Here is a 110,127-nt window from a genome sequence, read left to right as displayed (position 1 = left end):
TTCCATGACTGGCCTCCGGATGTCGGCTCGGGCGCGGCGGGAACGGCCGCGGACACGGGTGCGGAGAGTGCCGGGAAGATCACGGGCAGCGCCGTCAGGCTACGGTGAAAAGGTCCGTGACGCCAGGTCAGATCCTTGGCCGGAACGGCCAGTTCGAGGTCGGGCAGGACATCGAGGAGCGTCTCGATCGCCACATCGGCGATGATCTCCGAGATGCCCTGCGCCGGGCACACGTGCGGCCCCGCGCCGAAGGCCAGGTGCGCGTGGTTGGACGTCCGGCGGTCCGCGTCGATCTCCCGCGCCACCTGGCTGTTCACGGCCTCGTGGCTGATGAGCACCGGAACGCCCGGGGGGATCACCAGTCCCGCGCCGGAGTCGTCGCGCAGGTCGTACTCGCCGATGGCGTAGTGGAAGCAGAAGTTCGCCATCGGGGACCGCTCCCACAGCACCTCGTTGAGGGCGTCGGAGACGGTGAGGCTGCCGCCGGAGAGGTGGCCTGCGAAGCGGTCGTCGGTCAGCAGCAGCATGATCGCGCTGGAGATCCAGGCCGACTGCGGCACGACACCCGCGCCGATGAGCACCACCAGCTGGTGGAGCATCTCCTCGTCCGTCAGCCCCAGCGGATGATGCAGCAGCCAGGAGGTCACGTCGGCGCCGGGGGAGCGGCGCTTGTCGGCGACGAGCTCGGCCAGGCAGCGGGCCAGGTCCTCGCTGCCGCGCTGGGCGATCTCGGGTTCGGCCGCGATCATCTGGAGGCACGCGGTGGCCATCCGCTCGGTCTGCTCGTCGGAGCAGCCGAAGAGCTGGGTGAACACCAGGGCCGGGATGCGTGTGGCGTACTGGGAGACCAGGTCCGCCGAACCCGCGGGCCCGAACTCGCCGATCAGCTGGGCCGCGCTGCGCTGCACGAAGGAGCGCACCCGGTAGGAGTCGACCCGGGCCAGGGCGTCGTCGATGGTCCTGCGCAGCCGCAGGTGCCGGTCGCCGTCGGCGAACAGCAGGCTGGGCCGGAAGCCCATCATGGGGACGACCTCGTTGTCCATGGGGATCCGCCCCTGCACCAGGTCCGTCCAGCGGCGGGCGTCCTTGCTGAACTGCGAACTGCGCAGCACCTCCAGCGCGGCGTCGTAGTCGGTGACGACGACGGCCGGGACGCCGGGGGCGAGCTCCACCCAGTGGGCGGGCCCGCGCGGGCGGAGCCGGGCGTAGACGGAGTCGGGGTCGGCGGCGAAGTCCGGGCCGTACAGGGCGGGCAGGCCGCTGCCCGCGGCGCCGCCGGCGGCCCGGTGGGCCGGGCAGCCCGGCGGAGGAGCAGCGCCCGGACCGGGGGACGGGATTGTCACTGGAGGTGCTCCCGGTAGTGGGTGTGGACGTGTCGGACCAGGGCGATCAGCGCCCGCGCGGCGGAGGCGCGGTCCCGCGCGTCGCAGTCGACCAAGGGGGTTTCGGGGCTCAGGTCGAGGGCCTCGCGGAGTTCCTCCTCCGGGAAACGGGGCGAGTCGGGGAAGGAGTTGAGGGCGACCGCGTACGGCAGGCCGTGCTTCTCCACCGTCTCCATCGCGTCGAAGGAGGCGTCCAGGCGCCGGGTGTCGGCCAGTACCAGGGCGCCGTAGGCCCCCTCGGTGAGTTGCCGCCACACCGGGGCCACCCGCGCGAAGCGCTGCTGGCCGGGGGCGCCGAACAGGTACAGCACCAGGTCCGGGGCGAGGGTGAGCCGGCCGAAGTCCATCGCGACGGTGGTGGTCTTCTTGTCCGCGATGCCCCTCAGGTCGTCCACCAGCGCGCCGGCCTGCGTCATGACCTCCTCGGTCCGCAGCGGCTCGATCTCGCTGACCGCTCCTATCAGCGTGGTCTTGCCCACCCCGAACGGTCCGACGACGAGGAGCTTCGCGGCGGTCTCGACGGTGTCGCGCACGTAGATGTCGCGGATGCCGCTGTCAGAGGATGTTGTTGAGGCCATCCAGAACCTTCTCCAGGACGTCGAGATCGGTGGGCCGGGCCGCCGGCGGGGGTTTGCGCACGACCATGTGGCCGCTGTCGACCAGGTCCGCCAGCAGGATCGCGGTGACGGACACGGGAAGCCGCACGTGGCCGGCGACCTCCGCCACCGACAGGTAGCCGCCCTGGCAGAGCCGGACCATCTTCTGCTGCTCCGGCTCCAGTTCCCCCAGGGGGCGGTCGCCGGTGGCGGTGACGAGGGTGACCAGGTCCAGGGAGTGGGTGTTGCGACTGGGCCGGTGGCGACCGCCGGTGATGACGTACGGCCGGACCAGATCCGTGCGCACACGGCGGGGGGTCATGTCGGACCGCCGGCGTCGCGCCGGGGCTCGCTGGCCATCTGGCCGCCGAGCTGGGCCACCAGCTGGTGCATCCGGAAGCCGATCGCCGCCACGTCCGCCGCGGCGGACGTGGCGACAGCCAGGAAACTTCCCTCCCCGGCCCGGATGGTGATGACGTACCCGTCGCGGAACTGCGTCAGGCTCTGCTCCCAGGAGTCGGGCTCGGAACGGCACAGCCGGGCGCTGGCGCTGGAGGTGGCCTGCACCCCGGCGAGCGCCGCGGCCATCTGCTCGGCGGTGTCCCTGTCCAGGCCCGGGGTGCAGGCCCGGACCAGGCCGTCCCCCGACACCAGCAGGGCGTCGTAGACCTCGGGCTGGTCCATGAGCTGTCCCAGCATCCAGGCCAGCTTCTCGTTGTCGAAGATCATGCCTCGCTGTTCCCTTCGAAATCCTCGGGCGTCGACGTGGGGTGCTGGGCGGCGCGTGCCGCACGGGCGAAACCGCCCAGGGTGGCGGCGGACTCCCGCGGCGAGCGGCCGGCCGCCGGCGCCCGGTCGGACCGTGCGACCGGCACCCCGGCCGCCGGCGTCTCCGCGGTGTGCCGCCGCCGCTTGGGAAGCCCGCCCGCGGTCGTCTCCCGCACCGCCGGTCCCGGCGCCTCCCGCACCGCCGCCGGCGCGGGGGCCGGTGCGTCGGCCGCGGGCGCCGGCCGGTCCGGCGCGCTGTCGGCGAGCAGTGCGCTGGGCAGGAACGCCACGGCCCGCACACCGCTGTAGGGGGACTTGGTCACCGACACCTCGAACCCGTACCGGGCGCAGAGCAGGCCGATCACCGCGAAGCCGAACTTGGGCGGGTCCCCGAGCTGGGTGATGCCGACGGGGCTCTCGCCCGACAGCAGGCGGGTGGCGCGCTCCCGCTCACCCGGCTGGAGGCCGACGCCCTTGTCGTCGATGACGACGGACAGTCCGTTGTGCGCGCGCTCGAACTGCACCAGAACCCGGGTGTCCGGGTGGGAGTAGCGGGTGGCGTTCTCCAGCAGTTCGGCGAGCGCGAGCACCAGCCCCTCCACGACCCGTCCGACGACGGCGCGGTCCCCTTCGTCGTGGAAGACCTTGACGCGCCGGAAGTCCAGGATGCGGCTGACCGCGCCCCGCACCACGTCGCTCAGCGGGGTGGGGTTGTGCTGCCGCCCCGGGTAGGAGCCGCACACCACGGTGACCGCCTGGGCGCGGCGCAGGATCTGGGCGGTGGCGTGGTCCACCACCTGCAGGTCCGCCAGCACCTCGGGGGAGTCGTGCTTGCGGAGCATGTCGGTGACGGCCATCTGCTGCTTGTTGGCCAGCGCCTGGAGGGTGCGGGCCACGGACAGCAGCGTGGCCTGGGTCATCTGCGCGGTACGGCCCTCGGCCTCGGTGAGGGCCCGCACGACCTGGGCCTGGAGGTCGTGGAGGTGGCGCGCGAAGGGCGTCCCGAGCAGCTCCACCGGTACCGGCGGCGGATCCGGGACGGGCTGCCGGTCGCCGACGGCCTGGACGGCCGCCGGCATGCCCACCCCGGCCAGCCGGGCCAGTTCGGCGTCCCGGGCCCGGTTGCCGGAACGGGCTTCGGACAGGTGCGCCCGCAGTTCGCGGATCCGGCGTGTCTGGTGCACCGCCACCGGCGTGAGGGCCACACCCAGGCCCGAGCCGAGCAGGCTCGCCACGGTCGTTATGTCGGTCATCGGCTTTCCTCGCGGACGCATCGTTGCGGGAAGGAGCGGTCTGGCCGTCGGGTGGGGCCGACCGATGAAGATCACGGTTCGCGTGCGACAGCAGAGTAGGCGTCCGGCGGGTGCGGGGGAGGGGAAATGGCCAGCTTGCCGCCGTGCCGGTGAACGGCCCGGGAAACCGCCGGTGAAGGGGGCCGACGGGCAGCGCGCGGAGCGGAACGTGCGCCTCTCTTCCCGCCCCGGGCTCCCCGCCGGCGGGTGCCGCCGGCGGGCTCCGCGGGGGTTTCCGCGCGGCGGCAACGCCGGGGAAACACGGCGGCAACCCGGGGGGAACGCGGGGGCGCTGTGATGGTCCGCGGGGCTCTCCGCGGACGTGTGACGGGGATCGTGCGGAGTGCGCGGTCGGCCCGGGGGAGCGGCGGCCGGAAGGAGCCCCGCCGGTGAGGGGCGCGCGATGCGGCTGCGCGCCCCTCACCGGCATGTGACGCCGTGTCAGAGGGCGGACAGCTCCGCCACCAGGTCGTCCAGTCCCAGCGAGCCCAGGGAGAGGGCCTCCATGTGCCACTTCTTGAGGTCGAAGGCATCGCCGCGGGCCGCGCGGGCCGCCTCGCGGCCCGCCAGCCAGGCGCGTTCGCCCAGCTTGTAGCCGATGGCCTGCCCCGGCATGCCCAGGTACCGGACCAGCTCGCTCTCCACGAAGTCGGCCGGACGTCCGCTGTGCAGGCCGAAGAACTCCTGGGCCAGGGCGGGGGTCCACCGCTCGCCGGGGTGGAAGGGGGAGTGGCCGGGGATCTCCAGCTCCAGGTGCATGCCGATGTCCACGATGACCCGCAGGGAGCGCATCATCTGCGCGTCCAGGTAGCCCAGTCGCAACTCGGGGCTGTCCAGGAAGCCGAGTTCGTCCATCAGCCGCTCCGCGTACAGCGCCCAGCCCTCGGCGTTGGCGCTGACCATGCCCACCGTCGTCTGGTAGCGCGAGAGCCGGTCGGCGACGTAGGTCCACTGGGCGAGCTGGAGGTGGTGACCGGGAACGCCCTCGTGGTACCAGGTGGTGACCAGGTCGTAGACGGGGAAGCGGGTCTCGCCCATCGTCGGCAGCCAGGTGCGTCCGGGCCGGGAGAAGTCCAGCGACGGCTCGGTGTAGTACGGCGCGGCGGCGCTGCCCGGCGGGGCGATCATGGACTCGACGCGCCGTACCGGCTCGGCCAGCTCGAAGTGCGTGCCGTCCAGCTTCTCGATCGCCTCGTCCATCAGGTTCTGGAGCCAGACCCGGGTCTCCTCCACGCCCTCGATCGCCCTGCCGTGGGTGTCCAGGTGCCGCAGCGCCTCCCAGGGGGTCGCCGCGCCGGGCAGGACCTTCTCGGCCTCGGCGCGCATCTCGGCGAGGATGCGGTGGTACTCCTCCCAGCCGTACGCGTAGGCCTCGTCCAGGTCCAGGTCGGCGCCGTTGTAGTGGCGCACCCACCGGCGGTACCGCTCGCGGCCCACGGTGTCCGGGGCGCCGGCCACGGCGGGGGCGTAGGTGTCGCGCAGCCAGTCGCGCAGCTCCTCCAGGGCGCCGGTGGCCTCGGCGGCCCCCTTGTCCAGTTCGCCGCGGAGGGCGTCGGGGCCGCCGGCGGCGAGGTCGGCGAACCAGCTCCTCCCGCCGTCGGCGCCGATCCACTCGCCCAGCTGGCCGAGGACCGTGGTCACCTGGCGGGGGCCGGCCGGAAGCCGCCTGGCCAGGCCCTTCTCCAGCGAGGCGCGGTAGCCCTCCAGCGCTGCCGGAACGGCGCGCAGCCGCCGGGCGAGGGCGGCCCAGTCCTCGTCGTCCGCGGTGGGCATCAGGGTGAAGACGTTGCGCACGTAGTGCAGCGGCGAGCTGAGGTTGCCGACGGCGCGCAGGCCCTCTCCCGCGTCGTGGACGGCGAGTTCGGCGGTCAGGCGCTCCCGCAGCAGACGGGCGCAGCGCCGCTCGGCCGCGCTGTCGCCGCCGGGGCGCCGCTCGGCCTCGGCGAGCCGCTCCAGAGTGGCGCGGGACAGTCCGGCCCGGGCCTCCTGGCCGGCCGGGGAGAGGTCGGGCAGACGCTCCGAACTCCCGGGAAGGCCGAGGTAGGTGCCGAGGACGGGGTCGAGTTCGACGAGGGCGTCGACGTACGCGTCGGCGACCTGGCGGGGCAGGGGCGCGTTCTTCGTGGCTTCGGACATGGGCCACATCCTCGTACGGGACCCGCTGTCGCGTCACCGGGGGCCCGGTTCCCGCCGCGGACGGGTCACGCCGTCGCCGCGGGGGGAAGCATCGGCCCGCACGTCCACTGCTGGAAGATCAGCCGGGTCTCGACCCGGGCCACCTCCCGGCGCGAGGTGAACTCGTCCAGCACCAGCCGCTGGAGGTCGGCGGTGCCGGCGACCGCCACGTGGACGAGGTAGTCGTCGGGGCCGGTCAGGTGGAACAGCGCCCGCGACTCGGGGAGAGCCCGCACGCGCTCCACGAACGGACCGATCAACTCCCTTCTGTGAGGCCGGACTTGAACCGACAAAAGAGCCTCCAGAGGCCTCCCGAGTTTGGCCGGATCCATACGCAGCGCATGGCCGAGGATTACCCCGCTGCGGCGGAGTCGTGCTACGCGGTCCAGACAGGTCGAGGGGGCGACGCCCACGGCGGCGGCGAGGTCGCGGTAGGTGGTCCGGGCGTCGTTCTGCAGAAGGCGCAGAATCTCCAGATCGACCGGGTCGAGAACGACGGAATCGGGCATTCGCCGAACGTAGCACGGCTGATCACCGCTGGAACCCGTCGGTTGTTCAGCATCCTGGCATGACCAAGGACAGCATGGACGCGACATCCGCAGCCCCGCCCCGCTCGCCGGACACCGAGGCCGTGCACGCCGGACGCGAGGACCTCGCCGCCCTCGGCCTGCACGCCGTCCCCCTGGACCTGTCCACGACCTACCCGTCCCCCGACAGCCGTGCCGAGGCGGCCCGGCTGGACGAGTTCGCCGCCACCGGCGCCCGCCTGGAGGGACCGCCCGTCTACGCCCGGCTCGACAACCCCACCGTGGCGCGCTTCGAGACGGCCCTGGCCAGGCTGGAGAAGACCGAGGCGGCCGTCGCCTTCGCCAGCGGGATGGCGGCCCTGAGCGCCGTCCTCCTGCTGCGCGCCTCGCAGGGGCTGCGCCACGTCGTGGCGGTCCGCCCCCTGTACGGGTGCAGCGACCACCTGCTCACCGGCGGACTGCTGGGCACCGAGGTGACCTGGACCGACCCGGCCGGGATCGCCGACGCCCTGCGGCCCGACACCGGACTGGTGATGGTGGAGACACCGGCCAACCCCACCCTGGCCGAAATGGACCTGACAGCCGTGGCGCACTCCTGCGGTTCGGTGCCGCTGCTGGTCGACAACACCTTCGCCACCCCCGTCCTGCAGCGCCCGGTCGAGCACGGCGCCCGGATCGTGCTGCACAGCGCCACCAAGTACCTCGGCGGCCACGGCGACGTCCTCGGCGGCGTCGTCGCCTGCGACGAGGAGACGGCCCGGGGCCTGCGGCGGATCCGCTTCGCCACCGGCGGAGTCCTCCACCCGCTCGCCGGCTACCTGCTGCTGCGGGGTCTGTCCACCCTGCCGGTGCGGATGCGGGCGCAGTCCGCCACGGCCGCCGAGCTGGCCCGGCGCCTGGCGGACGATCCGCGCGTCGCCCGCGTCCACTACCCGGCGCTGGGCGGCGCCATGGTCTCCTTCGAGGTGCACGGCGACCCGCACGCGGTGATCGCCGGCGTCCGGCTGATCACCCCGGCGGTCAGCCTCGGCAGCGTGGACACCCTCATCCAGCACCCCGGCTCCATCAGCCACCGCATCATCGGCGAGGACGACCGGCGGACCGGCGGGATCAGCGAGAAGCTGCTGCGGATGTCGGTCGGCCTGGAGGACGTCGAGGACCTGTGGCACGACCTCGACGCCGCCCTCGACGCCGCCCTCGACGCCGCGTCGGGCGGCGCCGGGGACGGCGTCGCGGACCTCAGCTCCCGCCCGCCGGCTCCGCGGCGGCAGGAACCGGAGCGAGCCGGGCGGTGATCACCAGGGTGCCCTCCTCGACCTGGTAGTCCAGCGGCAGCCCCAGGCCGCGCATCGCCGAGACCATGCCGGTGTTGTCCGCCCGCGTCACGGCGTACACGCTCTCGCTGCCCGCCTCGGCGGCCATCCCCACCAGGCGGCGCAGCAGCCCGGCGCCGATGCCGCGGCGCTGCCAGACGTCCTCGACGAGGAGGGCCACCTCGGCCTCGTCGCCGTCCCACATCAGGTGGCCGAGCGCCACGAGCTTCCCTGTGGCCGTCTCGGCCGCCAGGGTGCGGCCGAAGCGCGGGCTGAGCAGGTGGTCCAGGTAGCGGTCGGCGTCCTTCACCGGGCCGTGGTAGCGGGCGGACAGGGTCCGCGCCGAGCACCGCCGGTGCATCGCCCTGGCCGCCTCCAGGTCACGGGTGTCCGCCCGCCGCACGGTGATCTCGTTCCCCTCCGGGAGCGCGAGCGTCTCGCGGCGGCGGGGTGTCCGCGCCCCCGGGCCCTTGCCGGAGGAGACCGCGTCCAGCCGGGCGTCCAGCTCCACCAGGGCGCGGGCCCGGGCGAACTCGGTGGGAGTGAAGGGCAGGTGGGGACGCTCCACGACGATCGCCCCGCCGCGCGGATCGCGCAGCCGTATCACCGTCCCCTCCAGCACGCCGTCCCCCGGGACCGGCCCGCCGTCCGCCCCGCCCCCGGGCAGGTGCGCGGGGACCGAACGGATCGTGCAGCGGCCCAGCAGCTGCCGCAGCGCGAGGGGGAGCTCCGCGGTGTCCAGGGCGGTGCGGGCGGCCAGGCCCAGGACCCGGGTGGGGACGTCCACCAGGTCGTGGGCGTCGGCCCGCTCCAGCCAGGTGTCCCGGCCGCCCGCCGCGGTCGCCGCCCGGACCAGTTCCCCGGCCTCCAGCGACCGGGGCGCCCGCAGCAGGAACTCGTCCACCGTCACCTCGCCCAGCGGATGGGTCTGGAGACCGATGACGTCCGCCCGGTGACCGGCCAGCGCCGTGCACAGCGCGGCGAGCGAACCGGGCCTCTCCCGCACGGTGGTGCGCAGCCGCCACAGCACCGGCTGCTCCTCCCCGGGGGGCGCGCCGGTGTCGGCGTCCTCCCCGTGTCCGCCGGCGCCGCGGACGACCGGGGGCCCGGGATCGGGCGGCGGATGGTGGCGGCGCCGTGCCCACCACAGGTGGATCCCGGCCGTGGCCAGCAGGGCGGCGGCCGACAGGATCAGCAGCACGGGGCCGTCCGGGCCGTGCGCCACCGTCTTCGCGACGCTGTCGGCCACGGTCACGGCGGTGAACAGGGCGGCCAGCTCGACCAGGTCGTGCCGCCAGTGGTGGGATCCGCGGGCCCTGCTGCGGCCGGGCCGGACGTCTGCGCGGTGTGCGGAGGAATCGGTCATGCCGCCACTCTCGCCGACCGGTGTTGCCTGATCACGAACGGTCTGTGACCGATGGGTTAAAGGCCCTCCGGGTCGGATGCCCCTTTTATCACCCTTTGCGTCGCTTTTCGCATCCCCCTCTGCGTTGCCCCTTTCGCGGCCCTCATGGCAGCCCTCGTCGCCGCCGGTACGGCCGGACGAGCCGCCGCAGGGTCACCCCGCACCACCAGGCGTACAGCCGCTGGAACAGCGGGACGAGCGGGCCGGCGGCCCGCGCCCACCACAGCTCGGGACGGCTGAAGGCCCGTACCTCCAGCCACACCGCCCCGTCCTCCGCCCGCGTCACCACGAACGCCTCCTCGCCGCACTCCGGGTGCCCCGGCAGCGTCCCGTAGCCGAAGCCGGCCCGCCGCTCGCCGTGCTCGGACCACACCACCCGGCACGGGGCGCGCAGCCGGAGCCGGCCGGCGCCCAGGCCCACCACCACCCGCACGCCGGGGTCGGCGCGCGGGCGGTCGGCGGTGATCTCCACCCCCATGCCCCGGTGCATCCGCCAGGTCAGCACGGCGTCGGCGGCGGCCTCGAACACCTCCGGCCCGGCACCGAGACGGGTGCGGACCCGCAGCCGCCCGAAGCCGGGCGGGAAGCGCCCCTCGCGGGTCGCCCCCGCTCCGGCGTACGTCAGACCGGCGGTCCCTTCCCCGGACCCGCCCGCGGAATCGTCCATGGGCGCAGCGTAGGCGCCCCCGGACGCTACTGCCCCACCAGGCCGGGCCGCAGCGTCTTCGTGAACAGCACCGCGCCGCCCTCCTCGCGCAGCCGCACCGTCAGCTCGCCGCTGTCGCCGTCGATGTCCACCTGGCCGTAGAACTGGTACCCCTCGCTCGGGGAGACGTTCCCCCGCTCGGGCGCCTTGACGAAGACCCGCTCGGGGCCGAACGTGCCGTCCAGCGCGGAGGCCGGGAAGGCGCCCGCGTTCAGCGGCCCGGTGACGAACTCCCAGAACGGCGCGAAGTCGCCGAACGCCGCCCGCTCCGGGGCGTAGTGCTGGGCCGAGGTGTGGTGGACGTCGGCGGTCAGCCACACCGTGCCCGTGATCCGCCGGTGCTTGACGAACCGCAGCAGCTCGGCGATCTGCAGCTCCCGTCCCAGCGGCGCGCCCGGGTCGCCCTGCGCCACCGCCTCGACGTTCACCCCGTCAGGGACGATCAGGCCCAGCGGCATGTCCGAGGCGATCACCTTCCACACCGCGCGCGAGCGCGCCAGCTCCCGCTTCAGCCAGGCGAGCTGCTCGGCCCCCAGCACGCCCCGCGGGTCGGTGGTCTCCCGGCCGGGGGAGTTGGCGCCCCGGTGGGTGCGCATGTCCAGCACGAAGACGTCCAGCAGCGGACCGTGGCGCACCACCCGGTAGATCCTGCCCTCGCCGTCCCGCCGCGGGGAGGACAGGGGGAAGTACTCCCCGAACGCCTGCCGCGCCCGCGCCGCCAGCACGTCCACGCGCCGCTCGGTGTAGCGCTCGTCGGCCAGGATCTCGCCCGGGTACCAGTTGTTGACCACCTCGTGGTCGTCCCACTGCACGATCGAGGGCACCTGGGCGTTGAACCGCCGCAGGGACTCCGCCAGCAGGTTGTAGCGGAAGTTGCCCCGGTACTCCGCGAGGGTCTCGGCGACCTTCGCCTTCTCCTCGGTGACGACGTTGCGCCAGACCCCGCCGCCCGGCAGGGCGACGGTCTCCGTCAGCGGCCCGTCGGCGTAGACGGTGTCCCCGCTGAAGAGGAAGAAGTCCGGGTCCAGCCGGGCCATCTCGTCGAAGACGGGGTAGCCGCCCCGGTCGGGGTTGATGCCCCAGCCCTGTCCCGCCAGGTCCCCCGACCAGACGAACCGCACCCCGTCCCGGCGCCGCTCCGGGGCCGTGCGGAAGGTGCCGTACACCGGTTCGCCGGTGCGCCGCGGGTCGTCCGGGTCGGCCAGCACCACCCGGTAGTGCACCTGCCGGCCGGGCGGCAGCCCGTGCAGCGCCGTCGTCCCGGTGAAGTCCGTGCCGGGGCCGAGGAGCGGGCCGCGCACACGCCGGGGGTTGCGGAAGGACTCCGTGGCGGAGGTCTCCACCCACATCCGGGCGGGACGGTCCGAGCGCACCCACACCAGGGCGGAGCCGGCCGTCACGTCACCCGTCTGGACGCCCCAGGCGGCCCGCGGCCGTCCCGACAGCAGTTGCGCGGGCGCGGCGCCCGGCAGGCCCGCGCGGACCGGCGCCGCGTCCGCCGTGCCCGCCGTCAGTCCCGGCAGCGCCAGCGCCGCCGAGGCCGCCAGCGAACCGCGCAGCACCGAGCGCCGTCCGGGCGCCACGGGCCCGGACGCGTCTCCTCGTGTCATGGACGAACCTCCTGGATCGGATGGAGCCGGTCGTACGGCCGCTCATGGTGATCGCGTGAGGAGAACACCGGGGAACTTCCCCGCCGCGTGAACACCTGTTCCAGGTAAACGCCCGGATGTGCCGCCGTACACCCCTCCCGGGTTCCGCGGTGTCGCTTCCGGGAGCGGGACGGGCCGGTTCGGGCTCGGCGGCGGGCGAAGAGCGACGTGAAAATGACAAGTTCATTTGCCTCCCGAACAGTACGCCGCTCCTGTGATCAGAATCGATCAGATGTGCCCGAAACGGGTGACACCCTGCGTAATCTCGTCGCCACTTCCGCACCGATTGGTGGGTGCGTCCGCACGCCGTGCAGGAGGGGAGACGCGTGCCCGGAATCGACGAGTGCCTGCTCGAGGCCATGACACTGCCCGGTGCCCGCGGCGCCGCCGTGGTCGACTGGGCCAGCGGGCTCGCGCTCGGAGCGGTCGGCGACCCGGCGGGCGGCGACCACGAGACCACCGCCGCCGAGACGGCGGAACTCGCCCGCGTGGCCGCCGAACACACCGCGTTCACCGCGCCCTGCCCCGGCGGGGCCGGGAAGCCGGACGAGGGGGACCCGGTCGAGGACCTCGTCGTCACCACCCGCACGGGCTACCACCTGCTGCGCTTCGTCGAGCGGGTCCTCGACGACAGCCTCCTCATCCACCTGTGGCTCGACCGGGACGACGGCAACCTCGCCCTCGCCCGCATCCGCCTGCGGGACCTGGCCGAACGGCTGGTCCTCGCATGAGCGCCGCCCTCTCCCCGATGCTGGGACACCTGGCGGCCGAACGGGCCACCGGAGCGCTGCTGCGCGGCGGCGGAACGCTCTACCTCCGCGACGGACAGGTCGTGTACGCCGAGAGCCCCGCCGCTCCCGGTCTCGACACCCTCCTCACCCGCGGCGGCCGGCTGCCCGCCGAGGGCTGGCGGGAGGCCGTGGACCGGGCGGGCGCCCGCCGCCAGGTCGGCCGCTTCCTGGTCGACAGCGGCCGGCTGACCCGCGGCGAACTGGAGGTCTACCACCTGGGCGCGCTGTACGACGCGGCCTTCTTCGCCCTGGCCCCCGGCAGCGGGCCCGCCCGCTTCCGCCGCGGCGTCGCCCACTGGCTGGGCCCCGTCCGCCCCGTGCGCGCCGGAGCCCTGCAGCGGGAGGTCCTGCGCCGCAGGCGGCTGCTGGAGGACCTGTGGCCGCACCCGCAGGTCGACACCGCCCCCGTGGCCCGGCGGACGTCCGGCGCCGCCGCACCCCCGACCCGCAGGCAGCGGGCCGTCCTGGACCTGGCGGACGGCGTGCGCACCCCCGCCGACATCGCCCGGCAGCTCGGCCGCCCGGCCTTCCACGTCCTGATCGACGTACGGCGCCTGGCCGCCTCCGGACACATCGAGACGCCCCCCGCGCCCGAGCCGCCGGAGGCGTTCACCGACCCGGACGTCGCCCTGCTGCGCCGGATCCGCGACGCCCTGGAGGCACGCCTGTGACACCCCCGCCCGCCCACGACACCCCCGCCGTCCCGTCATGAAACGCGCCCTGAAGCAGCTCTCCGGCAGACGGCGGCAGACCGCCGGGGACCTCGGAGTGCTCGGCGAGCTGCGCCTGCTGAGGTCCCGCGTCCCCCACCTGACGGGAGCCGTCGCGATCGGCTCCGACGGAACCCTGCTGGCCCACGACGCCCCCGGCACGGACGCCGGGACCCTGGCGACGCTCACCACGTCCGCACTGGTGGGAGCCCTGCGGCTCGCGGACGGCGCCGGCCGGGGGAGGTTCCGCGAACTGCTCGTGCGAGGAGAGGAGGGGTACCTCGCCGCCTACGCGGCGGGCCCCGCGGCCGTCCTGGCCGTACTGGCGGAACCGCACGCCAACGTGGGCCGGATCCACCTGGAGGCCCGCCGGGCCGGCACCCGCATCGCAGACCTGGTCGAGGGCGCGGGAGAACGGCCGGAGAAGACCCGGGCCGCACCGCGACCGCACCAGGGCGCGGGCACGCCGCGCCCGCGCCCGCCCGGCAAGCCCTGACCCGCAGTGAGAAGCGCACCGGTGTGCCCGGTGCGCACCGAAGAAAGGGAACACCGCAACCATGGCCAACACCGAGACCGCCCTGAAGGACGCGATGACCTCCGTCGAGGGCGCCCTGGGGGCCGCACTCGTCGACTACACCAGCGGCATGGCCCTGGGCACCATCGGAGGAGGCAAGGAACTCGACCTGAACGTGGCCGCCGCGGGCAACACGGACGTGGTCCGCGCCAAGGCGCGGACCATGGAGATGCTGGGCCTGAAGGACGAGATCGAGGACATCCTGATCACCCTCGGCACCCAGTACCACCTGATCCGGCTGATGAGAGGGCGCGGCAACAACGGCCTCTTCCTCTACCTGGCGCTGGACAAGGCACGGGCGAACCTGGCGATGGCCAGGCACCAGCTGCGCAGGATCGAGGAGCAGCTGGAGGTCTGACGCGGCGACAGGGGCGGTGCCGGGCCGGACGCGCGGGACGTCCGGCCCGGCACCGACCGCCGTCAGCCGACGGTGTCCAGAACGACCCGCGCCACCAGCGCCGGGTCGTCGTTCATCGGCACATGCCCGCAGCCCGGCAGCCGTACCAGCCGCGCGCCGGGAATCGCCTGCTTGGCCCGGACACCCTGCTGACGCGGCAGCAGACGGTCGCGGGTGCCCCAGGCGATGGTGACGGGAATGTCCGGCACGTCCGCGGCCCACGCCTCGTCGCCCGCGCGCCCGGCCTCCAGCGCCGACTCGAAACCGGGCGCCTCGCGCAGCGCGCGTGTCTCGGCCACCACCGCCCGGGGCGAACGGCGGCCCGGGCGGGCGTAGACGGCGCCGGTCAGCGCGGCCCGGCCGATCGCGCTGCGGGCCATCTGCTCGACCGCCGGCTGGGGCAGCAGCCGCGCGCCCGCCCGCATCCCGGTCAGCACGGCGAAGGCGTAGCGCCGTTCGAGCTCGGTCCAGAAACCGGCGGGGGAGAAGGCCGTCACCGAGCGGGCGTGCCCGCCGCGGCCCAGCTCCAGGGCGAGCAGCCCGCCGAGCGAATTGCCCGCCACATGCGGGCGGTCCAGGCCCAGTTCGGCGAAGAACGCGGCCAGCATCGGCACCAGTACGGTCCGGTCGTGGGGCAGACCGTCAGGCAGCGCGGGCGACTCGCCGAAGCCGGGCAGGTCCACGGCGACGACCTCGTGCGAGGCCGCCAGGATGCCGGTCACCGGCTCCCAGGCCTGCCGGTGGTGGCCGATGCCGTGCAGCAGGACCACGGGCTCCCCGGAGCCGTGCCGCTCGTACGCGACCGTGAACGCCGGGCCGCCGTCGGGCTCGACGCGGACGAAGGAGGCCGGTGGGGTCATGGAACCCTCCTGGGGACATCGGACGGTTGGCCACACGTGTGTGGACACCATGTCAGCGGCCGGCCACCGGGGGAAGGGCGGGGACCGGTCACCGGACCACTTGGACACATCCCGCCGCATGGGGTGGGATGGCCCCGTGGCGAACGACAACACGACCGGCGCCGTGTCCGGCACGGCGGCCGACGGCACCAGCGTCTTCGAGGAACACCGTCCGCTCCTGCTCGGGGTGGCCTACCGCATGCTGGGCCGGGTGGCCGACGCCGAGGACGTGGTGCAGGAGGCATGGCTGCGCTGGTCCGGGGCCGACCGCGCGGCCGTCCGCGAACCCCGCGCCTACCTGGTGCGGACCACCACGCGCCTGGCCGTCGACCGCCTGCGGCAGATCGCCTCCCGGCGCGAGGCGTACGTCGGGCCGTGGCTGCCCGAACCGCTGGCCACCGATTACGGGCACACCGTCGAGGACGCGGCCGAACGCGCGATGCTCTCCGAGTCCGTCTCCCTGGCCGTGCTGGTCGTCCTGGAATCGCTCTCCCCGCTGGAGAGGGCGGTGTTCGTCCTGCGGGAGGCCTTCGGCCTGCCCCACGCCGAGATCGCCGGAATCCTGGACCGCGGCGAGGCCGCCGTACGGCAGCTCGCCGCGCGCGCCCGGCGGCACGTCGCCGAGCGCACCCCGCGCTTCGAGGCCGACCCCGCGCAGCGGCGGGAACTGACCGAGCGTTTCCTGGCCGCCGCCGTCGAGGGCGACCTGGACGGCCTGCTCGCCGTCCTGGCCCCCGACGCCCGGCTGGTCGGCGACGGCGGCGGCAGGGCCAAGGCACCGCTGCGGACCATCCTCGGCGCCGGCAAGGTCGCCCGCTTCCTGGCCGCGATCTCGCAGACCCCGGTTCCCGGCCTGGCGGTCGCCCCGCTCGAACTCAACGGCGGACCCGCCCTCCTGGCCACCTCGGAGGGCCGCCCGTACGCCGCTCTCGTGCCGGAGGCGGCCGACGGGCTCGTCCAGCGCGTCTACATCGTCTCCAACCCGGAGAAGCTGGCCCACCTCGCACGGTGACGGCGGGGCGACGGGCGGGGCGCCCCGGGGCCGTCCGTCACATGAAGTTCCGGGTGTGCAGCGCGGACACCTCGGCCGCCTCGTCCGGGGGGAACCCGAGGTGGACCAGGCGGCGCTGCCTGCCCTCGTCCATCTCGTCCTGGAGCCGCACCACCGCGTCGTACCCGCGCGCCACGGCCTCGGGCGTCCACGCGCCGGCGGCCAGGACCACCAGGGAGTCGAAGACGTCTCGGTTCAGCCCCGCGGTGTCCACGAGCGCGTCGTGGCGGCGCTCGACGGCGGCGCGGAGCCGGGCGCGGAAGGCCGGGTCGAGAGTGGCCCGGCGGTGGAGGTGGGCGACCCCGAACGCCACGTGCCGGGCCTCGTCGCGCCGCGCCAGACCGGTGATCCGGCGGGTGACCGGGTCCGGGGCGTGCCTCTCCAGGAAGCCCAGGAGGTTCAGGAAGCTCCCCTCGCCGAGCACCGACAGCAGGAACGAGGCCAGGGAGAAGTCCGCCTCGGTGAGGAGCGTGCCCAGCGACTGCCGCCCCCCGGCGGAGGAGGTGCCCATCCCGCCGCCCTTGAGCAGGGCGCGGCGGGTGAAGACCTCCATGTGCCGCGCCTCGTCGGCGGCCTGGACGGCCAGCAGCTGGAGGACCTCCCGGAAGTGCGGGTGGATCCGGGCCAGCAGCCGGGCGGGCACGACCAGGGCGGCCTGCTCGTTCTCCACCAGATAGGTCATCACCTGGACGACGGCCCGCTCGATCTCCCCGGGCAGCTCGAAGGACGCCTCCCAGTCGACGGCCGAGGCCGGGTCCCACTGCTCCGCCGCGGCACGGGCGTAGAGGGAGGGCGCGACGTCCGCCCAGACGTGGTCCCGGTCCGCCAGGTCGAAGGGGCCCGCCGGGCCGCCGCTCTCGACCAGGGCGCCGCGCGCCGCCAGGCCCCAGGTGGGCGAGGGCCGCGCCAGGACCCTGCCCGGCCCGGCCTCCCCCGCCCGTTCCGCGTCCGACCAGCGGTCCAGGTCGGAGCGGCCCCGCACGACCCACTCCCGCACCCCGTGCTCCCCGGGCCCGGGCGGCCGGACCCGGTGGCCGTGCTCGCGGCACCACGCCCTCAGATGGACGGAGAGCGCCGGATCGTCCCCCGCCACCCCCAGTTCCTCCCCCGGCCGCAGCCCGCGCAGCGCGTGCTGCACCAGCAGGTGGGCGCCCCGCTCGAAGCCCAGCGGCCCGAGGCGGAGGACGGGCGGGTCCGCAGCGGTCACGGCTCGTAGTCCTCGGCGGTGATCCTCCCGGCGGAGTCGTAGAAGCCCGCCTCGTCCACCGCGGCCTCCAGCAGCGCGTAGCCGGTGGTGCGGCCCGGCCGCCACTCCGTCAGCCCCTCCAGGTCCAGCAGCGGACGCGCCTCGGGGTCGGCGGGGGACATCGACAGCAGCAGCCTCGCGAACTCCTCGACCAGTTCGCCCGGGGCGGTGTCGGTCACCGTCATGGTGCAGTGGTCGTAGGGCGCCGACTGCGCCAGCACCCGGGTGCTTCCCGGCGGAAGCGTCCCCTCCCGGCCGAACAGCAGGTGGCTGCCGTCCAGGACGCACGCCGCGTCCACTTCGCCCGCCAGCAGGGCGCGCACCGCCTCCCGCTCCCCGCCGACGTGGTCGCCGTGGAGCCCGGTGCCGATGTCGAACCGGCGCACCGCGACATCCTCTCCGGGTCGCAGGCCCGCCCGCCGCAGCAGGGAGAGCGGCAGAAGGGTGGCCTGCGGGGAGTCGACCGCGCCGACGGCCACCGTGCCGTCCTTCAGATCCAGCGGCGAGGTGTGGGGCGCGTCGCGCCGGACGAGGACGACGGAGGTGAGGTCGCAGTCGGTGTCCCGCATCACCAGCGCCCGGACCCGGCGTCCCGCGGCCCTCGCCATGCGGGAGGCCCGCACCCAGGCCAGCGGCGAGTTCCAGGCGGCGTGCAGCCGCCCCTCCAGCAGGTCCTCGACCTGGCGCTCGTAGGCGGAGTACAGGACGAAGTCGAAGGGGAGCCCGCGGTCGCGCAGCCAGGCGCGGAACCCCGTCCAGATGGTGACGGTCTTCGGGTCGTAGGCCACCGCGCCCATCAGCAGCGTCATGCCCGGACCTCCCCGGCGGGACGGGCCGGGCCGTCGAACAGCGGCAGGCCGAGAGCCACCCGGCCGGCGAAGTCGTGGAGCGCCTCGGTCGTCGGCGCCATCACCCGCGCCGCCATCGCGTCCCTGAAACGGCGCTCCACTCCGAACTCCCGCCGGAAGGCGGCCCCGCCGCACAGGCGCATCGCGCCGTCGGTCACCTCGCGGGCCGCCTCGGCGGCCACCGCCTTCACCTGCAGGACCCGTAGCGTGGCGTCCTCGCGGCCCGTCTCCAGCGCCTCCAGGGTGTCGGCCAGGAAGGCGCGCACCCCGTCCACCCGGATGCGCAGCTCGGCGTACAGCGCCCGCCGGCCCGGATCCTCGGCGAGCGACCGCCCCAGGTGCTCCAGCCGGGCGGTGACCAGGTGGGTCCCGGCCAGCTCCAGGGCGGCGTCCATCAGGCCCAGGGAGACCGCCGCGTTCAGCACTAGGAAGGCGGGCAGCGCCGTCGCCAGGGCCAGGTCCAGCCCGGCGCCGTCGGCTCCCAGCATCGCGTCGCGGGGAACCCGGACCCCCTCGGCCGAGACGGGACCGGAGGCGTTGCCCCGCAGCCCCAGCCCGTCGAATCCCCCGGCCGCGCGGAGACCCTCGGCCGTGCTCGGCACCAGCCACAGCGTCATGGCGCCCCCGGCCCGCAGGGGGAGGCTGGACCACACGTAGCTGTCGGCCTCACCGGCGGAGGTGACCCAGCTCTTCTCGGCGTCCAGGACGACGGACGCGCCGTCCCGGTCGTCGTGCCGGGCGGTGCCGACCGGGGCCCAGAAGTGACTGCGGGAGCCCTTCTCGGAGAACGCCAGGGTGGTCAGGTGCTCGCCCCGGGCGATCGCCCGGCGCACCTCGCCGGGGCCGTGGGCCTCGATCAGGGTGGTGGCCGCGTAGTGCATCATCGCGACCGTGGCCGTCGAACCGCAGCTCGCGGCCAGCCGCTCCACCACGTGGGCCGCCGCGGACAGGCCCTGGCCGCGTCCGCCGACCTCGGCGGCGCTGATCAGTCCGAGCAGGCCGGCCCGGGCCAGCGCGTCGACGCCGGCCCGGGGGAAGCGCCCCAGTCGGTCGACGTCGGCCGCCAGGGGCGAGACGGCGCCCTCGACGACGGAGCGCACCGCCTCGGTGTGGTCGGCCGGGAACTCCTGTGCGGAACCGCGGGGCCGGGAGGCCTCCGCCATGGCGGGGCCGTCGTCGAGAACCTGGGATGTCACGCCTGTCCACCTCGCACGGTAACGATCCGGTAACCGAGCGTAGCGGCGCGGAGTGGGCCGGGCAACCATCCTCCGCCCGGCCCGCCGTGTCCCCCGCGCCCCGGCGTCCGGCCGTCCGCCGGGGCGGGGTCAGAGCCCGCCGCTCACCCGCAGCACCGCGCCCGTGGTGTACGACGCCTCCGGCGACAGCAGCCAGGCGACCGCGGCGGCCACCTCCCCGGGCTCCCCGGGGCGCCCCATCGGGATGACCTCGGCCTTGCGCCACGGTCGCTGCGGATCGCCCATCGCGGCGTGCATGTCGGTGAGGATCGCCCCCGGCTGGACGGAGTTCACCCGCACCCCCTCCGGTCCGAGCTCCTTGGCCAGCCCGACCGTCATGGCGTCCAGCGCGGCCTTGGACGCGGCGTAGTGGACGTACTCGCCCGGGCTGCCCAGCGTGGCCGCGCACGAGGAGACCGTGACGATCGCGCCGCCGGACCCGCCGTGGCGCGTGGACATCTCCAGCGCCGCCCGCCGCGCGCACAGCAGCGTCCCCATGACGTTGACGTCCACCACCCGGCGCATCACCTCGGTGGGAGTCTCGGTGAAACGGCCCAGCGGCCCGGTGATCCCGGCGTTGAGGACGGCCCCCGTGACCGGCCCCAGCCGCGCCGCCGTCTCCTCGAAGAGGGCGTCGACCTCGCTCTCCACGCTGGTGTCCAGCCGGACGGCGATCGCCCCGCGCCCCTCGGCCCGCACCGCCTCCACCGCGGCGCGGGCGGCCTCCTCCGACCGCTCGTAGCCGACGGCCACGTCGTGTCCGGCCCGCGCCAGCCGGACGGCGACCGCCGCCCCGATGCCGCGGCTGCCGCCGGTGACGACGGTGACCTGCCGTGCCGCATCCCGCTGGGCCATGCCCACCCTCCTCCGCTTGCCGGCCGGTCCCGGTCCGGCCCGTTCCGGGCAGCACGCTAGCGGGCCGATTGGTCTTGACCAAGAGGGTTAAGGATCCTTAAGGTTCGGTATACGCAACAACCTTTAAAAAACAAGCGTGTAAACCGACGGGACACGGCGACTGCGGAGGCAAGGGTGGGGACCACGCGACCGGAAACGGTGCCGGAGCCGAAGTACTGGCACCTCAGGACCGTGCTGTCGAACGCGCTCGACTCGGAGTTCGAGGTGGGGGAGATCCTCCCCAACGAACGTGAGCTGGCCGCACGTTTCGGCGTCGCCCGCGCCACGCTCCGCCAGGCCCTGGAGCAGCTGGAACTGGAAGGCCGCCTCCAGCGCCGCCGCGGGGTCGGCACCACCGTCGCCCCGCCGCGCGTCGGCATCGAGGTGGAGCCCGCCCGGCACGGCTGGCCCGGAGCCCCGGGAGACGCCTGGCAGACCGAGGGCTGCGAGGAGAGCGCGCCCCCCGCCGCGGTGGCCGGGATGCTGGGCGCGGACGCCGACCGTACGGTGTTCACCGTCCACCGCGTGCGGGTGGTCCACGGCCAGCCGGTCGCCACCGAGCTGCTGTACGTCCCGGCCGCCTCCGTGCCCGGGATGTCCGCCATAGAGACCGACGCGGGCGCCGCCCGCGGCCGGGCCGTCCTCCGCGAGCTGAACCGCCTCGAACCCGGTGGTCAGGACCGGTCCGTGGAGCTGGGCTCCGCCCGGGCCGAGGACGCCAAACGGCTCGACCGCCTGCCCGGCGCGCCCGTCCTCGTCGTCACCACCCGCTACTTCGCCGCGGGCGGCACCGCGGCGGTCGCGGTCTCCACCTACCGCGCCGACACCTGCCGGCTGACCTTCGGCGACACCGGCGGGGTCGCCCTGATGGCGAGCTGACGGACCGGCGGCGCGGGGCGTCCCCAAAGCTCCGGAAACGCCCCGCGGACGTCAGCGGGCGTCGGCGTCCTCGACGGTGAACAGCTCCTCCTCGACACGGTCGAGCGCCAGCCGCAGCGCACCGGTGGCGATGGCGTCCGCACCGAGCCGGGAGAGCTCGACCAGCGGCGGCCGCAGACAGTAGCGCTCCAACTCGCGGCGGAGCGGGGCCAGCACCCCGTCCAGTCCGGCGGCCCAGCCGCCGACGACCACCAGTTCGGGGTCGAGGGCCAGCACCAGCGCCGCCACGTCGTGCACCAGCCGCCGGAGGAAACGGTCCACGGCCTGCCGCGCCCGCTCGTCCCCACCGCGGGCGAGGGCGAAGACCTCCGCCACAGCCGCCTCGTCCAGCGGATGCAGCGGCTCCCCGGTCGTCGACAGCAGGTGCTCCGGGGCGGCCTCACGGCCCAGCAGATGCAGCGCGCCGATCTCCCCGGCGGCTCCCCCGAACCCCCGGTGCAGCCGCCCGCCGATCAGCGAGCCGGCGCCCGGACTCAGCCCCGCCAGGACGAACACCACGTCGTCGGAGCCGACGGCCGCGCCCTTCCAGTGCTCGGCCAGCACCGCGGCGTTCGCGTCGTTCTCCACCAGCACCGGGCAGCGGAACGAGTGACGCAACCGCTCGCCCAGCGGCAGCCCGGTCCAGCCCGGCAGCGCGGTGCACAGCCGCACCGTGCCGTCGGCCTCCACGATGCCGGGACTGCCCACGCCCACCGCGCGCAAAGTGCCGTGCGAAACCCCGCAGAGGCGCAGCAGTTCGGCGACCGTGCTCCGCGTCCGCTCCAGCCGCTCCTCGGCCGGAGCGGACGCGGACACCTCCCGCTCGGCCGTGCCCAGTCGGCGCCCGGACAGGTCGGCGAGCACGGCCGCCACCCGGTGCGGGCCGATCTCGACGCCCAGCGAATGGCCGGCCTCGGCCCGGAAGCGGTAGCGGCGTGCGGGACGGCCCTGCCTCCGGACGTCACCGGGACCGCCCGTGGCCTCGGCCGCCAACCCGGCCGCCACCAGCTGCTCCACCACGCCCTCGACCGTCGGACGGGACAGCTCCGTAGCCTGGACCAGGTCGGACAGCGTCGGTGTGCCGTCGGCGGCGCGCAGCGCCCGCAGGACGACGGTGGAGTTGATCCTGCGCAGCAGGGAAGGGTCCCTGCCGGTGAGCCGTCCCAACGTCCGCCTCCCGGTAGTGCACATCCGTGGGCGGATGGTATCCGGCGAGCGGCAGCGCGGCGAGCGCCGGGGGAGCCGTCACAGGGCGTCCGTTGAGTCAGCCCGGTGTGACGAACCCCGACTCGTACGCGGTGATCACCGCCTGAGTCCGGTCGCGTGCACCCAGTTTCGCCAGTACCGAGCTGACATGCGACTTCACCGTTTCGGCGCCCGGCACCGGACGGCCGCGCCGAGTCTGCCGGAGCCGCTGGTCTTCCTCATATCCCCGGTGGTGGGCGAGTCGGCCCGCTTCCCGCCGGACCGGGCCGGGCAGCAGGTGCTGCACCCGGTGCCCGAGGGGCCGCTGGGAGCGTGGAGCGGAATGGCGGTCATGGGCCTGTGGACGGTGGCGGCCCTCTGCGGGGGACTGGCCGTCCTGCGCCACCGCGACGCCTGACAGGCAGGCCGGCGGGCTCTTCCTCAGGACGAGTCGCCGAACGCGGCGGTCCGCAGTCGGCCGAACTCCTCGGCCATCGTCTCCAGGGTCCAGTGGGCGTTGAGCCCGCTGGGGTTGGGCAGCACCCAGACCCGGGTGTCGCCGATCGCCGCCTCCTGCGGGCCGATCCGGGCCTTCCGGTCGCCGAAGGCCGCCCGGTAGGCGGTCACCCCGACCACCGCCAGCCAGGCCGGACGCAGTCGCACCACCTTTTCGATCAGCACCCGCCCGCCCTCGCGGTACTCCTCGGCGGTCAGCTCGTCGGCGCGGGCGGTGGGACGGGGGGAGATGTTGGTGATGCCCAGGCCGTACTCCAGCAGCTCGTGCTGTTCGGAGGGCTTCAGCCGCCGCGGGGTGAACCCGGAGGCGTGCAGGACCGGCCAGAAGCGGTTGCCGGGGTGGGCGAAGTGGTGCCCCAGACGGGCGGTCGTCAGGCCGGGGTTGATCCCGCAGAACAGCACGTGCAGTCCCTCGGCCACCACGTCCGGGACGGTACGGGCGCGCAGCGCCTCCATCTCCTCCCCGGACATGCTCCTCCTGGGACCGCTCGCCCCGGACCGGTTCGTCCCGGACATCGCGTTCTCGGTCATGGCCCTCCCGGCGGTCGTTGCGCGGGGGTTCTCCTTCCCGGGAGGGCCCTCGTCAGTCGGGGCGGACGGTCAGAGGATCGCGCCCGGGGTGTAGGCGGCGGCCTCCGGATGCCGCTTGGCGATCTCCTCGATCCGGGCCACCACCGAGGCGACCTGGTCGCCGGCCGCGCCGGTGAAGGACATCCGGTCGGCCAACAATCCGTCCAGTTGTCCCCGGTCCAGCGGGATGCGCTCGTCGGCGGCCAGCCGGTCCAGCAGTTCGTTGCGCTCGGCGCCCTCGCGCAGGGCCAGCGCCGAGGCGACCGCGTGCTCCTTGATGGCCTCGTGGGCCGTTTCCCGGCCCACCCCGGCCCGCACCGCGCCCATCAGCACCTTGGTGGTGGCCAGGAACGGCAGATAGCGGTCCAGCTCGCGGGCCACGACGGCGGGGAACGCGCCGAACTCGTCCAGCACCGTCAGGAAGGTCTCCAGCAGGCCGTCGAGGGCGAAGAACGCGTCGGGCAGGGCGACACGCCGCACCACCGAACAGGAGACGTCGCCTTCGTTCCACTGGTCGCCCGTCAGCTCCCCGACCATCGAGGCGTAGCCGCGCAGGATGACGGCGAAACCGTTGACGCGCTCACAGGAGCGGGTGTTCATCTTGTGCGGCATCGCCGAGGAACCCACCTGCCCCGGCTTGAACCCCTCGGTCACCAGCTCGTGACCGGCCATCAGCCGGATCGTCTTCGCCAGGGAGGAGGGCGCCGCGGCCAGCTGCACCAGCGTGGTCACCACCTCGTAGTCCAGCGAGCGCGGGTAGACCTGGCCGACGGAGGTGAGGGTGTGCCCGAAACCGAGGTGCCCGGCGATCCGCCGCTCCAGGTCGGCCAGCTTCCCGGCGTCGCCGCCCAGCAGGTCCAGCATGTCCTGGGAGGTGCCCACCGGGCCCTTGACACCGCGCAGCGGGTAACGCCCCAGCAGCTCCTCCAGCCGGGCGTACGCCACCAGCAGCTCGTCGGCGGCGGTCGCGAAGCGCTTGCCCAGCGTGGTGGCCTGCGCCGCGACGTTGTGGGAGCGTCCGGCCATCACCAGCCCGGAGTGCTCGGCGGCCAGTCGGCCCAGCCGGGCCAGGGCGGCGACGGAGCGGTCGCGCACCAGCTCCAGCGACAGCCGGATCTGGAGCTGCTCGACGTTCTCGGTCAGGTCGCGGGAGGTCATGCCCTTGTGCACGTGCTCGTGTCCGGCGAGGGCGTTGAACTCCTCGATCCGCGCCTTCACGTCGTGGCGGGTGACCTTCTCGCGCTCGGCGATCGAGGCGAGGTCGACGTTCTCCAGCACCCGCTCGTAGTCGGCCAGGGCCTCGTCCGGCACGTCCACGCCCAGGTCCTTCTGGGCCCGCAGCACGGCCAGCCACAACCGCCTCTCCAGCACCACCTTGTGCTCGGGGGACCACAGGCGGGCCAGTTCCGCGGAGGCGTAGCGGTTGGCCAGGACGTTGGGGATGCGCGGCTTGTCGGTCACATCCGGGGATTCTACGGGTGTCCCGGCGGGCGGACCGTGCCAGGTCCGCCCGCCGGGATCCGGTGCCGGCCCCGGCTCACAGGCCGGACGTCAGGTCCGGAGCCGGGTACCGCTCCCGGTCCACGGCCGGGTCCAGCGGAGCCAGGTCGGGCCGCTTGGGCGGGAGCCCGTCGCCGGAGGAGCGTCCGGTCAGCCGCCGCCCGATCCAGGGCAGCAGGTGCCGCCGGGTGAAACGCAGGTCCTCGATGCGGCGCTCGTACCAGCGGGGGAGGACGGCGGGCGGCAGGGCCGCCCGCCAGTCCGACTCGGCCGGGTGGCCGAGTCGCTGCCAGACGGCCTCGGCGACCCGCCGGTGGCCCTCGGCGGTCAGGTGCAGCCGGTCGTCCGCCCACAGCCGCGGATCGCTCAGCGCGTCGCCGCTGTACAGGTCGACCACCAGCGCCCCGTGCTCCTCGGCGAGGGCGTCGATGAAGGAGAACAGGTGCTCCATCCGCCCCCGGTACCGCTCCAGGACCGGTCCGCGCCGGCCAGGGCTGCGCATCAGCACCAGCCGCCCGCAGTTCGGGGCGAGCTTGGCGACGGACTGCTCCAGCAGCCCGCACACCCGGCCCATGTCGCACTTCGGGCGCAGGACGTCGTTGAGGCCGCCGACCAGCGTCACCAGATCCGCTCCCAGGGCGGCGGCGACGTCCACCTGCTCCTCGGCGATCTGCCCGATCAGCTTGCCGCGGACCGCCAGGTTGGCGTACCGGAAGCCGTCGGTGCGCGCGGCGAGGCGGGTGGCCAGGAGGTCGGCCCAGCCCCGGTAGCTGCCGTCCGGCAGCAGGTCGGACATGCCCTCGGTGAAGGAGTCCCCCAGGGCGACGAAGCTGGTGATGACGGGCGGGGTGGAGGAGGCGGGTGTACTGTCCATGGCGCGGGTCATCGTAACCGACCGCTCGGTACGCCCACTTGCGCGCCCCGGCCCTCCACCCGTACGGCCCACCGGCCCGCGCCGGCGGCTCGGGCTAACGGCCCACCAGCTCGCGCAGCACGTCCTCCATGGTGACCAGCCCGGCCGTCCTGCCGTCGGCGCCGATCACCGCCGCGAGGTGGGTGCCGCTCTTGCGCATGGCGCCCAGCACGTCGTCCAGCGGGGTCGTCGCCCGCACCCGTGCGACCGGCCGCAGGGCGGGGACGGGGAACGGCACGTCGCGCGGCGAGGCGTCGAGCGCGTCCTTGACGTGGAGGTAGCCCAGGGCCCGGCCGCCGCTGTCGAGCACCGGGAAGCGGGAGAAACCGCTGCGCGCGGAGAGCTCCTCCAGGCCCTCGGGAGTGATCCCGAACCGGGCCGAGACGACGCGCTCCGAGGGGCGCACGACCTCGGCCACCGGGCGGCGGCCCAGTTCCAGTGCGTCGCGCAGCCGCTCCGTGGAGCGTTCGTCCAGCAGCCCGGCCTCGCTGGAGTCCGCCACGAGGCGGGCCAGCTCGTCGTCGGAGTACGTCGAGGACACCTCGTCCTTGGGTTCCACCCTCAGCAGTTTCAGCAGGACGTTGGCGAGGGCGTTGATGCCGAAGATCACCGGCCGCAGGGTCCTGGTGGCGGCGACCAGCGGTGGCCCGAGCAGCAGCGCGGTGCGCTCGGGAGCCGCCAGCGCGATGTTCTTCGGCACCATCTCGCCGAACAGCATGTGCAGGTACGTCGCCGCCGCCAGCGCGATCACGAAGGCGATCGGGTGGCTCAGGCCCTCGGGAACGCCCGCGAGGTGGAAGAGCGGCTCCAGCAGGTGCGCGATCGCGGGCTCGGCCACCACGCCCAGCACCAGCGTGGACAGCGTGATGCCCAGCTGCGCGGCGGCCATCAGCGCCGACACGTGCTCCAGGCCCCACACCACGCTGCGCGCCCGTTTCTCGCCCCGTTCGGCGAGCGGCTCGATCTGGCTGCGGCGCACGGAGATCATCGCGAACTCGGCGCCCACGAAGAAGGCGTTGGCGACCAGCGTCAGCAGGCCGATCACCAGCTGGACGACGGTCATCGGCGTGCCTCCCCGTCGGTGGCGGCACCGCCGTCTGCGCCGTCGGCGCCCACGATCTCCGGCCCGTGGTGGCGTCCGCCGGTGTAGTGGTGATCGGCGCCGTACGTGTCCTGCTCCGTCGCCGGGGGCGCGGTCATGCGCACCCCGGCGGCCCGCCTGCCGGTCGCGTCCACGACTTCCAGGCGCCAGCCGGCCACCGTGAGGGTGTCGCCCACCGAGGGGATCCGGCCCAGTTCGGTGGCGATCAGTCCGGCCAGGGTCTCGTACGGGCCCTCCGGCGCGCGCATGCCGATGGCCTCCAGCTGGTCGACGCGGGCGGCGCCGTCGGCGTCGTAGAGCGTGCGGCCCTCCTCGTCCTCGCCGGCCGGGACCAGGTCGGGTGTCTGGAGCGGGTCGTGCTCGTCGCGCACCTCGCCCACGACCTCCTCGATGATGTCCTCCAGGGTGACGACACCGGCGGTCCCGCCGTACTCGTCGATCACCACCGCGATGCTGTTCTTCCCCGACAGCCGGTCCAGCAGCCGGTCGACGGTCAGCGACTCAGGCACGAGCACCGGCTCGCGCAGCAGCTCGGCGACCGGGTAGTGGGGGCGGCGGCCGGCGGGGACGGCGATCACGTCCTTGACGTGGGCGACGCCGATCACGGTGTCGAGGTTGCCGCGGTAGACGGGGAAGCGGGACAGGCCGGTCGCCCGGGAGAGGTTGACCACGTCCTCGGCGGTGGTGTGCTCCTCCAGGGCGGTCACCTGCACCCGGGGCGTCATCACGCTCTGCGCCGTCAGCTCGGAGAGCTGGATGGTGCGGACGAACAGCTCCGCGGTGTCCGCCTCCAGCGCGCCCTCCTTCGCCGAGTGGCGGGCGAGCGCCACCAGCTCCTGCGGGGAGCGGGCCGAGGCCAGTTCCTCGGTGGGTTCCAGGCCGAGCCGGTGCAGCACGCGGTTGGCGGTGTTGTTCAGGTGGGTGATCAGCGGCCGGAAGGCGGCACTGAAGACACGCTGGGCGACGGCGACTCTGCGGGCGACCGGCAGCGGCCGGGAGATCGCCCAGTTCTTCGGCACCAGCTCGCCGACGACCATCAGCATCACGGTGGACACCGCGGTGCCCAGTACCAGCGCCGTCGAGGACGCCGCCGATGCGGGCAGGCCGACCGCGCGCAGCGGGCCGGCGAGCAGCCGGGCGATCGAGGGTTCGGCGAGCATGCCGATGATCAGGCCGGTCACGGTGATGCCGAGCTGAGCGCCGGAGAGCTGGAAGGTGAGCGACCGCACCGCCTTCAGGGCGCTGTCGGCACCCGGCTCGCCGCGCTCGGCGGCCCGTTCCAGTTCACTGCGCTCCACGGTGGTCAGCGAGAACTCCGCCGCGACGAACACCGAGCAGGCGAGGGTCAGCAGCAGGGCCAGGAGCAGGAGGAGGACTTCGGTCATCGGGACACCTCCATCCCATGGTCGGGCAGGACGGGCAGGCGCGCCCGGCGGGAGCCGGAACCGCCGCCGGAGGGCTCGTCCGCCGGGGAACGCCCGCACGCCCCTCCTCCGGGTCCTCCGTGCGGCCGGGGGCTTCCCTCCGCGCGGCCGGGGAGCCGACCGCCGTGGCCGGACGGCCGCGCCTCCCCGCCTCCGGCGGCCGTCCGGCTCAGCCCAGTGGCTTCACCCAGCGGCTCCACTGCGGCTGCGGCGCGTAGCCCGCGGCGCGCCACGCCCGGTGGGCCACCTCGTTGTCGTCGAGCACCATGGCGTCGCCGCGCCGCCCGCCCAGCGCGGTGAACCGCTCCTCGGCCGCCCTCAGCAGGGCCGAGGCCACGCCGCGGCGGCGGTGCTCCGGATGGACCGCGAGCCGGTACAGGTGGCAGCGCCAGCCGTCGAAGCCGGCGATCACCGAGCCCACCAGCCGCCCGTCGTGTTCGGCCAGCAGCAGGGCCTCCGGATCCCGTTCGACCAGCCGTGCCACGCCTTCGCGGTCGTCGCTGACGCTCGTCCCCGTGGCGGCCTCCTTCCAGAAGGCCAGGACGGTGTCGGCGTCCGCCGCGGTCGCGGCGCGGATGAGGATCCCGGAGGGGGTCGGAAAGTCGTTCATACGGGCATCCCAGCAGCGGCCGGGCGCCGGGCGCGGAGAGTTTCACCATGCGGTCATCAGCCGTTCCGCAGTTCCTCGATCACCGGGCCGAAGGCCTCCATGGAGGGTTCGAGCACGCAGAAGTAGGTGAAGCCGTACCGGTCGCGGTGGGCGCGCACCTGCTCCGCGATCTCCTTGACGGTGCCGGTGAGCAGGGCCGGGTGCGCCAGCAGCTCGTCCTCCGTCCAGTCCGGGGCGTAGGGAGCCAGCTCGCGGGCCACGGCGCGCCGGTCCCGGGTGACCCTCACCTGCTGGACCAGGTAGTTCAGCTCCGCCGCCTCCCGCCGCCCGGCGGCGAGGCGGCGGTAGGAGGCCACCCGCTCCTCCAGCTCGGCCGGGGTGATCAACTGGAGGACGCCTTCCGGTTCGCCGGGGGCCGGACGCGCTCCGGTGAAGGCGGCGATGTCGGCGTGGCGGGCGGCCAGCCCCAGTACCCGGTCGCCGTTCCCGCCGATCAGCAGGGGCGGCCGGGGGCGCTGCTCGGGTGCCGGGACGTGCTCGGGGTCGGGCAGCAGCCGCTCCAGTTCGGCGACCGTGCGCTCCAGGTGGTCCACCCGCTCGCCGGGGGAGCCCCAGGGCAGTCCGGCCCGGTCGTGCTCGGAGCGCACGTACCCGGTGCCCAGGCCCAGCTCCAGCCGTCCGCCGGTGAGCCGGTCGCAGGTGGCGACCTCCCGGGCCAGGAGGGCGGGGTTCCAGAACCCCGCGTTGAGGACGAAGGTGCCCACCCGGGGGCGCTCGGTCGCCTCGGCCGCGGCGACCAGCGCCGGGAACGGCGCGGGCGCGCCCAGGTGGTCGGGCACGAGCAGCACGTCGTACCCCAGCGCCTCGGCGCGGCGGCACTTCGCGCGCCACGCGTCGCCGGACTCGGGGGTGATCAGGTTGACACCGAAACGGAACGGTCTCGCCATGGCGCCTCCTCGGTCGTCGGCTTCCGGTAACGGTCGGCTTCCGGCGGCGGTCAGTACTGCCGGACGGGGTCGAACCGTTTCATGCGTTCCAGGACGGCCCCCGCGGCGGGTTCGGGCATCTCGTCGACGATCCGCCCGTCGGCGAGGAAGAGGACCAGGTCGGCATGGGCGGCGGCGCGGGGGTCGTGGGTCACCATCACCACCGTCTGCCCCAGCTCGTCCACGGCACGGCGCAGGAAGTCCAGCAGGTCCAGGCCGGAGCGCGAGTCGAGGTTGCCGGTCGGCTCGTCGGCGAAGACCAGCTTCGGGCGCGAGACCAGCGCGCGGGCGCACGCCACCCGCTGCTGCTGGCCGCCGGAGAGCTGGGTGGGGCGGTGGTCCAGCCGGTCCCGCAGCCGGAGCGTGTCGATCACCGTGTCCAGCCATCCGGGGTCCGGCCTGCGGCCGCCGATGTCCATGGGCAGGGTGATGTTCTCCCGCGCGGTCAGGGTGGGCAGCAGGTTGAAGGACTGGAAGACGAAGCCGATCTCGTCCCGCCGCAGCCGTGTCAGCTCGGTGTCGCCGAGCCCGGTGATCTCCGTGTCGTCCACCCACACCTGCCCGCCGGTGGCCGTGTCCAGCCCGGCCAGGCAGTGCATCAGCGTCGACTTGCCCGACCCGGAGGGGCCCATGACCGCGGTGAACCGGCCGGCGGCGATGTCGACGTCCACCGAGTCCAGCGCCACCACGGCCGCCTCGCCGCCGCCGTACGTCTTGGTCAGCGCGCGGGCGCGGGCGGCCACCCGCCCGTCCCCCCGCGCCGCGCGCGTCTTCTCCGTCTCCGTGGACACCGCACCTCCCGGTCTGGACGGACGGCTCCCCGGCGGGAGCCGTCACCAGTGCCGTACCCGGCACGCGGCGGCGCATCCACCGGACGGCCCGGGACGTCCCGCCGCGCGGCGGGACGGAACGCTTGCCGACGCTAGCGTTCCGGCGCTAGCGTGGTGGTGTGGCCAAGACCCAGTTGAACGTCCGCGTGGACGAGACGACCGCGGAGGCCGCCCGCAGGCGGGCACTCCAGCGGGGCATCAGTGTGAACCGCTACATCGAGGAACTCGTCCGCCGGGACGCGGGCGAGGTGGGGCATGCGTTCGTCGACGCGGCGGCCGACTTCATGAAGCAGTACGAAGCCGTCTTCGCCGAGGAGTTCGGCCGGGAACGCGAGGGCCGCAGACCTTCGTGACCGTCCGCATCGACCTCGCCTGGCTGCTCATGATCGCCGAGGAGAAGACCCCCGGCGACCCGCGCGTGACCGACTACGGCGCACTGATCGCCGCGGTCGCCCGCCACGAGGCGGCCGTCTTCGACCGGCCCGTCTACCCCGACCCCCACGACCGGGCCGCCGCGCTGCTCCAGCTCCTGCTGCACGTCCCCGCCCTGGAGCGGTCCAACGCCCTGTTCGCCTCCGCCGTCGCCTACGCCTACCTGGTGGCCAGCGGGCTGAAGGTCGCCGTCCTGCCCGAGCAGGTCCGCGACCTGGCCCGGCTGGTCAAGGACGGCACGGCGGACGTGCGCGCCGTCGCCGACGAGCTGCGCGGCTGGACGCTGTGACACCCGCCGCCGGCCGCCGCCGGTGAACCACCGGAACGGAGGTGTCGTTCCCCGGCCCGGCCGTGTCCCGGACGCCCCCGTCCCCGCCCGGGCCGGTGCGGGGGCGACCCGGCGGCTGCGCGAGGACGCCGCCCGGGCCGTCCGCACCGGCGGGGAGGCGGGGAGTGCGGCGAGGCCGGTCCGGAGCCGTGGCCCGCCCCCGTCCGCCTCATCGCCGTGGCGGAAGGGCTCGTGATGCGGGTCCGCCGCGGCTGCACCGAAGCGAGCGGGAACGAGCGGGATGTCCGAGGCGGAGCCCGTGGAGCCGGCCGCCGCCGAACCCGCCCCCGCCGGTGAGCGGCGCCGGTGCGCCGGGCGGATCCGCGCGTGCGCGGCCCGCCCGTCCGGGACGGTCCTCACGGCCGCCGCGCCCTGCCCAGCACATGTGCCGAGACCGGGGTCGGCGCACCGCGCTCCGGCACCCGCAGCCGCCGGTGGGAGACCTCCGCGAAACCCGCCGCCCCGATCGCGGCCACCGTGTCCCGGCCGGTGTGGCAGCCGCCGAACAACCGGGGCCACACCGTGCGGTCCAGCGCCCGCTGGAGCAGGAACCCCGCGGCCCCCTCGGCCCGGACGTGCTCGTAGAAGCGCAGCCCACCGCCGGGCCGCAGGACCCGCCGCAGCTCCGCCAGGGCGCGCTCGGGGTCCCGTACGGAGCACAGCACCAGCGACACCACGGCCGCGTCGAACTCCCCGTCGTCCGCGGGCAGCTCCTCCGCCGTGCCGGGCACCACGGAGACGGGGACGGGGGCCTCCCGCGCGGCGTCCGCCGCCGCCCGCCGCAGCCGGGGCTCCGGCTCGACGGCCACCACCTCCCGGACGCCGGCCGGGTAGTGGGGGAAGTTCAGCCCGCTGCCCGCCCCGACCTCGACCACCCGGCCGGACAGGCCCGCCGTCAGCTCGGCGCGGTGCGCCCCGATGCCCGCGCGGACGTCCAGCGCCGGGGCGAAGCGGGCGTAGTACCGGGCGAAGAGCGGATGGCGCACGGTGTCGTTCCGGGGCTCGTGGGAGGGGAGCCCGGCGCCGCGATCCGTCGTCATGGGGTCCCTCCGTTCGGACGGGTCACCCCAAGTCTGCCGCCGCGGGCGGTTCCGCGCCCTCCCAGACGCCGCCGAACTCCGGGGCCAGCCACGTCCCGGCCCGCCGCCGGAACACCGCCGGGTCCAGGGAGCCCGCGCCCTGCGGCAGCAGCCCGGCCAGCGCCGCACCGGCCGCCACCGGGAGGTCGGCCAGGTTGCAGCGGGCCGCCAGGTCGGGCTGCCGCGGCCAGCTCCCGACCACCACCCCCGCGCACTCCAGGCCGCGGGAGCGCAGGGCCTCGGCCGTCAGCGCGGTGGCGTTCAGCGTGCCCAGCCCGGCCGCGGCGACCACCAGCACCGGGGCCTCCAGCAGCCGGGCGGCGTCGGCCAGCGTCGAACCCCGGTCGTCGAAGCGCACCAGCAGCCCGCCCGCGCCCTCGACCAGCACCAGATCGTGCTCCTTCGCCAGGAGCCGCGCGGCCTCCGCCGCCTCCTCGGGACGCACCGGGGGGAGGCCGGCGCGCCGGGCCGCGGTCTCCGGCGCCAGCGGCTCGGGGTAGCGGGCGAGCTCCACGGCGGTCACGTCCGCCCCGGCCAGCCGCCGCACCTCGGCCACGTCACCGGGCTCTCCCTCGGCGACCCCGGTCTGGGCGGGTTTGAGCACGGCCACCGAGCGGCCCGCCGCCACGGCGGTGGCGGCCAGCGCCGCCGTGGCCACCGTCTTGCCGACCTCCGTACCCGTACCGGTGACGACCAGCACCGACATCCTCGCGCCTCTCCTCGATCCCCTGGCCGAGCCCCTTCGAGCTCTTCGGCCCCTTCGTTCCGGCGTGCGCTCAGCCCGCACGCGCCGCCGCGCACACCGCGGCCGCGATGCGCGCCACGTCCTCGTCGCCGGTGACGTACGGCGGCATCGTGTACACCAGGTCGCGGAACGGCCGCAGCCACACGCCCGCGCGGACGGCCGCCTCGGTCGCCGCCGCCATGTCCACCTCGTGGTCGAGCTGGACGACGCCGATCGCCCCCAGCACCCGCACGTCCCGCACCCCGGGCAGCCCCGCCGCCCCGGCGAGCCCTTCGCGCAGCCCCGTCTCGATCCGCTTCACCTCGCCCGCCCAGTCCTGCCCGAGCAGCAGGTCCAGCGAGGCGCCCGCCACCGCGGCGGCCAGCGGGTTGCCCATGAAGGTCGGGCCGTGGGCCAGCACCGGCACCTCGCCCCGCGAGATGCCCTCCGCGACCCGCGGCGTGCACAGCGTCGCCGCCATCGTCAGGTAGCCGCCGGTCAGGGCCTTGCCGACGCACATCACATCCGGGGTGACCTCCGCGTGGCAGGACGCGAACAGCGCGCCCGTCCGCCCGAAGCCGGTGGCGATCTCGTCCAGCACCAGCAGCACGCCGTGCTCGTCGCACGCCTCGCGCAGCACCCGCAGGTAGGCGGGGGAGTGGAAACGCATCCCGCCCGCGCCCTGCACCACGGGCTCCACGATCACCGCGGCCAGCTCGTCGGCGTGGGCGGCGACCAGCTCCCGCAGGTGCGCCGCGTACGCCGGATCCGGCTCGGCGTCGAAGCCGTCCGGCGGGGCGTCCGCGAAGACCTGCCGAGGCAGCACGCCCGACCACAGGTGGTGCATGCCGCCGTCCGGGTCGCACACCGACATCGGCTGCCAGGTGTCCCCGTGGTAGCCGCCGCGCCAGGTCAGCAGCCGCCGTTTGCCGGGTCTGCCGAGCGAACGCCAGTACTGCAGGCACATCTTTACGGCGACCTCGACCGACACCGAACCGGAGTCGGCGAGGAAGACGTGCTCCAGCCCCTCCGGCGCGATGTCCACCAGCCGCCCGGCCAGCCGCACGGCCGGCTCGTGGGTGAGCCCGCCGAACATCACATGGCTCATCCGCTCCAGCTGGGCGCGCACCGCGTCGTTGAGCACCGGGTGGTTGTAGCCGTGGATCGCCGCCCACCACGACGACATCCCGTCGACCAGCTCGTCGCGGCCCCACGCGGGCCGCGCCAGCCGCAGCCGGACACCGGAGGCGGAGGAGACCACCAGCGGCTCGGAGCGGCCCGGCATCGGGCCGTAGGGGTGCCAGACGTGGCGGCGGTCGAGGTCGAGCAGCTCCTCGGGGGAGGGCCCCGGGCCCGCCCCGGGGCCCGGGGGGAGGGGCGCGTCAGGCATTGGGCGGCAGTTCCGTTCCCGCGCCCCGCCGCCGCACGGCCACCAGGTCCGTGCGGGCCCGGTCGGCCGCCGGGACGCTCCCGCAGGCACCGCCGGCTCCCTCACCGTCCGTGCCGCTCGTACCGCCGCACGGCCCGCAGCCGCCGGCCGCGGCGTCCGCCCGGTGAGCGGGCAGGGTCCGCTCGCCGGCCCCTTCCACCTCGAAGCCCGCGTCGGCGATCATCTCCAGGTCGGCCCTGCCGGCCTGGCCCTCGCTGGTGAGGTAGTCGCCCAGGAAGATGGAGTTGGCCAGGTGGAGGGCCAGCGGCTGCATCGACCGCAGGTGCACCTCGCGCCCGCCGGCCAGCCGGACCTCCACGTCGGGGCAGACGAAGCGGACCATCGCCAGGATGCGCAGGCAGCGCTGCGGGGTGAGGTTCCACTCCTTGGCCAGCGGCGTCCCCTCGAAGGGGATGAGGAAGTTCACCGGCACCGAGTCCGGGTCCAGCTCGCGCAGCGAGAAGACCACGTCCACCAGGTCCTCGTCCGACTCGCCCATGCCCGCGATCAGCCCCGAGCAGGCCGACAGGCCCGCCGCCTGCGCCTGCTGGACCGTCTCCACGCGGTCGGCGTAGGTGTGGGTGGTGGTGATGTCGCCGTACGTCGCCTCGGAGGTGTTGAGGTTGTGGTTGTAGGCGTCCGCGCCCGCCGCGCGCAGCCGCTCCGCCTGGCCCTCGGAGAGCAGGCCGAGGCAGGCGCACACCTCGACGTCCCCGTTCTCCTCCTTGATGGCGGCGATGGTCTTCGAGACCCGCTCCACGTCCCGGTCGGTGGGACCGCGGCCGCTCGCCACCAGGCAGACCCGCTTGGCGCCCCCGGCCACGCCCGCGCCGGCCGCGGCGGCGGCCTCCTCCGGCTTCAGCCAGGTGTACTTGAGGATGTCCGCCTTCGAGCCGAGCCGCTGCGAGCAGTACGAGCAGTCCTCGGGGCACAGCCCCGACTTCAGGTTCACCAGGTAGTTCAGCTTCACACGCCGGCCGAACCAGTGGCGCCGCACCTTTCCGGCCGCGGCCACCACGTCCAGGAGTTCGTCGTCGGAGGTGGCCAGCACGGCCAGCGCCTCGTCGCGTGTGGGCGCCTCGCGCCGCAGCCCCTTGTCCACCAGCGTGTTCAGCAGGTCCATGGCGCAGATCCTGTCCTACGCCGCCGCCCCCGGCCAAGAGCGCATCCCACAACCACCCGCCCGGAAGATGTGTGGATCGCCACACCCTGTGCGGGAGCGTCCACGGATAGTTTTGGGCGGACCCGACGGAAGGCGAGGGACGGCCCATGCCCCAGGACCCCCAGAACTCCTCCCCGGCCCCCGGGGACCCGTTCGGCTGGCTGGAGGAGGAGCGCGAACGGCGCCGCCGCGCGGGCCTGGTGCGCTCCCTGCGCCCCCGCCCCGCCGACTCCCCGCTGCTCGACCTGGCCGGCAACGACTACCTGGGACTGGCCCGGCATCCCGAGGTCACCGCCGCCGCGGCGGACGCCGCCCGCCGCTGGGGCGCGGGCGCCACCGGCTCCCGGCTGGTCACCGGCAGCACCGAACTGCACGCCGAACTGGAGGCGGAACTCGCCGGTTTCTGCGGCTTCGAGGCCGCGCTGGTGTTCTCCTCCGGCTACGCCGCCAACCTCGCGGCCGTCACCGCCCTCACCGGCCGTGGCACCCTGGTGGTCTCCGACGCCGCCAACCACGCCTCCCTGATCGACGGGTGCCGCCTGTCCCGCGCCGGGACCGCCGTCGTCCCGCACGCCGACCCCGACGCCGTCCGCAAGGCGCTGGAGGGCTTCCACGGCCGCGCCCTGGCCGTCACCGACGCCGTCTTCTCCGTCGACGGCGACGCCGCGCCGCTGCCCGAACTGGCCGCGGTGTGCCGCGCGCACGGCGCCGCGCTGCTGGTGGACGACGCGCACGGCCTCGGCGTCCTCGGCGAGGGGGGCCGGGGCGCCCTCCACGCCGCGGGCCTGGCCGGGGACCCGGACGTGGTGGCCACCGTCACTCTCTCCAAGTCCCTGGGGAGCCAGGGCGGCGCCGTGCTGGGGCCGGCCCGGGTGATCGACCACCTGGTCAACGCCGCCCGCACCTTCGTCTTCGACACCGGTCTGGCCCCGGCCGCCACCGGCGCCGCCCTCGCGGCGCTGAGACTGCTGCGCCGCGAACCCGGACGGGCCTCCCGCGTCCGCGAAGCCGCGAGGGGGCTGTACGAGCGGCTGACGGCCGCCGGTCTGGACGCCGCCCGCCCGGACGCGGCCGTGGTGTCCGTACGCGCCCCCTCCCCGGAATCGGCCCTGGACTGGGCCGCCGACTGCCGGGACGCCGGGCTGGCCGTGGGCTGCTTCCGGCCGCCCTCGGTGCCCGACGGCGTCTCCCGGCTGAGGCTGACGGCGCGCGCCGACCTGACGGACGCCGAACTCGGCACCGCCGTCGCCACCGTCGTCCGCACGGCGCCGGCGGCCTGACCGGGGCGGGTGGGGCGACACCGTGCGCCCCACGGGAGGTTCACCGCTTCGGACCGCGGAAACCGGCGCGGAGCGACCGGCAGCCGTCCTCGCCGAGCACCCGTCGCCGTCGTGCCCGCGCGGCCGACCGGTACCGCCGGCACCGCTGTGGTTCCCCGCCGTGGCCCCGCCGGCGGACCGGCTCGGCGGCCTGCTGCGCCGTCCCCGCGCCGCTCGCGCGCTCGGCGGCCTCACCGGTCCCCTGCCGACGGCCCCGGGGGCCGCCCCGCCGGGCGAGTCCCCGTTCTGAACCGCCGGATCCCCAGGGGCAGCAGGGCCCACACCGCCGTGCAGAAGGCGAGTACGCACGCCGCCACCGCGATCCCCGCGGCCCGGCCCAGCACCACGTCCACCACCAGCAGCACCGATCCGGTCAGCGCGAGGGCGAGCACCACCAGCCCGGCGGCGGCCAGCCGCGAGGACACCTCGACCAGCAGCCGTTTCACCCCGCGCCGGAACAGCGCCCGGTGCAGCGCGGCCGGGGCCGTGAACAGGACGGCCGCGACGACGGCCAGGAGCAGCGTCGTCACGTAGGTGCCGCGCTGCACCCCGTCCAGCTCGTGGAAGCGCTGGGTGAAGGCGAGCGTGAGGAGGAAGGCGAAGAGGATCTGGACGCCGGTCTGGACGACCCGCAGTTCCTGGAGCAGCTCGACGAAGTTGCGGTCGTCGCGCTCCAGGGACGTCTCGCGGCGGTAGCTCATGCCGTCGCGGGTAGCCCTCCCGCCACGACCCCACGCGCACGGGGCCGGCGCGCGGCGGATCCGCGCACCGGCACGGCCCCGCTCAGCCCGGCCGGCTGTCCGGCCCGGGCGGCGGAGAGACCAGGGAGGCGCGCCGTGGACCGTCCAGCACGCGCAGCGCCCGCGCCAGGGTGGCCGCGTGGATCTCGGCCTCGCCGCGGTCGTGCATCACGGTCAGCGCGTCCCGCAGCGCGACCGCCCGGCCGACCAGCGCCTGGGCGGCGCGCAGGGCGCCGTAGGTGTCGCGGCCCCGGGCCGGGTTGATCCTGCCCAGGAGGTCGACCACCTCCAGGTAGCGGTCGACCAGGTCGGCCTCGGCCCGGGTCAGGGCGGGCAGGGGCGGCAGTTCGGGAGGCAGCACGGCCCTCGACTCCTCTCGTCCGGGACGTCGGGCGGTCGTCCGGCGGTCACCCGGCCGCGCGCATGGCGGGGGGCGTCTTGCGCGTGGCCGTCAGCCGGTCCGCGAGCCCGTAGTCCACCGCGCCCTCGGCGTCGAGGAACAGGTCCCGCTCGACGTCCTGCCGGACCCGCTCCACGGGCCGGCCCGTGTGGAGGGCGAGCATCTCCTCCAGCTTCTCCCGGGTGCGCAGCATCTCCCGGGCGTGGACCTCCAGGTCCCCGGCCTGCCCCTGGACCGGTTCGGCGAGGGAGGGCTGGTGGATCAGCACCCGCGAGCCGGGCAGGACCAGGCGCTTTCCGGGGGTGCCCGCCGCGAGCAGGACGGCCGCGGCGGAGGCGGCCTGGCCCAGGCAGACGGTCTCGATGTCGCAGGAGACGAACCGCATCGTGTCGTAGATCGCGGTCATCGCGGTGAAGGAGCCGCCGGGGGAGTTGATGTAGAGCGAGATGTCCCGCTCGGGCGCGGCGTGCTCCAGGTGTATGAGCTGCGCCATGACGTCGTTGGCGGAGGCGTCGTCGATCGGGGTGCCCAGGATGACGATGCGCTCCTCCAGCAGCTTGGAGTACGGATCCACGGTCCGGAATCCGTAGGCGGTGCGCTCGGTGAACTCGGGCAGGACGTGACGGGCGGTCGGACGGTCCATGAGCGGGTCCCTTCGTCGGTCCGGTGGGCAGGCCGGACGAGTCCGCGTACAAAATGTACAGGACGTACATATGTTTATGCTGGAGCATGGCCTACGAAATTCCGGTGACGCAAGCCCGCGCTGAGCTCGCCGACCTGATCAACCGAGTGGTGTACGGCGGCGAGCGGGTGGTGGTGACACGTCACGGGAAGCCGCTGGTGGCCCTGGTCACCGCCGCTGACCTGGAACGACTGGAGAAGCAGGAAGCGCCTGCGCAGGACGAGGTGATCAGCACGGTCTCGGCCGTGCGGGAGGTGCCGTCCGCTGCGGGCGAACGGAGCCGCTTCGGCATCGCGGCCCACCACCCCGGACCGCCCGCCGGGGACCGGCGCCCCGGCCACCGGGGCGTGTAGGGCCGGGAACACGGGAAGGCCGGGAACACGGAAGGGCCGCGGCCACCGGGACGGTGACGCGCGGCCTGTTCGCGGTCCGGCGGCTCAGGCCGCCGGAAGAGGGGAGCGCGCCCGCGCGGTCCCGTCGGGGCCCGGTGCGCCGCGCCGCCGCCCGAGTGCGAGCGCGGCCAGCCCGAACGCCGACCACAGCGCCAGCACCAGTACCGGTCCGGCGGCGCCGTGGCCGTCGAAGTACGCCACCGAGCGCAGCGCCGTGCCGGCCGCGCCCGGGGGCAGCCACTGGCCGAGCGCTCCCGCCGGCTCCGGCAGGAGTTCGGGCGCCGAGGCGGCCCCGGAGAACGGGTTGCCCAGCAGGACCACCGTCAGGGCGCCCAGTCCGATGCCCGCCGGGCCCAGCAGGGCCGCGAGCCCGGCCACCGCCGAGCCGACCGCGAGGACGGCCAGGGCGAGCGTTCCGGCCTCCGCCCACCAGTCGCCGGTGAGGACGCCCAGCCAGCCGTGGCCCAGCGCCGCCGCGACGGCGCCCGCCAGGGCGGCCGCCGCCAGGAGCGCGGCCGGGGCGTACGGCCCGCGCAGTCCGAACCGCCACACCAGGACACCGGTCGCGACACCCGCCAGGGACAGGGGCAGCAGGCTCGCGCCGAGCGCCGCGCCGCGCGGGTCGGAGGGGGGAGCGGCGACGACATCGGTGACGCGGACCTCGGTGCCGGGCGGCGCCTGCCCGGCGACCGCCTCCCGCAGCAGCTGGGCGACCGCGGGGCTCGCGGCGGAGGCGGTGAGCAGCTCCGGACCGCCTGCGGAGACGACCACGGCCCCGTAGACCTCCCGGTTCTCGATCGCCTCGCGGGCCGCGGCCTCGCCGGCGTAGCGGTGCACCTCGAAGGCGCCGCCGCGCGCGGCGAGGCTCCGCTCCAGCGGGGCCGTCGCGGCGGCGGGTCCGGCGACGCCCACCGGCAGGTCACGGGGGGCGAGGCGGGCGGCGGGCCAGGCGAAGGCCCACAGGGCGAGGGCGGCGATCACCGGCACCAGCACGGCGATCAGGACGATGCCGCGGGCCGGGGGCGGAGCGGGTCGGGGGGCGGAGGGGGAGGGCATGCGAACTCCTCCGATTCTGAGAGAAGGATCGTTCGTTCTATTTCGCTTCCACCGTGCTCCCGGGACCGCGCCTTGTCAAGAATGAACGTTCGTTTTAAGTTGGGGGCATGGCTCGCGTCTCCCAGGAACACCTCGACGCCCGTCGCCGCCAGATCCTCGACGGCGCCCGTCGCTGCTTCGCCCGCAACGGCTTCCACGCCACGTCCATGCAGGACGTCCTGCGCGAGGCGGGCCTGTCGGCCGGCGCGGTCTACCGCTACTTCCGCAGCAAGGACGAACTGGTGGCGGCCATCGCCCTGGAGGTCTTCGAGGAGGTCGGGGGAGCGTTCGAGGCCGTCTCCCGGTCCGAGGACCCGCCCCCGCCGGGCCGCATCCTCGGCGAGGTGCTGCGCCTCGTCCTGGGAGACGGGGAAGAGGAGAGGGTCCCGCCGCCGCTGCTGGTCCAGGTGTGGGCGGAGACGCTGCGCAGCGCTGAGCTGGCCGAGGCCCTGGACAAGGGCTATGCGCGCGTGCGCGAGGCGTGGGTGAGGATCGTCGGGGCGTACCAGCGGCGGGGACTGATGCGCGACGACGTCCCGGCCGACCAGGTGGCCCGCACCCTCATCGGCGTCGCCCAGGGATTCCTGCTCCAGCGGGCGCTCTTCGGCGCGGGCGACGTGACGGACCTGGAGAACGGCCTGCTCGCACTGACGTCGATGAGGCCGCCCGATGACCCGGCCGGCCGTGCGGACGGCGCCCCGGAGGGCCCGCCGGTGTAGCCCCGCGCCCCGTCCCCCGGAGCGGAGGGCCGGAGCCGCGGTGACGGAAGGGGTCGCACGGCTCCTCCCGCACGGACGGGGAGGCCCGCCGGCCCGGCGGGAGGGGCGCCCCCGCCGTCCGGCGCCCGGAGGAGCCGGCCGGGGGCGTCGCCGGAACACGGACCGGGACCGCCGCACCGCGGGACCTCAGGGAGCGGCGTTCCCGGGAGCCGCGCCGGAACCCTCGCCGTTCCGCCGGGCCGCCGCCTGGGCGGCCTTGGCGTCGGGGGCGTACAGATCCACGTACTCCTGACCGGACAACTTCATGATCGCGTACATGATCTCGTCGGTGACCGCACGGAGCACCGTGCGGTCACCGTGCATCTCCGCGAAGCGCGAGAAGTCCAGGGGCTCGCCGAAGCGGATGGTCACCCGCCCGATCTTCGGCAGGGTCCGGCCCGGCGGCTGGATCTCGAAGGTGCCCACCATGGCGCACGGGACCACCGGCACCCCCGCCCGGAGCGCCATGACGGCCACCCCGGTCCGGCCCCGGTACAACCGTCCGTCGTGCGACCGGGTGCCCTCGGGGTAGATGCCGAGCAGCTCGTCCCCGCGCAGCACCTTCAGGCCCTCCTCGATCGCCGCCCGACCGGCGCCGCGGCCCGAGCGGTCCACCGGGATCTGCCCCACGCTGCGGAAGAACGCCGCCGTCAGCCGGCCCTTCAGCCCCGGCCCGGTGAAGTACTCGGCCTTGGCGAGGAAGGTGATGCGGCGTTTGAGGATCGCGGGCATCAGGAAGTGGTCGGAGAACGACAGGTGGTTCCCGGCGATGATCGCCGCGCCCTCCTGCGGGACGTTCTCCAGGCCCTCGATCCGGGGCCTGAACAGCAGCCGCAGCAGCGGTCCCAGCACGACGTACTTGAGCACGTTGTAGAACACGGATTGGCTCCCTACGCTACAAGGTGGACCTCTGAGCCGCTTTCTTCCAGGTCACAGGGGGGATCGGGCGGAGGTGCGGGCGCGGGTCCCAGCACGTCCGCCCGCCTCCGGCCGGACCCGTACCGACTCGGCGCCGACTTCTGTGACGAGCTGTCAGGCCATTCCGTTCCGTATCCGACGCTTACCCGTCCGCTGCCGGTGCAGGCGTCGGGCCGATCGCGGTCCGCGGACGAACAGCGTCTCCCCCAAGGTGCCCCCCATGGGCGCCGTCACCGCCGACGCCCCGAGGCCGGGGGCCTCCGGCGGCCTCGCGGCCGGCACCGGCCCGTGCGCCGGGCCCGAAAGCGGCGATGACCGGGGCGTTCCCACTCGGAAGACGCGGATCGCGGAATCCCGCGCCCGGCCGTCCGAGCGGGGGCGGCCGTCTTCGGCGCCCATGCGAAGGAGCCGTGCGCGGGGCGCCGCGCGACCGAAGACGAACGTCCGTGCGGGGCGCCGGCGCGGTGCGCGGCATGATCTCGGCCCGGGGCCGTGCTCCCTCCCGTTCCCCGGTCCCGGGGCCGCGCACACGCGATCGGACTTCCGCGCCCCGCACCGGCGGGACATGCGGGAACCGGCCCTCCGGCGTTGGAAGCGCTGTGTCCGGGGGCGCCGCGATCCGTGTAGTACGGGTCCCGGCGCCCCCGGAGCGTCACTTTCGGATCACTCCTTGCCGAGGAGCTCGTTCATCCTGTCGATCTCGTCGCCCTGGGTGGTGACGATCTCGTCGGCCATGGACTTGGCCGGGCCGTGGGAGCCGTTCTCCCTCTGGGCCTCGGCCATGGCCACGGCGCCCTTGTGGTGTTCGATCATCATCTCCAGGAAGGCGGTGTCGAACTCCTTTCCGGAGGACTTCTCGAGCTTCTCCATCTGTTCGGGGCTCATCATCCCGGTCATGCCGTGGCCGGAGTGGCCGGAGTGATCCGTGCTTCCTCCGGCGGGGACGTCCTCGCCCCAGGACTCCAGCCAGCCGGTGAGGGTGTCGATCTCCGGCTGCTGGGCCCTCTCGATCTCGGCCGCCAGGTCCTTGACCTCCTGGGACGCGGCTCGGGTCGCGGCGAGGCCGGCCATCTCCAGCGCCTGTCGGTGGTGGGGGATCATCCCCTGGGCGAAGGAGACGTCGGCGGCGTTGTGCTCGCCGGCGGAAGCCGGGGCCGAGGCGCCGGCGGAGGGCTTGCCGTGGCCCGCGTGACCGGTGGAGGCGGCGTCGCTGCCGCAGGCGGCCAGAGCGACGGAGGCCGCCATGGTCACCGCCGCCGCGGCGGCGGCCCGGCGCAGGGCGGAACGGTATGCGGTCATGGTGGTGCGAACTCCTGCTGCGTGAAGTACGGAAAGGGCACGGCAGGACGCGGCGACCGTCCCCGGTGGGGGCGGCGGCGCGCGCCGGGCGGTCCTATATGCGCAGGAGTTGCAGTTCGCTCAGGGACGGCGGCGCACGGCCGCCGAGCGAGTCCGCCGGGACTCGGGGCACGGCGAGGGCGCCGGCCGCCGTGGTGACCGCGGAGGCGGAGAGAGCGGGCAGGACCGGCGGGCCGGAGACGCCGGCGGCTGCGCAGACGGAATCCGCGTGGTGCGGGTGACCCTCCGTCCCGTGCGGGGAGTGCACGCACTCGGCGTCGTCGGGTGCCATGGCGGACGCGGGCATGGCGTGCACGTCGGCGGGCCGGGTGTGGGACCCGCCCGGCAAACCGACCGTGGCCGGCCCGTGCATCGCCACCAGGCCCGTCAGTACCGCCAGGACCAGCAGCATCAGCCGCTCCCGCGCCCCTGGTGCGCGGAGGGCGGAGCGCGGACGCCGGTTCATGCGATCGATTCTAGGGACCCATCGCGCGGGGCGGTCACGGGCTGCCGCGATGGTGGGGGGGCGTCACCGGCGTCGCTTCCGCCGGGTCCGTCACGGCGTGCGCGGCCGTCCGTCCCGCTCGGGCCGTCCGCGGAGTCCGTGCCGCATCGCGCCGCGCGGCCTGCGGGCAGCCGGTGCCGTGGCCGCGAGCAGTATCGGCGGACCACCGTCGGCCCGGAGGTGTGGTGAGGGCCGGCGCCCGTGGGGGTGCCGGCCCTGGTGGGGTGGTGGTCCGCCGGGGGTCAGATCGGGCGGACGGCGGTGGCCTGCGGGCCCTTGGGGCCCTGGACCACCTCGAACTCCACGCGCTGGTTCTCCTCCAGGCTGCGGAAGCCGGAGGCGTCGATTTCGGAGTAGTGGACGAAGACGTCCGGTCCGTCCTCGCGGGCGATGAAGCCGAAGCCCTTGTCGGCGTTGAACCACTTGACGGTTCCCTGGGTCATGTTCTGCTCCTTGTCAGGGCTGGGGGTGCGGTCCCCGCACCGTGCGGGGGCCGGGCCGGTGCCGGACGCGGCTTCTCCAGACTCCTGAAGGAAGGCGGCGCCCGCGACAGCGTTCTTCGCGAGCGTGTGGAAAACGCAAACACACAGAAACTGCAGCCGGCCGGTACAACACCACCGTTCCCGGAATCATTCCCCCCACCCCACCCCTCGACGAGAACCGGCGAACGCGCGGGTGAAGTGCTCGGCCGCCTGCCGCTGCGCCCGGCCGGCCTTGTCCAGGACGGCCGAGGCGCCGAAGAACTCGTGCATCACTCCGTCGTAGCGGGTGAGGGTCGTGGGCACCCCGGCGCTTCGCAGACGGCGCGCGAACTCCTCGCCCTGGTCCCGCAGGACATCGCGTTCCGCTGTGATCACCAGGGTCGGGGGCATGACCGCGAGCCGGTCGGGCGGCAGCCCGAGGAGGTCGACCCGGGGGTCCTCCACGGCGTCGGGCCTGCCCTCGAAGGCGTGCGTCATCATCCAGCTCAGCAGCGCCCGGCTGAGGGGCCTGCCGTCCGCGGCGTCCTCCATCGACTCCCCGTACTGCTCGACGGTCGTCAGGGGGTAGACGCAGACCTGCGCCCGGGGAACCGGTTCCCCGGCGGCGGCGAGCTGCATGGCCGTCGCGGGTGCCATGGCGCCGCCGACCGACTCCCCGCCGATGCCGATGCGCTCCGGGTCGCCGCCGAACCGGGAGGCGTTGGCGACCGTCCAGCGGTAGGCGGTCAGAACGTCGTCGTGGGATGCGGGGAAGGGCGCCTCCGGCGCGCGCCGGTAGTCGGGCGACACCACGATCGCACCGGCCCTGTTGGCCAGCCCCCGGCAGGAGGCGTCGTAGGTGTCGGTGTCGAACAGCACCCAGCCGCCGCCGTGGATCCACATGACGACGGGCAGCGGGCCGGCGGGCGGGTCGGCGGGGGTGTAGACGCGCAGGGTCTGGTCGCCGCCGGCCGCGTCGGGAATCCTCAGCTCCTCCACCGACCCGACCGGCTCGGGGCCGATGATCCCCTTGGCCTCCATCGCCCTCCTGATGGCGGCACCGGGACCGGGCTGTTCGCGGGCCAGACCCGGGGTGAGGGTTTCGAGGGGGAGGGGTTCCAGAGCCGCGTACGCGTCGACGACGGCCTGAGCCTGAGGGTCCAGCAGTCCGGACGCGTCGGTGAGCAGCCGCTTCCGCTTGCCGGACGCGGCGGCCCTGGACTCGTCCAGGGGCTTGGCCAGCGCGGCGGCGGCCTGCTCGGTGATGCCGCCGCTGTCGGGCGCGTTCGGGTGAGGGGCGGGCGGCGCCTGCCGCTTGGCGGCGATGAACCGCCTGCCGAGCTCGGCCATCCTCTCGGGGCCCACTCTGGAGCGGAACGCCGGGAGTTCCTCCCCCTCCTCGCCGGCGACGTGGTGGCGCACCAGGGCCATGAGCCCGGTCAGCGCCCGCTCGAAATCGGCCTCGCCCGGTTCGGTGCTGTCGAGGGCGGTGAGCAGTTCCTTCATGCCGTGGTGCTCGTTCCGGGCGTCGCGGTTGGCGCCCTCCATGCCCAGGTCGAGCCAGAGCGGGTAGAGAACGGTCTCCTCGGCGAAGGCGTGCAGGGAGAGCTCGAAGCCGATCCGGTCGGCGAGAGCCCGCCGGTCGCCCCTGCCCGCTTCCAGATGCTGGAACTGTCTCTCCACGATCGCGTGGTCGTCGGCGATCAGGCGGTCGATGTCGCCGGGCTGGGTGGGGTAGGAGAGGGCCACGTGTCAACTCCTCCGAGGAAGGTGCGTCCGGCCGCCGGGATGCGGCCCCGGAGAGGTACCTCCTCGCGCGAGGAACATGCTCCGCGCCCACCTTCGGCGCAACCGCTGCCGGAGGACGTCCCCGCGGGCCCGGACGGACCCGGGCTCCCGCCGGCGGATCCTCCCGGGGAGACCTGCGGGAATGTGACAGGAGTGCCGGAAGGGACACGGGGTAGCAGGTGGGCCGACCGGAGCGTTCCGGTACCTCGACGGGCGAAGGAGGAGACCTGCCGTGCTGATGGCCCACCCCGCGGTCCTGGGCAACCTGCTGGAGCAGTACGAGACCCTCGTGGCGCTGAACGCCGAAGCAGGCGGCCCCGAGGTACGGCAGCGGATGGAGGACGTCGCCCACACTCTGTGCGTCTCGACCGGCACGCGGGACGTGGAGGCCGCCCTGGCGGCGGCCCGCACCCGGCTGGCGGACGCTTCCGCCGGCGGAGCCGCGCTTCCCGCCTGAGACCGCGGGTCCTGCCGCCCGCGGGTGGTTCCGGGTGGGCGGGGTGTGGTGAGGGCCGGCGCCCGTGGGGGTGCCGGCCCTGGTGGGGTGGTGGTCCGCCGGGGGTCAGATCGGGCGGACGGCGGTGGCCTGCGGGCCCTTGGGGCCCTGGACCACCTCGAACTCCACGCGCTGGTTCTCCTCCAGGCTGCGGAAGCCGGAGGCGTCGATTTCGGAGTAGTGGACGAAGACGTCCGGTCCGTCCTCGCGGGCGATGAAGCCGAAGCCCTTGTCGGCGTTGAACCACTTGACGGTTCCCTGGGTCATGTTCTGCTCCTTGTCAGGGCTGGGGGTGCGGTCCCCGCACCGTGCGGGGGCCGGGCCGGTGCCGGACGCGGCTTCTCCAGACTCCTGAAGGAAGGCGGCGCCCGCGACAGCGTTCTTCGCGAGCGTGTGGAAAACGCAAACACACAGAAACTGCAGCCGGCCGGTACAACACCACCGTTCCCGGAATCATTCCCCCCACCCCACCCCTCGACGAGAACCGGCGAGAACCCCGGGCGGGGCGGTGCCGCGGCCGGAGGCCGTACATGAGGACTCCGCCGTCCCCGGGCGGACATCGCGGGGGAGCTGCCGGGTACTCGCGGCCCGCCGGCGGCACACGCCGCCGGGCCGTCCCGACAGCGCATTGGAGAAGCCGATGACCCAGCAGATCAGCGAGATCATGACGGCCGACCCCACCACCGTCGCCCCGCGGACCCCGATCGTCGAGGTCGCCCGCCTGATGCGGGAGGAGGACATCGGCGACGTGCTGGTCGCCGAGGGCGACCGGCTGCGCGGCCTGGTGACCGACCGCGACCTGGTGGTACGGGCCATGGCCGACGCCCGCGACGTGGAGGCCACCCCGGCGCAGGACGTGTGCAGCACCGACCTGGTGACCTGCGCCCCGGACGACGGGATCGAGGAAGCCGTGCGCCTGATGCGGGAGCACGCGCTGCGCCGGCTGCCGGTCCTGGACGGCGAGGCACTGGTGGGGGTGGTCAGCATCGGCGACCTCGCCGTCGAGCGGGACAGGGGATCCGCGCTCGGCGACATCAGCGCCACCGAGGCCAACCGCTGACCCCGCGCCGTGCCGCGCCGAACCGGCCGCCCGCCGCGACGGCGAACGGGGAGCCCTTCCCCGGTCGGCCGGCGGGTCGGCCCCGCCCGCCACCGGCAGGACTCCGCCGTGCCCTGCGAGCCTCCTCCTGCCCCCTCCAGCCTCTGCCGGACGAGGAGGACGGGGGCACCGGGGACCTGCCCGCGGGCGGTCCCGGCGCCCTGCTGCGCCGGAGCCGCGAACAGGCCTGGCCGCCGTCGGCCGGTGACGGGGAAGGGCCGGGTCCCGCCGCCGTGCGCGGCGGGACCCGGCCCGGGAACGGCGGCGGGAGAGGCCGGTCAGGCCACGGGCTGCATGCCCGCGCCCGCGTTCACGGCGTCGGCCAGGGAGCCGTCCGGCTCCGGCGGCACGTCCCGCGGGTCGCCGCCGTGCGCGGCGATCGCCCGGCGGTAGACCACCTCGTATCCGGCCGCCATGATCTCCGGGCGGAACCGCTCGACGACGCTCTTGCGGCACCGCGCCGGGTCCAGCCCGCCGACGGCCTCCAGGGCCTCGGGCAGCTCGGCCGGATCGTCGCGCACCAGGCCCGTCGCGCCGTCCTCCACGACCTCGGGCACCGAGCCGCGGCGCAGGGTGACGACCGGGGTGCCGCAGGCCATGGCCTCGATCATCACCATGCCGAAGGGCTCCTCCCACTGCAGGGGGAACAGCAGGCAGCGGGCCCTGGCCAGCAGGTCCTTCTTGCGTTCGCCCCCGACCTCGCCCAGCCACTCGACGCCGGGACCCAGACGCGGCTCGATCTCCGCCTCGAAGTAGGCGTGTTCCGCCGGTTCGCTGCACTTGGCGGCCAGACGGATCCCCCGCCCGGCGGCGCGTGCGGCGTCGATCGCCAGGTGCATGCCCTTGTCCGGGGTGCAGCGTCCGAGGAAGAGGACCCAGTCCTCCTTCTCCGGGCGGAAGGGGAAGTCCTCGGGACGGAGGGCGTTGTACACGGTGCCGCACCAGTTGAGGTCGGGCGCCGGGCGCCGCTGGGCGTCGGAGATGGCCACCAGGTGCACGCTGTCGCCCAGGTGCCGGTAGTACTCCCCGGGTTCCCCCTCGACCGGGCCGTGGACGGTGACCACCGTGGGGACGTTCCGGCCGCGGGCCAGCAGCGGCCCGGCCAGGGAGTGGTCGTGGACCACGTCGACGTCGAGGCCGTCGAGGATCCGCCCGGCGGCCGCGGCGTGCAGCACCTCCGGAAGCGGTTCGCCCAGCCGCGGGCCCTGCGGCACGTCGTAGGTGCGCACCATCCGCGCCCGGGTGCCGTTGCGCCCGGCCGCGACCAGCGTCACCTGGTGCCCCCGTGCGACCAGCGCGTCGACCAGGTCCGCGCACATGGCCTCGATGCCCCCGTAACCGCGCGGGGGCAGGTCGAACCACGGCGGCGCGATCATGGCGATGCGAAGCGACCGGTTGCTCAACTCGACTCCTCCTTTGCTCGCGTCGGCTGTCCGGGCGGACCGGACGGTCCGGGCGGTCCGGACGACGGGGACGACGGGGACGACGGGGACGTGCGCGGCCGGGACGGCGGGCTGCGGCGGGGCCGTTCTCCTTCGGGCGGTTCGGGTGGTTCGGACGGTTCAGGTGGTTCGGACGGTCCGGGAGGTCCGGTCCGCCCGGGCTCCGGACGGCGGAGGCCGCGAGCACGGGAGACCGGACCGCCGGGGACGGGCCGGGGCGCTGCCGGGGCCGCGGGGAAGCGGCAGGGCCCGCGGGGAGGGATCAGCCCCCCGCCACCGAGCACGGGCACGGCTCGTCCGTCAGCTTCACCCCGTCCGGCAGGCCGTCCACGTCCAGCCGGCCGTCGCGCAGTTCGATGCGCACCCGCGCGTCGCCGAGCGGCAGGTCCTCCACGCGCAGCGGTCCGAAACGGGACGGCAGGGCCGGGGCGACGCGCAGCCGCCCGTGGGGCAGGCACGCCTCGGCGCCCAGGAGCACCCTCAGCAGGTGGAGCGGGGTGGCCGACGCCCACGCCTGGGGCGAGCACGACGCCGGGTACGGCACCGGCAGGTCGTACTCGGCGCGGTCGAAGCCGCACAGCAGTTCCGGCAGCCGGCCGCCGAACGCCGCCGCCGCGTCGAACACGGCGGTGGCCACGCGCCGGGCGTGCCGGGTGAAGCCGTAGCGCATCAGCCCGGCGGCCGCGATGCCGCTGTCGTGCGGCCACACCGAGCCGTTGTGGTAGCTCATCGGGTTGTACGCGGCCATGGAGGTGGCCAGGGTCCGCACCCCCCAGCCGCTGAACAGCTCCGGGGACAGCAGGTGCTCGGCGACGCGCGGGGCCCGCTCGGCGTCCACGATGCCGCTCCACAGGCAGTGGCCCATGTTGGAGGCCAGGGAGTCGACGGGCCGCTTGTCGCCGTCCAGCGCCATCGCGTACCAGCCCTTGTCCGGCAGCCAGAAGCGCTCGTTGAACCGGCGCCGGAGATCGCGGGCCTTGTCCCGCCAGCGCGAGGCGCCGGCGGTGTCCCCGGCGTCCTCGGCCAGCAGGGCGCGCGCCAGGTAGGCGGCGTGGACGTAGCCCTGCACCTCGGCCAGGGCGATCGGCGGCTCCGCGATGCGCCCGTCGGCGCTGTTGACGCCGTCCCAGGAGTCCTTCCAGCCCTGGTTGACCAGGCCCCGGTCGGTGGCGCGCCGGTACTCCACGAACCCGTCGCCGTCGCGGTCCCCGTACCGCTCGATCCACTCCAGCGCCCGGTCGGCGTGCGGCAGCAGCGCCCGTACGGCGGCCGGGTCGGCGCCCCAGCGCAGCAGCTCGCCCAGGAGGACGACGAACAGGGGGGTGGCGTCGACGGTCCCGTAGTAGACGTTGCCGCCCAGCACCAGCGAGGCGTCCACGCCGAAGCGCAGCTCGTGCGGGATCCGGCCGGGCTCCTCCTCGGTCATCGGGTCCTCCCGGCGGCCCTGGTAGCGGGCGAGGACCTGGGCGGTGCCGAGGGCCAGCCGGGGATCGGTCGGCAGCGACATCAGCGCGGTGAGGATCGAGTCCCGGCCGAACAGCGCCATGAACCACGGCGCGCCGGCCGCCACCACCGGGGTGTCCGGGAGCTCCGGGTCGAAGATGCGCAGCGCGCCCAGGTCGCGGCGGCTGCGGCTCAGCGTCGCCGCCAGCGCCTCGTCGCCCACCGACACCTTGGGGCCGGTCTCCAGCCACTCGGTGTTGCGCACCACCGGCCCGGCCTGCTCCACCGGCCGCTCCAGCGGGAAGGACGTCGGCGTCTCGACCCCGTCCACCAGCGGGGTGACCAGGACGGACTTCTCCCAGGTGCCGCGCGGCGGCACGACGACCCGGAAGGTGAGCGAGCCCGGCGCGCCGGTGGCCCCCTCGGCGGCGAGCCGGACCCCGCGGCTCTGCCCGCGCCACTGGCGCGACAGTGCCAGGACCCCGTCCCCGTGCTCCACGCCGTGCTGGCCCTGGAGACGGACCCGGCCCTCCTTCACCTCGAACAGGTCGGCGAAGTCGGCCTCCGCGCGGAGGGTGAGCACGCAGGCCGCGGCCTCGTTGCCGAGGTTGCGCAGCACCACGTCCTCGCGCATGCCGGCGCCGACGAACCTCCGCCGCTCCACCAGGATCGTCGCCTCCGCCTGCCCCGGCCGGGGCCGGGCGCGGCCGAGGAAGACCGCCCGGTACGGCTCGGGGACCATCACGGACAGCGGTTCGATCTCCTCGTCGTCCAGTCGCAGACGCCAGGACGACAGGATGCGGGTGTCGCGGTAGAAGAGGCCCTGGGGTGTCCCGGAGGCGATGTCACCGCCCGGTTCGGACAGACAGAACGACGAACCCTCGATGAGCGTGACCGCGCCGGTGTCCACCCGCGCGGATTCTCCGGCGAAAGTCCACCCCTCCGCCATCGATCACCCTCCCACAAGTCGAACCTGGAAAGTCCAGTGCGAGCCGAATGCGGAAAGTCCGGCGGACACCCCGGCGACAGGCGAGCGGACGGCGAGCGGACGCGGTGTCGGTGTCCTGGCGGACCCTCCGGGACGATCACCATCTTTATAAGGCGTCGCGCAAGTTTCCTGCAAGATTCCATGGCAGCGGAACGGCGCGGAGGGAACTGAGGCGCGATCGGCGTACGGGCCGCCGGGGGAGGGCCGTCCCGGCTCCGCAGGCCGCCGGGGAGCCTCCGGGAGCCGCCGGGGTCGTCACCCGGGCAGGGGAGCGTCCTCCGCCGGCGGGGTGACGGTGCGGGCGCGGACGCTTGCCCGCGGCGGGGCGGTGCGGTGACCTGGTCGGCGCAATCGCGCTCACCCCCGAACCGTGCCCGTCCCGAGGAGAGTCGTCATGTTCCCGCGCCCCCGAACCTTCGCCGCCGCGGCCGCCGCCGCGCTTCTCGCCCTCGTCCCGGCGTCCGCCACGCGCGCCACCGAGCCGGCGCAGCCCCACGGCGAGATCTTCCTGACCATCTCCGACGCCGGGAACACCTGGATCCGGGGTGTGCTGCTGACCTGCCCCGACCAGGACGGCCCCCACCCCCGGGCGGACGAGGCCTGCATCCTCCTCGACCAGGCCGGGGGCAGGATGCGGGCGCTGCCCGAACGGGAGCAGCACTGCACGGCGCACCACGCGCCGGTGACCGCCTCCGCCACGGGAACCTGGCGGGACGTCCGGATCTCCTGGCAGGGGAAGTACCCCAGCACCTGCGCCCTCGTCCGGAAGACCGGGGCCGTGTTCGACTTCTGACCCGCCTCCCCGGGCAGTCCCGGGGAGGTCCGGGGAGGCACCCCGGGAAAGACCGACGGGCGGGACACACACCGTGTCCCGCCCGTACCGTTCAGCGCTCCCGCGCCGTGACCAGGCCCAGGGTGGCCAGCCCCAGCACCACCCAGGCGAACCACAGCCAGCCGTTGCCGCCCAGGGCGACGGAGTAGGCGGTCACCAGCACCAGGGCGGCCACCGTGGTCACCGCCATGGCCTTCGCCCTCTCCGGCAGGGGCCTCGTCCTCGTCCTCTCGGGCGCCCTCTCAGGCATCGCTCACACCCTCCTCCCGACACCGTCGGCAGGCGGACCGGGCGGAGCGCTCCCGCCGCGGCCGGGGCGCCGAGCACCCCGGCCGCGGCGCCGGGTCACCGGCCGCGGGCCTGGAGCGACGCCAGGTAGTCGTTGTAGGCCGCCAGCTCGCGGTCGCCGTCGCGGTCGGCGGCCCGGTCGCTCCGCCGAGCCTGCCTCTGCTCGGAGAAGTACCACTGAATGAGCAGGGCAATCAGCACGATGACCGACGGAATCTCGCTGAACGCCCAGGCGATGCCGCCCGCCGTCTGCTGGTCGTCGAGCGCGGTGACGCCGAGCGAGGCCGGCGGGTCCGCGTAGGTGGTCACCAGCGGCGTGCTCGCCATCATCAGCGCGATGCCGAAGAAGGCGTGGAAGGGCATGCCGGCGAACAGCTCCAGGATCCGCATCACGTAGCCGGGGCGGTGCGGGCCCGGGTCGGCTCCCATGATCGGCCAGAAGAAGATCAGCCCCACCGCCAGGAAGTGCACCATCATCGCGATGTGTCCGGGCCTGGAGCCCATCAGGAAGTCGAACAGAGGGGTGAAGTACAGCGCGTACAGGCTCGCGATGAACATGGGGATGGTGAACCCCGGATGCGTGATCACCCGCATGTACCGGCTGTGCAGCAGGGCCACCAGCCATTCGCGGGGGCCCTTGCGTCCCCGCCCGGCGGCCGGCAGCGCCCGCAGCGCCAGCGTCACCGGGGCGCCCAGCAGCACCAGGATCGGCGACAGCATGCTGATCACCATGTGCTGCACCATGTGGACGCTGAACAGCACCATGCCGTAGTCGTTGAGCGCGGTGCACATCACCAGCGCGACCGTCAGCACGCCCAGCGCGAAGGAGACCGCGCGGCCCACGGGCCAGGCGTCGCCGCGCCGCCGCAGCCGTACGACTCCCCAGCCGTAGAGCAGCAGCGCGAGCAGGCTGCCGGCCAGGAAGAACGGCTCGCCGGAGAACTCCAGGCCACGTTCGAGGGTGAAGGGCGGAAGATCCGCCGTCATGCCGTGTCCGTCGTGGTCCATCCGCAGCTCTCCCGATTCGTGCCGATCCGCTCGAACCAGGGTAGGACCGCCCCCGCCCGGGTCTCCGGGCGGGGGTGACACGGTCAGGCGGGCTGGGTGGCCGCCGCGATCCGCTCGGCGCGCAGCGCCTCGTACCAGCGGTCGTCCACCGGCGGGAGGGCGTTCACGTCCAGGGCCAGCTTGAGCAGCAGGTCCGCGATCTGCGGGTTCCTGGCCAGCACCGGTCCGTGCATGTAGGTGCCGAAGACGGTGTCGTTCCAGGCGCCCTCGGTGCCGTCGCCGGTGCCGTTGCCCTTGCCCAGCCGCACCCGGGCCAGCGGCCGCGCCGTCGGCCCCAGGTGCGTGATGCCCTGGTGGTTCTCGAAACCGGTGAGCTGCGGCAGCCCCAGCCGCTCGTCGATGTCGGCCAGGACGTCGCCGACGCACCGCTCGCCCTCGCCGCGGGTGCTGGTCACGTCCAGCAGGCCCAGCCCGGGCTCGCGCTGCCCGAGGTCGTTGATGAACTCGTGCCCCAGGATCTGGTAGCCGGCGCAGACCGAGAAGACGATCGCGCCGTTGTCCACGGCCCGGTTCAGCCCGCCGTCGCGGCGCAGCCGCTCGGCGGCCAGCCGCTGCGGGCGGTCCTCGCCGCCGCCGATCAGGTAGATGTCCCCGGAGGTGGGGATCGCCTGGTCGGACCGGACGTCGATCCGGTGCACCCCCAGACCGCGCTGCCGCGCGCGCCGTTCCACCACCAGTACGTTGCCCTGGTCGCCGTAGGTGCTCAGCAGGTCAGGGTAGACCCACACCAGGCGCAGGCCGCTCTCGTTCATGCTCGCCATCCTCGCCGTCTCCTCGGCCGTGTTGTCGATGGTTGCCGGATCAGTTGCCGACGACGCGGCGCAGGTCCTGGAACGCGGTGTAGTTGGCGATCGCCTCGATCCGGCCGGGCGGGCACTGCCGCACGGCCTCGGCGGCGTTCTCGCACACCTGGAAGTCCACCCCGGCGACCTCCAGCCGGACCGCCAGGTCCAGCTTGCGGTCGCCGATCACGCAGATGGGGTGGCCGGCCAGCCGCGAGTAGTCCACGTCCCACAGCCAGGAGGTGTCGGTGCCGTCCGCGCTGCGGGCGTTGACCGACAGGATGACGGGTGCGGGCGGGCCGTCGATCAGGGAGAACGTCTCCAGCCAGCCCGCCGGGTTCTTCGCCAGCAGCAGCCGGAGCTCGCGCCCCTGGTAGGACACCACGTCGTAGCGGCCCGCCACGGCGGTCACCGAGTACATCCGTTCCAGCGCCACCTGCGGGGGGACGCCGAAGGCGGCGGCGACGGCCGCGGAGGTCGTGGCGTTGGCCTTGTTGGCGCGGCCGGGGAGCTGGAGGTGGATCGGCCAGGCCGAACCGTGCGGGTCCAGCACGTGGTCGCCGGAGAGCGCCCAGCTCGGGGTGGGGCGGCGGAAACCGCACTCGCCGCAGAACCAGTCGTCGCCCGGCCGCTGCATCACGCCGCCGCAGGCGGGGCAGGACCAGGCGTCGTCCTTCCACTCCTGTCCGGCGGCCACCCACACCACGTTGGGGGAGGAGGACGCGGCCCACACCACCAGCGGGTCGTCGGCGTTCGCCACGATGACGGCCTTGGAGCCGGAGAGGCCCTCGCGCCACTTCTCGGCCAGCATGCGGGTCTCACCGGCGCGGTCGAGCTGGTCGCGGGAGAGGTTGAGCAGGGCGATGGCCTTGGGGGACACGTCGCGGGCCACCGTGGACAGGTACTTCTCGTCGACCTCGATGACGCCGTAGCGGGCGTCGCCGCCCCCGGCGAGCGCCGCGGTGATGCCGGCGGGCATGTTGGCGCCCAGCGCGTTGGAGACCACCGGGCCGACGGCCCGCAGGGCCTCGGCGATCAGCCGGGTCGTGGTGGTCTTGCCGTTGGTGGCCGACACCAGGACGACGTCCAGGTTCTGGGCGAGCCGGGCCAGCAGGTCGGGGTCGAGTTTGAGCGCCACCCGTCCACCGATCACCGATCCGCTGCCACGACCCGCGGCCCGTGACACCGCCGCCGCGGCCTTGCCCGCCGTCACGGCCAGCTTGGCCCGCGGCGGCAACGGCTCCGTGTTGCCTGCCATCGTTCTCGCTCCTCCTTGCCCCTGGATCGGGACTCAGCCTACCGAGGTCCGTCTCCGGTCCCGAACCGAGCCACCCTGCGATGATCACCCCGGTGCGGACGGCGCACACGCACCGGGGAGGGTTTCCACCGGAAGGTCCGGTTCCGTCCGCGCCGCGGACGGCGGCCGGCCTCCGCGCCGGACGGCCGGGCCCGGACCCGACCGGTCAGAAGCCGGGGCCGCCCGCCCGGTCGTCCGCCGTGACCAGACCACCCCACAGCAGGTCGGCCAGATGCCGTACCAGCCGCTCCCTGGGACAGGGTCGCTCGCGCAGCCACCAGTCCCCGGCCGCGTGCATCATGCCGACGATGCCGTGGCCCCACACCCGGGCCCGCTCCTCGCCCTCGGGACCGAGTTCGATGCGCTCGGCGATGACCGTGGCCAGCTCCTCGCCCAGCCGGCGCAGCAGGGGGGCGGAGTGCTGCCCGACGTCGAAGCCGCGGTCCCCGCCGGGCTCCTCGGCCGGATGCATCAGGAAACGGTAGACCTGCGGGCGGGCCTCGATGGCGGCCAGGTAGGTGTCCAGCGCGGCCTCCACGCGCTCGCGCCGGTCGCGGGGGGCGTCCAGCGCGGCCCGCAGCGAGTCCACCAGGGCGTCGGTGTGCCGTGCGGCCAGGGCCCGGTACAGTCCGCCCTTGTCGCCGAAGTGCCGGTAGAGGATGGGTTTGGTGATGCCGGCCTCGGCGGCGATGGCGTTCATCGACGCGCCGGGACCGTCGCGCAGCACCACGCGCTCGGCGGCCTCCAGCAGTTCCCTGCGGCGGCGCTCCGCGGCGCCGAGCCGGTCCTCCCGGTGTGTGGTCTCCATGTCCTGGCCTCTCCCCGACCCTGTGACGCCCCGTCGGCACCTTTGCGCAACGTAACACCCGGCGCGGGGGAGGGGCGTACCGGGCGCCGGAGGTTGACACCGGACTGGCCGGTAACGTACTTCTGTTACCGCTAGTAACAAATGGATGGAGGGCTGCCATGGCGGAGTTCGCGCTCGAGCTCAACGAGGACCAGAAGGCCGTGAGGGACTGGGTCCACGGCTTCGCCGCCGATGTCATGCGTCCCGCCGCCGCGGAGTGGGACGAGCGCGAGGAGACTCCCTGGCCCATCCTCCAGGAGGCGGCCAAGATCGGCCTCTACTCGCTCGACTTCTACGCCCAGCAGTACTTCGACCCCACCGGCCTGGGCATCCCCGTGGTCATGGAGGAGCTGTTCTGGGGCGACGCGGGCATCGGCCTGTCGATCGTCGGCACCGCCCTGGCCGCCGTCGGCGTGCTCGCCAACGGCACCGAGGAGCAGATCGGCACCTGGATCCCGCAGATGTACGGGGACGCCGACGACGTGAAGGTCGCCGCCTTCTGCTCCTCCGAGCCCGACGCCGGGTCGGACGTCTCCGCCATGCGCACCCGCGCGGTCTACGACGAGGCCAAGGACGAGTGGGTGCTCAACGGCACCAAGACCTGGGCGACCAACGGCGGCATCGCCAACGTCCACGTCGTCGTCGCCGTCGTCGACCCCGAACTCGGCGCCAAGGGGCACGCCTCCTTCGTCGTCCCGCCGAACACCCCCGGCCTCTCCCAGGGGCAGAAGTTCAAGAAGCACGGCATCCGGGCCTCCCACACCGCCGAGGTGGTGCTGGACGACGTCCGCGTCCCCGGCCACTGCCTGCTGGGCGGCAAGGAGAAGCTCGACGAGCGCCTGGCCCGCGCCCGCGAGCGCGCCAGGAAGGGCGGGGACCGCGTGAAGAACGCGGCGATGGCCACCTTCGAGGCGTCCCGCCCGGCGGTGGGCGCCCAGGCCGTCGGCATAGCCCGCGCCGCCTACGAGGTCGCCCTGGACTACGCCAGGACCAGGGTGCAGTTCGGCCGCCCGATCATCGACAACCAGGGCATCGCCTTCCAGCTCGCCGACATGCGGACCCGCATCGACGCGGCCCGCCTCCTGGTGTGGCGGGCCTCGTGGATGGCGGCGGCGGGCAAGCCCTTCGAGGCCGCCGAGGGATCGATGTCCAAGCTGTTCGCGGGGGAGACCGCGAAGGCCGTCACCGCCCAGGCGATCCAGATCCTCGGCGGCAACGGCTTCACCCGGGAGTACCCGGTGGAGCGCATGCACCGGGACGCCGCGATCTACACGATCTTCGAGGGGACCAGCGAGATCCAGCGCCTGGTCATCGCCCGCACGATCTCGGGCATGCACATCCGCTGACGTCCCACCGGGCCGCCGCTCCCCGGCGGCGGCCCGGCCTGGTTCGCTCCCGCTCCTCCGCCCGCCGCACCGTCCGGCGGGCGCCGTCCACGGCTGTCGCGGCCCGCGGTGACCGTCCCCCGGGGGTCCGCGCGGCACCGCTGCCGGGGCCGGATCCAACGCGGACCCCGGCGGGGGCCGGGGGCGCGCCGGCCCGGGGCGGCCGGGACCTCCCCGCCGGCCCCTTCCCCGTGTCCCCCGTTCCGGTGGCGGCCGCGACGCGCCACCGCGTCGACACCTCACGGCCGGGAACCGGTCCCGCCCGGCGCACCGCCGCCCGCCGCACACTCCGGTTCCGCCCCCTTCCCGCTCCGGACCCGCCCGCCGGCAGCTCCCGGTCCGCCCGCGACCCGGCCGCCGTCCGCACGGCCCCTCCGGCAGGAGCGCCGGCGCCGCGAGGCCCCTGGGCGGACCCGGCGGGAAGACCCGCCCCCCGGCGCCGCGGACGTCTTCGCCGCCGCGAACCGCATTCGTCCCGGCGTGCCCGGCCTCCCGCCCCGGACCCCGCGGCGGCACGCGGACCCGCGCGGGTCACCCGACACGAGGACGGCCATTCGAGCTGATCACACCGGCGCGCCCGGTTCCGGGAGCCAGCTCCCGCCGGGCCGCCGCACTGCCGGAGAGCTCCCGGCAGCCGCTGCTCAGAGGCCGTGTCAGGGCACAATGACCGGGGCCGTGGAGACGCTCGGGACTCCGGACGCACAGAAGTGAACAAATTCACAGATACCGTCAGATCTCCCAACAAAGCGAGTTCTTGACGCACTATCCGTAGACGAGGCAAGTCCCCGCCACCGGGCGGGGCGCCCGGGCGGACGCCGAATCCTGCCGCCGTCCGGGTGAGAGACGGACCATGACGAATCGGCAGGAGCGGGAGACCCAAGCAGGACCGGGCCGCGCACGACGCGGCCCTTGGGGTGAAGCCACATCAGGTGGCCGGGCAACTTCGCCGGCCCGAACCCGACAGGTCATCTTTCGCAGGCGGATGACGAAGGGTTAGTTCATGTCCGCGTATCCGCGCATACCTGGACTCGTGTCCCGGGCAGCCGTCACCTCCGCCGTCACCGCCGCGACGCTCGCGGGGACGGCGCTGGTCCCGGCCGCCACCCCCGACGCCGAGGCGCTGACCCCGGCCGGCAAGGCACTCAAGGTAGCGGCCTCCAAGAAGGGGGCGCCCTACCAGTACGGCGCCGCCGGGCCGAACCGCTTCGACTGCTCGGGACTCACCCAGTACTCCTACAAGAAGGCGGGCAAGAAGCTGCCGCGCACCGCGGCGGCCCAGTACAACCGCACCAAGCACATCTCCGCCAAGTCCCGGAAGAAGGGCGACCTGGTGTTCTTCCACTCCGGCGGCAGCGTCTACCACGTCGGCATCTACGCCGGCGACGGGCGGATCTGGCACTCCCCGAAGCCGGGGAAGACCGTCCGCAAGGAGAAGATCTGGACCAAGAGCGTGCGGTACGGGCGCGTGAAGTGACCCCGGGCCGGGCTCGACGGACCCGGTGACGGCGCGCCGCGGACATCCGTCCGCGGCGCGCCGTCGGCACGTTCGGCCCCGGTTCGGCTCTCCGCGATTCCGCCGGGGCGTGGAGCCGTTCCGCCGCACCGCCCGGACGGGCGGGCTCGCCCCCATGAGACTTCTGGTACTGGGCGGAACGGAGTTCGTCGGCCGGGCGGTCGCCGAGGAGGCACTGGCCCGGGACTGGCAGGTGACCGTCTTCCGCCGGGGACAGCACGCCGCGCCCGCCGGCGCCGCGGAACTGCTGGGCGACCGCACGGCCGACGGCGGTCCGGACGCCCTGGGCGATCTCCCCGTGCCGGACCGGTTCGTCCTTGCGGTCGGACCGCACCAGGTGGGCGCCGGGCCGTTCGGCGATGCAGGCTTCGAACTCCCGCCCGGCGAAGCCCTTGTCGGCGAGGATTGCCTGCCCGGTGCGGATCAGGCGGTGGTCGCGCTCCGGCAGCGCGGCCATCACCTCGCGCTCGCCGGGTTCGGGGTGGGCCAGGCACCAGGTGACGGGCATGCCCTCGGCGGTGGTGACCAGGTAGAGCCGCCGGCCCCAGAAGAACCGGGGGTGGCCGCGGCGGTATCCGTAGCCGGCGTGCCCGGCCAGGCCGGAGCGTTTGACCGTCTCGCGGGAGGCCGCGCACGGCAGTGGGGTGGAGTCGACCAGCCGCAGGTCGTCGTGCCAGGTGGGCACCTGCCGGGCCAGTGCCTCGATCACCTGGCTGATCAGCGGCCCGGCCGCGTTCAGGCGCTTGGTGCGGGCGGACTGCCGGGGCAGGCAGCGGAACAGGTGTCCCGGCCGGGCATGTGCGAAGCGGATCCGGTGCCGAGCCGAGGGGAAACCGGGCAGGGCCTGGGCGACCTCGAGGCACAACAGGTCGGCGTCCGTCGGTTTCGGAGGTCGCCCGATCCGGCGGCATGGCGCCACGTGGTCGTCGATGAACACGTACAGTGCCGCCGGAAGGGCGTCCAGGGTTGTCTTCACACACTGACCAACGGGCGCCCTTCGCCATGGTCGCGACCAGGACAGACACCGGACTCATTCATCTGGCGGCGGGACTGCGCTGCCGGCCCGCCGCCGGGGCGGCGGCCGACGCCTGGGCCTGGCTCCGGAGCCTGGACGGGGAGCCGCCCCGGCGCCCGGACCGCCCCGGCTCGGCCTGGACCCGGAGAAGGAGGAGGTCCTGGCGTCGGCGGGACGGTAGCCTCCGCGGGGGTCCGAACGCCCTCGCCGTCGAGAGGAGCCGGGCATGGTGTCGAGCAGGGCGAAGCGGAACATCGCCGCCGGGTGGGCGGTGCTCGTCCTGGCGGGGGCCGCGGCGACACTGGCTCTGAACGGCAGCGCGGAAGAGGCTCAGCAACGGGGCGGCTGGGAGGAGTACGACCCGCGGAAGCACCCCGGGCTGCCGCCCGGAACGCGCCCGTGGCCGCCGGCGGAATCCTGCGCCGCGTCCGGACCGGACGGGAACGGCCGCCCGGTGGAGCCGTGCGCGTACCGCCCCGTCCCGTCCGGCGAGCCCTCCTGGTGAGGGCCCGGCCGGCCGCGGCACTCCGCGCCGTGCGGCGGTGAACGGCGGCCCGCCCGGCCGCCGGCCCCCGGAAGGGGCGTGGGCGGCCGGGCGGGCCCGGAAGGGAACCGTGGGACGGAGGTCAGCGGTTGGGGTCGTCGGCGCTGATGTCGGCGAGAGCGGAGCCGGGGTCGCGTTCCACCGCCAGGTCGCCGATGCTCACCACACCGACCGGGTGGCCGTGGTCCACGACCGGCAGCCGCCGCACGGAGTGCTCGCGCATCAGCCGCACGGCGTGCGAGACGTCGTCGTCGGGCGCCGTGGTCACCAGCGTCTCGCTGCAGACCTCCCGCACGGGGATGTCCCCGCCGCTGTTCTCGGCGAGGGCGCGCACCACCAGGTCCCGGTCGGTCACCATGCCGCGCAGCTCGTCGCCGTCGACCACCAGGACGTCACCGATGTCACGGTCCCTCATCAGACGCGCGACCTCGGCCAGTGTGGTCTGCGGGGAGGCGGTGGCCGGGTCGGCCGTCATGATCTCGCGGATCTTCTGGGCCATGGAAACACTCCTCGTCCGGGGACTCGGATGTCGGGCTCGGACGGGGGACGGTCGTCCCCGCCCCTTCTCCACCCGGTACCCCGGACGGCGGGCACGATGCCCGGTGTGTTCGTTTTCAAGGTTTTCGGGTGTTCCGTCCTGTCGGTGTGGAGGCCGTCCGCGCGGTGCTCCGGGACCTTCCCCGGGAGCCGGGCGAACCCGTTGAGCGCGGCGGCGGCCCGGAACAGGTCCGGATGGACCGGTCCGGACTGTGACCAATGCCCGCACCGGGGTACAGGTGGGCCTATGAGCACTGAACGGATGGAAGAGAGCGCGAGCCTGGTCGAGGTCGAGCTGCCCGACTGCACCCCCTCGGACGCCGAGGCCGTCTTCACCGTGCTGAGGTCCGCCTTCCCGGAATCGCCCCAGCTGGGAAACGGCCAGGGCCGGGACGGAGGGGGCGGCGAGGAGAAGCGGAGGTTCTGGGTCGGCACGGTCGACGTGCGCACGCACGGCGACGTGGAGTGCGCGCTGGAACTGAAGGAGCCGACGGAGGCCGACATCAGCGGCAGCCCCGACGCGGTACGGCAGGTCCAGGACGCGCTGGCGGGCTTCTACGACGTGACGGCCGAGCCCCGGATCTCCGGCGACCAGGAGGTGGAGGTACGGCTGCGGCTCGCCCAGCGGTGACCGCCCGCCCGTGAGGCGGTTTCCGGGGGCGCGCTTCGCCGGCCGGCGGCGCCTTCGGGCCGGGCGGGCGTACGGTCTCCCCGGCGGTTCGCGACCCGGTGGCGGGGAAGCCGCCCCCTCCCCGAGCGGCCGCGCGGCCGGGGGGACGGGCGGGGCCGCCCGGGTCCACGGACGGCCCCGCCCCCCGCGTGGCTCCCGTCCGTCCGCCTCGCCGGCGTCTCGCCTCCTCGGCGCCTCCGCCCGGGCGCCCCGTCCCGCCGGGGGCGCCGTCCGCCGAGTGGGAGGGCCGCAGACGGGTACGAGGGTCGCGGAAAACGGGCCGTCGGCCGCAGGCCGCGCCGCCTCCACCGCTTCCGAGGAGGAACCCCATGCCCATCGCGACCACCAACCCGGCGACCGGGGAGACGCTGCAGACCTTCGAGTCCCTGGGCGCGGAGGAGATCGAGAAGCGACTGGACCTCGCCCGCGCCGCCTTCGAGACCTACCGCACCACCGGCTTCGGCGAGCGCGCCGAGCTGCTGCGCAGGGCGGCCGACCTGCTGGAGAAGGACCAGGACGACATCGCCCGCACCATGACCACCGAGATGGGCAAGCCCATCACCGCCGCCCGGGCCGAGGCCGCCAAGTGCGTCAAGGCGATGCGCTGGTACGCCGAGCACGCCGAGGAGCTGCTGGCCGACGAGCACCCCTCGCCCGCGGACGTCGAGGACAGCGGGGGGACGAGGGCGTACGTGCGCTACCGCCCGCTGGGCCCCGTCCTGGCGGTGATGCCGTGGAACTTCCCGCTCTGGCAGGTGATCCGCTTCGCCGCGCCCGCGCTGATGGCGGGCAACACCGGCCTGCTCAAGCACGCCTCCAACGTGCCGCGGACCGCCCTCTACCTGGAGGACCTCTTCCGTCGCGCCGGGTATCCGCAGGGCTGCTTCCAGACCCTGCTGATCGGCTCCGGCGCCGTCGAGGGCGTTCTGCGCGACCCGCGGGTGGCCGCCGCGACACTCACCGGCAGCGAGCCCGCCGGCCGCTCGGTGGCGAGCGTCGCCGGCGACGAGATCAAGAAGACCGTCCTGGAACTGGGAGGCAGCGACCCCTACCTCGTCATGCCCTCGGCGGACGTCACCCGGGCCGCCGAGGTCGCGGTGACCGCGCGGACCCAGAACAACGGCCAGTCCTGCATCGCGGCCAAGCGCTTCATCGTGCACCGGGACGTGTACGAGGAGTTCACGCGGCTCTTCGTGGACGGCATGAAGGCCCTGAGGGTGGGCGACCCGATGGACGAGTCCACCGACGTCGGACCGCTCTCCAGCGAGAGGGGGAGGGCCGATCTGGAGGAGCTGGTCGAGGACGCCCGGCAGCGCGGCGCGACCGTGCTGTGCGGGGGGCGGCGGCCGGCGAGCCACCCGGCGGGCTGGTTCTACGAGCCGACCGTCCTGGCGGACGTCACACCGGACATGCGCGTCCACCGGGAGGAGACCTTCGGTCCGGTGGCCACCCTCTACCGGGTGGCGGACCTGGACCAGGCGATCGAGGTGGCCAACGACACCTCCTTCGGCCTGAGCTCCAACGTGTGGACCCGGGACGAGGAGGAGCAGGAGCGCTGCGTGCGGGACCTCCGGGCGGGCGGCGTCTACATCAACGGCATGACCGCGTCGCATCCGGCGATGCCCTTCGGCGGGGTGAAGCGTTCCGGGTACGGCCGGGAGCTGTCGGGACACGGCATCCGCGAGTTCTGCAACGTCACCACGGTCTGGTACGGCACGCCCCCGGACATGCCCGCCGGCGAGTGACGCGCACGGGAGGGGCGCGGCGGCCGGCGCCTCACGCGCCGGTCAGCCTCAGCTCCGCCCACACCAGGCGTCCCTGCGATCCGGACGCGGGGACGTCCCCCCAGGAGTCGGCCAGGGCGTCGACGAGCTGGAGGCCGCGCCCGCAGGTCGACTCGGTGCCGGCGAGGCGCGGTGTGAGGCCCCGCGTGCCGGTGCCCTGGTCGCGCACCTCTATGCGCAGCCACCGCTCGGACTGCTGGAGGCGGCAGACGATCCTGTCGCTGGGGGTGTGGAGCACGGCGTTGGTGGCGAACTCGGAGATCACCAGCTGAGCGGTCTCGGCGGTGTCCCGGGGGCAGTGCCAGCGGTCCAGCCACTCGGCGAGCAGGCGTCTCGCCACGCACACGGAGGAACGCTGGGCCGGTACCTCGAACTCCGCCCGGAGGCGTGGCCGCGGAGCGGGTACGGCCGGAAGGGTGGGGGCGAGGCGCGCGGAGTGGGGGAGAAGAGCCATCACAGGCTCGCCTTTCGTATGCCGGTGGACGACGGAGGCGTCGCTCCGGCCCCGGGCTTGGGTCCATGGGGGAATCCGGTGCTCGGAAACGCCCGCCGGCCAGCCACTGCGCCCGGCGCGTCACCGCACGGCGGGGCGGTGAGGGGGCGGGCTCCGCAGACGGAGTGGGAGGGCCCGCGTTCCGGGGCGGTTCGACGCAGGGGCGATCGCGTCGTGGACTGGATCACCAGGTTACTATGCTCATTGGTGTCCGCAAAAGGCAAGAAGAGTTTTGCAATTTGCAAGATTTGAACGACAGTCTGGTCGTGCCACCCGAGTCGTGACACACTGCTCTGCCTGCGGTGAACGGGCGGGGAGGGAGACACCATGGCCGAGTCCCGGTCGGCGCCGACCGTGGGGCAGATCGTCCTGGGGCTGCGGTTGCGCGACCTGCGGGAGCAGGCCGGACGGTCCTTCGAGGAAGCGGCCAGGGTACTGAGCGTCACCACCTCCACGGTCCGCCGCATGGAGAAGGCCGAGGTGGGTCTGCGCCCCCTCTACGTCAGAGCCCTGCTGGAGAGCTACGGCGTCGAGAAGGAGGAGATCGACGCCTTCCTCGCCCTGGTGGAGAAGGCCGGCAAGCCCGGCTGGTGGCACCGGTTCCGCAGCGTCCTGCCGGACTGGTTCAGCCTCTACGTCAGCCTGGAGAGCGAAGCCTCCCTCATCCGCTCCTACGAGCCCCACTGCGTCCCCGGTCTGCTCCAGACCGAGGACTACGCCCGTGCCCTGCTGCGGACCGGCTTCCCCGGAGCCGACGACGAGGAACTCGACCGCCGGGTCGCCCTGCGCATGGGGCGGCAGCAACTCCTGGCCAAGCCCGAGGCCCCGCGCCTGTGGATGGTGCTGGACGAGCAGGTGCTGCGGCGGCCGGTGGGCGGCGCGGACGTGATGCGGGCCCAGATCGACCGGCTGATCGAGGAGAACGCCAAGCCGAACGTCAGCCTGCAGGTCATGCCCTTCAGCGCCGGGCCGCACCCCGGCATGTTCGGCCCCTTCCAGCTCTTCCGGTTCAGCTATCCGGAACTGCCGGACGTCGTCTACACCGAGAGCCTGACCGGCGCCGTCTACATCGACGAGCGCCCCGAGGTCACCGCCTACCTGGAAGCCCTCGACCGCATGGTCACCCAGGCCGTTCCGGTGCAGGAGACCGAGCGCGTCCTGCGGGAGATGCGCGAGCGCTTCTGAGGGGCCGGGTCCCCGCCGCGCCGCCGGATGTGACGGAAGCCACTCGGGGGAACGGGGCATTCCGTACAACCCTTGTGCACAAGTGTGCGGAAGGGTAAGAAGGGCGCGCCCGATCATCGTCTTCGCGCCCTCGTGCGCTCCGAGAGAGAACGGAAGAGCAGCGACATGCCCCTCCAGCCGCCCGGCCCCGGGAACGACAGGAACGAGCCGGGAGGGGAGCCGGCCGTACCGGACGAGGTGTGGGAGCGTTTCGTCGAGGAGTGCGCGTCGGGGCGCTCCGCGCCCGAGGAGCCGTCGGCCCGGGCCCGGATGGTCACCGCCCGCCTGCGGCAGCAGGACGAGGAGGCCGCGCGGCGCGGACCCCTGCGGAACAGGCTCCGCGGACGGCGGCCCGAACCCCGCCGGCCCGAGGGATGGCGCACCGGTCCCGCCTGGCAGGAGACGGAGGGCGGCCGGCGCGGGAGCGGGGGACTGGGCAGGGTCGGCATGGGAGTCGGCGCGGTCGCGGCCGCCCTCGCCCTGCTCTACGCCCTCAACCCGCCCCTCGTGCGCTCCTGGATGCCCGGCGGGGACGACGGGGCGGCGCCGGCGCCCCTGCCCGCGGAGACCGCGAGACCGGCCGAGGCCCCGGAGGCGGAGGCCCTTCCGGACCGGCCCACGGTGGAGGAGCCCTTCGCCGGGTCGCCCGCCCGGCGTTGGGCCGACGGCGCGGACGCCATCGAGCTTCCCCGGGCCGAGGCGGCCGGCGGCGTGCCGGCCGCCGCGATCGAGGCGGCCCTGGAGCGGACCAAGCGGTTCCTCGTGGCCGCCAACCTCGACCCGGACGTGCTCCGGGGCGCCGAACCGACCGAGGCGCTGGACCTGATGGACCCGCTGATGGGGGACTTCGTCACCGACGCGCGGACCTCCCTGGAGAAGCCCGGCGAGGAGAACGACCCCACGGCGCTGTTCACGCGCTTCGACCGGGACGAGGTCGGACTCGCCGGCGAGGTGGTCAAGGTCCGCGGCCGGATGGAGCTGACGAAGGGCCAGAAGGGCGTGCCGCGCATCCACGCCGACTACACCTTCGTCTACCCCTTCGTCAGGGCCGGGGGCGGCGACGAGGTCGCGCGCACCATCGTGCGCCGCACCCTCGACGTCGACGTGCTGCACGGCCCGGAGTGGAAGTACACCGAGGGCAAGCTGTGGATCTACAGCACCGACGTGTACATCGCCAACGGCGGCTGCGGCGAGCACGACGGCTTCGTCCACCCGCAGTTCACCGAGGACCTCCACGCCGGCCCCGTGCCCTCCGGCCCGGAGAAGGACCCCTACGACCGCAGCGAGTCCATCGAGGACCTGGGCGAGGACGGGGAGTGCGGAGTGGTCTCGAGGACCTGAGGACGCACCGGCCGCCCGCCGGCCCCCTCAGACGCGCGGCGGGCGGCCGGTGCGCAGCATCCGCAGCACGGCCTCCTCGACGGCCCCCTGGGTGGCGGGCAGCCCGAACGCGGCCCCGGCGCCGAGACGGTCCAGGACGGGGGCGATCGTCACACCCTCCTCGTACAGCTCGATCACCCGCGGGTTGACGTACGAGGCGCGGCACACCGCCGGGGTGTTGCCGAGGTACTGGGAGACCTCCCTCACCGCGCGCGAGACCGCCCGGCGGCGCGCGGTCTCGCTGCGGTCGGCGTACCGCGAGACGGCGAGCGCGACGGCGGCCAGCACGGTGGCGTGCCAGGTGCGGAAGTCCTTGGCGGTGATGTCCACCCCGCCCAGCTCCCTCAGATAGGCGTTGAGGTCCTCGCCCGTCACCTCGTGCCAGACGGGCCGCTCCCACCAGGCGAACAGCCGGTCGCCGCCCCCGCGGCGGCGCTTGAGGGAACGCACGGCACGGCAGGTCGCGGGGTCGGCCACGGCCCGCACCTGCTCCCTGCCGTGCTTGCCGGGGTAGGTGAAGGTCACCGCGCCGCCCCCGATGGAGGCGTGCTCGCGCAGCAGGGTGGTCAGGCCGTAGGAGTTGTTCGCCTCCGCGTAGCGTTCACCGCCGACGCGGAAGAAGCCCAGGTCCAGCAGGCGGGCCGCGGCGGCCAGGACCCGCTCCCGCACCAGCCCCCGCAGGCTCAGCTGGGCCTCGACCGCCTCGCGGATGCGGGGCAGCGCCTCGGCGACGTCGAGCACGTGCTCGTGCTTGGCCTGCTCCTGCTCGGCGCGGAACTGGGGGTGGTACAGGTACTGACGGCGGCCCGCGGCGTCGGTGCCCACGGCCTGGAGGTGGCCGTTGGGCTTCGGGCAGATCCACACGTCCCGCCAGGCGGGCGGGATGACCAGGGCCTCGATCCGTTCCAGTTCCGCCGGATCGCGCAGCGGCCGCCCGGAGGCGTCGAGGTAGCGGAAGCCGCGGCCGTGGCGCCTGCGGGTGTAGCCGGGATCGGTGGGCCGGGTGTGACGCAGACGCACGTGATCCTCCTCGCCTCCTCGTCCCCGCCGCCGGGTCCCCCCGGAACCGGAGCCGCACACGGGCCTTCGCCGCGGCGGCGGGGCGTCCCTCCTCCTTCCCCCGCTCGGCCGGGTCATGGCCCGCTTCCGCGCCCCGCCGGTCCCGGCCCGGCGGTGGCCGGGACCGGCTGCGTACTCCGGCCGGAGCGGGGAATCCGCTGGACCACTACCCCTTGAGGAGGCTGTGGCGATGCGAAGCGTGGGCGTGGAGGAAGAACTGCTCCTGGTGGACGCGGACACCGGCGAGCCGCGGGCCGTGTCGGGCGCGGTGCTGGCCTCGGCCCGGGAGGAGGAGGAACTGGAGAAGGAACTCCAGCGCGAGCAGGTGGAGACCGGGACCCGGCCCCGCCGCGAGATGACGGACCTGGCGGTGGAGATACGCCGGTGGCGCGGGGCGGCGTCGCAGCGGGCGCGGGCGGCCGGGGCGGAGGTCGCCGCGCTGGCCACCTCCCCCCTGGCGGTCCACCCCTCGCTCAGCCCCGGCGACCGCTACCGGAGGATGGCGCAGGAGTACGGGCTGACCGCCCAGGAGCAGCTCACCTGCGGATGCCACGTCCATGTGGGCGTGGACTCCGACGAGGAGGGCGTGGCGGTCCTGGACCGGATCAGGCCCTGGCTGGCCCCGCTGCTGGCGATGAGCGCCAACTCGCCGTTCTGGCAGGGCGAGGACAGCGGCTACCACAGCTACCGCAACCGGGTCTGGGGCCGGTGGCCGTCGGCGGGCCCGGTGGAGGTCTTCGGCTCGGCCGGCGCCTACCACGAGCAGGTCCGCTCGATGATCGGGACCGGGGCGCTGCTGGACGAGGGGATGGTCTACTTCGACGCGAGACTGTCGCGCAGCTACCCGACGGTCGAGATCCGGGTCGCCGACGTGTGCCTCGACGCCCGCGACACGGTGGTGATCGCCGCGCTGGCCCGCGCCCTGGTGGAGACCGCCGCGCGCGCCTGGCGCGCGGGGGAGCCCCCCGCCCGGGTCGGCGTCGGCCTGCTGCGGCTGGCGGCCTGGCGGGCGAGCCGCTCCGGGCTCTCCGGCGACCTGGTGCATCCGGTGACCTTCGAACCCGCCCCGGCGGAGGCCGTCGTCCGCGCCCTGCTGGACCACGCCGGCCCGGCCCTGTCGGACGCCGGGGACCTGGACCTGGTGAAGGAAGGGGTGGAGGAGCTGTTCCGCCGGGGCAACGGCGCCGACGTCCAGCGCGCGGTCCACGAGGAGACGGGCGACCTGAGCGCCGTGGTGGCCGAAGCCGTGCGCAGGACGGTGGCCTGAACACCCCGCCCGTCCTCAGCGTTTGGCCGCGTCCTTGTCCATCGCCCGGTCCAGCACCATCCGCCTGAGCCGGCCGACGCACTCGCCGCAGGCGTAGAAGAAGGTCGTGCCGTCCTCGTGCTGGACCTCCGCGAGCAGGGCCAGCGGCACGTCGTCCCGGCCGCACCACAGCCAGCAGGCGGTGTCCTGGTGGACCGGCGAGGAGCGGACCTGCTCCTCCAGCCGGCGGATGCACTCCTCGCACGCGTACAGCGGGGCGTGGGTGCCCCAGGAGGTCACCGGACCGAGCCAGGTCACCGCCGTACCGGTGCGGCGGCACCACAGCCAGCAGTCGCCGAGGACCCACGCGCACCGGCCGGCCCCGCCCTCCGCCTCGGGAGCCCGGGCAGCGAAGGGCGAGCCGGGCTCCCGCCCGGCGCCCGCCTCGGACTCGGTGAGCACGGGGAACGGCCTCCTCTCGCCTCGTGGAGGGCGGCCTCGGCGGCGCCCCCGGTCCTGCCGCTCCTGTCATCCCTACCCCGGATCGGCCGGTGGGGACAGCACACCTTCGGCCACCCTCGCCCCCGTGCCGGAAGCGGCGGCCGTCCGGCGGGAACCGGCCCGGCCGACCTGCGCGTCCCCTGTTCGCGGCCGTCAGGGGGACGGCCTCGAACAGGGGGGTACAGCATCATGTTCCGGACAACCGGAAGATCCCTGCGCCTGGCCGCCGTCGCCGCGGCCGCGGCCGCCGTCGCGGTGACCGGCTGCCAGCCGGAGGACGTCCCGGCGCCGCCGGACGCCTCGCGGTCCGCCTCGCCCGGCGCCTCGCGGCCCGCCGCCGACGACGCCCCGTCCGCCGACGACGCCCCGTCCGCCGACGGCGCCCCGTCCGCTCCCGGCGGCGAGCGGAGGCTGGTGGACGCGCAGGAGGCGGGCGGCCTGCGCAGGGTCACCGGCGAGGGCGCCGTCACGGACGTACCGGTCGACCCGGGGGAGATGCGGGACGGCATGCGACTGGTGGTCGCCCGCTTCGCCGCGCCGGACGGCGGCGAGCCGGTCCTCTTCGAGGGCGTCGACAACGTCCCGGAGGACCCCGTCAAGCGCCGCGAGCACCTCTTCCGCGGCATGCTGGAGCACATCAGGTGGGACCCGGAGCTGGGGCAGCCCGAGGCGCGGCCGGTGGCGGACCCGGGACCGCTGGGCGGCTCGGTGGAGTGCCTGGCGGCCTCCCTCGCCGAGGACGGCAACATGGTCTGCGGCTGGGCGGACGAGAGCACCGCGGCGGTGGCCCTCTTCCCGGACAGCACCCTCGACGAGGCCGGGAGGCTGTTCGTCGCCATGCGCTCCGACCTGGAGCACTGAACCCGCACGCCGGGCCGGCGGCACCCGAACGGGTGCCGCCGGCCCGGCGCGTCCGTGCCCGGTGCCGTCCTCAGGCGTGCGAGAGCGCGAAGGAGACGAGGAAGCCGGCGACGACGATCAGCCCGATGGCCAGATGGGCCTTCTCGAAGGCCTCCGGGATCATCGTGTCCGCGATCATGGCCAGGACGGCGCCCGCGGCCACGGCCGTCACCGCGGCCACCACGGAGGGCGGCAGCACCCCGGCGGCGGCGTTGCCGGCCACCGCCGACAGCATGCTCACGACCGCGATCGTCCCCCACAGGCCGAAGACGTAGCTCCTGCTCCGCCCGGCCTTGCGCATGCCGGCCGAGCTGGAGAGCCCCTCGGGCACATTGCTGATGAAGACGGCGGCGACGGTCGCCGTGCTCACCGCGCCGCCCTGGGCCAGGCCCAGCCCGATGACCGCGGACTCCGGGACGCCGTCCAGCAGCGCGCCCAGCGCGAGGGCCGTCCCGGACCCGGACCGCTGCCGCTCCGACGGCTGGTCCTGCACGTGCCCGGAGCGTTTTCGGTGCCGCGCCCCCCGGCGGGCCAGGGCCGCATTGCCCGTGGTGTAGGCGACCGCGCCCCCGACGGCGCCGACCACCACCGGAAGCATCCCCGACCGGCCGTAGGCCTCGTCGATCAGCTCGAACGACACGGCGGACAGCAGCACCCCGGCGCCGAAGGCCATCACGGACGCGACCACCTGATGGGGGATCCGCAGGACGTACCCCGGCACCGCGCCCACCAGCAGCGCCGAACCCGCCAGCAGTCCCCATCCTCCCGCTTCCAGCAGCTCGCCCATGCGGGCCCGCGTACCCGCACCCGGACCTCCGACCCCTCCCTCCCCAGGCCCGGAAGGCGGCCGACCATGTGAGCAAAACCGCCGATGAGCGCCCTGATGGTACGAACCGGGCGTATCGGGGTACAGGCACTCGCGCGACGGGCCCGAGCCCGCACCCACCGTTCGAAGGAGACCAGGACTGTGACCGACACGGCGAAGCAGGGAGCCGACACCCGTCCGGTGCTCACCAACCGGCAGGGACACCCGATCCACGACAACCAGAACCAGCGCACGGTCGGTGCCCGCGGTCCGGCCACGCTGGAGAACTACCACTTCCTGGAGAAGATCAGCCACTTCGACCGGGAGCGCATCCCCGAGCGCGTGGTGCACGCGCGAGGCGTGACGGCCTTCGGATTCTTCGAGGCGTACGGCTCCTGGGGAGACGAACCCATCAGCCGGTACACCCGCGCCAAGCTGTTCCAGGAGCGGGGCAAGCGCACCGACGTGGCCGTCCGCTTCTCCACGGTCATCGGCGGACGCGACTCCTCCGAGGCCGCCCGCGACCCCCGGGGCTTCGCGGTGAAGTTCTACACCGAGGAGGGCAACTGGGACCTGGTCGGCAACAACCTCGGCGTCTTCTTCATCCGGGACGCGATCAAGTTCCCCGACGTCATCCACGCCCTCAAGCCCGACCCGGTGACCTTCGAGCAGCGGCCCGAGCGGATCTTCGACTTCATGTCGCAGACGCCCGAGTGCATGCACATGCTCGTCAACCTCTTCAGCCCCCGCGGCATCCCCGCCGACTACCGCCACATGCAGGGCTTCGGCGTCAACACCTACAAGTGGGCCAACTCCGACGGCCACACCGTGCTGGTCAAGTACCACTGGATGCCCAAGCAGGGCGTGCGCAGCATGACCGAGGAGGACGCCGCCAACGTCCAGGCGGAGAGCCTCGGCCACGCCACCAAGGACCTGTACGAGGCGATCGAGCGGGGCGACTACCCCGAGTGGGAACTCCTGGTGCAGATGATGGACGACCACGAGCACCCGGAGCTGGACTTCGACCCGCTGGACGACACCAAGACCTGGCCGGAGCAGGAGTTCCCGCCCAAGCCGGTGGGCCGCATGGTCCTCAACCGGATGCCGGACGACTTCTTCACGCAGAACGAGCAGATCGCCTTCGGCACCGGCGTGCTGGTCGACGGCCTCGACTTCTCCGACGACAAGATGCTGGTCGGCCGCACCTTCTCCTACAGCGACACCCAGCGCTACCGCGTCGGCCCCAACTACCTCCAGCTCCCGGTGAACCAGGCCAAGGCGCCGGTGCACACCAACCAGCGCGGCGGCCCGATGTCGTACCAGGTCGACCCCGGGGGCGAGAACCCGCACGTCAACTACGAGCCCTCGACCCTGGGCGGGCTCCAGGAGGCCGAGGGGCCGGGCTACGGGGAGCAGGGCCCGGAGATCCGCGGCCGCCTGACCCGCAGCCGCATCCCCCGCACCAACGACTACATGCAGGCGGGGCAGCGCTACCTGCTGATGCAGGACTGGGAACGCGACGACCTGGTCAGGAACTTCACCAACCAGCTCAAGCAGTGCCCGCGCCACATCCAGGAGCGGATGGTGTGGCACTTCCTTCTGGTGGAGAACGACCTCGGGCTGCGCGTCGGCGAGGGGCTCGGGATCTCCCCCCAGGACGTGGCGCACCTGGAGCCGCTGCCGAACCAGCGGCTGACCGACGAAGACCGCGAGCGCCTGGCGAACCTGGGCAAGAACCCGCCGCGTGACGTGGAGGGCCTGACCATGACCCACTGTGTCCCGGACGAGCGGCACGTGGTGACCCGCTGACCCTCCGCCCGGCCGGCCCGCCGCACGGCGAACGCGCCGTGTGGCGGGCCGCGTGCGGGGAATCCGTGGAGACCCGGGGACGGCTTCGAACGGCCGTGCCAGGAGAACCCGGCAGGGAACCCGTCAGGGAGAGGTCCGGTCATGAAGAGAAAGAAGAAGAAGCTGCTGTACAGGCCGGTGGGCCTCGCGCTCGGCGCGCTGAGCGGCGCCATCGCGAGCGCGGCCTTCAAGCAGGCCTGGAAGATGGTCAGCGACGAGGACGACGCCCCCGACCCGGGCGACGAGGACCGCAGGCTGGCCGAGATCCTGCTGGCCGCCGCCATCCAGGGAGTGATCTTCTCCGTGGTCAGGGCGGCGGTGGACCGCGGCGGGGCCGTGGTGGTCCGCAGGATGACGGGCAGCTGGCCGGGCTGATCCGGGCCGGCGGAAAACAGCGGAAACGGGTGGCGCGGGGCCGTACGGTGGACCGTACGGCCCCGTTCCCCGACCGGAGGTACCCCGTGACCCCTCGGCGCCACGACACCCCCGCCCGGACCGGCACCGCCAACCCCCTGCGCCGCCTGGCCCTCGGCGATCTCAGGCGGCGCACCAGCATGAAGTGGCGTGCCCATCCCGAGGACGTCCTGCCGCTGTGGGTGGCGGAGATGGACGTCCCGCTCGCCGATCCCGTCGCACGGGCGCTCACCGAGGCCGTCCGGCTGGGGGACACCGGCTACCCGGCGGGCACGGAGTACGCCGACGCGCTGGCCGCCTTCGCCGAACGGCGCTGGAACTGGCGTCCCGGGGCGGAGCACACCGCGCTCGTGCCCGACGTGATGCTGGGGATCGTGGAGGTCCTGAGGCTCGTCACCGGGCCCGGTGACGCGGTGGTCGTCAATCCGCCGGTGTACCCGCCCTTCTACGCCTTCGTCGGGCACGCGGACCGCCGGATCGTCGAGGCGCCCCTCGGGGCGGACCTGCGCCTGGACTTCCCCGCGCTGGAGGCCGCCTTCGTCCGGGCCCGCGCGGAGGGGCGGCCGGCGGCGTACCTGCTGTGCAACCCCCACAACCCGACGGGCACCGTCCACACCCGCGCCGAGCTGGAGCGGGTGGCCTCACTGGCGCGGGAGCACGGGGTGCGCGTCGTCTCCGACGAGATCCACGCGCCGCTGGTGCTGCCCGGGGCGCGACACGTCCCCTATCCGAGCGTGCGCGGGGGCGAGAGCGCCTTCGCCCTGCTGTCGGCCTCCAAGGCGTGGAACCTGGCCGGGCTCAAGGCCGCGCTCGCGGTGGCGGGTCCCGAGGCCGCCGAAGACCTGGCCCGGGTGCCCGAGGAGGTCGGCCACGGGGCGAGCCACCTGGGCGTCGTCGCCCACAGCGCGGCCCTGCGGGACGGCGGCGACTGGCTGGACGCCCTGCTGGCCGGGGTGGACGAGAACCGGCGGCTGCTGGCGGAGCTGCTGGCCCGGCACCTGCCGGAGGTGCGCCACCGCGCGCCCCAGGGCACCTACCTCGCCTGGCTGGACTGCCGGGCCCTCGGCCTGGGCGACGATCCGGCCGCGGTGTTCCTGGAACGCGGCCGGGTCGCCCTCAACTCCGGCCCCGGGTTCGGCACGGGCGGGGCCGGGCACGTCCGGCTGAACCTTGCCACCTCGCCCGAGATCCTCACCGAGGCCGTGCGGCGGATGGCCGCCGCCCTCTGACACGTCCATCGCCCCTGCCGCCTTCGCCGCCTCTGCGTTTTCCGCATCGTCGGCGGAAATTTTCGGAATCGTGTTGGGCCGTCTCTCCATGAGAGGCGGTCCAACTGCTGGTGTCCATGGGGAACTTGTTGAGTACGGAGTCTTGACCTGAGCATGCCTCGGTGATGTTCTTTCCGGAACCATTCCGGAAACGATCGGCGCACGATTCCCTCTCCCGTCCATTCCTCGCGGAGATTGAGCAATGAGAAGGCCCCACACCGGCTCGCAGGTCCCCGAGAACACCAGCCGGCGGACGTTCCTGAGTCTGCTGCCGCTGACCGCCGCCGCCACCGCCGTGCCAGCCGTCACGGCCCCCGCCGCCCACGCGGCGGACGGCAGGGGCGGCAAGCCCGGGCACGGTTCCGGCACCTACATCACCTTCTCCCGCAGGCCCGGGAGCTTCCCCCTCGTCGCGGGCGGCAGGGCCGCCGCGATCACGGTCAGCGGAAGCGACCACCCGGGCGTGCTGCGGGCGGTGGAGGACCTGCGGAAGGACGTCAAGCGCGTCACCGGCGTGGAACCCGCCGTCAGGCGCGGCGACACCCCGCCGAAGCGGTCCGAGGTCGTGATCGTCGGAACCATCGGGAAGAGCCCGCTGGTCGACCGGCTGATCGCCGACGGGAAACTGGACGTCTCCGGGATCGCCGGAAAGTGGGAGACCACCCTCGAACAGGTCGTGGAGAACCCGCTGCCGGGCGTCCGCCGCGCGTTCGTCATCGCCGGCAGCGACCAGCGCGGCACCATCTTCGGAATCTACGAGACCACCCGGCAGATGGGCGTGTCCCCCTGGCACTTCTGGGACGACGTGCCGCCCCGCCGCCACGACGAGCTCCACGTGCTGCCCGGCCGCCACACCCAGGGCACCCCCGCCGTCAAGTACCGCGGCTTCTTCATCAACGACGAGAACCCGGCCCTGGGCACCTGGGCGCCCGAGTACTTCGGCCCCGGACACGCCCCCGGCTTCCCCAACGGCTTCAACAAGGAGTTCTACGCCAAGGTCTTCGAGACCCTGCTCCGGCTCAAGGCCAACTACCTGTGGCCGGCGGTGTGGGGACGCGCCTTCGCCGAGGACGACCCGGAGAACCACGCCACGGCCAAGGAGTACGGCATCGTCATGGGCACCTCCCACGAGGCGCCCATGATGCGCGGCATCGAGGAGTGGAACCGCCACGCCGTCCCCGCCAAGCGCGACGCCGAGGGCAACATCACCGAGCCCGGCCGCGACCCCTACGGCGGCACCGGCGAGTGGAGCTTCCGCCGCAACCGGGAGGCCATCGAGGCGTACTGGCGCGACGGCATCCGCCGCATGGTCGAGGAGGACTTCGAGGGCGTCGTCACCCTCGGCATGCGCGGCAACGGCGACGTCAGCCTGCCCGACGGCGACGGCATCGACCTCATGGAGTCCATCCTCGCCAGCCAGCGCAGGATCCTGTCCGAGGTCACCGGGAAGTCCGACATCACCGACATCCCGCAGGTCCAGACCCTCTACAAGGAGGTCCAGCGGTACTGGGACAAGGGCCTGCGGCCGCCGGAGGACGTCACCGTCGTCTTCTGCGACGACAACTGGGGCAACATGCGCAAGCTGCCCGACCAGTCGCTCCCGAAGCGCGCCGGCGGCTACGGCATGTACTACCACTTCGACTACGTCGGCGTCGGCCGCAACTACAAGTGGGTCGACACCATCAACCTCGTCAGCACCTGGGAGCAGCTCCACCTCACCCACACCTACGGCGTGGACCGCCTGTGGGTGGTCAACGTGGGCGACCTGAAGGCCGAGGAGATGCCCACGCAGTTCTTCCTCGACTACGCCTGGGCCCCCGACCGCTGGCCGCTGGAGCGCCTCCACGAGTGGGAGCGGCAGTACGCCGCGCAGAACTTCGGCCCCGAGCACGCCGACGAGATCGCCGAGGTCCTCCACACCTACGGCGTGCTCCAGGCCCGCCGCAAACCCGAGCTGCTCAACCGCCGCATCACCCTGGACCCCGCCAAGGACCTGTCCAAGGACGACGCGGCGGTGGTCTACGACGACCAGGCCAGCCCGTACCACCTCAACCACTACCGGGAGATGGCCCGGGTCACCGAGGAGTGGCGGAAGCTGGCGAAGAGGGCCGAGCGGATCGGGCGCCGGCTGCCGCGCGCCGACCAGGACGCGTACTACCAGCTCGTGCTCTACCAGGTGAAGGCGACCGCCAACCTCTACGAGCTGCGCGAGGCGGAGTTCACCAACATCCTCTACGCGGAGCAGGGCCGCGCCGCCGCCAACGACCACGCCGACACCACCGACGCGCGCTTCGCCGACGACCGGGCGATGTCGGACTACTACAACAACATCCTGGCGGGGGGTAAGTGGAAGGGCTTCCAGACCCAGCCGAAGATCGGTTACGGGGACGTGGAGCGCTACGGCCCGGACGCGCCCTGGCAGCAGCCACAGACGCCCGACCACGTCGCCCTGCCCGACGAGGTCTTCCCGGCGGTCAGGCGCATCGAACTCCCCGACCGCGCCGAGATGGGCGTGGCCGTCGACGGCTCCGACCTGTGGTGGCCCGAGGCGGACGGCCCGGCGGTGCTCCCGGCCTTCAGCCCGTACCAGACCCGGCCGGACCAGTACATCGACGTCTTCAACCGCGGCAGCAGGCCGTTCGACTACCGGATCGTCCCGGCCGAGCCGTGGGTGAGGATCGACCGCGCCCGCGGCCGGGTCGACAAGGAGGTGCGCGCGACCGTGCGCATCGACTGGGACCGGGCCCCGAAGGGCGTCACCAGGGTGCCGATCACGGTCCACGGACCGGGCGGCGCCAAGGTGGAGGTCCGGGCCGTCGTGGAGAACCCGGGGCTCCCGCGCCGCGGGCTGCGGGGATTCGTCGAGGCGAGCGGCTACGTCTCGATGGAGGCCGCCCACTGCACCCGGGCCGTCGGCGGCGCCGGGGTCCACTGGGTGCGGCTGCCCGACATCGGACGGGCCGAGGACGGGATGGAGCCCTACCCGGTCACCGCGCCCAGCCGGACACCGGGTGGCCGCGGCCCGCGCCTGGAGTACGAGATGACCCTCACCACGGCCGGAGAGGTCGAGGTCTGGGTGTACCTGTCCCCCCGCAACAACGTCCTGCCGACGGAGGGCCTGCGGTACGCCGTCTCGATCGACGACGCGCCGCCGCAGACGGTCAACGTCACCACGGCCACGGGCGCGGACGACACCTACATGAACGTCCGCTGGGCGAGGAACACCTCCGACAACGTCAACCGGACCTCCACCCGGCACCGGATCGACAGGCCGGGCGTCCACACCCTGAAGCTGTGGATGGTCGACCCGACCGTCATCGTGCAGAAGATCGTCGTGGACACCGGGGGCCTGGAGCCGAGCTACCTGGGGCCGCCGGAGAGCCTGCGGGCCGACCGGGGCCGGTGACGGCCGGCGCCGGAGCACGACGGACCCGGCCGGACGACCATGCGGGTCGTCCGGCCGGGTCCGGTCGCGAGGAGCTCCGCGCGCGGTGCGCCGCGGTCAGCCCCGGCCGCCCCCGTGGCGCGTGGCGCGCCGGCGGAGCAGCCCCTCGCGCTGCTGCTCCTGCGGCTGCGGCGGGGCGGACTGCCCGGGCCGGCGGGGCAGGGCGTGCCGCGGCTGGGTGAGGGTGATCTGCCCCACGAGCTGGTGGAAGCAGGCCAGGGCGGTGATGGGGGGAAGTCCGGCGACCGCCACCCCGGACAGGGTCCTGGGGGCATGGGCGACGCACAGCACCACCGCGACGGTCGAGAAGAGGACCACCACGGCCCAGGAGTGCCGGACGCGCCGCCGCAGGACGGTGGCGCGCAGGATCGACAGCGAGGCGGTCAGCCAGGGCCCGTAGACCAGCAGGGGCCACCACCGCGCGAGATCGTCGGGCACGCTCAGACCGGCCAGGTGGCGCAGGGGGTCGTAGGAGGCCATTCCCCCGAGCACACTCACCATCGCCACCAGACAGGCCGTCAGCGCCGCGACGGAGAAGCTGAACACGTGCAGCCACGACAGCTCGGGCCGGGGGGGCCTGCGGCGACGGCGGCGGTGCCGGCGGTCGGCCTGCGAGCGCTGAGCGGAGCGGGCCGGGGGGGCCTCGAACTCCTCGTCCGGTACGACCGGTTCCCCGTTCCTGTCGAGGCGGCGCAGCACCCGGGTGGCCTCGTCCACGCCGTCCCCCGGATCCGCGGGCGCCGCCGACGGGGGAGGGGGCTGGGGCCGGCCGGAGTCCCGCAGCAGCTGGGCCAGTTCGGCCTCGAAGTCCCATGAGGGGTCCAGGAGGTCCACCTCGGGGGAGGCGGGAGACCGCTGGTCGGGGGCGGGGCCCTGGCCGAACTCGGGGTGGGCGGTGCCCCACCCGCCGGGGTCCCCGTCCGGCGGCACGCCGTACGGATCGAAGTACTGCCCTTGGTCATTCACGGCAGCCCCACCGGGAGCGACGGGGCGCGGATGTGGAAAGCGGATCTGGTGGAGTCACGTCCACAACAACGAAGGCGACGCCCGACCGGAGTACCGGCATTCGGGTGAAGCCGTAAGCCATACGATAGTGGTGGCCGGCATTCGCCTCATGACGCCGGCCGTCTTTCCCGGCCCTCCTCTTCGGTGCGCGGAGCCGCCGGGGGCGCCGGTGGTCCGTCGTACGGCGGGCCACCGCCCATGGGAGCGCGACCCGGACGGGGTGCCGCAGGAGGCCTCGACGGCGGTCCACCGTCCCGCCCCTCTTCCCCCTCCCTCCGCTTCTTCTTCGCCGCCTTCCGCTTCCGTCCGGGACCCGGGCGGGCCCCCGTGCGGCGTGGAGCCGCTGCCGGGGCGGGCGACCGTCGACTGTCTTGGTCTATACCTTGACTGGTCCATACCAAAAGCGCTTGAGTATTCCCGACCAACCCCCCACATCCGAAGGGATGTTCAGGTGCAACGACTTCGCGTCATGGCGGGTGCCGCCGCGGCCACGCTGGCAGGCGCCCTGGCGGTCGTCATACCCGCGAACACCGCGTCCGCGGCCGAGTGCGCGACTCCCTGGAACTCCTCGGCGGTCTACTGGAACGGCGACACCGTCTCCCACAACGGCCGCAACTGGACCGCCCAGTGGTGGACCCAGAACGAGGTCCCCCCCGGCACCTCCGGTGTCTGGAAGGACCAGGGCGCCTGCGGCGGCGGCACCACCCCGCCCACCAACCCCGACCCCTCGGGGTTCGTGGTCGGCGAGGCGCAGTTCAAGCAGATGTTCCCGAACCGGAACTCCTTCTACACCTACCAGGGACTGAAGGCCGCGCTGAGCGCCTACCCGGCCTTCGCCAACACCGGCAGCGACACGGTGAAGAAGAGGGAGGCCGCCGCCTTCCTCGCCAACGTCAGCCACGAGACCGGCGGCCTGGTCCACATCGTGGAGCAGAACACCGCCAACTACCCCCACTACTGCGACAGCAGCCAGCCGTACGGCTGCCCCGCCGGCCAGGCCGCCTACTACGGCCGCGGCCCGATCCAGCTGAGCTGGAACTTCAACTACAAGGCGGCGGGCGACGCCCTGGGCATCGACCTGCTCCGCAACCCCCACCTGGTGGAGCGGGACGCCGCGGTCGCCTGGAAGACCGCCCTGTGGTACTGGAACACCCAGAGCGGCCCGGGCACCATGACCCCGCACAACGCGATGGTCAACGGGCCCGGCTTCGGCGAGACCATCCGCAGCATCAACGGAGCCCTGGAGTGCGGCGGCCGGAACCCCGCCCAGGTGCAGAGCCGGGTCGACACCTACAAGCGGTTCGTCCAGATCCTCGGCACCACCCCGGGTGACAACCTGACCTGCTGACACGGCAGTTCACGCGGAAGACCCCCGCGCCGCGGCCCGCACCGCCCATCCGGCGGGCCGCGGCGCGGAGTGCCGTTTACGGGAAGGGTCCCTCCTACCCCTATCGTCCGCCGCGTCCGGGCGGAATACTGCCGGGCCATGACACTCACGGACGAACGCATCACCCCCGAGCGGCTCGACGAGCTGCTCGCCGACGACTCCATCGACATGGCCCACCGGACGCTGTGGCTGCTGCTGTGGGAGGGCGAACTGCGGGTCCTGGACCTGCTCTCGATGGAGATCGGGGACGTGGACCTCGCGGCGGGACGGGTGACCGGCGTCTGCGGCAGGGCGGTGCCCGAGGGCGAGGGCGTCCTCAGCGAGCGGGCCGTGCGGATGCTGGCCCGGCTGGTCGGCGACCGGGAGACCGGCCCGCTGTTCGCCACGGGAGCGCGGGCCCTGAGCTGGGAGCAGGTGATGCAGACCGCCGGCGACCAGGGGCACGCCATCCACGCGTTCCGCGCCGGCGGCAGGCTCCACCGGCGCGACGAGCCGTGACGGAGCCCCGGACGGGGCGCCGCGCCGGCCGGTCCGTTCGCGCCCGCCGCCGGGGAGGGGACGGCGGCGGGGCCGCGGGGACCTCGGAGAGTCCCCCGGCGGGCGCCGGAGGCCACCCCGGGCGGCGGGCGGCGCACGTCCGCGCCGTGTGAGCGCGGCGCGGGCCCGCCGTGCGGACGGACACCGTGGAGCCGCGGCGGGGAGCGGGCGCGGTCGGTACGCGTCCGGACCACCCGCCGCCCGGGAACGGCGCCCCGGAACCGGAGGCCCCACGGGCCGTGGAGATCCGGCCGCCGGGGGTGTGGACGCCTGTACAGGGGGAACTCCGTCATCCGTGTCAGTACGGAAGCGCTACGCGGTCGCGGCGTCGGGCCAGTGGACCGACGAGGACGACAACGTCCGGCTGCCCGCGGGCGAGGTGCACGCGTGGGAACAGGGCATGAACCAGACCGTGTGCGGGTTGTCCCTCAGCCGTTCCCGGCTCGGCCGCTTCCCGCACGTGACCTGGTCCGACGTCCTCCCGGCGTCGGGCGGCGCGGCCGACCGCGTCCAGCGCGTCTGCCCGCGGTGCGCCTCGGTGGCGGGGCGCAGGGGACCGGACGCGAAACCCCGGTGGCGGCGCACGAACCCCAGGCCCTGACCCCGGCCGCCGAAGAAGCGGACCCCGCGGCGCGGACCCGGGCGGCGTCCGGCGGCACCCGGAGACGGCACGGCGCCCGGCACGACACCCAGGACGACATCCGGCACGACATCCAGTACGACATCCAGGACGAGGAGAGACGCCGATGAGCGGTGCGATGGAGCAGGCCGCCGAGACCGTCGGCCGTGCCACCGGCGCGGACGAGTACTCCGAGGGCGGGGAGGTCTCGCTCCGCGGCCTGGCCACGCTGGCGGGCGTCTACGCGACCGGCGTCGGAGTGTTCGCCTGGCGGACGCGGGCGTCGGGACGGCAGCTGCCCGAGCGGATCCCGCCGCTGGACCTGCTCCTGATGGGAGTGGCCACCTACCGCAGTTCCCGCCTGATCACCAAGGACAAGGTGACCAGCTTCCTGCGCGCCCCCTTCACACGGCGGGCGGGCAGCCTCCACGGCGCCGAGGTCATGGACGAGCCCCGCGGCCACGGACTGCACAGGTCGGTCGGGGAGCTGCTGGCCTGTCCCTTCTGTGTCGCGATGTGGGTCGCGAGCGGGCTCACCATGGGGTACGCCGCCGCCCCGCGCGCCACCCGCCTGGTCGTCTCGTGCCTGAGCGCGGTGGCCCTCTCCGACTGGCTGCAGTACGCCTGGAGCCTGACCCAGCAGAAGGCCGAGGGCTGAGGGAGGTTCCGTGACACGGCCGCCCGGGGCCGGTGCCCCGGCGGAGGCACCGCCGGGGCCGGCCGTGCCGGAGCTGGCCGTGCTCGTGGGCCTCCAGGCGTCGGGGAAGTCCACCTTCCGCGCCCGGCGGTTCGCCGGAACCCACACCGTGGTCAGCAAGGACCTCTTCCCGCGCTCCGCCCGGCACAAGCAGCGGCGGCAGATGCGCCTGGTGGAGGAGGCGCTGGAACGGGGGCGGTCGGTGGTCGTGGACAACACCAACCCCTCGCCGCTGGAGTGGGCGCCGCTGATCGCCGCGGGGCGTGCCCACGGGGCGCGGGTGGTGGCGTACTGGTTCCCGCCGGACGTGCCGGACGCCCTGGCGCGCAACGCCGCCCGCCGGGGCCGGGAACGGGTGCCCGACGCGGGCTTCTTCGACACGCTGCGGAGACTGCGCAGGCCACGCCGCTCGGACGGCTTCGACGCGGTGTGGCAGGTGCGCATCGACGGCCGCGGCGGCTTCGACGTCCGGCCGGACGACGCGCCCTGAGCGGCGCGGCCCGGGGTCAGTCCGCGGACGGGTGCCGCACCCCGGTGAGGACGACACCGCTGCGGGGGCGGGCCGGTACGCGCCGCAGCGGGATCGACAGGTCCTGCGCGGGCACCTCGTACTCCAGGCGCGCCAGCCGCGTGGAGAGCGCCTTCAGCAGCGACACGGTGACGTCCTCGCCCGGGCAGCGGTGGTTGAGGGCCCGGTCGCCGCCGCCCTGCGGCACCAGCTCGTCCCGGCCCGGAGGCCGGTCGAGGAAGCGCCGCGGATCGAAGGCGTAGGGCTCCTTCCACAGATCGGGGTCGTGGTTCTGCCCGTACAGGTCGAGGAGGACGAGGGCGCCGGAGGGGACGGCCTCGCCCCGCCACGTCAGGTCCGTGACCGCCCGGCCCCCGATGAACGGCGCGAACGGGTAGAAGCGGCGGACCTCGTGGACGAACGCCTCCGCGTACGCGCCGTCGTCGTCCCGCAGCCGCGCCCGGTTCCCGGGCCACCGGTGCAGCGCGTGCGCGGCGAAGGCGACGAACCAGCAGACCGCGGTGGTGGGGCGCAGGATGTTGAGGAGCTCGACCGCGGCCGTCCGGGGGTCCAGCACCTCGCCGTCGACGTCGCGGTGGGAGGCCACCGCCTCCACCGCCGAACCGGCCGGCACGTCCGCCGAGCCGTCGCGCACCCCCTCCACCAGACGGGCCAGCCACGCCTCCCGGCGGCGACGCGCCGCCCGGGCCCGCCAGTGGCGCGGTCCCGGGGTGGCGAAGCCGTCGACCATGGCCACCAGGTCGCGGGCCACCGGCTCCGCCCCGGCGTCGTCCAGGGGCACCCCGGCCCACCGGCAGACACCCCGCGCGATGACCCGGCTCGCCTCGTCGAACAGCACCACGCGCGGCTGCCTCTCCCAGCGCTCCACCGCCTCGTCCCACGCCTCGGCCGTGCGGTCGGTCAGCGCGGCGACGCGGCCGGGGTCGGTGAGCAGCGACAGGAACATCGCCTTGCGAACCCGGTGCGCCTGCCCGTCGAGGGTGTGCACCGCGCCGTGCCCGAACAGGGTGCTCTTCACCGGTTCGGGAAGGGCGCGGTGCCGCCGCACGTGACGCTCGTCGTAGAGGAACCGCACCGCCTCGGGACCGCGCAGGGCCACCGCGTGCCGGCCCGCCAGCCGGGCGCGGACGAAGGGCTCCGCGGCGCGCCGCACGCGGTCGGGCAGCCAGGCGTACCCCTGCGCGAGGAGGGACGGGGTGCTGTCGGTCAAGGGGCAGCGGGGGGAATCCATGCGGCGCTCGTGCCCGGGGCGTCCGGGCCGAAACGCGCGGGGCCAGGGGCCCGGAGGCCGCGCACGGCGGTCCTCCGGCCGTGCTCCTACCGGCCGGTGCTCCCGCCGTCGTCTCCGGAAGTCCCGGAGGCCCCTGAGGTGCCGGAAGGGCCGTTCTCGTCGACGGTGCCCGAGGGGTCCTCGTCCACCACCGACCTGCCCGGCCGGGCACGGGCCGGGCCGGCGGGCTGTCCGCCGCCGGTGGTGCCGTAGCTGCCGGACAGGCCGGGCGGCATGTCCGCGTCCGCCTCCTCGCGGCTGATGCGGCGCCTGGCCCGTACGTTGGCGCGGCGCTCCGGGTAGGGGTAGTCGAACGGGCGGGCCTGCTCGCGCCGCCGCTCGGCCTCCCGGAACTCCCGTGCCGTCTCGTTCCCTGCCGGCTCTTCGGGGGTTTTGTCCTTGTTCGTCTCGGCCATGCGGGGTGCGTACCCCCGGGCGGCGGGGGCATGCGCGGCCCCGGCCCGGGTACTTGCCGCCGGACGGCGGGCACCGTCCCGTCCGGAACCCCCGGAGGGTCCGGGGAGCGCGAGCGGCCGGGCGGGCCCGAACCGCCCGGACCGGCCCGAGCGAGCCCGAACGAGGAGATCGGCAGATGCGCGTACGCGGTTCCGTGGTGGTCGTGACCGGGGCGTCGAGCGGCATCGGGCGCGCCACCGCCCTGGCGTTCGCCCGCAAGGGGTGCGCGGTGGTGCTGGCCGCGCGCCGGGAGGAGGCGCTGGAGGCGGTCGCGCGCGCCTGCGGGGGGCACCGGGGCGCGCGGACCCTGGTGGTGCCCGCCGACGTCACCGACCCGGCGGCGGTCCAGAACCTCGCCCGGCGCGCGGTGGAGCACTTCGGGCGGCTCGACGTGTGGGTCAACAACGCCGCCGTCACCGTCTTCGGCCCCTTCCAGGAGGTCCCGCTGGAGGACTTCCGCAAGGTCGTCGACGTCAACGTCATGGGGTACGTCCACGGCGCCCGGGCGGCGCTCGGGGTGATGCGCGAGCAGGGGCGGGGAACGCTGGTGAACGTCTCGTCCGTCGTCGCCGCCCTCCCCCAGCCCTACACCCACGCCTACGGCATGTCGAAGGCCGCCGTCCGGGCGCTGGGCACCAGCCTCCGCCAGGAACTGTGGCTGGCCGGGGAGCGGGGGATCAGGGTGTGCACCGTCCTCCCGGCCACGGTCGACACCCCGCTCTTCGACCACGCGGCCAACTACACCGGGCGCAGGCCGGTGGCCATGCCGCCGGTCTACAGCCCCGAACGCGTCGCCCGCGCCGTCGTCCGCGTGGTCCGGTCCCCGCGCCGGGAGGTCGTGGTCGGCCCGGCGGGCCGGCAGCTCGTGATGGAGGCGAGGACCGCCCCGGGGGCGGCGGAGAAGGCGATGGCCGTCCAGGCCGACCGGACGCACCTCTCCCGCAGGGAGCCCGGCCCGGCCGGCCACGGCAACCTGCACGTGCCGGCCCCCGGCGAGGGCGCGGTGCACGGCGGCTGGCACGGACGGCGGCGCACCGCCGTGCGGCGGCTGGCCACCGCTGCGCTGCTGACCGGCACGGCCCTGGGCGTCGGCCGGCGGCTCCGCGCCCGCTGAACCGCGCACCGTGCGCCAGACCGGAGGAGCGGAAGGAGGAGAGCGATGACCGGGCCGGAGGGGACGCCGGTCCCCGAGAGCGCCCACCCCCATCCGGTGGTGGAGGAGAACGAGCGGCACGGCCGGCTCACCGCCCGCCCGTCCGGCTCCGTCACCGCCGTGACGGAGCCGGGCACCTACCGGATGGACGGGCAGGGGCTGCTGCGCGTGCCCCCGGCCGCGGAGGGGCCCGGAGCGGGGGGACCGTACTGGCTGCTGGTGGCGCTGCACGGGGCCGGGGGATCGGCGGAGCGGGCGCTGGACTGGCTGCTCCCGCAGGCCGGCTCCGACGCGCTGCTGCTGCTCGCGCCCCAGGCGACCGACTCGACCTGGGACGTGGTCCGCGGCGGGTACGGCCCGGACGTGGCCCGGCTGGACGCCGCGCTGCGGGACGTCTTCCGGCGGCTCCCGGTGCGTCCGGACGGGGTGGCGGTGGCCGGGTTCTCCGACGGCGCCTCCTACGCGCTGTCCCTGGGCCTGGCCAACGGCGACCTGTTCGGCGCGGTGCTCGCCTTCTCGCCCGGCTTCATGGCGCCGGTGGTCCGCCACGGGCGTCCCCGGATCTTCGTCTGCCACGGCAGGGAGGACCGCGTCCTGCCGGTCGCCCGGTGCAGCCGCCGCATCGTCCCGGAACTGGAGCGGGACGGCTACGACGTCGCCTACCGGGAGTTCGGCGGCGGCCACGAAGTGCCGCCCGACCTGGCCACCAGGGCGCTGCGCTGGTGGGTGCACGGCTCCCCGGAGGGCTGAGGACCGGGGCGGCGCGCCGGCGGGGAGGGGTGCGACCATGGTGCCGGCGCCGTGCCGACCGGCGTCCCCTCAGGAGGTGGCCGATGACGCACCGCTCCCTGGCGGTGTTCGACCTGGACGGAACGCTCGCCGACGTCCGCCACCGTCTGCACCACATCGAGGGCCGTCCCCGCGACTGGGACGCCTTCTTCGCCGCCGCCCCCCGGGACCCGCCGCTGGCGGAGGGCGTGGCCCTGGCGCTGGAGAGCGCGGAGGAGCACGAAGTGGTCTACGTGACCGGACGCCCGGAGCGCTGCCGCCACGACACCCTCCGGTGGCTGGACCGGCACGGCCTGCCCGCCGGACGGCTGCTGATGCGCGGCGGAGGCGACCGCCGTCCCGCCCGCGTCACCAAGCCGGAGCTGCTGCGGCGCCTGGCCCGGGACCGCGCCGTCGCCCTGGTGGTCGACGACGACGAGCAGGTCTGCGACGCCTACGAGAACGCCGGATTCCCGGTGGTGCGAGCCGGGTGGGCGGCGGCCCCGCCCGCCCTCGAACGGGCCCAGGAACAGGAGGGGCGCACCTGACGGGGCCCGCGGCGGACGGCCGCCGCGGGCCCCGTCCGTCCGCCGCGGGCCCCGCCGGTCACCGCTCCCGTTCGCGGCGCGAGGCCCGCCGGGTGCCGTTGCCGGGTCTCATCAGACGGCGGACGACGAAGCCCACGAGCACCAGGGCGACGACGGCCAGCACGCCCTTGGAGTACATCGAGACGTAGTCCGAGACGGTGTGCCAGTTCTCCCCGAGCAGGTAGCCGGCGAGCACGAAGACGGTGTTCCACAGCAGGCTGCCGAGGGAGGTGAGGACCAGGAAGGTCGTCACCGGCATGCGCTCGACGCCCGCGGGAACCGAGATCAGGCTGCGGAAGATCGGGATCATCCGCCCGAAGAAGACCGCCTTGGTGCCGTGCCGGGAGAACCACGCCTCCGTCTTCTCGATGTCCTCGACCTTCACCAGCGGCAGTTTCGCCGCGATGGCCAGGGTCCGGTCCCGGCCCAGGAGGGCGCCCACCCAGTACAGGGCGAGCGCCCCGACCACCGAGCCGATCGTGGTCCACACCACGGCTGCGTACAGGTTCATGTCGCCCCGGCTCGCGGTGAAGCCGGCGAGCGGCAGGATCACCTCGCTGGGCAGGGGAGGGAAGAGGTTCTCCAGGGCGATGGCCAGGCCGGCCCCCGGGGCGCCGAGGGTCTCCATCATGCTCGTGGCCCAGCCTGCTATTCCGCCGGTCGGCTGTTGCGCGGCGGCTACGGTTCGGATCATGGGGACAACGCTAGGCAACGGCGGGACGGCGGCGCCACGTGGGTGGCCCTCCAGCGCCCCGGAGGCGGTGCGCGGGACGGTCGCCGGCGCCCCCCGGCCGCGGCGGAACCGGGTGCGGGCGCCGGTGTTCCATGGGGATTTGGGATGAGATATCCGGATCGCCGGTCATCAGCGGCCGTGACCGGACATGGCATATGTCACGTGCTCATCTTCTGGGCATTTCTTGACCGTGGGCGACGCGGCGGTCCAATAATGCGGTCTGTCGTACGAACAAGCGCGAGGGGCTCCCGTGACGCACAACACGTCCCGAGGCAACGCCGACTGGTGGCGGGAATCGGTCGTCTACCAGATATACGTGCCCAGCTTCGCCGACGCCGACGGGGACGGCATGGGCGACCTGCGGGGCGTCACCGACCGTCTGGGCCACGTCGCCGAGCTGGGCGCGGACGCCGTGTGGCTGACCCCCTTCTACCGCTCGCCCTGGGCCGACGGCGGCTACGACGTGAGCGACTACCGCGACGTCGACCCGCGCCACGGGACCCTGGACGACTTCCGCGAACTCCTCGACCGCGCCCACGCCCTCGGCCTGCGGGTCGTCGTGGACATCGTCCCCAACCACTGCTCCAGCGAGCACCCCTGGTTCGCCGAGGCCCTGGCCTCCCCGCCGGGCTCGCCGGCCCGCGACCGGTTCGTCTTCCGGGACGGCAGGGGACCGGACGGCGGCGAGCCGCCCTCGGACTGGCAGTCCAAGTTCGGCGGCCCGGCCTGGACCCGGGTGCCGGACGGCCAGTGGTACATGCACATCTTCGCCGCCGAGCAGCCCGACCTGAACTGGGAGAACCCCGAGGTCCTCGCGGAGTTCGAGAGCATCCTGCGGTTCTGGCTGGACCTGGGCGTCGACGGCTTCCGCGTCGACGTGGCGCACGGGATGCGCAAGGACCTCACCCCTCCGCTGCGCGACACCCGCGGCAGCGACTCCGCCCCGCTCAACGCCCCGCCCGAGGGTCACGACCACCCCTTCTGGGACCGGGACGAGGTCCACGACATCCACCGCGCCTGGCGGAGGGTCCTGGACGAGTACGACCCGCCCCGCATCGCCGTCGCCGAAGCGGGTGTCAGCGAGGCCAGGCTGCCGCTCTACACCCGGCCCGACGAGCTCCACCAGGCGTTCAACTTCCCCTACCTGCGCTGCCCGTGGAACGCCGCCGCCCTCCGCCGGGTCGTCGACGCCTCCCTGGACGGCGCCCGCTCGGTCGGCGCGCTGCCCACCTGGGTGCTGTCCAACCACGACGTGGTGCGCCACCTCAGCCGCTACGCGCTGCCCGAGGGAGCCGACACGGTCGCCTGGCTGATGTCGGACGGCCGCGAGCCCGCCGCCGACGAGGAGCTCGGCCGCCGCCGCGCCCGGGCCGCCGCCCTGCTGACCCTGGCGCTGCCCGGCACCACGTACCTCTACCAGGGAGAGGAGCTGGGCCTGCCGGAGGTGGCCGACCTGCCGCGGGAGGCGCTGCGCGACCCGATGTGGGAGCGGACCGGCCGCGCCCGCAAGGGCCGGGACGGCTGCCGCGTGCCGATTCCCTGGGAGCGGTCCGGCCCGTCGTACGGGTTCGGCCCGGGCGGGAGCTGGCTGCCGCAGCCCGAGGGCTGGGGCGAGTACTCCGTCGAGGCCCAGACCGGCCGGCCGGACTCCTTCCTGGAGCTGTACCGGGCGGCACTGAAGATCCGCCGCTCCTTCACCGGGGACGAGGGCTTCGCCTGGCTGCCCTCCCGGGAGGGCGAGCTGGCCTTCCGCAAGGGGGCCCTGGAGTGCCGGGTCAACCTCTCCGGCGCCCCGCTGCCCCTGCCGCCGTCCGCCGAGCCCCTGCTGGCCAGCGGGGAGTGCGGCGGAGGACCGGCCGGGGGCGTGCTGCCGCCCGACACCGCCGTCTGGCTGGAGAGCCGGCCGCGCTGACGCCGCCGTGCACGCGCCGGGCCGCCGGCACCGCGGGTGTCAGCGGCCCGGCGCGTTCCGCGACCGGATCAGCACCTCGATGCCGTCCAGCAGCCGTTCCAGGCCGAAGGCGAACTCCCCGTCGGGAGGGCCCTCCTCGGTCATGGCTCCCGACTTCAGGACCTCGTTGATCTCCGGGAAGCGCTGCGGGTCGGCCAGCCTGCCCAGCAGCCCGGTGTAGGCGGCCATCGTCTCCTGGGCGGTTCTGCCCGAGGCCCGGGACGTGGACTCGAGGTCCGCCGCCAGCATGGCCTCGTTCCGCACGAATCCGCTGACCAGCAGGATGACCTGCAGCTTCTCGCCCTCTTCCAGACCGGTGCCCCGCAGGCAGACCAGGCCCCGCTCCATCCAGGCGAGCGCATGGGGCGTGGTGGGAGGGGAGGCGATGGGGATGCGCAGGATCCACAGGTTGCCGTACAGCACGTCGCGCTGTGCCCGGGCCCAGTGCGCCAGGGCGACCCGCCAGCCCTCCTCCGGCGCGGGGCCCTCCGGGGGCAGCCCGTAGGCCGCCTCCTGCATCAGGACCAGCAGTTCGTCCTTGGACGACACGTACCGGTACAGGGACATCGTGGAGACGCCGAGGGCCGAGGCGACGCGGCCCATGGAGACCGCCGGCAGTCCCTCGGCGTTGGCGAGATCGACGGCGGCGTCGACGATCCGGCTCACGCTCAGCCCGGGCCTGGGGCCCTTTCCGGGGCGTTCGCGCAGGCCCCAGGCGGTTTCGACACCCGGGGGCAGGCCGGTGCCGCTGTCCTTCGCCATCGTCTCCGCGCTCCTGATCCTCGGCCGGGGTTGACTGCCATCCTAGGTCTGCGTATACCTTACACAGTAGCGCGTATGAGATACGCAGAAGCGCGTACGTGATACGCAGAAGAAGAGGGGGAGGTCCGCATGGCGGACGAGACGGCGGTCGAGACGACCGGCCTGGAGAAGTCCTACGGGCAGGTGAAGGTCCTGGCCGGAGTCGACCTGAGCGTGCCGCGCGGCACCGTGTTCTCACTGCTCGGTCCCAACGGCGCGGGCAAGACCACGACCGTGCGCATCCTGTCCACGCTGGTGCGGGCCGACGCCGGACGCGTCCGCGTGGCGGGTTTCGACGTGGTGCGCGACCGGCGCGCCGTCCGCCGCCGCATCAGCCTGACCGGCCAGTACGCGGCGCTCGACGGGGAGCAGACCGGCGAGGAGAACCTGAGGATGATGGCCCGGCTGAGCGGGCTGTCCCGGCGCGGGGCCCGCGAGCGCGCCCGGGAACTGCTGGAGCGGTTCGACCTCGCCGGCGCCGCCCGCCGCAGGGTCGGCACCTACTCCGGCGGGATGCGCCGCCGCCTGGACATCGCGGCGAGCCTCGTCGGCCGGCCCGAGGTGCTCTTCCTCGACGAGCCCACCACCGGCCTCGACCCGCGCAGCCGCCAGAGCATGTGGGAACTCGTCGCCGCACTCGCCGGATCCGGCACGACGGTCTTCCTCACCACGCAGTACCTGGAGGAGGCCGACCGGCTCGCCGGTCGTGTCGCGCTCCTCGACGCCGGCCGGGTGGTCGCCGAGGGCGCCCCGGCGGACCTCAAGCAGCGCGTCGCCGGCCGGCGCCTGGACCTCACGCTCGCCGACCCCCTCGCGTACGCCCGGGTCGCGGAGCGGCTCGGCGGTGCCGCGGTGCTCCGCGACCCGGACCGCCTGCTGCTGGGAGTGCCCACCGACGGGAGCGCGGCGCAGGTGCGGGCGCTGCTGGACGAGGTGGACCCGGAGCGCGGGGCGGTGGACCGGTTCGCCGTGCACGAGGCCACCCTCGACGACGTCTTCCTGGCCCTCACCGGCCGCACCGCCACCCACCGCGCCGACGCCCCCGAGAACCCCGTGAGCCCCGCGAGCCCCGCGACCACCCGTGAGGAGACCTCCCGTGTCTGACGCCGCCGCCCCCCGCGCCGCCGTGCGGGAGACCACCGCGCCCGGTTCCCCGGCGCAGGGCATGACCAACGCCCTGGCCATGACCGTCCGCTGCACGAGGCTGTCCGCGCGCAACGTCGACGCGCTGCTCACCTCGCTGATCCTGCCCGTGATGCTGATGCTGGTGTTCGTCTACTTCTTCGGGGGAGCGATCGACACCGGCACCGCGTACGTCACCTATGTCGTTCCCGGGGTGCTGGTGCTGTGCGCCGGATACGGGGCCGCCGCGACGGCCGTCGGCGTCAGCGGCGACATGGCCGAGGGGATCGTCGACCGCTTCCGCTCCCTGGACGTCGGCGGCACCTCCGTCCTCACCGGCCACGTGGCGGCCAGTGTCGCGCGCAACGCCGTCGCCACCGCCGTGGTGTTCGCCGTCGCCTTCCTGATCGGCTTCCGGCCGGACGCGGGGCCCGCGGACTGGGCGGCCGCGGCGGGCGTCCTGGCGGCCTACGTCCTGGCCTTCTCCTGGCTGTCCGCGGCGGTCGGCCTGCTGGCGAAGTCCCCCGAGGCGGCGAGCGGCTTCACCTTCCTCGTGCTGTTCCTGCCCTACCCGAGCAGCGCCTTCGTGCCCGTGGAGACCATGCCGGGCTGGCTCCACGGATTCGCCGAGAACCAGCCGGTCACCCCCGTCATCGAGGCACTGCGCGGACTGCTGCTGGACCAGCCCGTCGGCGACGCCCCCTGGCTGGCACTGGCCTGGTGCGCGGGCATCCTCGCCGTCTCGGTGGCGGCGTCCGCGGCGCTCTTCCGCCGCCGCACGGCCTGAGCGGACGCCGGGGCGGCCGGGGGAGGAGCGGGAGCGCGCGGGGCCCGGAGCCGCCACGGGGGCGGGAGAACGGAAGGGGAGGAGCCCGGCACCGTGGGGTGCCGGGCTCCTCCCTCTTTCCGCCCCTGTTCCCGCGACGGCTCAGAAGTCCCCGCCGCCTCCGAAGTCGCCCCCGCCGAAGCCGCCTCCGAAGTCACCGCCGCCGAAGCCGCCTCCGAAGTCCCCGCCGCCGGAGTAGCCCTCCTCGCCGCCGTAACCCCAGCCGGGGCCGTAGCCGTAGCCCCAGCCGCCCATGCTGCTGCCCAGCATCGTCCCGAACAGCAGGCCCGGCAGCAGCATCGAGCCGTAGCCGCCGAAGTAGCCCCCCATCCACGGCCCGTAGGCCGGTCCCGCGTCCCAGTACGGGACCCGCTCGCCGGTCGCCGAGGGGACGGTCCGCACGGCCGGGTCCAGGCCGTCTTCCATCCGGGTGGCGTCGGCGGCGCAGACCGGCACCTCGCGCGGGGAGCCCCCCGGGGGCGTCCACTCCACGTCCCGCACCGACGGGCCGTGCCGCGGGTCGAAGAAGCACGGCGGCCGCCGCTCGGGCAGCTCCCGCCCCTCGCGCCGGGCCTCCAGCACGGCCAGGGCGAACCTGCCCTCCTCCAGCGCATGGGTCACGGCCTTGACGTCCTCGGGGCGCCGGGCCGCCGCGGACGCCTCCTTGGCCTCCTCGTACGCGTCCAGCGCCCGCCGGTAGTCGTCGAGCATCTCCGGGGTGACGCCGGGGGCGGAGGGGGAGAAGTCCAGCCGGTCCAGGGCCTCGCCGTAGGAGGTGATGTCCTCCTGGACCGCCGACCTCACCTGCTCCAGCTGGGCCTGCTCCTCCCGGCGCTGCCGCTTGCGCGAGCTCCGCGTCACCAGCAGGACGCCGGAGACGAGGACGCCCAGGACCACCAGGAAGCCCACCAGCACGCCGGCGCCCGAACCGCCGCCCCGGTCCTGGCCCTGGCCGCCCCCATCGCCCCCGCCGCCCTGTGCGGCCGACTGCACGTCGGTGACGAAGCCGCTGAGGATGGCGTAGGGCCGGTCCGAGTGCTCGCGGAGGTTCTGTTCGGCGAGCGCGGAGGCCGTCGAGCCGCGCAGGACCGAGGCGTCGGACGCCGCTCCGAAACGCGAGCCGAGCGCGACGGCGTACACGCCGGGGCGGCCCACCTCGGAGCGCAGCCGGTCGAAGACGGCATCGCCTCCGTAGGAGGAGTCGTCGGGCAGGACGGCGATGTAGACCGGCACGTCGCCGTCCCGGATCTGCTCGGTGAGGCGCGCGGCCTCGGAACCGGAGAGCTTGTCCGACGCGGCGGGGTCGACGTAGACGGGGTCGTCCCGCAGGGAGGCGGCGACCCGGTCGAGATCGGTGGCGGCCCGGGCGCTGCCCGCCGGGCCGGTCAGAGCGGTGGCGACGGCGAGCAGGACAGCCCACAGCAGGCCCGCCCGCCGTCCTCGAAGTAGGGGGGAAATGGGGCGGTTCGTCCTCATGATGCTCGGCTACCCAGACCCTGCCGGACCACCCGGGAAAGTTTCCCGGCGAGGTCCCGGCGAGAGCGTCCCCCGGACGGCGGGTTCCCGATGGGTGGTTTAAGATTGAAGCAGAGGTGGGTGCCGAAGGTCGGAAACCGGTCCCCCGGGCTCTTCCCCCGGCCCGCAGGGCGCGACCGCAGCCGCCGACGTTCCGCGGTGCCGCCGCCGAGGAGGCGCGAGCCACCGTGTCACCGCACCCTCCGATCGGCCCCGGTCGAGTTCTCCCCCGTCTCGACCGGGGCCCTCCGCCTCTTCGGCCCTCCCGCGTCTCTTCCTCGTCCCTCCCCGTCATCCTCGCGCCGCTCCCGCCGCGCCGGGGAGAGCCGGGACGGCACCGGGGTCCCACAGGGCGGCGCGCGACGCACCCGGGACTGTCAGTCCCCTCCGATAACCTGGAATCAGTCCAGGTCGCGGGCCTGCGGCGCCACGGCAGGCGCCGGGTGCCGCGTCATGCGTCCCCGGACACCCCGGCTCGGGGCGTCCGCCGCCCGCTCACCGCACGGATCTTCACGGAGGCGCCGTTGACCTCGATAGGAACCGCCCGACACTTCCAGCCCAGGGGAACACCCGGGGACGTCTGCCGCGACCACAACCGCGCCGCGCTCGCCACCGTGGTGGCGGCCGAGGCCCGCCGGAAGGGATACGGGCCGGACCTCACCGACGAGCAGATCGACGAGTGCGCCGCGCTCGCCGGCCGCGACACCCCGTCCGAGACGTCCCGCGCGGCGATCCGCGCCGCGCTGCGCCCCCCGCTCACCGCCGACGACGCACCGGAGGCCGTGGCCGCGGCCGTCTTCGACTCGCTGCCCTCGCACCCGGTGCGCGTGATCGGCAGGGACGGCCGGGAGTTCTTCCTGGTCCCGCTCCCGGCCACCGCCTGATCCTCCCGGCCGCGGCCCGCCGCGGCCAGGAGTTCACTCCGGGCGGTACTGCGTCGCGCCCAGGTCTCTCCAGTCCAGGGCCTCGCTGGTCTCGCGCTGTATTCGCTCGGCCACCTCGCGCGTCTCCGCGAGGACGTCGCCGAGCTCCTCGACCAGGCTTCCGTAGATCGGCGGGTGGTCGGTCCGGGTGGCGGTGGTCGTCACCGTGCGAGTCCTTCCTGTCGTGTCCGTTCTGCGACGGATCGTTCACCGGCGGCGCGGCGCACCGCGCCGCCCCTGATCGTTTCATGCGCCGTTCACATGGCCGTCCCTCCCCCGTGTCCTCGGGGGAGGGACGGAACAGCGCGCGGATACCCACTACAGGACCGGCCATGCGGGTTGCCATGAACACGGTCACGTTGGCGGTGGCAGCGACGAGTTTCGGACGGCCGTCCACCGGAGCCGGACGCGCTTGGCGCCGAAGCGAACGGCGGGGGAGGGGCGCCGGACGGTCATCGTGCTCTCCGCCGGACCGCGCCGCCGACCCAGGCGGGCGCCGGCTCCCCGGTCACCGGGCGCGGCCCGCCGATCACGCGCCCTGCCCCCGGCTGCCGCCGGAGGTTGGCGGGAAGTCGCAGGAACAGCGACCACTCGTGATAAAGGCGCGGGCCGTCCCCGGAGCCGTGAGGCGGGCCCCGCGGGGCCGGGAGTAACGTGCCGCCCCGCTCGGGCCGGGGACGTACGCGCGCTCGCACCGGGGCCGGACCGGATCCGGGAGCCCGTGCCCCTCCCGCGGGACCGCGAGGGCGGGGCAGACGTCAGGAGGCCACGCCCAGCACCTGCCGGACCGTCGCCGGATCGTCCAGCGCCGCCAGCATCGCGTGCGCCAGGTCGGCCCGCGCGATGCGGTGGCGCCTCGGCACGGCACCCCCCGGCACCCGCTCGTACCGTCCGGTGAGGGGCTTGTCGACGAGCTGCGGCGGGCGCAGCACCGTCCACTCGGCCGAGCTGTTCCGGAGGGCCTCCTCCATCGCCGCCAGGTCCGCGTACACCGCGCTCAGGGCCCGCCGCAGCACCGCGTGGGCGAGCCGCCCGGACAGGCTGTCGCCCTCCGGGGCCGGGCCCACGGGCGCGGCGCTGACCACGACCAGCCGCCGCACACCGCAGGACTCCATGGCGCCCAGCGCCGCACGGGTCCCCCGGGAGGCCACCGGGAACGCCCTGGCCTGCTTGTTGCCGCCCGCGCCGAGCGCGGAGAGCACCGCGTCCCGGCCCTCCACCGCCGGCCGCAGCGCCTTGGCGTCGGTGACGTCGGCGGTGACGACCTCCAGCGACCCGGACGGCCCGGGACCCACCGCGAGCCGCGCCGGATCGCGCACCACCGCCGTCACCCGGTGCCCGGCGTCCAGCGCCTGGCGGACGAGCTGCCGACCGGTGCCGCCCGTGGCGCCCAGAACCGTGAGCCGCATGGCCCCTCCCTGTGTTGGTGAGCATTCACTCACCAGTAGGGTGAGTGAATGCTCACCCCGATGTCAACGCGGAACCGGATCCTCGACGCGGCCGAACGGCTGATGCGCACGATCGGCCTCGCACGGACCACCACCAAGGAGATCGCCCGTGCGGCGGGCTGCTCGGAGGCGGCGCTCTACAAGCACTTCTCGAGCAAGGAGGAGCTGTTCGTCCGCGTGCTGGAGGAGAGGCTGCCGCGCCTGGGCCCCCTGCTGGAGGAGATGGTCGCCGGTCCGGGGGAGCGGAGCGTCGAGGAGAACCTCACCGAGATCGCCCGGCGCGCCGCGCTCTTCTACGAGTCGAGCTTTCCGATCGCCGCGTCCCTGTACGCCGAGCCCCGGCTGCTGAAGCGCCACCACGCCGCCCTGCGCGAGCTGGGCACCGGCCCCCGCAAACCCCTCCTGGCGCTCTCGGCCTATCTGCGGGCCGAGCGGGAGGCGGGCCGCGTCCGGCCCGGCGCGGACACCGACGCGGCGGCCGCCCTGCTGCTGGGGGCCTGCGCGCAGCGCGCCTTCCTCCACGACTTCCCGGGGGGCGAGCGCCCCGAGCAGCCCGTGGAGGAGTTCGCGGCGGCCCTCGCCCGCACCGTCCTGGCGGGCATCGGCGTCTGACGTCCGGTCGGCGGGACCGGGCGGGTCTCCCGCCGGGCGCCGCCCCGGCCGGCCCGGCGGGACCGGGCGCGGGGTCAGGCCGTCCCGGTCAGGCCCTCGCGCTGGAGGATGCCCCGGGCCCGGTCGGCGAGCCCGCCGCGCACGATGACGTCGTAGCGTGCGGCGGCCAGGGTCTGGGTGGAGGAGAAGTCGCGGTGCCCCCCGGTCGCCGCGTGGCCGACGAAACCGAAGACCGCCCCCCACAGCGCGCCGATGAGGAGACCGCCGAGGATCAGCCCGAGCCAGGCGGGGCCGGGGGTGAACAGGCCCACCAGCAGGCCGATGAACAGACCGAACCAGGCGCCGCTGGCGGCGCCGAGACCGGCCGCGCGCCCCTTGGTCATCCGCCCGGTGACGTGCTCGACCAGACGCAGGTCGGACCCGACGATGTCGATGTGCTCCACGGGGAACCTCTCGTCGGAGAGCCGGTCGACCGCGGTCTGGGCGTCCTGGTAGGCGGAGTAGCTGGCGACCGTGTTCCAGGCGTCGCTGATGGGGTTCGGCGGATTCGGGTCGATATTGGCCATATCGCGTACTCCTTCCGTGCAAGCGCGCTACTGCCCGCCTGCCCGGCGGATACGGCTTTATGGGCGGGAGCCCGGGCCGCCGGACGGGGCGGGCGCCGCGCCCGGACGGCTCAGGAGGTGAGGAGCACCCCGGCGTAGGACACCCCCGCGACGACCACCCAGGCGCCGGCCCCCAGCAGGGCCAGCCGGCCGCCCGAGCGGGCGAGGGAGGGGAGGTGGACGGCGCTGCCCAGGCCCACCAGGGCGGCGGCCAGGACGATCTCCCTGACGGTCGCGGCGGCGCCGAGCACACCGGACGGGAGCAGGCCGGCGGTGCGCACGGCGACCGCCGCCAGGAACCCGGCCACGAACAGCGGGACCGGCGCCGGCCGCCGCACGGCGCCGCCCGGGGCCCGGCCGTCCCCCCGGCGTCCCCGCCCGCCGCGCCGTACGGCCGCCACGGCCACCGCGGCCACCAGCGGCGCCAGCAGCAGCACCCGCATCAGCTTCACCACGACCGCCTCGCGCAGCGCCACCGGCCCGGCCGTCTGCGCGGCCGCCACCACCTGGCCCACGTCGTGCACCCCGGCCCCGACCCACCGCCCGAACCCGGAGGCGTCCAGGCCGAGCGGGTGGTGGAGCAGCGGCAGGACGGCGATGGCCAGCGTGCCGCACAGGGTCACCAGGGCGACGGAGGCGGCCGTGTCCCGCTCGTCGCTCCCGCGCGCCTGGCCGACCGCGCCGATCGCGGAGGCCCCGCAGATCGAGTAGCCCGCGGCGACCAGCAGCGGCTGGTCGCCGGGCAGCCCGAGCCGGCGCCCCAGCCACAGCGTGCCGGAGAAGGTCGCCGCCACGACCACCAGGACCAGGCCGACGGTCGCCCAGCCCAGCCCCAGTACGTCGCCCAGGCCCAGCTCCAGCCCCAGCAGGACCACCCCGGCCCGCATCAGCCGCCGCCCGGCCAGGGACAGGCCCGGCCGTCCGGCGTCCGCCACCAGGCGTTTCGTCCACGGCAGGTGCGCGGCGGCGATGCCCAGCACGACCGCCGCGGTCAGCACCGGGACACCCGGCAGCAGCAGGTGCACGCCCCAGGCCGCGGCGGTGCCGCACCCGGCGAGCGCGAGCCCGGGCAGCGCGCCGGGCGCCGGACGCCGCGCGGAGGCGGAGGAGGCGGAGGAGGCGGCGAGGGGAGCGGGGGAGGGGCGGTCCCCGGCGTGCCGTCGCGGCCGTTCCCCGAGCAGTGCCATCAGCGGTCGGCCGGCAGGTCGTAGACCCGGCGGACGCTGCTGCCCAGGCGGGAGACGTCCGCGCCGTAGACGTGGAGGGAGACGGCCTTGCGGGAACCGCCGTTCCACACGCGGTGGATGTCTCCCGGCGGGGCGAAGCCGGACACCGCCCCCCGGGGGTTCACCACGTCGCCGGTGGCGGCCAGCCGGGCCCTCCCGCCCGGTCCCGCGGCGGGCAGGAGCCGGTAGCGGCGCTCGTGCTCCTCGCCCTCGTGGACCCCGGTGACGCACCAGGAGACGTGGTCGTGGACGGAGGTGCTCTGCCCCGGCAGCCAGACCAGGGCGACGACGGAGAAGCCGCCGTCGGCCTCGGCGTGCAGCAGGTGCTGGCGGTAGCGCCCCGGGTCGCCCTCGCGGTGCTCGTCGGCGAGCAGGTCCGCGGCGCCCAGATGGGGCGCCAGCCTCTCGCCGACCAGGTGCGCGGTGAGGTCCGGCGGCAAGCCCAGCGCCACGACCTCGCGGATGTCCTCGACGAGACGGGCGAGGCGGCCGGTCGTCCGCGGCGCGGCGCCGGGGACGGAAGAGGCGCCGGAGACGGTGACGGAAGCGGTGGGAGAGGAGGTCGGAGCAGCCATGACCGCAGCCTGGCGCGGCCGTTCCATCACGTCCAACGACGATTTCTTCGCCGTCCCCCACATTCCGCTTATGGATCGCCGGGGGCGGCGGGGCCGCGGTCCGGCCGCTCAGCGGCCGACCCGGTTCGCCGCCACCGCCTTCAGCTCCTCCAGCACCAGCGAAGTGGCCGGTATCCGCAGGTGCTCGCGGAGCGCGTACGCGCAGACCCGGCGCCGCGCCGCCGGCTCCAGGGCCCGCCCGGTCACCTTCCGGTGCCTCAGGAAGGACAGCACCAGCCCCGGCATCATGGCGATGCCCAGGCCCTCGGCGACCAGGCTCTGCACCACGAGGTTGTCGTCGGTGGTGAAGACGATGTCCGGCGCGAAGCCCAGCTCGGCGCACTCGTGGAGGAAGTTGGTGCGGCAGCGCAGGCAGCCGGCGATCCACCGCTCGTCCGCCAGGTCCGCGAGACGGACCGCCCGCCGCCGCGCCATGGGGTGCCCGGCCGGCATCAGCACGGTGAGCTGGTCCTCCAGCAGCGGAACCTCCACCAGCTCCTCGGGCACCTGCTCGCGCAGCCCGGGGTAGGTGAAGGCGAGGGCGATGTCGCACTCGCCGCGCACCACGCGCTCCAGCGACTCGGGGGGCTCGCTCTCCTGCAGCTCCACCCGTACCCCGGGGTGGCCGGCCGCCAGCCGGGCCAGCGCCTCGGGCACCAGCGTGGCCCCGGCGCTGGGGAACGCGCACACCCGCACCCGTCCCGCGCGCAGCCCGGTGAGCGCCGCCATCTGCTGCCGGGCGGCCGCCATGCTGTCCAGGATGGCGGCGCTGTGCCGGGAGAGCGCCTCGCCCGCCTCGGTGAGCCGCATCCGCCGTCCGACCCGCAGGAACAGCGGCGTGCCCACGGACCGCTCCAGCGCCTTCATCTGCTGGGTGATCGCGGGCTGCGTGTAGCCCAGGTTCCGTGCCGCAGCCGAGTAGGAACCGGTGCGGACCACCTCGTGGAAGGTCCGTATGTGCCGCGAATCGAACATGGCGGAACGATAAACGGAAATTGGGGGGTGCCAAGGGGGTGTTTCCGGTCCCCTCGGCACCCCGGCGGGACGGGCGGGCCTCAGGGACGCTCGGCGAGCACGGCCATGGTGCGGCCGATCAGCCCGGGCACGTCCGCGTCCCGGACCCCCTCCAGCAGCCAGGCGCCGAGCTGCACGGAGTTCTCCACGACCATGCGCACCCGGGGCATGCGGCGCTCCCGGTAGCCGGTCAGCAGGGCGTCGTCCCAGGCGTCGTGGGAGGTGAGCAGCTCGGCGAGGACGAGGGCGTCCTCCAGGGACATCGCCGCGCCCTGGGCGAGGGTGGGCGGGCAGGCGTGGGCGGCGTCGCCGACGAGGACGACCCGGCCGCGGTGCCACGGCCCCTCGACCAGGAGGCGGTGGAACCAGGTGTAGTTGACCTGGGAGGGGTCCGTGATGGAGTCGCGGATCTCCTTCCAGTGGCCGCCGTAGCCCGCGGCCAGGCGGCGCATCTCCTCGGCACGGGACTCCGGCGGGACGTCGGCCCGGTCGCGGGCGGGCTCGACGAGGTAGGCGTAGAGGGAGTCCTCGCCGGTGGGGCAGTAGCCGGCGATGTAGGCCGGGCCGCCGTAGGCCAGGTCGGTGCGCTCCACTCCGGCGGGACGGGGGGCGGCCGCCCGCCAGATGCCCATGCCGGTGGGCTCGGGCCTGTCGGCGATGCCGATCATGGCGCGGGTGGCGGAGTTCAGGCCGTCGGCGGCGACCACCAGGTCGTAGCGCCCGGCGGTGCCGTCGGTGAACCGGACGTCGACCCCGTCGCCGTCCTGCTCCAGGGACTCGACGGTGCAGCCCAGCCGGACGCGGGCCCCGGAGGCGCGCACGGCGTCGGTGAGGACGCGCTGGAGCTGCGGGCGCCGCATGCCCAGGGTGGCCGGGAGGTCCCCGCCGCCGGTGCGCAGGTCCTCGGCGACGTGGAGCACCGTGCCGTCCGGGGCGGTCATCCCCAGGGTGTCGAACCCGAACCCCTGCTCCCGGACCCGCTCCCACACGCCCACCTCGCGCAGCACCCGCAGGGCGTTGCCCTGGAGGGTGATGCCGGAGCCGTGGACGTTCCAGTCGGAGGAGACCTCGACGAGGTCGACCCCGACGCCTGCGCGGCGCAGCAGGACGGCGAGGGAGTTTCCGGAGGTGCCGCCTCCGACGATGAGGACGGTACGGGCCGAGGACATGGCTTCCTTTCCGAGGTCTTCCGAAACGGGGCCGCCCGTCCGGTCCGGCCGGACCGGACGGGCGGCCCGGACGAGTGGACGGGGCGGGGAGGTCAGGCCGAGGACGCGCCGACCGGCGCGGTCCGGGACATCAGCAGGTCGATCAGGGCGAGCAGCAGGTCCCGGCCCACCTCCTGCCTCCGGACGTCCCCCATCAGCAGCGGGACGTCCGGGTCGAGGTCGAGGGCCTCGCGCACCTCCTCCGCGGTCCGCTCGCAGCGGCCGTGGAAGCAGTTGACCCCCACCACGAAGGGGATGCCGCGGCTCTCGAAGAAGTCGATGGAGGCGAAGCTGACCTCCAGCCGCCGGGTGTCGACCAGGACGACCGCCCCCAGGGCACCGTTGACCAGGTCGTTCCACATGAACCAGAAGCGCTCCTGGCCCGGGGTGCCGAACAGGTAGACCACCAGCTCGGGGTTGATGGTGATCCGGCCGAAGTCCAGGGCCACGGTGGTGGTGGCCTTCGACGCCAGTCCGCCGGTGTCGTCGACCCCCACGCTGGCCTCGGTCAGGTATTCCTCGGTGCGCAGCGGCGTCACCTCGCTGACCGTGCCGACCATGGTGGTCTTCCCCACCCCGAAGCCGCCGGCGATCAGGATCTTCACGGCCACGGGGCCCGTCATGCCGTCAGAGTCTCTGGAGCCCATCCCTCACCGCCTGCAGAAGTTCCACGTTCAGTCCCCCACTTTGTTCGGCCGCCAGCGGCGGACGGGTCGTCACCCTGCCGAGCGACACCAGGTCGCCGATCAGGATCTTCGTCACGGACACGGGCAGATCCAGCTCGGCGGCGATCTCCGCCACGGCGGCCGGTGTGCGGCACTGGTCCAGGATCGCCCGGTGCTCCGGCTCCAGCCGCCGCGCGGCGGCCCGGCCGTCGCCGGGCTCAACCGTCGTCACCACCGTGATCAGCGTGAGGTCGTCGCGCTGGGGAGCGGTGCGGCCGCGGGTGATCGTGTACGGCCGGACCAGTGAGTCCTCGGCGTCGTCGGACTCCAGACGGTCCGTCCAGTGGCTCACCCACGTCCACCCCCGCCCGAGGCCGACGCGCCGGTCCGGGGCTCGGTGCCCAGCTTCTGACCGACCTGCTGGACGAGGGTGTGCATGGCGACGGCCATCACCTCGGCGTCCACGTCCTGGGAGGCCACGACGGCCAGGTGGGTGCCCTTCCCCGCGGCCGTGATGAACAGCCACAGGTCGGCCAGCTCCACGATGACCTGCTGCACCGGGCCGCCGTCGAACAGCTCGTCGATCCCCCGGGCGAGGCTCTGCTGACCGGTGGCGATGGCGGCCAGACGCTCGGCGTCGGTCCGCTCGATGGCGCTGGACTGGCTGACGACCAGCCCGTCGTCGGACAGGACGACGGCGTGCCGGGTGCCCGGCACCTGCTCGACCAGACCGTCCAGCAGCCAGTCCAGGTCCTGGTTGGTGGCGGTGGTTCGCTGTGTCATGTTCGGTCTTCCGTTGAGGGTCGGCTGTGGTCCGGCGTGCTGCCGCCGGTCGGGGGGGTGGCATCGGAGGCTGCCCGCTGCCGGGCGATGCGGGACTGGCGCTGGAAGGCGCCGATGGCCGCACCGGACCGCGCGGGTTCCTGGCGCAGGGTGAGCGTGTCCTCGTCGGAGGCGCCGGACCGCCGGGCCGGCTTCCTCAGCTCGGGTGCGAGGCTGGCCTGGCGGACCCGTTTGGGCAGCGGCCTGGCCGCGTCCGCGCCGCCGGAGTCTGCGGCGGGGTGCCCGCCCGCCGTCTCCTCGCCGGCGCCGGGGGAGTCCGCGCCGCCGTGCGCGGACCCGGCGGACGCCGGTTCGGAGGCGGACCCGGACGACGGGCCCACGGCGGAGGGGACGACCGAGGACATCGCCCGGCCCCGGGACCGGGTGGGCAGCCCCGCGGGGGACTTCCCGCCGGACGCGGCCGTGCCCCCGCCGTCCTCGCCGTTCCCGCGTCTGGTGGGCCCGCCGGTCCTGCCGCGTCCGCCGCTCCCCTCCCGGGACGGGGCGTCGTCGGCGGGTTCGGGGGCGTCCGTGACCAGCTCGGCGGGGATCCGCACGACCACCCGGGTGCCGCCGAGCACGGACGGCCGGAACTCCACTCCCAGGCCCAGCCCGGAGGCCAGCCGCGCGACCACGTACATGCCCAGGCGGGCGTCGTCGGCGCGGGAGAGCACGTCGATCCGGGGCGGTTCGGCGACGAACCGGTTGAGCTGCTCGTGCATCTCGGGCTCCATGCCCAGGCCGCGGTCCTCGATCTCCACGACCAGGCCGTCCCCGACCATGCCGGCCCGTACCTCGACGGGGGCCGGGGGCTTGGAGAACGCGGCGGCGTTCTCCATCAGCTCGGCCAGCACGTGCACCACCGGGCCCACGGCGCGGCCGGTCAGCCAGGGCCGGCCCTGCACCTCGATCTGGATGCGGCGGTAGTCCTGGACCTCGCCCAGCGCGGCGCGCAGCACGTCCAGCATCTTGACGGGCTTGCGCCAGCGCCGCTGCGGCTGGCCGCCGCCGAGGATGACGAGGTTCTCCTCGTAGCGGCGCAGACGGGCCGTCAGGTGGTCGAGGTCGAACAGGCCCTCCAGGACCTCCGGGTCCTCGTGGCGGCGCTCCATCTCGTCGAGCTTCTTCATCTGGAGGCCGATGAGCAGCTGGGTGCGGCGGGCGATGCGCTGGAGGAGGCGCTCGAAGCCGCGGTGCTGCTCGACCTCGCGCACGGCGGTCTCGACGGCGCTGCGGCGCGCGAGGTCCAGGGCCTGCCCGAGCCGGCCCAGTTCGTCGTTGCCGCGGGCGGTCTCGCGCACCTCGGCGTCGAGGTCGACGGTCTCGCCGCGGCGCAGCCGTTCGACGACCTCGGGCAGCCTGGTCTCCAGCTCCCGCGCCTCCTCGCGGAGGGAGGAGATCCGCCGCCGCAGGACGGTGGTGATCCACACGTTGAGCGCGACGACGAGGAGGACCGCGCCGAGGCCGATGGCGCTGAGGGTGATCAGCCGGCCCAGCAGGGCGTCGAGCGCGGTCTGGCCGATCCGGTTGACGTCGAGGGTGCGGTTGGTGATCAGCTTCTGGAGCTGGGGGTTGATGGCGTCGACGGTCTGCCGCCACTCCTTCTCCACCGCGGGCAGGGGGATGCCGGCGCTGCCGTCGTGGGAGTGGGCGCCCAGCAGGGTCCGCTCCACGTCGTCCTTGGTCTGCCAGGCGCCGCTGGTGACCATCCGGCGGTAGAGGGCGAGGTCGTCGGGGGGAAGGTGGGGCTCGATCCTGCTCTCCAGCATGACCTGCTGGGCGCCGATCCACTCGGAGAGGTAGTCGTGCTCGCCCTCGGTGAGCCGGCGGACGCCCCAGCCGCGGGCGAGCACGGCGTCCTCGCGGGAGAGCATCTCCTTGGCCCAGAACAGGTCGATCAGGACCCGGGCCCGGGCGGTCACCTCGCTGTTCTCCGAACGGCTCATCGCCTCGAACATCCGCAGGTCGACGGCGATCAGCTCGGTGAAGTAGCGGAAGGACTGGGTCTGGGTGGCCGACCCGTCGTCCACGGCCTCGCGGATCTCGTCGATCCGCCGCATGTCGACGCGCGCGAGGGAGACGGCCTCCCGCAGCTCCTCGGACGCGTCGGAGGTCTCGATGTCGGAGAGCGCGAGGAAGGAGTCCAGCGCCTCGTCGGTCAGGGCCCGCTGCTTCCGCAGGGCGGCACGGGAGGCGTCGTCGGGGCGGGCCAGCACCTCGGCGCTGAGCCGCCGTTCCTCCTGGAGGTTGAAGTAGACCTTGTTGGCCGGGATGCCCGCCCGGGCGGCGAGGACCTTCTCCTCCCGCTGCGTCCGCCAGTCGCGTCCGAGCTCGGCGGTGCTGGCCGACCAGAGGGCGATCAGGGCGAGACTGGGGATGATCGCCAGGATGAGCAGGGCCGTTCGGAACGAGCCAAATCGAAGCGGGCTCTTCTTCCGTCCCTGTCGCCGTCCGGGCACACGTACGCGCAGTGCCATCTCTCCCCAGCAGTGGATCATGTCGGTGGGTCGCCGCTGGTGAGGGCGGCGCGAAGGATGGGGCGATGTTAGTCATACAACCTGTCGAAAGGAACACGCGGGGGGGCCCGCACCGCATCCCGTGATGTGCCGTCAACAGGCGTTTTCCGTCACCCCTCCCGCAGTGGGCCGGGCCGCGCCGGGCGGACGGCGGGCAACCGGGCCGGGGCGCGGGACGAGGCCGGACGGGGCAGGGCGGCGGGGATCCGCCGGGGCGCCGCCGCCGGGGATGCCCGGCGGCGGCCGGGAAGCGGCTCCGGGAGTCCGCCCGCACCGGGACGCGGTGGAGCGGCGGTGCCGGGTTTTCCCGTCGCTCCGATCCGACCTTTGCCTTCCCTACTGCGAATCAGCGGTGTCCGGGGCGGGCGGGACGGGGTGGACGGCGGTGGTGACGGACGGCGGCCCGCGGCCCCGGTCCGCGCCGGGCCCCTCCTCTCCGGGCACCCCGGGCCCGCCGCGCGGTGTCAGCGGCCGCGCAGCCGCTCGATCTCGCGCCGTTCCCGCTTGGTCGGGCGTCCGGCGCCGCGCTCGCGCCGGGCGACCGGGGCGACGTGCTCGGGAGGCGGCGGGGGCGGGCTGTTGTCGACGAAGCACTCCGCCGCGATCGCCGCGCCGACCCGCTTGCGCACCAGGCGCTTGACGACGACGACCCTCTCCCGGCCGAGGTGGCGGAGCCGTACCTCGTCCCCGGGCCGCACCGGCTGGGCCGGCTTCGCCCTCTCCCCGTTGATGCGGACATGGCCGCCGCGGCAGGCGGCGGCGGCCGTCGAACGTGTCTTGGTGAGCCGGACGGACCAGATCCAGCTGTCGATCCGCACGCTCCCCTCGTCTGCAGCCATACCCCTGACTCTAGAGGAGGGGCGTCCCCGGCCGCGGGCACGCGGGACCGGGAGCCCGGGCAGGGGAGGCGTTCATGCCTTCGCCTTCGCAACGGCGGTACGGGTGCGGTTGACGGGGCGGGGGCGGCCGGTGCGGAAAACCGGAGTGCGGGGTCTTGACGCGCGGCGCTGTCGGGAGGAAGGTCTGGCAGCAGACTTGGGAGCGCTCCCATGGGCCGTCGGGCCGGTCCGCGACGGGAGAGCTCCGCCGAGCCGCTCACGTCAGGAGCCGAATCACCGTGCACAGACGCAGAAGAGGGGCCCTCGCCGCGGCCGGAACCGCCGCCGTGCTGGGCCTGCTCGCCGGAACACCGGGTACGGCCGGCGCGGCCGACACCGCGGGTGAGGGCGAACGGAACCGCAAGCAGCGCGAGACGCGCCTGTACGTGCCGCCCGCCAACCCGGACGCCCACCAGCAGATCAGGGAACTGGTGAAGGCGGGGAAGTACCGGGACGCCGTCGGCGTCGCGCGGATGATCGGCACGCCCCAGGCCGTCTGGTTCGACGGCAAGGGGGACGACACCCGCATCCGGGACGAGATCCGCCGCACCGTGAAGGACGCCGCACGCCGGAACGCCCTGCCGGTGCTGGCCCTCTACAACGTCCCCGGACGCGACTGCTCGCAGTACTCCGCGGGCGGCGCCGCGAACACCGCCGAGTACAAGGCGTGGATCGAGGAGGTCGCCCGGGGCATCGGCCACCGGAAGGCGCTGGTCGTCCTCGAACCCGACTCCCTCGCCCTGCTCCCCTCCGACTGCGGCCAGGACGACGACGAGGGCACCCTGACGGCCGCGCGCTACGAGGAGATCGGCCACGCCGTCGACACCCTCACCGCCCTGCCCGGCACGACCGTCTACCTCGACGCCGGCCACAGCAACTGGCACAGCGTCAACGCCATCGTGCCCAGGCTGGTCGAGGCCGGGGTGGCCAAGACCAGGGGCTTCTACCTCAACGCCTCCAACTACCGCTCCGACGACGAACTGGACTGGTACGGCAAGCTCGTCTCCGGCTGCCTGGAGCACACCCTGGACGGCGGCGACCCGGCCTCCTGCCCCAACCAGTGGTGGGACGAGGACGACGCCCGGGCGTGGCTGGACGAGAACGTCACCGCCGACCCGTCCGACCAGCCCCACTTCGTGACGGACACCAGCCGCAACGGCCGGGGCCCCTGGTACCCGGACACGGACCAGTACCCCGACCCGCAGGACTGGTGCAACCCGCCGGACCGCGGCCTGGGCAAGCGCCCGACCACCCGCACCGGCGACCCGCTGAACGACGCCCGCCTGTGGATCAAGATCCCCGGTGAGTCGGACGGCGAGTGCCTGCGCGGCACCGAGGGACCGGAGGACCCCGTGCGCGGAACGGTCGACCCGCCGGCCGGCCACTGGTTCCCGGAGCAGGCGCTGGAGCTGGTCCGCAACGCGGAGCCGGCGATCCGCCCCTGACCCGGCCACCCGGCCGGGGCCCGCCGCTCCTGGAGCCCCGGCCGGGAACACCCGGTTCGGCGGCGCGATGAGGGCGCGCCGCCGAACCGGCTCCACGTCCGGCCCCGGTGTCTCCTCCGCCGGGGCCGGACGGCCATCCCGAGCGTTCGGGAACCGTGCACGGCGACCAGGCAGCCCGGGCAGAACCGTCCGGACCGGAACCGGCGACCCGGACCGGGGCCGCCGGAACCCCGGACCCGTTCTCCCCGCCCCACCGGAAGGACGACACCGTGACCAGACGGACGACGAGAGGGACCCCCGGCCCCGCCGGACGGACGACGATGCGGGGCAGGCTGCGGCGGCTCACCGCGGGAGCGGCCGTGACCGTCATGGCCGCCTGCACCCTCGGCGCCGCCCCCGCGGCACCGGCCGAGGCGCCGCCCGCCTACGAGGACCCCGCCCTGCCGGTGGACGAGCGCGTCGAGGACCTGCTGTCCCGGATGACGCTCGACGACAAGATCGGCCAGATGACCCAGGTCGACCGGAGCGCGCTCAGGACGCAGTCGGACCTGGCGGCCTACCGGATCGGCTCCGTCCTCTCCGGCGGGGGATCCGCCCCCAGTCCCAACACGCCCCAGGCGTGGGCGGAGATGTACGACTCGTTCCAGCGGACCGCGCTCTCCGCCCCGCTGGGCATCCCCATGATCTACGGGGTGGACGCCGTCCACGGCCACAACAACGTGCGGGGCGCCACGATCTTCCCGCACAACATCGGGCTCGGGGCCGCCCGCGATCCCGAACTGGTGGAGCGGATCGGACGGGCCACCGCCGAGGAGGTCTCCGGCACCGGCGTCGACTGGACCTTCGCACCCTGCCTGTGCGTGGCCCGCAACGACCGCTGGGGACGCACCTACGAGTCCTTCGGGGAGACGCCCGAACTGCCCGGTGCGATGACCACGCTGATCGACGGCCTCCAGGGCGCCTCGCTCGACGCCCCCGGCTCGATCCTGGCCACCGCCAAGCACTACATCGGCGACGGCG

Annotated in this window: 113 protein-coding genes, 3 pseudogenes and 1 riboswitch (2 of these 117 cut by a window edge); of the genes and pseudogenes, 46 read left to right on the top strand and 70 right to left on the bottom strand. The window is 74.4% G+C overall.

Going from position 1 to position 110,127, the window contains the following annotated elements; genetic code table 11:
* The 7 genes from ABD358_RS08620 to ABD358_RS08590 all read right to left on the bottom strand — a co-directional run.
* On the bottom strand, positions 1-1,343 hold the 5' portion of the coding sequence (locus ABD358_RS08620) for a cytochrome P450 family protein (RefSeq protein WP_344630274.1). 139 nt of this gene lie to the left of the window's left edge; the window shows 1,343 of its 1,482 coding nt (coding positions 1-1,343); the start codon lies at positions 1,341-1,343; its stop codon lies off the left edge, out of view.
* A complete protein-coding gene (locus tag ABD358_RS08615) occupies positions 1,340-1,960 on the bottom strand; it encodes a GTP-binding protein (RefSeq protein ID WP_344630273.1) in 621 nt (206 codons plus the stop codon). The genes ABD358_RS08620 and ABD358_RS08615 overlap by 4 nt, the downstream gene beginning before the upstream one ends.
* On the bottom strand, positions 1,938-2,285 hold the full coding sequence (locus tag ABD358_RS08610) for a DUF742 domain-containing protein (RefSeq protein WP_425576275.1): 348 nt from the start codon (positions 2,283-2,285) through the stop codon (positions 1,938-1,940). Before ABD358_RS08610 ends, ABD358_RS08615 begins: the two co-directional genes overlap by 23 nt.
* 11 nt (positions 2,286-2,296) lie before the next feature.
* Positions 2,297-2,707 carry a roadblock/LC7 domain-containing protein gene (locus ABD358_RS08605; RefSeq protein ID WP_344630271.1) on the bottom strand — a complete coding sequence of 137 codons (411 nt, stop codon included), beginning with the start codon at positions 2,705-2,707 and terminating at the stop codon, positions 2,297-2,299.
* Positions 2,704-3,999 carry an ATP-binding protein gene (locus ABD358_RS08600; protein ID WP_344630270.1) on the bottom strand — a complete coding sequence of 432 codons (1,296 nt, stop codon included), beginning with the start codon at positions 3,997-3,999 and terminating at the stop codon, positions 2,704-2,706. Before ABD358_RS08600 ends, ABD358_RS08605 begins: the two co-directional genes overlap by 4 nt.
* A gap of 480 nt (positions 4,000-4,479) precedes the next feature.
* Positions 4,480-6,174: a DUF885 domain-containing protein gene (locus ABD358_RS08595; RefSeq protein ID WP_344630269.1), complete on the bottom strand. Its 1,695-nt coding sequence runs from the start codon at positions 6,172-6,174 to the stop codon at positions 4,480-4,482.
* Between the two features lie 65 nt (positions 6,175-6,239).
* Positions 6,240-6,722: an Lrp/AsnC family transcriptional regulator gene (locus ABD358_RS08590; protein ID WP_344630268.1), complete on the bottom strand. Its 483-nt coding sequence runs from the start codon at positions 6,720-6,722 to the stop codon at positions 6,240-6,242.
* A gap of 59 nt (positions 6,723-6,781) precedes the next feature.
* Here ABD358_RS08590 and ABD358_RS08585 point away from each other — a divergent pair, with 59 nt between their 5' ends.
* Positions 6,782-8,035: a trans-sulfuration enzyme family protein gene (locus tag ABD358_RS08585; protein WP_425576274.1), complete on the top strand. Its 1,254-nt coding sequence runs from the start codon at positions 6,782-6,784 to the stop codon at positions 8,033-8,035.
* Here ABD358_RS08585 and ABD358_RS08580 read toward each other — a convergent pair.
* From ABD358_RS08580 to ABD358_RS08570, 3 genes are all read right to left on the bottom strand, one after another.
* Positions 7,980-9,419 carry a GNAT family N-acetyltransferase gene (locus ABD358_RS08580; RefSeq protein ID WP_344630267.1) on the bottom strand — a complete coding sequence of 480 codons (1,440 nt, stop codon included), beginning with the start codon at positions 9,417-9,419 and terminating at the stop codon, positions 7,980-7,982. The genes ABD358_RS08585 and ABD358_RS08580 overlap by 56 nt on opposite strands.
* A gap of 142 nt (positions 9,420-9,561) precedes the next feature.
* Entirely contained in the window at positions 9,562-10,125 is a 564-nt protein-coding gene (locus tag ABD358_RS08575) for a DUF1990 domain-containing protein (protein ID WP_344630266.1), read from the bottom strand.
* Positions 10,126-10,151: 26 nt separating this feature from the next.
* Positions 10,152-11,774: an alkaline phosphatase D family protein gene (locus ABD358_RS08570; protein WP_344630265.1), complete on the bottom strand. Its 1,623-nt coding sequence runs from the start codon at positions 11,772-11,774 to the stop codon at positions 10,152-10,154.
* Between the two features lie 365 nt (positions 11,775-12,139).
* Here ABD358_RS08570 and ABD358_RS08565 point away from each other — a divergent pair, with 365 nt between their 5' ends.
* From ABD358_RS08565 to ABD358_RS08550, 4 genes are all read left to right on the top strand, one after another.
* Complete coding sequence (locus tag ABD358_RS08565; protein WP_344630264.1) at positions 12,140-12,544, top strand: roadblock/LC7 domain-containing protein; 405 nt, start codon at positions 12,140-12,142, stop codon at positions 12,542-12,544.
* Positions 12,541-13,275, top strand: a complete 735-nt coding sequence (locus ABD358_RS08560; protein ID WP_344630263.1) for a transcriptional regulator — start codon at positions 12,541-12,543, stop codon at positions 13,273-13,275. Before ABD358_RS08565 ends, ABD358_RS08560 begins: the two co-directional genes overlap by 4 nt.
* A 37-nt stretch (positions 13,276-13,312) precedes the next feature.
* The gene (locus ABD358_RS08555; RefSeq protein ID WP_344630262.1) at positions 13,313-13,810 is read left to right on the top strand and encodes a roadblock/LC7 domain-containing protein; all 498 of its coding nucleotides are present in this window, start codon (positions 13,313-13,315) and stop codon (positions 13,808-13,810) included.
* A gap of 61 nt (positions 13,811-13,871) precedes the next feature.
* The gene (locus ABD358_RS08550) at positions 13,872-14,246 is read left to right on the top strand and encodes a hypothetical protein (RefSeq protein WP_344630261.1); all 375 of its coding nucleotides are present in this window, start codon (positions 13,872-13,874) and stop codon (positions 14,244-14,246) included.
* Between the two features lie 62 nt (positions 14,247-14,308).
* On the opposite strand, the gene ABD358_RS08545 is transcribed toward ABD358_RS08550, so the two are convergent.
* Positions 14,309-15,145 (bottom strand): alpha/beta fold hydrolase, encoded by an 837-nt coding sequence (locus tag ABD358_RS08545; RefSeq protein ID WP_344630260.1) that lies wholly within the window; start codon positions 15,143-15,145, stop codon positions 14,309-14,311.
* 118 nt (positions 15,146-15,263) lie between these two features.
* On the opposite strand from ABD358_RS08545, the gene ABD358_RS08540 reads away from it, so the two are divergent.
* Entirely contained in the window at positions 15,264-16,196 is a 933-nt protein-coding gene (locus ABD358_RS08540) for an RNA polymerase sigma-70 factor (RefSeq protein ID WP_425576273.1), read from the top strand.
* A 37-nt stretch (positions 16,197-16,233) separates the two neighbouring features.
* Here ABD358_RS08540 and ABD358_RS08535 read toward each other — a convergent pair whose 3' ends face one another.
* The 4 genes from ABD358_RS08535 to ABD358_RS08520 all read right to left on the bottom strand — a co-directional run bounded on the left by ABD358_RS08535 (position 16,234) and on the right by ABD358_RS08520 (position 20,419).
* Positions 16,234-17,442, bottom strand: coding sequence for a ferritin-like domain-containing protein (locus ABD358_RS08535; RefSeq protein ID WP_344630258.1), 1,209 nt, complete (start codon positions 17,440-17,442; stop codon positions 16,234-16,236).
* Complete coding sequence (locus ABD358_RS08530; RefSeq protein WP_344630257.1) at positions 17,439-18,290, bottom strand: phosphate/phosphite/phosphonate ABC transporter substrate-binding protein; 852 nt, start codon at positions 18,288-18,290, stop codon at positions 17,439-17,441. Before ABD358_RS08530 ends, ABD358_RS08535 begins: the two co-directional genes overlap by 4 nt.
* Complete coding sequence (locus ABD358_RS08525) at positions 18,287-19,525, bottom strand: acyl-CoA dehydrogenase family protein (protein ID WP_344630256.1); 1,239 nt, start codon at positions 19,523-19,525, stop codon at positions 18,287-18,289. The genes ABD358_RS08530 and ABD358_RS08525 overlap by 4 nt, the downstream gene beginning before the upstream one ends.
* A 129-nt stretch (positions 19,526-19,654) precedes the next feature.
* A complete protein-coding gene (locus ABD358_RS08520) occupies positions 19,655-20,419 on the bottom strand; it encodes an SDR family oxidoreductase (RefSeq protein ID WP_344630255.1) in 765 nt (254 codons plus the stop codon).
* Positions 20,420-20,593: 174 nt separating this feature from the next.
* Between ABD358_RS08520 and ABD358_RS08515 the strand changes: the two genes are divergently transcribed.
* A complete protein-coding gene (locus tag ABD358_RS08515) occupies positions 20,594-21,337 on the top strand; it encodes a GntR family transcriptional regulator (RefSeq protein WP_344630254.1) in 744 nt (247 codons plus the stop codon).
* Positions 21,338-21,388: 51 nt separating this feature from the next.
* Here ABD358_RS08515 and ABD358_RS08510 read toward each other — a convergent pair whose 3' ends face one another.
* Together ABD358_RS08510 and ABD358_RS08505 are read right to left on the bottom strand one after the other, a co-directional pair.
* Positions 21,389-22,543: an ROK family protein gene (locus ABD358_RS08510; protein WP_344630253.1), complete on the bottom strand. Its 1,155-nt coding sequence runs from the start codon at positions 22,541-22,543 to the stop codon at positions 21,389-21,391.
* Positions 22,544-22,640: 97 nt separating this feature from the next.
* Positions 22,641-22,760: pseudogene (locus tag ABD358_RS08505) on the bottom strand (LuxR C-terminal-related transcriptional regulator); the annotation flags it as partial.
* Between ABD358_RS08505 and ABD358_RS08500 the strand changes: the two are divergent.
* A complete protein-coding gene (locus tag ABD358_RS08500) occupies positions 22,731-22,979 on the top strand; it encodes a hypothetical protein (RefSeq protein ID WP_344630252.1) in 249 nt (82 codons plus the stop codon). The pseudogene ABD358_RS08505 and the gene ABD358_RS08500 sit on opposite strands and share 30 nt — an antisense overlap.
* 23 nt (positions 22,980-23,002) lie before the next feature.
* Here ABD358_RS08500 and mug read toward each other — a convergent pair whose 3' ends face one another.
* From mug to ABD358_RS08460, 8 genes are all read right to left on the bottom strand, one after another.
* Positions 23,003-23,548, bottom strand: a complete 546-nt coding sequence (gene mug / locus ABD358_RS08495) for a G/U mismatch-specific DNA glycosylase (protein WP_344630360.1) — start codon at positions 23,546-23,548, stop codon at positions 23,003-23,005.
* Positions 23,549-23,677: 129 nt separating this feature from the next.
* Positions 23,678-25,108: an adenylosuccinate lyase gene (gene purB, locus ABD358_RS08490; RefSeq protein ID WP_344630251.1), complete on the bottom strand. Its 1,431-nt coding sequence runs from the start codon at positions 25,106-25,108 to the stop codon at positions 23,678-23,680.
* Positions 25,109-25,184: 76 nt separating this feature from the next.
* Positions 25,185-26,021, bottom strand: coding sequence for an SGNH/GDSL hydrolase family protein (locus ABD358_RS08485; protein ID WP_344630250.1), 837 nt, complete (start codon positions 26,019-26,021; stop codon positions 25,185-25,187).
* Between the two features lie 94 nt (positions 26,022-26,115).
* Positions 26,116-27,123: a hemolysin family protein gene (locus ABD358_RS08480; protein WP_344630249.1), complete on the bottom strand. Its 1,008-nt coding sequence runs from the start codon at positions 27,121-27,123 to the stop codon at positions 26,116-26,118.
* Positions 27,120-28,547, bottom strand: coding sequence for a hemolysin family protein (locus ABD358_RS08475; RefSeq protein ID WP_344630248.1), 1,428 nt, complete (start codon positions 28,545-28,547; stop codon positions 27,120-27,122). The genes ABD358_RS08480 and ABD358_RS08475 overlap by 4 nt, the downstream gene beginning before the upstream one ends.
* Positions 28,548-28,755: 208 nt before the next feature.
* A complete protein-coding gene (locus tag ABD358_RS08470) occupies positions 28,756-29,196 on the bottom strand; it encodes a GNAT family N-acetyltransferase (protein ID WP_344630247.1) in 441 nt (146 codons plus the stop codon).
* Positions 29,197-29,252: 56 nt separating this feature from the next.
* Positions 29,253-30,143: an LLM class F420-dependent oxidoreductase gene (locus ABD358_RS08465; protein WP_344630246.1), complete on the bottom strand. Its 891-nt coding sequence runs from the start codon at positions 30,141-30,143 to the stop codon at positions 29,253-29,255.
* A 50-nt stretch (positions 30,144-30,193) separates the two neighbouring features.
* Entirely contained in the window at positions 30,194-30,973 is a 780-nt protein-coding gene (locus ABD358_RS08460; RefSeq protein ID WP_344630245.1) for an ABC transporter ATP-binding protein, read from the bottom strand.
* A 158-nt stretch (positions 30,974-31,131) separates the two neighbouring features.
* On the opposite strand from ABD358_RS08460, the gene ABD358_RS08455 reads away from it, so the two are divergent.
* Positions 31,132-31,365 carry an antitoxin gene (locus ABD358_RS08455; RefSeq protein WP_344630244.1) on the top strand — a complete coding sequence of 78 codons (234 nt, stop codon included), beginning with the start codon at positions 31,132-31,134 and terminating at the stop codon, positions 31,363-31,365.
* The gene (locus ABD358_RS08450; RefSeq protein ID WP_344630243.1) at positions 31,362-31,733 is read left to right on the top strand and encodes a fic family toxin-antitoxin system, toxin component; all 372 of its coding nucleotides are present in this window, start codon (positions 31,362-31,364) and stop codon (positions 31,731-31,733) included. The genes ABD358_RS08455 and ABD358_RS08450 overlap by 4 nt, the downstream gene beginning before the upstream one ends.
* A 395-nt stretch (positions 31,734-32,128) precedes the next feature.
* On the opposite strand, the gene ABD358_RS08445 is transcribed toward ABD358_RS08450, so the two are convergent.
* From ABD358_RS08445 to bioB, 4 genes are all read right to left on the bottom strand, one after another.
* Positions 32,129-32,812, bottom strand: coding sequence for a class I SAM-dependent methyltransferase (locus ABD358_RS08445; RefSeq protein WP_344630242.1), 684 nt, complete (start codon positions 32,810-32,812; stop codon positions 32,129-32,131).
* A gap of 22 nt (positions 32,813-32,834) precedes the next feature.
* Positions 32,835-33,557, bottom strand: a complete 723-nt coding sequence (gene bioD, locus ABD358_RS08440; RefSeq protein WP_344630241.1) for a dethiobiotin synthase — start codon at positions 33,555-33,557, stop codon at positions 32,835-32,837.
* Between the two features lie 70 nt (positions 33,558-33,627).
* A complete protein-coding gene (locus ABD358_RS08435) occupies positions 33,628-34,965 on the bottom strand; it encodes an adenosylmethionine--8-amino-7-oxononanoate transaminase (RefSeq protein ID WP_344630240.1) in 1,338 nt (445 codons plus the stop codon).
* Positions 34,958-36,127 carry a biotin synthase BioB gene (bioB, locus tag ABD358_RS08430; protein ID WP_344630239.1) on the bottom strand — a complete coding sequence of 390 codons (1,170 nt, stop codon included), beginning with the start codon at positions 36,125-36,127 and terminating at the stop codon, positions 34,958-34,960. Before bioB ends, ABD358_RS08435 begins: the two co-directional genes overlap by 8 nt.
* 146 nt (positions 36,128-36,273) lie before the next feature.
* On the opposite strand from bioB, the gene ABD358_RS08425 reads away from it, so the two are divergent.
* Positions 36,274-37,446, top strand: a complete 1,173-nt coding sequence (locus tag ABD358_RS08425) for an 8-amino-7-oxononanoate synthase (RefSeq protein WP_344630238.1) — start codon at positions 36,274-36,276, stop codon at positions 37,444-37,446.
* A gap of 230 nt (positions 37,447-37,676) precedes the next feature.
* On the opposite strand, the gene ABD358_RS08420 is transcribed toward ABD358_RS08425, so the two are convergent.
* The 3 genes from ABD358_RS08420 to ABD358_RS08410 form a co-directional block, all read right to left on the bottom strand.
* Positions 37,677-38,186 carry a DUF6328 family protein gene (locus ABD358_RS08420; RefSeq protein ID WP_344630237.1) on the bottom strand — a complete coding sequence of 170 codons (510 nt, stop codon included), beginning with the start codon at positions 38,184-38,186 and terminating at the stop codon, positions 37,677-37,679.
* 82 nt (positions 38,187-38,268) lie between these two features.
* Positions 38,269-38,586: a hypothetical protein gene (locus ABD358_RS08415; RefSeq protein WP_344630236.1), complete on the bottom strand. Its 318-nt coding sequence runs from the start codon at positions 38,584-38,586 to the stop codon at positions 38,269-38,271.
* Positions 38,587-38,632: 46 nt separating this feature from the next.
* Positions 38,633-39,268, bottom strand: a complete 636-nt coding sequence (locus ABD358_RS08410; protein WP_344630235.1) for an ATP-dependent Clp protease proteolytic subunit — start codon at positions 39,266-39,268, stop codon at positions 38,633-38,635.
* An 86-nt stretch (positions 39,269-39,354) separates the two neighbouring features.
* Here ABD358_RS08410 and ABD358_RS08405 point away from each other — a divergent pair, with 86 nt between their 5' ends.
* Complete coding sequence (locus ABD358_RS08405; RefSeq protein WP_344630234.1) at positions 39,355-39,660, top strand: type II toxin-antitoxin system Phd/YefM family antitoxin; 306 nt, start codon at positions 39,355-39,357, stop codon at positions 39,658-39,660.
* 84 nt (positions 39,661-39,744) lie between these two features.
* On the opposite strand, the gene ABD358_RS08400 is transcribed toward ABD358_RS08405, so the two are convergent.
* A complete protein-coding gene (locus tag ABD358_RS08400) occupies positions 39,745-40,755 on the bottom strand; it encodes an ABC transporter permease (protein ID WP_344630233.1) in 1,011 nt (336 codons plus the stop codon).
* Positions 40,756-40,862: 107 nt separating this feature from the next.
* Here ABD358_RS08400 and ABD358_RS08395 point away from each other — a divergent pair, with 107 nt between their 5' ends.
* Complete coding sequence (locus ABD358_RS08395) at positions 40,863-41,513, top strand: TetR/AcrR family transcriptional regulator (protein WP_344630232.1); 651 nt, start codon at positions 40,863-40,865, stop codon at positions 41,511-41,513.
* Positions 41,514-41,699: 186 nt separating this feature from the next.
* Here the strand turns inward: ABD358_RS08395 and ABD358_RS08390 are convergent, their stop codons facing one another.
* From ABD358_RS08390 to ABD358_RS08370, 5 genes are all read right to left on the bottom strand, one after another.
* Positions 41,700-42,431, bottom strand: a complete 732-nt coding sequence (locus ABD358_RS08390; RefSeq protein WP_344630231.1) for a lysophospholipid acyltransferase family protein — start codon at positions 42,429-42,431, stop codon at positions 41,700-41,702.
* 702 nt (positions 42,432-43,133) lie between these two features.
* A complete protein-coding gene (locus tag ABD358_RS08385; RefSeq protein ID WP_344630230.1) occupies positions 43,134-43,769 on the bottom strand; it encodes a DUF305 domain-containing protein in 636 nt (211 codons plus the stop codon).
* 94 nt (positions 43,770-43,863) lie between these two features.
* Positions 43,864-44,274 (bottom strand): DUF6153 family protein, encoded by a 411-nt coding sequence (locus ABD358_RS08380; RefSeq protein WP_344630229.1) that lies wholly within the window; start codon positions 44,272-44,274, stop codon positions 43,864-43,866.
* 281 nt (positions 44,275-44,555) lie between these two features.
* Positions 44,556-44,756 (bottom strand): cold-shock protein, encoded by a 201-nt coding sequence (locus ABD358_RS08375; protein WP_344630226.1) that lies wholly within the window; start codon positions 44,754-44,756, stop codon positions 44,556-44,558.
* 186 nt (positions 44,757-44,942) lie between these two features.
* Complete coding sequence (locus ABD358_RS08370) at positions 44,943-46,523, bottom strand: alpha/beta hydrolase fold domain-containing protein (RefSeq protein WP_344630228.1); 1,581 nt, start codon at positions 46,521-46,523, stop codon at positions 44,943-44,945.
* A gap of 271 nt (positions 46,524-46,794) precedes the next feature.
* Here ABD358_RS08370 and ABD358_RS08365 point away from each other — a divergent pair, with 271 nt between their 5' ends.
* The gene (locus tag ABD358_RS08365; protein WP_344630227.1) at positions 46,795-47,019 is read left to right on the top strand and encodes a DUF5133 domain-containing protein; all 225 of its coding nucleotides are present in this window, start codon (positions 46,795-46,797) and stop codon (positions 47,017-47,019) included.
* A 105-nt stretch (positions 47,020-47,124) separates the two neighbouring features.
* Here ABD358_RS08365 and ABD358_RS08360 read toward each other — a convergent pair whose 3' ends face one another.
* Positions 47,125-47,325, bottom strand: coding sequence for a cold-shock protein (locus ABD358_RS08360; RefSeq protein ID WP_344630226.1), 201 nt, complete (start codon positions 47,323-47,325; stop codon positions 47,125-47,127).
* 373 nt (positions 47,326-47,698) lie between these two features.
* Between ABD358_RS08360 and ABD358_RS08355 the strand changes: the two genes are divergently transcribed.
* Complete coding sequence (locus tag ABD358_RS08355) at positions 47,699-48,118, top strand: CBS domain-containing protein (RefSeq protein ID WP_344630225.1); 420 nt, start codon at positions 47,699-47,701, stop codon at positions 48,116-48,118.
* Between the two features lie 317 nt (positions 48,119-48,435).
* Here the strand turns inward: ABD358_RS08355 and ABD358_RS08350 are convergent, their stop codons facing one another.
* Positions 48,436-49,560: a glycosyltransferase family 4 protein gene (locus tag ABD358_RS08350; protein ID WP_344630224.1), complete on the bottom strand. Its 1,125-nt coding sequence runs from the start codon at positions 49,558-49,560 to the stop codon at positions 48,436-48,438.
* Positions 49,561-49,861: 301 nt separating this feature from the next.
* Positions 49,862-51,952: an amylo-alpha-1,6-glucosidase gene (locus tag ABD358_RS08345; RefSeq protein ID WP_344630223.1), complete on the bottom strand. Its 2,091-nt coding sequence runs from the start codon at positions 51,950-51,952 to the stop codon at positions 49,862-49,864.
* Positions 51,953-52,424: 472 nt separating this feature from the next.
* Between ABD358_RS08345 and ABD358_RS08340 the strand changes: the two genes are divergently transcribed.
* On the top strand, positions 52,425-52,823 hold the full coding sequence (locus ABD358_RS08340; protein ID WP_344630222.1) for an SSI family serine proteinase inhibitor: 399 nt from the start codon (positions 52,425-52,427) through the stop codon (positions 52,821-52,823).
* 91 nt (positions 52,824-52,914) lie between these two features.
* Here the strand turns inward: ABD358_RS08340 and ABD358_RS08335 are convergent, their stop codons facing one another.
* The 5 genes from ABD358_RS08335 to ABD358_RS08315 form a co-directional block, all read right to left on the bottom strand.
* Complete coding sequence (locus tag ABD358_RS08335; protein WP_344630371.1) at positions 52,915-53,112, bottom strand: hypothetical protein; 198 nt, start codon at positions 53,110-53,112, stop codon at positions 52,915-52,917.
* Between the two features lie 95 nt (positions 53,113-53,207).
* Entirely contained in the window at positions 53,208-54,158 is a 951-nt protein-coding gene (locus ABD358_RS08330; protein WP_344630221.1) for a cytochrome c oxidase assembly protein, read from the bottom strand.
* Positions 54,159-54,241: 83 nt separating this feature from the next.
* Complete coding sequence (locus ABD358_RS08325; protein ID WP_344630359.1) at positions 54,242-54,970, bottom strand: type 1 glutamine amidotransferase; 729 nt, start codon at positions 54,968-54,970, stop codon at positions 54,242-54,244.
* Positions 54,971-55,019: 49 nt separating this feature from the next.
* Complete coding sequence (locus ABD358_RS08320) at positions 55,020-56,258, bottom strand: Mur ligase family protein (RefSeq protein ID WP_344630220.1); 1,239 nt, start codon at positions 56,256-56,258, stop codon at positions 55,020-55,022.
* 205 nt (positions 56,259-56,463) lie between these two features.
* On the bottom strand, positions 56,464-57,105 hold the full coding sequence (locus ABD358_RS08315) for a TetR/AcrR family transcriptional regulator (protein ID WP_344630219.1): 642 nt from the start codon (positions 57,103-57,105) through the stop codon (positions 56,464-56,466).
* A gap of 158 nt (positions 57,106-57,263) precedes the next feature.
* Between ABD358_RS08315 and ABD358_RS08310 the strand changes: the two genes are divergently transcribed.
* From ABD358_RS08310 to ABD358_RS08300, 3 genes and pseudogenes are all read left to right on the top strand, one after another.
* Complete coding sequence (locus ABD358_RS08310; RefSeq protein ID WP_344630218.1) at positions 57,264-58,490, top strand: acyl-CoA dehydrogenase family protein; 1,227 nt, start codon at positions 57,264-57,266, stop codon at positions 58,488-58,490.
* Positions 58,491-59,370: 880 nt separating this feature from the next.
* Positions 59,371-59,525: riboswitch (cyclic di-AMP (ydaO/yuaA leader) on the top strand.
* Positions 59,526-59,529: 4 nt separating this feature from the next.
* Entirely contained in the window at positions 59,530-60,003 is a 474-nt protein-coding gene (locus ABD358_RS08305) for a C40 family peptidase (protein ID WP_344630217.1), read from the top strand.
* A gap of 154 nt (positions 60,004-60,157) precedes the next feature.
* Positions 60,158-60,328, top strand: a pseudogene (locus ABD358_RS08300) (NAD-dependent epimerase/dehydratase family protein); the annotation flags it as partial.
* On the opposite strand, the pseudogene ABD358_RS28410 reads toward ABD358_RS08300, so the two are convergent.
* Positions 60,326-61,018, bottom strand: a pseudogene (locus ABD358_RS28410) (transposase family protein); the annotation flags it as partial. The pseudogenes ABD358_RS08300 and ABD358_RS28410 sit on opposite strands and share 3 nt — an antisense overlap.
* A 265-nt stretch (positions 61,019-61,283) precedes the next feature.
* On the opposite strand from ABD358_RS28410, the gene ABD358_RS08290 reads away from it, so the two are divergent.
* The gene (locus ABD358_RS08290) at positions 61,284-61,562 is read left to right on the top strand and encodes a hypothetical protein (RefSeq protein ID WP_344630216.1); all 279 of its coding nucleotides are present in this window, start codon (positions 61,284-61,286) and stop codon (positions 61,560-61,562) included.
* Between the two features lie 121 nt (positions 61,563-61,683).
* Here the strand turns inward: ABD358_RS08290 and ABD358_RS08285 are convergent, their stop codons facing one another.
* Positions 61,684-62,100 (bottom strand): CBS domain-containing protein, encoded by a 417-nt coding sequence (locus ABD358_RS08285; protein ID WP_344630215.1) that lies wholly within the window; start codon positions 62,098-62,100, stop codon positions 61,684-61,686.
* A gap of 285 nt (positions 62,101-62,385) precedes the next feature.
* On the opposite strand from ABD358_RS08285, the gene ABD358_RS08280 reads away from it, so the two are divergent.
* Together ABD358_RS08280 and ABD358_RS08275 are read left to right on the top strand one after the other, a co-directional pair.
* Positions 62,386-62,769, top strand: coding sequence for a hypothetical protein (locus tag ABD358_RS08280; RefSeq protein ID WP_344630214.1), 384 nt, complete (start codon positions 62,386-62,388; stop codon positions 62,767-62,769).
* A gap of 368 nt (positions 62,770-63,137) precedes the next feature.
* Positions 63,138-64,553 (top strand): NADP-dependent succinic semialdehyde dehydrogenase, encoded by a 1,416-nt coding sequence (locus ABD358_RS08275; protein ID WP_344630213.1) that lies wholly within the window; start codon positions 63,138-63,140, stop codon positions 64,551-64,553.
* A gap of 31 nt (positions 64,554-64,584) precedes the next feature.
* Here ABD358_RS08275 and ABD358_RS08270 read toward each other — a convergent pair whose 3' ends face one another.
* On the bottom strand, positions 64,585-65,046 hold the full coding sequence (locus ABD358_RS08270; protein WP_344630212.1) for an ATP-binding protein: 462 nt from the start codon (positions 65,044-65,046) through the stop codon (positions 64,585-64,587).
* A gap of 366 nt (positions 65,047-65,412) precedes the next feature.
* Between ABD358_RS08270 and ABD358_RS08265 the strand changes: the two genes are divergently transcribed.
* Together ABD358_RS08265 and ABD358_RS08260 are read left to right on the top strand one after the other, a co-directional pair.
* Entirely contained in the window at positions 65,413-66,270 is an 858-nt protein-coding gene (locus ABD358_RS08265) for a helix-turn-helix domain-containing protein (RefSeq protein ID WP_344630211.1), read from the top strand.
* A gap of 165 nt (positions 66,271-66,435) precedes the next feature.
* Positions 66,436-67,650: a hypothetical protein gene (locus tag ABD358_RS08260; protein ID WP_344630210.1), complete on the top strand. Its 1,215-nt coding sequence runs from the start codon at positions 66,436-66,438 to the stop codon at positions 67,648-67,650.
* A gap of 27 nt (positions 67,651-67,677) precedes the next feature.
* Here the strand turns inward: ABD358_RS08260 and ABD358_RS08255 are convergent, their stop codons facing one another.
* Positions 67,678-68,709, bottom strand: a complete 1,032-nt coding sequence (locus ABD358_RS08255; protein WP_344630209.1) for a DNA topoisomerase IB — start codon at positions 68,707-68,709, stop codon at positions 67,678-67,680.
* Between the two features lie 229 nt (positions 68,710-68,938).
* On the opposite strand from ABD358_RS08255, the gene ABD358_RS08250 reads away from it, so the two are divergent.
* Positions 68,939-70,015, top strand: a complete 1,077-nt coding sequence (locus ABD358_RS08250) for a glutamate--cysteine ligase (protein WP_344630208.1) — start codon at positions 68,939-68,941, stop codon at positions 70,013-70,015.
* Between the two features lie 15 nt (positions 70,016-70,030).
* Here the strand turns inward: ABD358_RS08250 and ABD358_RS08245 are convergent, their stop codons facing one another.
* Complete coding sequence (locus ABD358_RS08245) at positions 70,031-70,456, bottom strand: hypothetical protein (RefSeq protein WP_344630207.1); 426 nt, start codon at positions 70,454-70,456, stop codon at positions 70,031-70,033.
* A gap of 228 nt (positions 70,457-70,684) precedes the next feature.
* Between ABD358_RS08245 and ABD358_RS08240 the strand changes: the two genes are divergently transcribed.
* Positions 70,685-71,356 (top strand): hypothetical protein, encoded by a 672-nt coding sequence (locus ABD358_RS08240; protein ID WP_344630206.1) that lies wholly within the window; start codon positions 70,685-70,687, stop codon positions 71,354-71,356.
* A gap of 70 nt (positions 71,357-71,426) precedes the next feature.
* On the opposite strand, the gene ABD358_RS08235 is transcribed toward ABD358_RS08240, so the two are convergent.
* On the bottom strand, positions 71,427-72,182 hold the full coding sequence (locus tag ABD358_RS08235; protein ID WP_344630205.1) for a ZIP family metal transporter: 756 nt from the start codon (positions 72,180-72,182) through the stop codon (positions 71,427-71,429).
* Between the two features lie 180 nt (positions 72,183-72,362).
* Here ABD358_RS08235 and ABD358_RS08230 point away from each other — a divergent pair, with 180 nt between their 5' ends.
* From ABD358_RS08230 to ABD358_RS08215, 4 genes are all read left to right on the top strand, one after another.
* Positions 72,363-74,009 carry a catalase gene (locus tag ABD358_RS08230; protein ID WP_344630204.1) on the top strand — a complete coding sequence of 549 codons (1,647 nt, stop codon included), beginning with the start codon at positions 72,363-72,365 and terminating at the stop codon, positions 74,007-74,009.
* A 141-nt stretch (positions 74,010-74,150) separates the two neighbouring features.
* The gene (locus tag ABD358_RS08225) at positions 74,151-74,423 is read left to right on the top strand and encodes a DUF4235 domain-containing protein (protein ID WP_344630203.1); all 273 of its coding nucleotides are present in this window, start codon (positions 74,151-74,153) and stop codon (positions 74,421-74,423) included.
* An 86-nt stretch (positions 74,424-74,509) separates the two neighbouring features.
* Positions 74,510-75,691 carry a MalY/PatB family protein gene (locus ABD358_RS08220; protein ID WP_344630202.1) on the top strand — a complete coding sequence of 394 codons (1,182 nt, stop codon included), beginning with the start codon at positions 74,510-74,512 and terminating at the stop codon, positions 75,689-75,691.
* A gap of 241 nt (positions 75,692-75,932) precedes the next feature.
* Positions 75,933-79,136 carry a glycosyl hydrolase 115 family protein gene (locus tag ABD358_RS08215; RefSeq protein ID WP_344630201.1) on the top strand — a complete coding sequence of 1,068 codons (3,204 nt, stop codon included), beginning with the start codon at positions 75,933-75,935 and terminating at the stop codon, positions 79,134-79,136.
* A 96-nt stretch (positions 79,137-79,232) separates the two neighbouring features.
* Here the strand turns inward: ABD358_RS08215 and ABD358_RS08210 are convergent, their stop codons facing one another.
* A complete protein-coding gene (locus ABD358_RS08210; RefSeq protein ID WP_344630200.1) occupies positions 79,233-80,141 on the bottom strand; it encodes a DUF2637 domain-containing protein in 909 nt (302 codons plus the stop codon).
* A gap of 508 nt (positions 80,142-80,649) precedes the next feature.
* On the opposite strand from ABD358_RS08210, the gene ABD358_RS08205 reads away from it, so the two are divergent.
* The 6 genes from ABD358_RS08205 (at position 80,650) to ABD358_RS08180 (ending at position 83,910) form a co-directional block, all read left to right on the top strand.
* Positions 80,650-81,528, top strand: coding sequence for a glycoside hydrolase family 19 protein (locus ABD358_RS08205; RefSeq protein ID WP_344630358.1), 879 nt, complete (start codon positions 80,650-80,652; stop codon positions 81,526-81,528).
* A 138-nt stretch (positions 81,529-81,666) separates the two neighbouring features.
* Positions 81,667-82,065 (top strand): hypothetical protein, encoded by a 399-nt coding sequence (locus ABD358_RS08200; protein ID WP_344630199.1) that lies wholly within the window; start codon positions 81,667-81,669, stop codon positions 82,063-82,065.
* Positions 82,066-82,399: 334 nt separating this feature from the next.
* Positions 82,400-82,705 carry a hypothetical protein gene (locus ABD358_RS08195; protein ID WP_344630198.1) on the top strand — a complete coding sequence of 102 codons (306 nt, stop codon included), beginning with the start codon at positions 82,400-82,402 and terminating at the stop codon, positions 82,703-82,705.
* Positions 82,678-82,854, top strand: a complete 177-nt coding sequence (locus ABD358_RS08190; protein ID WP_344630197.1) for a hypothetical protein — start codon at positions 82,678-82,680, stop codon at positions 82,852-82,854. Before ABD358_RS08195 ends, ABD358_RS08190 begins: the two co-directional genes overlap by 28 nt.
* Entirely contained in the window at positions 82,851-83,381 is a 531-nt protein-coding gene (locus ABD358_RS08185) for a DUF1360 domain-containing protein (RefSeq protein WP_344630196.1), read from the top strand. Before ABD358_RS08190 ends, ABD358_RS08185 begins: the two co-directional genes overlap by 4 nt.
* A 10-nt stretch (positions 83,382-83,391) precedes the next feature.
* Positions 83,392-83,910 carry an AAA family ATPase gene (locus ABD358_RS08180; protein ID WP_344630195.1) on the top strand — a complete coding sequence of 173 codons (519 nt, stop codon included), beginning with the start codon at positions 83,392-83,394 and terminating at the stop codon, positions 83,908-83,910.
* A gap of 16 nt (positions 83,911-83,926) precedes the next feature.
* Here ABD358_RS08180 and ABD358_RS08175 read toward each other — a convergent pair whose 3' ends face one another.
* Both ABD358_RS08175 and ABD358_RS08170 read right to left on the bottom strand, forming a co-directional pair.
* A complete protein-coding gene (locus tag ABD358_RS08175) occupies positions 83,927-85,159 on the bottom strand; it encodes a cytochrome P450 (RefSeq protein WP_425576272.1) in 1,233 nt (410 codons plus the stop codon).
* Positions 85,160-85,266: 107 nt separating this feature from the next.
* Positions 85,267-85,635 carry a hypothetical protein gene (locus tag ABD358_RS08170; RefSeq protein WP_344630193.1) on the bottom strand — a complete coding sequence of 123 codons (369 nt, stop codon included), beginning with the start codon at positions 85,633-85,635 and terminating at the stop codon, positions 85,267-85,269.
* Positions 85,636-85,811: 176 nt separating this feature from the next.
* On the opposite strand from ABD358_RS08170, the gene ABD358_RS08165 reads away from it, so the two are divergent.
* The 3 genes from ABD358_RS08165 to ABD358_RS08155 all read left to right on the top strand — a co-directional run bounded on the left by ABD358_RS08165 (position 85,812) and on the right by ABD358_RS08155 (position 88,144).
* Positions 85,812-86,789, top strand: a complete 978-nt coding sequence (locus ABD358_RS08165; RefSeq protein WP_344630192.1) for an SDR family oxidoreductase — start codon at positions 85,812-85,814, stop codon at positions 86,787-86,789.
* Positions 86,790-86,834: 45 nt separating this feature from the next.
* The gene (locus tag ABD358_RS08160; RefSeq protein WP_344630191.1) at positions 86,835-87,578 is read left to right on the top strand and encodes an alpha/beta hydrolase; all 744 of its coding nucleotides are present in this window, start codon (positions 86,835-86,837) and stop codon (positions 87,576-87,578) included.
* An 83-nt stretch (positions 87,579-87,661) separates the two neighbouring features.
* Positions 87,662-88,144, top strand: coding sequence for a phosphatase domain-containing protein (locus tag ABD358_RS08155; protein WP_344630190.1), 483 nt, complete (start codon positions 87,662-87,664; stop codon positions 88,142-88,144).
* Between the two features lie 58 nt (positions 88,145-88,202).
* Here the strand turns inward: ABD358_RS08155 and ABD358_RS08150 are convergent, their stop codons facing one another.
* Positions 88,203-88,877, bottom strand: a complete 675-nt coding sequence (locus tag ABD358_RS08150) for a DedA family protein (protein ID WP_425576271.1) — start codon at positions 88,875-88,877, stop codon at positions 88,203-88,205.
* Between the two features lie 289 nt (positions 88,878-89,166).
* Between ABD358_RS08150 and ABD358_RS08145 the strand changes: the two genes are divergently transcribed.
* Entirely contained in the window at positions 89,167-90,828 is a 1,662-nt protein-coding gene (locus tag ABD358_RS08145) for a glycoside hydrolase family 13 protein (RefSeq protein WP_344630189.1), read from the top strand.
* Positions 90,829-90,867: 39 nt separating this feature from the next.
* Here the strand turns inward: ABD358_RS08145 and ABD358_RS08140 are convergent, their stop codons facing one another.
* Complete coding sequence (locus ABD358_RS08140; RefSeq protein WP_344630188.1) at positions 90,868-91,629, bottom strand: TetR/AcrR family transcriptional regulator; 762 nt, start codon at positions 91,627-91,629, stop codon at positions 90,868-90,870.
* A 129-nt stretch (positions 91,630-91,758) separates the two neighbouring features.
* On the opposite strand from ABD358_RS08140, the gene ABD358_RS08135 reads away from it, so the two are divergent.
* Complete coding sequence (locus ABD358_RS08135) at positions 91,759-92,772, top strand: ATP-binding cassette domain-containing protein (RefSeq protein WP_344630187.1); 1,014 nt, start codon at positions 91,759-91,761, stop codon at positions 92,770-92,772.
* A 61-nt stretch (positions 92,773-92,833) separates the two neighbouring features.
* Positions 92,834-93,577, top strand: coding sequence for an ABC transporter permease (locus ABD358_RS08130; RefSeq protein WP_344630356.1), 744 nt, complete (start codon positions 92,834-92,836; stop codon positions 93,575-93,577).
* Between the two features lie 141 nt (positions 93,578-93,718).
* On the opposite strand, the gene ABD358_RS08125 is transcribed toward ABD358_RS08130, so the two are convergent.
* Complete coding sequence (locus ABD358_RS08125; protein WP_344630186.1) at positions 93,719-95,092, bottom strand: hypothetical protein; 1,374 nt, start codon at positions 95,090-95,092, stop codon at positions 93,719-93,721.
* A 563-nt stretch (positions 95,093-95,655) separates the two neighbouring features.
* On the opposite strand from ABD358_RS08125, the gene ABD358_RS08120 reads away from it, so the two are divergent.
* Positions 95,656-96,015, top strand: coding sequence for a hypothetical protein (locus ABD358_RS08120; protein WP_344630185.1), 360 nt, complete (start codon positions 95,656-95,658; stop codon positions 96,013-96,015).
* A gap of 33 nt (positions 96,016-96,048) precedes the next feature.
* Here the strand turns inward: ABD358_RS08120 and ABD358_RS08115 are convergent, their stop codons facing one another.
* The gene (locus ABD358_RS08115; RefSeq protein ID WP_344630184.1) at positions 96,049-96,219 is read right to left on the bottom strand and encodes a hypothetical protein; all 171 of its coding nucleotides are present in this window, start codon (positions 96,217-96,219) and stop codon (positions 96,049-96,051) included.
* A 593-nt stretch (positions 96,220-96,812) separates the two neighbouring features.
* On the bottom strand, positions 96,813-97,463 hold the full coding sequence (locus ABD358_RS08110; protein WP_344630183.1) for an NAD(P)-dependent oxidoreductase: 651 nt from the start codon (positions 97,461-97,463) through the stop codon (positions 96,813-96,815).
* Positions 97,464-97,523: 60 nt separating this feature from the next.
* On the opposite strand from ABD358_RS08110, the gene ABD358_RS08105 reads away from it, so the two are divergent.
* Positions 97,524-98,114: a TetR/AcrR family transcriptional regulator gene (locus tag ABD358_RS08105; protein WP_344630182.1), complete on the top strand. Its 591-nt coding sequence runs from the start codon at positions 97,524-97,526 to the stop codon at positions 98,112-98,114.
* Between the two features lie 74 nt (positions 98,115-98,188).
* On the opposite strand, the gene ABD358_RS08100 is transcribed toward ABD358_RS08105, so the two are convergent.
* The 10 genes from ABD358_RS08100 to ABD358_RS08055 all read right to left on the bottom strand — a co-directional run bounded on the left by ABD358_RS08100 (position 98,189) and on the right by ABD358_RS08055 (position 107,623).
* Positions 98,189-98,680, bottom strand: coding sequence for a YflT domain-containing protein (locus ABD358_RS08100; RefSeq protein ID WP_344630181.1), 492 nt, complete (start codon positions 98,678-98,680; stop codon positions 98,189-98,191).
* A gap of 110 nt (positions 98,681-98,790) precedes the next feature.
* A complete protein-coding gene (locus tag ABD358_RS08095; RefSeq protein WP_344630180.1) occupies positions 98,791-99,906 on the bottom strand; it encodes a YeiH family protein in 1,116 nt (371 codons plus the stop codon).
* Complete coding sequence (locus ABD358_RS08090) at positions 99,906-100,520, bottom strand: cysteine dioxygenase family protein (protein WP_344630179.1); 615 nt, start codon at positions 100,518-100,520, stop codon at positions 99,906-99,908. Before ABD358_RS08090 ends, ABD358_RS08095 begins: the two co-directional genes overlap by 1 nt.
* A gap of 108 nt (positions 100,521-100,628) precedes the next feature.
* Positions 100,629-101,534, bottom strand: a complete 906-nt coding sequence (locus ABD358_RS08085; RefSeq protein ID WP_344630178.1) for a LysR family transcriptional regulator — start codon at positions 101,532-101,534, stop codon at positions 100,629-100,631.
* An 80-nt stretch (positions 101,535-101,614) separates the two neighbouring features.
* Positions 101,615-102,742, bottom strand: a complete 1,128-nt coding sequence (locus tag ABD358_RS08080; protein WP_344630177.1) for an FAD-dependent oxidoreductase — start codon at positions 102,740-102,742, stop codon at positions 101,615-101,617.
* Positions 102,743-102,834: 92 nt separating this feature from the next.
* Entirely contained in the window at positions 102,835-103,404 is a 570-nt protein-coding gene (locus tag ABD358_RS08075) for a GTP-binding protein (RefSeq protein ID WP_425576270.1), read from the bottom strand.
* Between the two features lie 4 nt (positions 103,405-103,408).
* A complete protein-coding gene (locus tag ABD358_RS08070; RefSeq protein ID WP_425576281.1) occupies positions 103,409-103,777 on the bottom strand; it encodes a DUF742 domain-containing protein in 369 nt (122 codons plus the stop codon).
* Positions 103,778-103,794: 17 nt separating this feature from the next.
* On the bottom strand, positions 103,795-104,229 hold the full coding sequence (locus ABD358_RS08065) for a roadblock/LC7 domain-containing protein (protein WP_344630174.1): 435 nt from the start codon (positions 104,227-104,229) through the stop codon (positions 103,795-103,797).
* The gene (locus ABD358_RS08060) at positions 104,226-106,745 is read right to left on the bottom strand and encodes a sensor histidine kinase (protein ID WP_344630173.1); all 2,520 of its coding nucleotides are present in this window, start codon (positions 106,743-106,745) and stop codon (positions 104,226-104,228) included. Before ABD358_RS08060 ends, ABD358_RS08065 begins: the two co-directional genes overlap by 4 nt.
* 503 nt (positions 106,746-107,248) lie before the next feature.
* On the bottom strand, positions 107,249-107,623 hold the full coding sequence (locus tag ABD358_RS08055) for an RNA-binding S4 domain-containing protein (protein ID WP_344630172.1): 375 nt from the start codon (positions 107,621-107,623) through the stop codon (positions 107,249-107,251).
* A gap of 278 nt (positions 107,624-107,901) precedes the next feature.
* On the opposite strand from ABD358_RS08055, the gene ABD358_RS08050 reads away from it, so the two are divergent.
* Both ABD358_RS08050 and ABD358_RS08045 read left to right on the top strand, forming a co-directional pair.
* Positions 107,902-109,107, top strand: coding sequence for a glycoside hydrolase family 6 protein (locus tag ABD358_RS08050; RefSeq protein ID WP_344630171.1), 1,206 nt, complete (start codon positions 107,902-107,904; stop codon positions 109,105-109,107).
* A 269-nt stretch (positions 109,108-109,376) separates the two neighbouring features.
* Positions 109,377-110,127, top strand: the beginning of a protein-coding gene (locus ABD358_RS08045; RefSeq protein WP_344630170.1) for a glycoside hydrolase family 3 N-terminal domain-containing protein. The gene runs 1,493 nt beyond the window's last position; only the first 751 of its 2,244 coding nucleotides appear in the window; its start codon is at positions 109,377-109,379; the stop codon falls past the right edge of the window.

The organism is Streptomyces glaucosporus, from assembly GCF_039533345.1.
GTDB lineage: Bacteria > Actinomycetota > Actinomycetes > Streptomycetales > Streptomycetaceae > Streptomyces > Streptomyces glaucosporus.
The sequence above is the reverse complement of the archived record's forward strand: the minus strand, read 5'-3'. Positions and strand labels throughout refer to the sequence as shown.

Coding starts and splice junctions, on each gene's coding strand:
- ABD358_RS08615 (WP_344630273.1), bottom strand. CDS start 1,960: ATGGCCTCAACAACATCCTCTGACAGCGGCATCCGCGACATCTACGTG.
- ABD358_RS08605 (WP_344630271.1), bottom strand. CDS start 2,707: ATGATCTTCGACAACGAGAAGCTGGCCTGGATGCTGGGACAGCTCATG.
- ABD358_RS08600 (WP_344630270.1), bottom strand. CDS start 3,999: ATGACCGACATAACGACCGTGGCGAGCCTGCTCGGCTCGGGCCTGGGT.
- ABD358_RS08595 (WP_344630269.1), bottom strand. CDS start 6,174: ATGTCCGAAGCCACGAAGAACGCGCCCCTGCCCCGCCAGGTCGCCGAC.
- ABD358_RS08590 (WP_344630268.1), bottom strand. CDS start 6,722: ATGCCCGATTCCGTCGTTCTCGACCCGGTCGATCTGGAGATTCTGCGC.
- ABD358_RS08585 (WP_425576274.1), top strand. CDS start 6,782: ATGACCAAGGACAGCATGGACGCGACATCCGCAGCCCCGCCCCGCTCG.
- ABD358_RS08580 (WP_344630267.1), bottom strand. CDS start 9,419: ATGACCGATTCCTCCGCACACCGCGCAGACGTCCGGCCCGGCCGCAGC.
- ABD358_RS08575 (WP_344630266.1), bottom strand. CDS start 10,125: ATGGACGATTCCGCGGGCGGGTCCGGGGAAGGGACCGCCGGTCTGACG.
- ABD358_RS08570 (WP_344630265.1), bottom strand. CDS start 11,774: ATGACACGAGGAGACGCGTCCGGGCCCGTGGCGCCCGGACGGCGCTCG.
- ABD358_RS08560 (WP_344630263.1), top strand. CDS start 12,541: ATGAGCGCCGCCCTCTCCCCGATGCTGGGACACCTGGCGGCCGAACGG.
- ABD358_RS08555 (WP_344630262.1), top strand. CDS start 13,313: ATGAAACGCGCCCTGAAGCAGCTCTCCGGCAGACGGCGGCAGACCGCC.
- ABD358_RS08550 (WP_344630261.1), top strand. CDS start 13,872: ATGGCCAACACCGAGACCGCCCTGAAGGACGCGATGACCTCCGTCGAG.
- ABD358_RS08545 (WP_344630260.1), bottom strand. CDS start 15,145: ATGACCCCACCGGCCTCCTTCGTCCGCGTCGAGCCCGACGGCGGCCCG.
- ABD358_RS08540 (WP_425576273.1), top strand. CDS start 15,264: ATGGGGTGGGATGGCCCCGTGGCGAACGACAACACGACCGGCGCCGTG.
- ABD358_RS08530 (WP_344630257.1), bottom strand. CDS start 18,290: ATGACGCTGCTGATGGGCGCGGTGGCCTACGACCCGAAGACCGTCACC.
- ABD358_RS08520 (WP_344630255.1), bottom strand. CDS start 20,419: ATGGCCCAGCGGGATGCGGCACGGCAGGTCACCGTCGTCACCGGCGGC.
- ABD358_RS08500 (WP_344630252.1), top strand. CDS start 22,731: ATGCGACTTCACCGTTTCGGCGCCCGGCACCGGACGGCCGCGCCGAGT.
- mug (WP_344630360.1), bottom strand. CDS start 23,548: ATGTCCGGGGAGGAGATGGAGGCGCTGCGCGCCCGTACCGTCCCGGAC.
- ABD358_RS08485 (WP_344630250.1), bottom strand. CDS start 26,021: ATGGACAGTACACCCGCCTCCTCCACCCCGCCCGTCATCACCAGCTTC.
- ABD358_RS08480 (WP_344630249.1), bottom strand. CDS start 27,123: ATGACCGTCGTCCAGCTGGTGATCGGCCTGCTGACGCTGGTCGCCAAC.
- ABD358_RS08475 (WP_344630248.1), bottom strand. CDS start 28,547: ATGACCGAAGTCCTCCTCCTGCTCCTGGCCCTGCTGCTGACCCTCGCC.
- ABD358_RS08470 (WP_344630247.1), bottom strand. CDS start 29,196: ATGAACGACTTTCCGACCCCCTCCGGGATCCTCATCCGCGCCGCGACC.
- ABD358_RS08465 (WP_344630246.1), bottom strand. CDS start 30,143: ATGGCGAGACCGTTCCGTTTCGGTGTCAACCTGATCACCCCCGAGTCC.
- ABD358_RS08445 (WP_344630242.1), bottom strand. CDS start 32,812: ATGACGACGGATCGCGGCGCCGGGCTCCCCTCCCACGAGCCCCGGAAC.
- bioD (WP_344630241.1), bottom strand. CDS start 33,557: ATGTCGGTGCTGGTCGTCACCGGTACGGGTACGGAGGTCGGCAAGACG.
- ABD358_RS08435 (WP_344630240.1), bottom strand. CDS start 34,965: ATGCCTGACGCGCCCCTCCCCCCGGGCCCCGGGGCGGGCCCGGGGCCC.
- bioB (WP_344630239.1), bottom strand. CDS start 36,127: ATGGACCTGCTGAACACGCTGGTGGACAAGGGGCTGCGGCGCGAGGCG.
- ABD358_RS08425 (WP_344630238.1), top strand. CDS start 36,274: ATGCCCCAGGACCCCCAGAACTCCTCCCCGGCCCCCGGGGACCCGTTC.
- ABD358_RS08420 (WP_344630237.1), bottom strand. CDS start 38,186: ATGAGCTACCGCCGCGAGACGTCCCTGGAGCGCGACGACCGCAACTTC.
- ABD358_RS08410 (WP_344630235.1), bottom strand. CDS start 39,268: ATGGACCGTCCGACCGCCCGTCACGTCCTGCCCGAGTTCACCGAGCGC.
- ABD358_RS08405 (WP_344630234.1), top strand. CDS start 39,355: ATGGCCTACGAAATTCCGGTGACGCAAGCCCGCGCTGAGCTCGCCGAC.
- ABD358_RS08400 (WP_344630233.1), bottom strand. CDS start 40,755: ATGCCCTCCCCCTCCGCCCCCCGACCCGCTCCGCCCCCGGCCCGCGGC.
- ABD358_RS08395 (WP_344630232.1), top strand. CDS start 40,863: ATGGCTCGCGTCTCCCAGGAACACCTCGACGCCCGTCGCCGCCAGATC.
- ABD358_RS08385 (WP_344630230.1), bottom strand. CDS start 43,769: ATGACCGCATACCGTTCCGCCCTGCGCCGGGCCGCCGCCGCGGCGGCG.
- ABD358_RS08380 (WP_344630229.1), bottom strand. CDS start 44,274: ATGAACCGGCGTCCGCGCTCCGCCCTCCGCGCACCAGGGGCGCGGGAG.
- ABD358_RS08375 (WP_344630226.1), bottom strand. CDS start 44,756: ATGACCCAGGGAACCGTCAAGTGGTTCAACGCCGACAAGGGCTTCGGC.
- ABD358_RS08360 (WP_344630226.1), bottom strand. CDS start 47,325: ATGACCCAGGGAACCGTCAAGTGGTTCAACGCCGACAAGGGCTTCGGC.
- ABD358_RS08355 (WP_344630225.1), top strand. CDS start 47,699: ATGACCCAGCAGATCAGCGAGATCATGACGGCCGACCCCACCACCGTC.
- ABD358_RS08340 (WP_344630222.1), top strand. CDS start 52,425: ATGTTCCCGCGCCCCCGAACCTTCGCCGCCGCGGCCGCCGCCGCGCTT.
- ABD358_RS08335 (WP_344630371.1), bottom strand. CDS start 53,112: ATGCCTGAGAGGGCGCCCGAGAGGACGAGGACGAGGCCCCTGCCGGAG.
- ABD358_RS08330 (WP_344630221.1), bottom strand. CDS start 54,158: ATGGACCACGACGGACACGGCATGACGGCGGATCTTCCGCCCTTCACC.
- ABD358_RS08325 (WP_344630359.1), bottom strand. CDS start 54,970: ATGAACGAGAGCGGCCTGCGCCTGGTGTGGGTCTACCCTGACCTGCTG.
- ABD358_RS08320 (WP_344630220.1), bottom strand. CDS start 56,258: ATGGCAGGCAACACGGAGCCGTTGCCGCCGCGGGCCAAGCTGGCCGTG.
- ABD358_RS08315 (WP_344630219.1), bottom strand. CDS start 57,105: ATGGAGACCACACACCGGGAGGACCGGCTCGGCGCCGCGGAGCGCCGC.
- ABD358_RS08310 (WP_344630218.1), top strand. CDS start 57,264: ATGGCGGAGTTCGCGCTCGAGCTCAACGAGGACCAGAAGGCCGTGAGG.
- ABD358_RS08305 (WP_344630217.1), top strand. CDS start 59,530: ATGTCCGCGTATCCGCGCATACCTGGACTCGTGTCCCGGGCAGCCGTC.
- ABD358_RS08290 (WP_344630216.1), top strand. CDS start 61,284: ATGGTGTCGAGCAGGGCGAAGCGGAACATCGCCGCCGGGTGGGCGGTG.
- ABD358_RS08285 (WP_344630215.1), bottom strand. CDS start 62,100: ATGGCCCAGAAGATCCGCGAGATCATGACGGCCGACCCGGCCACCGCC.
- ABD358_RS08280 (WP_344630214.1), top strand. CDS start 62,386: ATGAGCACTGAACGGATGGAAGAGAGCGCGAGCCTGGTCGAGGTCGAG.
- ABD358_RS08275 (WP_344630213.1), top strand. CDS start 63,138: ATGCCCATCGCGACCACCAACCCGGCGACCGGGGAGACGCTGCAGACC.
- ABD358_RS08270 (WP_344630212.1), bottom strand. CDS start 65,046: ATGGCTCTTCTCCCCCACTCCGCGCGCCTCGCCCCCACCCTTCCGGCC.
- ABD358_RS08265 (WP_344630211.1), top strand. CDS start 65,413: ATGGCCGAGTCCCGGTCGGCGCCGACCGTGGGGCAGATCGTCCTGGGG.
- ABD358_RS08260 (WP_344630210.1), top strand. CDS start 66,436: ATGCCCCTCCAGCCGCCCGGCCCCGGGAACGACAGGAACGAGCCGGGA.
- ABD358_RS08250 (WP_344630208.1), top strand. CDS start 68,939: ATGCGAAGCGTGGGCGTGGAGGAAGAACTGCTCCTGGTGGACGCGGAC.
- ABD358_RS08240 (WP_344630206.1), top strand. CDS start 70,685: ATGTTCCGGACAACCGGAAGATCCCTGCGCCTGGCCGCCGTCGCCGCG.
- ABD358_RS08235 (WP_344630205.1), bottom strand. CDS start 72,182: ATGGGCGAGCTGCTGGAAGCGGGAGGATGGGGACTGCTGGCGGGTTCG.
- ABD358_RS08225 (WP_344630203.1), top strand. CDS start 74,151: ATGAAGAGAAAGAAGAAGAAGCTGCTGTACAGGCCGGTGGGCCTCGCG.
- ABD358_RS08215 (WP_344630201.1), top strand. CDS start 75,933: ATGAGAAGGCCCCACACCGGCTCGCAGGTCCCCGAGAACACCAGCCGG.
- ABD358_RS08205 (WP_344630358.1), top strand. CDS start 80,650: ATGGCGGGTGCCGCCGCGGCCACGCTGGCAGGCGCCCTGGCGGTCGTC.
- ABD358_RS08200 (WP_344630199.1), top strand. CDS start 81,667: ATGACACTCACGGACGAACGCATCACCCCCGAGCGGCTCGACGAGCTG.
- ABD358_RS08185 (WP_344630196.1), top strand. CDS start 82,851: ATGAGCGGTGCGATGGAGCAGGCCGCCGAGACCGTCGGCCGTGCCACC.
- ABD358_RS08170 (WP_344630193.1), bottom strand. CDS start 85,635: ATGGCCGAGACGAACAAGGACAAAACCCCCGAAGAGCCGGCAGGGAAC.
- ABD358_RS08165 (WP_344630192.1), top strand. CDS start 85,812: ATGCGCGTACGCGGTTCCGTGGTGGTCGTGACCGGGGCGTCGAGCGGC.
- ABD358_RS08160 (WP_344630191.1), top strand. CDS start 86,835: ATGACCGGGCCGGAGGGGACGCCGGTCCCCGAGAGCGCCCACCCCCAT.
- ABD358_RS08155 (WP_344630190.1), top strand. CDS start 87,662: ATGACGCACCGCTCCCTGGCGGTGTTCGACCTGGACGGAACGCTCGCC.
- ABD358_RS08150 (WP_425576271.1), bottom strand. CDS start 88,877: ATGATCCGAACCGTAGCCGCCGCGCAACAGCCGACCGGCGGAATAGCA.
- ABD358_RS08140 (WP_344630188.1), bottom strand. CDS start 91,629: ATGGCGAAGGACAGCGGCACCGGCCTGCCCCCGGGTGTCGAAACCGCC.
- ABD358_RS08135 (WP_344630187.1), top strand. CDS start 91,759: ATGGCGGACGAGACGGCGGTCGAGACGACCGGCCTGGAGAAGTCCTAC.
- ABD358_RS08130 (WP_344630356.1), top strand. CDS start 92,834: ATGACCAACGCCCTGGCCATGACCGTCCGCTGCACGAGGCTGTCCGCG.
- ABD358_RS08125 (WP_344630186.1), bottom strand. CDS start 95,092: ATGAGGACGAACCGCCCCATTTCCCCCCTACTTCGAGGACGGCGGGCG.
- ABD358_RS08110 (WP_344630183.1), bottom strand. CDS start 97,463: ATGCGGCTCACGGTTCTGGGCGCCACGGGCGGCACCGGTCGGCAGCTC.
- ABD358_RS08105 (WP_344630182.1), top strand. CDS start 97,524: ATGTCAACGCGGAACCGGATCCTCGACGCGGCCGAACGGCTGATGCGC.
- ABD358_RS08100 (WP_344630181.1), bottom strand. CDS start 98,680: ATGGCCAATATCGACCCGAATCCGCCGAACCCCATCAGCGACGCCTGG.
- ABD358_RS08095 (WP_344630180.1), bottom strand. CDS start 99,906: ATGGCACTGCTCGGGGAACGGCCGCGACGGCACGCCGGGGACCGCCCC.
- ABD358_RS08090 (WP_344630179.1), bottom strand. CDS start 100,520: ATGGCTGCTCCGACCTCCTCTCCCACCGCTTCCGTCACCGTCTCCGGC.
- ABD358_RS08085 (WP_344630178.1), bottom strand. CDS start 101,534: ATGTTCGATTCGCGGCACATACGGACCTTCCACGAGGTGGTCCGCACC.
- ABD358_RS08080 (WP_344630177.1), bottom strand. CDS start 102,742: ATGTCCTCGGCCCGTACCGTCCTCATCGTCGGAGGCGGCACCTCCGGA.
- ABD358_RS08075 (WP_425576270.1), bottom strand. CDS start 103,404: ATGACGGGCCCCGTGGCCGTGAAGATCCTGATCGCCGGCGGCTTCGGG.
- ABD358_RS08065 (WP_344630174.1), bottom strand. CDS start 104,229: ATGACACAGCGAACCACCGCCACCAACCAGGACCTGGACTGGCTGCTG.
- ABD358_RS08060 (WP_344630173.1), bottom strand. CDS start 106,745: ATGGCACTGCGCGTACGTGTGCCCGGACGGCGACAGGGACGGAAGAAG.
- ABD358_RS08055 (WP_344630172.1), bottom strand. CDS start 107,623: ATGGCTGCAGACGAGGGGAGCGTGCGGATCGACAGCTGGATCTGGTCC.